Origin of the sequence: Niallia oryzisoli, from assembly GCF_036670025.1 — a bacterium.
GTDB classification, from domain to species: domain Bacteria; phylum Bacillota; class Bacilli; order Bacillales; family Cytobacillaceae; genus Bacillus_BD; species Bacillus_BD oryzisoli.
The window spans coordinates 4,780,001-4,895,343 of the sequence record NZ_CP137640.1; the positions used below are offsets into that span (position 1 = coordinate 4,780,001).

General features: G+C 37.7%; 113 protein-coding genes, 3 tRNA genes, 1 rRNA gene, 5 pseudogenes and 1 riboswitch (2 of these 123 running past the window's edge). Of the genes and pseudogenes, 46 read left to right on the forward strand and 76 right to left on the reverse strand.

The window, feature by feature from the left end; all coding sequences use genetic code 11:
* Window positions 1-1,123: ribosomal RNA gene (locus tag R4Z09_RS23945) — 16S ribosomal RNA — on the reverse strand (it extends 427 nt beyond the left edge of the window).
* A 340-nt stretch (window positions 1,124-1,463) separates the two neighbouring features.
* Between R4Z09_RS23945 and R4Z09_RS23950 the strand changes: the two genes are divergently transcribed.
* Window positions 1,464-1,640, forward strand: coding sequence for a hypothetical protein (locus R4Z09_RS23950; protein WP_338449211.1), 177 nt, complete (start codon window positions 1,464-1,466; stop codon window positions 1,638-1,640).
* A gap of 76 nt (window positions 1,641-1,716) precedes the next feature.
* On the opposite strand, the gene R4Z09_RS23955 is transcribed toward R4Z09_RS23950, so the two are convergent.
* Window positions 1,717-2,625, reverse strand: coding sequence for a DMT family transporter (locus tag R4Z09_RS23955; protein ID WP_338449212.1), 909 nt, complete (start codon window positions 2,623-2,625; stop codon window positions 1,717-1,719).
* Window positions 2,626-2,792: 167 nt separating this feature from the next.
* On the opposite strand from R4Z09_RS23955, the gene R4Z09_RS23960 reads away from it, so the two are divergent.
* On the forward strand, window positions 2,793-3,479 hold the full coding sequence (locus R4Z09_RS23960) for an MgtC/SapB family protein (RefSeq protein ID WP_338453344.1): 687 nt from the start codon (window positions 2,793-2,795) through the stop codon (window positions 3,477-3,479).
* A gap of 104 nt (window positions 3,480-3,583) precedes the next feature.
* Window positions 3,584-3,656 (forward strand) — tRNA-Ala (locus R4Z09_RS23965).
* 274 nt (window positions 3,657-3,930) lie between these two features.
* Here R4Z09_RS23965 and R4Z09_RS23970 read toward each other — a convergent pair.
* Window positions 3,931-4,575, reverse strand: coding sequence for a transcriptional regulator (locus R4Z09_RS23970; protein ID WP_338449213.1), 645 nt, complete (start codon window positions 4,573-4,575; stop codon window positions 3,931-3,933).
* A 582-nt stretch (window positions 4,576-5,157) separates the two neighbouring features.
* The gene (gene aroD / locus R4Z09_RS23975) at window positions 5,158-5,922 is read right to left on the reverse strand and encodes a type I 3-dehydroquinate dehydratase (protein ID WP_338449214.1); all 765 of its coding nucleotides are present in this window, start codon (window positions 5,920-5,922) and stop codon (window positions 5,158-5,160) included.
* A gap of 196 nt (window positions 5,923-6,118) precedes the next feature.
* Here aroD and R4Z09_RS23980 point away from each other — a divergent pair, with 196 nt between their 5' ends.
* From R4Z09_RS23980 to R4Z09_RS23990, 3 genes are all read left to right on the forward strand, one after another.
* A complete protein-coding gene (locus R4Z09_RS23980) occupies window positions 6,119-6,292 on the forward strand; it encodes a hypothetical protein (RefSeq protein ID WP_338449215.1) in 174 nt (57 codons plus the stop codon).
* A gap of 223 nt (window positions 6,293-6,515) precedes the next feature.
* A complete protein-coding gene (locus R4Z09_RS23985) occupies window positions 6,516-7,064 on the forward strand; it encodes a DUF2179 domain-containing protein (protein WP_338449216.1) in 549 nt (182 codons plus the stop codon).
* Between the two features lie 288 nt (window positions 7,065-7,352).
* Window positions 7,353-7,640 carry a hypothetical protein gene (locus tag R4Z09_RS23990; protein ID WP_338449217.1) on the forward strand — a complete coding sequence of 96 codons (288 nt, stop codon included), beginning with the start codon at window positions 7,353-7,355 and terminating at the stop codon, window positions 7,638-7,640.
* 113 nt (window positions 7,641-7,753) lie between these two features.
* Here R4Z09_RS23990 and R4Z09_RS23995 read toward each other — a convergent pair whose 3' ends face one another.
* The 4 genes from R4Z09_RS23995 to R4Z09_RS24010 all read right to left on the reverse strand — a co-directional run bounded on the left by R4Z09_RS23995 (window position 7,754) and on the right by R4Z09_RS24010 (window position 12,004).
* Window positions 7,754-8,569 (reverse strand): formate/nitrite transporter family protein, encoded by an 816-nt coding sequence (locus tag R4Z09_RS23995; RefSeq protein ID WP_338449218.1) that lies wholly within the window; start codon window positions 8,567-8,569, stop codon window positions 7,754-7,756.
* 180 nt (window positions 8,570-8,749) lie between these two features.
* Window positions 8,750-9,376: a cyclodeaminase/cyclohydrolase family protein gene (locus tag R4Z09_RS24000; protein WP_338449219.1), complete on the reverse strand. Its 627-nt coding sequence runs from the start codon at window positions 9,374-9,376 to the stop codon at window positions 8,750-8,752.
* Window positions 9,377-9,458: 82 nt separating this feature from the next.
* Window positions 9,459-10,316 carry a bifunctional 5,10-methylenetetrahydrofolate dehydrogenase/5,10-methenyltetrahydrofolate cyclohydrolase gene (locus R4Z09_RS24005; RefSeq protein ID WP_338449220.1) on the reverse strand — a complete coding sequence of 286 codons (858 nt, stop codon included), beginning with the start codon at window positions 10,314-10,316 and terminating at the stop codon, window positions 9,459-9,461.
* A gap of 17 nt (window positions 10,317-10,333) precedes the next feature.
* On the reverse strand, window positions 10,334-12,004 hold the full coding sequence (locus R4Z09_RS24010) for a formate--tetrahydrofolate ligase (RefSeq protein ID WP_338449221.1): 1,671 nt from the start codon (window positions 12,002-12,004) through the stop codon (window positions 10,334-10,336).
* Window positions 12,005-12,368: 364 nt separating this feature from the next.
* Here R4Z09_RS24010 and R4Z09_RS24015 point away from each other — a divergent pair, with 364 nt between their 5' ends.
* The 4 genes and pseudogenes from R4Z09_RS24015 to R4Z09_RS24030 all read left to right on the forward strand — a co-directional run bounded on the left by R4Z09_RS24015 (window position 12,369) and on the right by R4Z09_RS24030 (window position 15,844).
* Window positions 12,369-13,310: a MerR family transcriptional regulator gene (locus tag R4Z09_RS24015; protein WP_338449222.1), complete on the forward strand. Its 942-nt coding sequence runs from the start codon at window positions 12,369-12,371 to the stop codon at window positions 13,308-13,310.
* 165 nt (window positions 13,311-13,475) lie between these two features.
* Window positions 13,476-14,153 (forward strand): SOS response-associated peptidase, encoded by a 678-nt coding sequence (locus R4Z09_RS24020; RefSeq protein ID WP_338449223.1) that lies wholly within the window; start codon window positions 13,476-13,478, stop codon window positions 14,151-14,153.
* 178 nt (window positions 14,154-14,331) lie between these two features.
* A pseudogene (locus R4Z09_RS24025) lies at window positions 14,332-14,721 on the forward strand (tautomerase family protein).
* Between the two features lie 361 nt (window positions 14,722-15,082).
* The gene (locus R4Z09_RS24030) at window positions 15,083-15,844 is read left to right on the forward strand and encodes an EAL domain-containing protein (RefSeq protein WP_338449224.1); all 762 of its coding nucleotides are present in this window, start codon (window positions 15,083-15,085) and stop codon (window positions 15,842-15,844) included.
* Between the two features lie 67 nt (window positions 15,845-15,911).
* Here R4Z09_RS24030 and R4Z09_RS24035 read toward each other — a convergent pair whose 3' ends face one another.
* On the reverse strand, window positions 15,912-16,865 hold the full coding sequence (locus R4Z09_RS24035) for a GGDEF domain-containing protein (RefSeq protein ID WP_338449225.1): 954 nt from the start codon (window positions 16,863-16,865) through the stop codon (window positions 15,912-15,914).
* Window positions 16,866-17,184: 319 nt separating this feature from the next.
* On the opposite strand from R4Z09_RS24035, the gene R4Z09_RS24040 reads away from it, so the two are divergent.
* The 5 genes from R4Z09_RS24040 (at window position 17,185) to R4Z09_RS24060 (ending at window position 23,725) form a co-directional block, all read left to right on the forward strand.
* Window positions 17,185-18,093, forward strand: a complete 909-nt coding sequence (locus tag R4Z09_RS24040) for a VanW family protein (protein WP_338449226.1) — start codon at window positions 17,185-17,187, stop codon at window positions 18,091-18,093.
* A 167-nt stretch (window positions 18,094-18,260) separates the two neighbouring features.
* Window positions 18,261-20,327, forward strand: coding sequence for a formate dehydrogenase subunit alpha (fdhF, locus tag R4Z09_RS24045; protein ID WP_338449227.1), 2,067 nt, complete (start codon window positions 18,261-18,263; stop codon window positions 20,325-20,327).
* A gap of 405 nt (window positions 20,328-20,732) precedes the next feature.
* On the forward strand, window positions 20,733-21,932 hold the full coding sequence (locus R4Z09_RS24050; RefSeq protein WP_338449228.1) for a saccharopine dehydrogenase family protein: 1,200 nt from the start codon (window positions 20,733-20,735) through the stop codon (window positions 21,930-21,932).
* A 10-nt stretch (window positions 21,933-21,942) separates the two neighbouring features.
* The gene (gene nspC / locus R4Z09_RS24055; protein ID WP_338449229.1) at window positions 21,943-23,082 is read left to right on the forward strand and encodes a carboxynorspermidine decarboxylase; all 1,140 of its coding nucleotides are present in this window, start codon (window positions 21,943-21,945) and stop codon (window positions 23,080-23,082) included.
* A gap of 229 nt (window positions 23,083-23,311) precedes the next feature.
* Window positions 23,312-23,725, forward strand: coding sequence for a VWA-like domain-containing protein (locus tag R4Z09_RS24060; RefSeq protein ID WP_338449230.1), 414 nt, complete (start codon window positions 23,312-23,314; stop codon window positions 23,723-23,725).
* Between the two features lie 77 nt (window positions 23,726-23,802).
* On the opposite strand, the gene R4Z09_RS24065 is transcribed toward R4Z09_RS24060, so the two are convergent.
* Together R4Z09_RS24065 and R4Z09_RS24070 are read right to left on the reverse strand one after the other, a co-directional pair.
* Window positions 23,803-24,735, reverse strand: a complete 933-nt coding sequence (locus R4Z09_RS24065) for a DNA-3-methyladenine glycosylase (protein ID WP_338449231.1) — start codon at window positions 24,733-24,735, stop codon at window positions 23,803-23,805.
* Between the two features lie 21 nt (window positions 24,736-24,756).
* A complete protein-coding gene (locus R4Z09_RS24070) occupies window positions 24,757-25,281 on the reverse strand; it encodes a methylated-DNA--[protein]-cysteine S-methyltransferase (protein ID WP_338449232.1) in 525 nt (174 codons plus the stop codon).
* A 152-nt stretch (window positions 25,282-25,433) separates the two neighbouring features.
* Here R4Z09_RS24070 and R4Z09_RS24075 point away from each other — a divergent pair, with 152 nt between their 5' ends.
* The 5 genes from R4Z09_RS24075 (at window position 25,434) to R4Z09_RS24090 (ending at window position 30,946) form a co-directional block, all read left to right on the forward strand.
* Window positions 25,434-25,697 (forward strand): hypothetical protein, encoded by a 264-nt coding sequence (locus tag R4Z09_RS24075; RefSeq protein WP_338449233.1) that lies wholly within the window; start codon window positions 25,434-25,436, stop codon window positions 25,695-25,697.
* Window positions 25,679-25,954 carry a nuclease-related domain-containing protein gene (locus R4Z09_RS31180; protein ID WP_422392315.1) on the forward strand — a complete coding sequence of 92 codons (276 nt, stop codon included), beginning with the start codon at window positions 25,679-25,681 and terminating at the stop codon, window positions 25,952-25,954. Before R4Z09_RS24075 ends, R4Z09_RS31180 begins: the two co-directional genes overlap by 19 nt.
* Before the next feature lie 743 nt (window positions 25,955-26,697).
* Window positions 26,698-27,141: a hypothetical protein gene (locus R4Z09_RS24080; protein WP_338449234.1), complete on the forward strand. Its 444-nt coding sequence runs from the start codon at window positions 26,698-26,700 to the stop codon at window positions 27,139-27,141.
* A 209-nt stretch (window positions 27,142-27,350) separates the two neighbouring features.
* On the forward strand, window positions 27,351-29,075 hold the full coding sequence (locus R4Z09_RS24085) for an ABC transporter ATP-binding protein (protein ID WP_338449235.1): 1,725 nt from the start codon (window positions 27,351-27,353) through the stop codon (window positions 29,073-29,075).
* Window positions 29,072-30,946: an ABC transporter ATP-binding protein gene (locus R4Z09_RS24090; protein ID WP_338449236.1), complete on the forward strand. Its 1,875-nt coding sequence runs from the start codon at window positions 29,072-29,074 to the stop codon at window positions 30,944-30,946. Before R4Z09_RS24085 ends, R4Z09_RS24090 begins: the two co-directional genes overlap by 4 nt.
* Window positions 30,947-31,018: 72 nt before the next feature.
* Here R4Z09_RS24090 and R4Z09_RS24095 read toward each other — a convergent pair whose 3' ends face one another.
* Genes R4Z09_RS24095 through R4Z09_RS24105 form a run of 3 tightly spaced genes read right to left on the reverse strand, consistent with a single transcriptional unit; the run spans window position 31,019 to window position 34,598 of the window.
* The gene (locus R4Z09_RS24095) at window positions 31,019-32,146 is read right to left on the reverse strand and encodes a Ger(x)C family spore germination protein (protein WP_338449237.1); all 1,128 of its coding nucleotides are present in this window, start codon (window positions 32,144-32,146) and stop codon (window positions 31,019-31,021) included.
* On the reverse strand, window positions 32,143-33,237 hold the full coding sequence (locus tag R4Z09_RS24100) for a GerAB/ArcD/ProY family transporter (protein ID WP_338449238.1): 1,095 nt from the start codon (window positions 33,235-33,237) through the stop codon (window positions 32,143-32,145). The genes R4Z09_RS24095 and R4Z09_RS24100 overlap by 4 nt, the downstream gene beginning before the upstream one ends.
* Window positions 33,234-34,598 carry a spore germination protein gene (locus R4Z09_RS24105; protein ID WP_338449239.1) on the reverse strand — a complete coding sequence of 455 codons (1,365 nt, stop codon included), beginning with the start codon at window positions 34,596-34,598 and terminating at the stop codon, window positions 33,234-33,236. Before R4Z09_RS24105 ends, R4Z09_RS24100 begins: the two co-directional genes overlap by 4 nt.
* A 219-nt stretch (window positions 34,599-34,817) precedes the next feature.
* On the opposite strand from R4Z09_RS24105, the gene R4Z09_RS24110 reads away from it, so the two are divergent.
* The 3 genes from R4Z09_RS24110 to R4Z09_RS24120 all read left to right on the forward strand — a co-directional run bounded on the left by R4Z09_RS24110 (window position 34,818) and on the right by R4Z09_RS24120 (window position 36,219).
* Window positions 34,818-35,021, forward strand: a complete 204-nt coding sequence (locus R4Z09_RS24110) for a DUF1657 domain-containing protein (protein ID WP_338449240.1) — start codon at window positions 34,818-34,820, stop codon at window positions 35,019-35,021.
* A 119-nt stretch (window positions 35,022-35,140) separates the two neighbouring features.
* Entirely contained in the window at window positions 35,141-35,347 is a 207-nt protein-coding gene (locus R4Z09_RS24115; RefSeq protein ID WP_338449241.1) for a DUF1657 domain-containing protein, read from the forward strand.
* A gap of 11 nt (window positions 35,348-35,358) precedes the next feature.
* Window positions 35,359-36,219, forward strand: a complete 861-nt coding sequence (locus R4Z09_RS24120) for a DUF421 domain-containing protein (protein WP_338449242.1) — start codon at window positions 35,359-35,361, stop codon at window positions 36,217-36,219.
* Window positions 36,220-36,274: 55 nt separating this feature from the next.
* On the opposite strand, the gene R4Z09_RS24125 is transcribed toward R4Z09_RS24120, so the two are convergent.
* The gene (locus R4Z09_RS24125; RefSeq protein ID WP_338449243.1) at window positions 36,275-36,823 is read right to left on the reverse strand and encodes a shikimate kinase; all 549 of its coding nucleotides are present in this window, start codon (window positions 36,821-36,823) and stop codon (window positions 36,275-36,277) included.
* Window positions 36,824-37,021: 198 nt separating this feature from the next.
* On the opposite strand from R4Z09_RS24125, the gene R4Z09_RS24130 reads away from it, so the two are divergent.
* Together R4Z09_RS24130 and R4Z09_RS24135 are read left to right on the forward strand one after the other, a co-directional pair.
* Window positions 37,022-37,092: transfer RNA gene (locus tag R4Z09_RS24130), tRNA-Gly, on the forward strand.
* A gap of 11 nt (window positions 37,093-37,103) precedes the next feature.
* Window positions 37,104-37,191: transfer RNA gene (locus tag R4Z09_RS24135), tRNA-Ser, on the forward strand.
* 50 nt (window positions 37,192-37,241) lie between these two features.
* Here R4Z09_RS24135 and R4Z09_RS24140 read toward each other — a convergent pair.
* From R4Z09_RS24140 to brnQ, 3 genes are all read right to left on the reverse strand, one after another.
* Entirely contained in the window at window positions 37,242-38,156 is a 915-nt protein-coding gene (locus R4Z09_RS24140) for a proline dehydrogenase (RefSeq protein ID WP_338449244.1), read from the reverse strand.
* Window positions 38,157-38,290: 134 nt separating this feature from the next.
* The gene (gene pruA / locus R4Z09_RS24145; protein WP_338449245.1) at window positions 38,291-39,838 is read right to left on the reverse strand and encodes an L-glutamate gamma-semialdehyde dehydrogenase; all 1,548 of its coding nucleotides are present in this window, start codon (window positions 39,836-39,838) and stop codon (window positions 38,291-38,293) included.
* A gap of 162 nt (window positions 39,839-40,000) precedes the next feature.
* Window positions 40,001-41,347, reverse strand: coding sequence for a branched-chain amino acid transport system II carrier protein (gene brnQ / locus R4Z09_RS24150; RefSeq protein WP_338449246.1), 1,347 nt, complete (start codon window positions 41,345-41,347; stop codon window positions 40,001-40,003).
* Window positions 41,348-41,677: 330 nt separating this feature from the next.
* Window positions 41,678-41,868, forward strand: a riboswitch (Lysine riboswitch).
* Window positions 41,869-41,956: 88 nt separating this feature from the next.
* Between brnQ and R4Z09_RS24155 the strand changes: the two genes are divergently transcribed.
* Window positions 41,957-43,441 (forward strand): amino acid permease, encoded by a 1,485-nt coding sequence (locus R4Z09_RS24155; protein WP_338449247.1) that lies wholly within the window; start codon window positions 41,957-41,959, stop codon window positions 43,439-43,441.
* Between the two features lie 64 nt (window positions 43,442-43,505).
* Here R4Z09_RS24155 and R4Z09_RS24160 read toward each other — a convergent pair whose 3' ends face one another.
* Both R4Z09_RS24160 and R4Z09_RS24165 read right to left on the reverse strand, forming a co-directional pair.
* Entirely contained in the window at window positions 43,506-44,528 is a 1,023-nt protein-coding gene (locus R4Z09_RS24160) for a glycosyltransferase family 2 protein (RefSeq protein WP_338449248.1), read from the reverse strand.
* Between the two features lie 92 nt (window positions 44,529-44,620).
* Window positions 44,621-46,288, reverse strand: coding sequence for a DUF6044 family protein (locus tag R4Z09_RS24165; protein ID WP_422392316.1), 1,668 nt, complete (start codon window positions 46,286-46,288; stop codon window positions 44,621-44,623).
* 254 nt (window positions 46,289-46,542) lie between these two features.
* Here R4Z09_RS24165 and R4Z09_RS24170 point away from each other — a divergent pair, with 254 nt between their 5' ends.
* Window positions 46,543-46,755 carry a methionine aminopeptidase gene (locus R4Z09_RS24170; protein ID WP_338449250.1) on the forward strand — a complete coding sequence of 71 codons (213 nt, stop codon included), beginning with the start codon at window positions 46,543-46,545 and terminating at the stop codon, window positions 46,753-46,755.
* Between the two features lie 20 nt (window positions 46,756-46,775).
* Here R4Z09_RS24170 and R4Z09_RS24175 read toward each other — a convergent pair whose 3' ends face one another.
* From R4Z09_RS24175 to R4Z09_RS24185, 3 genes are read right to left on the reverse strand one after another with little or no spacing between them, the layout of a single operon-like run.
* The gene (locus R4Z09_RS24175) at window positions 46,776-47,873 is read right to left on the reverse strand and encodes an FAD-dependent monooxygenase (protein ID WP_338449251.1); all 1,098 of its coding nucleotides are present in this window, start codon (window positions 47,871-47,873) and stop codon (window positions 46,776-46,778) included.
* Between the two features lie 25 nt (window positions 47,874-47,898).
* On the reverse strand, window positions 47,899-49,002 hold the full coding sequence (ribD, locus tag R4Z09_RS24180; protein WP_338449252.1) for a bifunctional diaminohydroxyphosphoribosylaminopyrimidine deaminase/5-amino-6-(5-phosphoribosylamino)uracil reductase RibD: 1,104 nt from the start codon (window positions 49,000-49,002) through the stop codon (window positions 47,899-47,901).
* 12 nt (window positions 49,003-49,014) lie between these two features.
* The gene (locus tag R4Z09_RS24185; RefSeq protein WP_338449253.1) at window positions 49,015-49,764 is read right to left on the reverse strand and encodes a GTP cyclohydrolase II; all 750 of its coding nucleotides are present in this window, start codon (window positions 49,762-49,764) and stop codon (window positions 49,015-49,017) included.
* A 139-nt stretch (window positions 49,765-49,903) separates the two neighbouring features.
* Between R4Z09_RS24185 and R4Z09_RS24190 the strand changes: the two genes are divergently transcribed.
* Window positions 49,904-50,242, forward strand: a complete 339-nt coding sequence (locus R4Z09_RS24190) for a helix-turn-helix domain-containing protein (RefSeq protein WP_338449254.1) — start codon at window positions 49,904-49,906, stop codon at window positions 50,240-50,242.
* 186 nt (window positions 50,243-50,428) lie between these two features.
* The gene (locus R4Z09_RS24195) at window positions 50,429-51,421 is read left to right on the forward strand and encodes a potassium channel family protein (RefSeq protein ID WP_338449255.1); all 993 of its coding nucleotides are present in this window, start codon (window positions 50,429-50,431) and stop codon (window positions 51,419-51,421) included.
* A gap of 81 nt (window positions 51,422-51,502) precedes the next feature.
* Here the strand turns inward: R4Z09_RS24195 and R4Z09_RS24200 are convergent, their stop codons facing one another.
* A complete protein-coding gene (locus R4Z09_RS24200; protein ID WP_338449256.1) occupies window positions 51,503-52,852 on the reverse strand; it encodes a glucose-6-phosphate isomerase in 1,350 nt (449 codons plus the stop codon).
* Window positions 52,853-53,112: 260 nt separating this feature from the next.
* On the opposite strand from R4Z09_RS24200, the gene R4Z09_RS24205 reads away from it, so the two are divergent.
* The gene (locus R4Z09_RS24205) at window positions 53,113-53,343 is read left to right on the forward strand and encodes a DUF378 domain-containing protein (protein WP_338449257.1); all 231 of its coding nucleotides are present in this window, start codon (window positions 53,113-53,115) and stop codon (window positions 53,341-53,343) included.
* Window positions 53,344-53,380: 37 nt separating this feature from the next.
* Here the strand turns inward: R4Z09_RS24205 and R4Z09_RS24210 are convergent, their stop codons facing one another.
* The 6 genes from R4Z09_RS24210 to R4Z09_RS24235 all read right to left on the reverse strand — a co-directional run bounded on the left by R4Z09_RS24210 (window position 53,381) and on the right by R4Z09_RS24235 (window position 58,025).
* Complete coding sequence (locus R4Z09_RS24210) at window positions 53,381-54,586, reverse strand: ornithine--oxo-acid transaminase (RefSeq protein ID WP_338449258.1); 1,206 nt, start codon at window positions 54,584-54,586, stop codon at window positions 53,381-53,383.
* 89 nt (window positions 54,587-54,675) lie between these two features.
* Window positions 54,676-55,077 (reverse strand): S1 domain-containing post-transcriptional regulator GSP13, encoded by a 402-nt coding sequence (gene yugI / locus R4Z09_RS24215; RefSeq protein WP_338449259.1) that lies wholly within the window; start codon window positions 55,075-55,077, stop codon window positions 54,676-54,678.
* 252 nt (window positions 55,078-55,329) lie between these two features.
* Window positions 55,330-56,511, reverse strand: a complete 1,182-nt coding sequence (locus tag R4Z09_RS24220; RefSeq protein WP_338449260.1) for an aminotransferase — start codon at window positions 56,509-56,511, stop codon at window positions 55,330-55,332.
* Entirely contained in the window at window positions 56,511-57,011 is a 501-nt protein-coding gene (locus tag R4Z09_RS24225) for an Lrp/AsnC family transcriptional regulator (protein WP_338449261.1), read from the reverse strand. Before R4Z09_RS24225 ends, R4Z09_RS24220 begins: the two co-directional genes overlap by 1 nt.
* A 205-nt stretch (window positions 57,012-57,216) precedes the next feature.
* The gene (locus R4Z09_RS24230) at window positions 57,217-57,729 is read right to left on the reverse strand and encodes a superoxide dismutase family protein (RefSeq protein ID WP_338449262.1); all 513 of its coding nucleotides are present in this window, start codon (window positions 57,727-57,729) and stop codon (window positions 57,217-57,219) included.
* 89 nt (window positions 57,730-57,818) lie between these two features.
* Window positions 57,819-58,025: a hypothetical protein gene (locus R4Z09_RS24235; protein ID WP_338449263.1), complete on the reverse strand. Its 207-nt coding sequence runs from the start codon at window positions 58,023-58,025 to the stop codon at window positions 57,819-57,821.
* Between the two features lie 163 nt (window positions 58,026-58,188).
* Between R4Z09_RS24235 and kapB the strand changes: the two genes are divergently transcribed.
* Entirely contained in the window at window positions 58,189-58,587 is a 399-nt protein-coding gene (gene kapB / locus R4Z09_RS24240) for a sporulation phosphorelay system protein KapB (protein ID WP_422392214.1), read from the forward strand.
* Between the two features lie 77 nt (window positions 58,588-58,664).
* On the opposite strand, the gene kapD is transcribed toward kapB, so the two are convergent.
* From kapD to R4Z09_RS24255, 3 genes are all read right to left on the reverse strand, one after another.
* On the reverse strand, window positions 58,665-59,285 hold the full coding sequence (kapD, locus tag R4Z09_RS24245) for a 3'-5' exonuclease KapD (RefSeq protein WP_338449265.1): 621 nt from the start codon (window positions 59,283-59,285) through the stop codon (window positions 58,665-58,667).
* A gap of 180 nt (window positions 59,286-59,465) precedes the next feature.
* The gene (locus R4Z09_RS24250) at window positions 59,466-59,852 is read right to left on the reverse strand and encodes a hotdog fold thioesterase (RefSeq protein WP_338449266.1); all 387 of its coding nucleotides are present in this window, start codon (window positions 59,850-59,852) and stop codon (window positions 59,466-59,468) included.
* A 176-nt stretch (window positions 59,853-60,028) separates the two neighbouring features.
* On the reverse strand, window positions 60,029-60,262 hold the full coding sequence (locus R4Z09_RS24255) for a hypothetical protein (RefSeq protein ID WP_338449267.1): 234 nt from the start codon (window positions 60,260-60,262) through the stop codon (window positions 60,029-60,031).
* Window positions 60,263-60,475: 213 nt separating this feature from the next.
* Between R4Z09_RS24255 and R4Z09_RS24260 the strand changes: the two genes are divergently transcribed.
* Entirely contained in the window at window positions 60,476-60,745 is a 270-nt protein-coding gene (locus R4Z09_RS24260; RefSeq protein ID WP_338449268.1) for a DUF1450 domain-containing protein, read from the forward strand.
* A gap of 86 nt (window positions 60,746-60,831) precedes the next feature.
* Here R4Z09_RS24260 and R4Z09_RS24265 read toward each other — a convergent pair whose 3' ends face one another.
* Window positions 60,832-62,340 (reverse strand): leucyl aminopeptidase, encoded by a 1,509-nt coding sequence (locus R4Z09_RS24265; RefSeq protein ID WP_338449269.1) that lies wholly within the window; start codon window positions 62,338-62,340, stop codon window positions 60,832-60,834.
* Window positions 62,341-62,504: 164 nt separating this feature from the next.
* Between R4Z09_RS24265 and R4Z09_RS24270 the strand changes: the two genes are divergently transcribed.
* Window positions 62,505-62,984, forward strand: a complete 480-nt coding sequence (locus R4Z09_RS24270) for a divergent PAP2 family protein (RefSeq protein ID WP_338449270.1) — start codon at window positions 62,505-62,507, stop codon at window positions 62,982-62,984.
* Window positions 62,985-63,053: 69 nt separating this feature from the next.
* Here the strand turns inward: R4Z09_RS24270 and R4Z09_RS24275 are convergent, their stop codons facing one another.
* From R4Z09_RS24275 to R4Z09_RS24285, 3 genes are all read right to left on the reverse strand, one after another.
* Window positions 63,054-63,770, reverse strand: a complete 717-nt coding sequence (locus R4Z09_RS24275; protein ID WP_338449271.1) for a 3D domain-containing protein — start codon at window positions 63,768-63,770, stop codon at window positions 63,054-63,056.
* 99 nt (window positions 63,771-63,869) lie between these two features.
* Window positions 63,870-64,193: a YuiB family protein gene (locus R4Z09_RS24280; RefSeq protein WP_338449272.1), complete on the reverse strand. Its 324-nt coding sequence runs from the start codon at window positions 64,191-64,193 to the stop codon at window positions 63,870-63,872.
* 118 nt (window positions 64,194-64,311) lie between these two features.
* Entirely contained in the window at window positions 64,312-65,538 is a 1,227-nt protein-coding gene (locus R4Z09_RS24285; protein WP_338449273.1) for an NAD(P)/FAD-dependent oxidoreductase, read from the reverse strand.
* Window positions 65,539-65,856: 318 nt separating this feature from the next.
* Between R4Z09_RS24285 and R4Z09_RS24290 the strand changes: the two genes are divergently transcribed.
* Window positions 65,857-66,852, forward strand: coding sequence for an NAD(P)/FAD-dependent oxidoreductase (locus R4Z09_RS24290; protein WP_338449274.1), 996 nt, complete (start codon window positions 65,857-65,859; stop codon window positions 66,850-66,852).
* Window positions 66,853-66,977: 125 nt separating this feature from the next.
* Here R4Z09_RS24290 and R4Z09_RS24295 read toward each other — a convergent pair.
* The 5 genes and pseudogenes from R4Z09_RS24295 to R4Z09_RS24315 form a co-directional block, all read right to left on the reverse strand.
* Window positions 66,978-67,094 (reverse strand): annotated as a pseudogene (locus R4Z09_RS24295) (iron-sulfur cluster assembly accessory protein); the annotation flags it as partial.
* A gap of 229 nt (window positions 67,095-67,323) precedes the next feature.
* On the reverse strand, window positions 67,324-68,256 hold the full coding sequence (locus tag R4Z09_RS24300; protein ID WP_338449275.1) for an LD-carboxypeptidase: 933 nt from the start codon (window positions 68,254-68,256) through the stop codon (window positions 67,324-67,326).
* 327 nt (window positions 68,257-68,583) lie between these two features.
* Window positions 68,584-68,887: pseudogene (locus R4Z09_RS24305) on the reverse strand (recombinase family protein); the annotation flags it as partial.
* A 105-nt stretch (window positions 68,888-68,992) separates the two neighbouring features.
* Window positions 68,993-69,268, reverse strand: coding sequence for a hypothetical protein (locus R4Z09_RS24310; RefSeq protein WP_338449276.1), 276 nt, complete (start codon window positions 69,266-69,268; stop codon window positions 68,993-68,995).
* A 165-nt stretch (window positions 69,269-69,433) separates the two neighbouring features.
* Complete coding sequence (locus R4Z09_RS24315) at window positions 69,434-69,796, reverse strand: iron-sulfur cluster assembly accessory protein (protein ID WP_338449277.1); 363 nt, start codon at window positions 69,794-69,796, stop codon at window positions 69,434-69,436.
* Window positions 69,797-69,960: 164 nt separating this feature from the next.
* On the opposite strand from R4Z09_RS24315, the gene R4Z09_RS24320 reads away from it, so the two are divergent.
* Complete coding sequence (locus R4Z09_RS24320) at window positions 69,961-70,647, forward strand: DUF2225 domain-containing protein (protein WP_338449278.1); 687 nt, start codon at window positions 69,961-69,963, stop codon at window positions 70,645-70,647.
* 35 nt (window positions 70,648-70,682) lie between these two features.
* Here R4Z09_RS24320 and R4Z09_RS24325 read toward each other — a convergent pair whose 3' ends face one another.
* Entirely contained in the window at window positions 70,683-70,922 is a 240-nt protein-coding gene (locus R4Z09_RS24325; protein WP_338449279.1) for a YuzB family protein, read from the reverse strand.
* 376 nt (window positions 70,923-71,298) lie between these two features.
* Here R4Z09_RS24325 and R4Z09_RS24330 point away from each other — a divergent pair, with 376 nt between their 5' ends.
* Window positions 71,299-72,366: an NAD(P)/FAD-dependent oxidoreductase gene (locus tag R4Z09_RS24330; protein WP_338449280.1), complete on the forward strand. Its 1,068-nt coding sequence runs from the start codon at window positions 71,299-71,301 to the stop codon at window positions 72,364-72,366.
* A 58-nt stretch (window positions 72,367-72,424) separates the two neighbouring features.
* On the opposite strand, the gene R4Z09_RS24335 is transcribed toward R4Z09_RS24330, so the two are convergent.
* Window positions 72,425-72,760, reverse strand: coding sequence for a YuzD family protein (locus tag R4Z09_RS24335; RefSeq protein ID WP_338449281.1), 336 nt, complete (start codon window positions 72,758-72,760; stop codon window positions 72,425-72,427).
* Between the two features lie 145 nt (window positions 72,761-72,905).
* Here R4Z09_RS24335 and R4Z09_RS24340 point away from each other — a divergent pair, with 145 nt between their 5' ends.
* A complete protein-coding gene (locus R4Z09_RS24340) occupies window positions 72,906-73,142 on the forward strand; it encodes a NifU family protein (RefSeq protein ID WP_338449282.1) in 237 nt (78 codons plus the stop codon).
* Between the two features lie 46 nt (window positions 73,143-73,188).
* Here R4Z09_RS24340 and thrB read toward each other — a convergent pair whose 3' ends face one another.
* The 3 genes from thrB to yutH form a co-directional block, all read right to left on the reverse strand.
* Window positions 73,189-74,100, reverse strand: a complete 912-nt coding sequence (thrB, locus tag R4Z09_RS24345; RefSeq protein WP_338449283.1) for a homoserine kinase — start codon at window positions 74,098-74,100, stop codon at window positions 73,189-73,191.
* 53 nt (window positions 74,101-74,153) lie between these two features.
* The gene (locus R4Z09_RS24350; protein WP_338449284.1) at window positions 74,154-75,440 is read right to left on the reverse strand and encodes a homoserine dehydrogenase; all 1,287 of its coding nucleotides are present in this window, start codon (window positions 75,438-75,440) and stop codon (window positions 74,154-74,156) included.
* A 231-nt stretch (window positions 75,441-75,671) separates the two neighbouring features.
* Entirely contained in the window at window positions 75,672-76,673 is a 1,002-nt protein-coding gene (gene yutH / locus R4Z09_RS24355) for a spore coat putative kinase YutH (RefSeq protein WP_338449285.1), read from the reverse strand.
* A gap of 293 nt (window positions 76,674-76,966) precedes the next feature.
* Here yutH and R4Z09_RS24360 point away from each other — a divergent pair, with 293 nt between their 5' ends.
* Window positions 76,967-77,470 carry a phosphatidylglycerophosphatase A gene (locus tag R4Z09_RS24360; protein WP_338449286.1) on the forward strand — a complete coding sequence of 168 codons (504 nt, stop codon included), beginning with the start codon at window positions 76,967-76,969 and terminating at the stop codon, window positions 77,468-77,470.
* Between the two features lie 63 nt (window positions 77,471-77,533).
* Here the strand turns inward: R4Z09_RS24360 and R4Z09_RS24365 are convergent, their stop codons facing one another.
* The 4 genes from R4Z09_RS24365 to R4Z09_RS24380 form a co-directional block, all read right to left on the reverse strand.
* A complete protein-coding gene (locus R4Z09_RS24365) occupies window positions 77,534-78,301 on the reverse strand; it encodes a TIGR01457 family HAD-type hydrolase (protein WP_338449287.1) in 768 nt (255 codons plus the stop codon).
* A gap of 52 nt (window positions 78,302-78,353) precedes the next feature.
* Window positions 78,354-78,977, reverse strand: coding sequence for a helix-turn-helix transcriptional regulator (locus tag R4Z09_RS24370; protein WP_338449288.1), 624 nt, complete (start codon window positions 78,975-78,977; stop codon window positions 78,354-78,356).
* Window positions 78,978-79,100: 123 nt separating this feature from the next.
* The gene (locus tag R4Z09_RS24375; protein ID WP_338449289.1) at window positions 79,101-79,547 is read right to left on the reverse strand and encodes a DUF86 domain-containing protein; all 447 of its coding nucleotides are present in this window, start codon (window positions 79,545-79,547) and stop codon (window positions 79,101-79,103) included.
* 67 nt (window positions 79,548-79,614) lie between these two features.
* Window positions 79,615-80,748, reverse strand: a complete 1,134-nt coding sequence (locus R4Z09_RS24380; protein WP_338449290.1) for an EAL domain-containing protein — start codon at window positions 80,746-80,748, stop codon at window positions 79,615-79,617.
* A 507-nt stretch (window positions 80,749-81,255) separates the two neighbouring features.
* On the opposite strand from R4Z09_RS24380, the gene R4Z09_RS24385 reads away from it, so the two are divergent.
* Window positions 81,256-81,522: a DUF3055 domain-containing protein gene (locus R4Z09_RS24385; protein WP_338449291.1), complete on the forward strand. Its 267-nt coding sequence runs from the start codon at window positions 81,256-81,258 to the stop codon at window positions 81,520-81,522.
* 61 nt (window positions 81,523-81,583) lie between these two features.
* A complete protein-coding gene (locus R4Z09_RS24390; RefSeq protein WP_338449292.1) occupies window positions 81,584-81,835 on the forward strand; it encodes a cytosolic protein in 252 nt (83 codons plus the stop codon).
* Between the two features lie 226 nt (window positions 81,836-82,061).
* Here R4Z09_RS24390 and R4Z09_RS24395 read toward each other — a convergent pair whose 3' ends face one another.
* Window positions 82,062-82,337: a YutD family protein gene (locus R4Z09_RS24395; RefSeq protein ID WP_338449293.1), complete on the reverse strand. Its 276-nt coding sequence runs from the start codon at window positions 82,335-82,337 to the stop codon at window positions 82,062-82,064.
* Between the two features lie 282 nt (window positions 82,338-82,619).
* Here R4Z09_RS24395 and R4Z09_RS24400 point away from each other — a divergent pair, with 282 nt between their 5' ends.
* Window positions 82,620-83,258 carry a YhcN/YlaJ family sporulation lipoprotein gene (locus R4Z09_RS24400; RefSeq protein ID WP_338449294.1) on the forward strand — a complete coding sequence of 213 codons (639 nt, stop codon included), beginning with the start codon at window positions 82,620-82,622 and terminating at the stop codon, window positions 83,256-83,258.
* Between the two features lie 57 nt (window positions 83,259-83,315).
* On the opposite strand, the gene lipA is transcribed toward R4Z09_RS24400, so the two are convergent.
* A complete protein-coding gene (lipA, locus tag R4Z09_RS24405) occupies window positions 83,316-84,233 on the reverse strand; it encodes a lipoyl synthase (protein WP_338449295.1) in 918 nt (305 codons plus the stop codon).
* Between the two features lie 259 nt (window positions 84,234-84,492).
* Here lipA and R4Z09_RS24410 point away from each other — a divergent pair, with 259 nt between their 5' ends.
* A complete protein-coding gene (locus R4Z09_RS24410) occupies window positions 84,493-85,485 on the forward strand; it encodes a M23 family metallopeptidase (RefSeq protein ID WP_338449296.1) in 993 nt (330 codons plus the stop codon).
* A 189-nt stretch (window positions 85,486-85,674) separates the two neighbouring features.
* Here the strand turns inward: R4Z09_RS24410 and yunB are convergent, their stop codons facing one another.
* The 11 genes and pseudogenes from yunB to R4Z09_RS24470 all read right to left on the reverse strand — a co-directional run bounded on the left by yunB (window position 85,675) and on the right by R4Z09_RS24470 (window position 100,800).
* Complete coding sequence (gene yunB, locus R4Z09_RS24415; RefSeq protein ID WP_338449297.1) at window positions 85,675-86,430, reverse strand: sporulation protein YunB; 756 nt, start codon at window positions 86,428-86,430, stop codon at window positions 85,675-85,677.
* Between the two features lie 84 nt (window positions 86,431-86,514).
* On the reverse strand, window positions 86,515-87,165 hold the full coding sequence (locus tag R4Z09_RS24420) for an HD-GYP domain-containing protein (protein ID WP_338453345.1): 651 nt from the start codon (window positions 87,163-87,165) through the stop codon (window positions 86,515-86,517).
* A gap of 93 nt (window positions 87,166-87,258) precedes the next feature.
* A pseudogene (gene tnpB, locus R4Z09_RS24425) lies at window positions 87,259-88,439 on the reverse strand (IS200/IS605 family element RNA-guided endonuclease TnpB).
* A 203-nt stretch (window positions 88,440-88,642) separates the two neighbouring features.
* Complete coding sequence (locus R4Z09_RS24435; RefSeq protein WP_338453346.1) at window positions 88,643-88,945, reverse strand: YunC family protein; 303 nt, start codon at window positions 88,943-88,945, stop codon at window positions 88,643-88,645.
* A gap of 61 nt (window positions 88,946-89,006) precedes the next feature.
* Window positions 89,007-90,383, reverse strand: coding sequence for a bifunctional UDP-sugar hydrolase/5'-nucleotidase (locus R4Z09_RS24440; RefSeq protein ID WP_338449300.1), 1,377 nt, complete (start codon window positions 90,381-90,383; stop codon window positions 89,007-89,009).
* A gap of 80 nt (window positions 90,384-90,463) precedes the next feature.
* Window positions 90,464-91,285 (reverse strand): sulfite exporter TauE/SafE family protein, encoded by an 822-nt coding sequence (locus R4Z09_RS24445; protein WP_338449301.1) that lies wholly within the window; start codon window positions 91,283-91,285, stop codon window positions 90,464-90,466.
* Window positions 91,286-91,946: 661 nt separating this feature from the next.
* Window positions 91,947-93,455, reverse strand: a complete 1,509-nt coding sequence (locus tag R4Z09_RS24450; protein ID WP_338449302.1) for a PIN-like domain-containing protein — start codon at window positions 93,453-93,455, stop codon at window positions 91,947-91,949.
* Window positions 93,456-94,300: 845 nt separating this feature from the next.
* Window positions 94,301-97,390: an AAA domain-containing protein gene (locus R4Z09_RS24455; protein ID WP_338449303.1), complete on the reverse strand. Its 3,090-nt coding sequence runs from the start codon at window positions 97,388-97,390 to the stop codon at window positions 94,301-94,303.
* A 516-nt stretch (window positions 97,391-97,906) separates the two neighbouring features.
* A complete protein-coding gene (locus R4Z09_RS24460; protein ID WP_338449304.1) occupies window positions 97,907-99,220 on the reverse strand; it encodes a hypothetical protein in 1,314 nt (437 codons plus the stop codon).
* A gap of 321 nt (window positions 99,221-99,541) precedes the next feature.
* On the reverse strand, window positions 99,542-99,751 hold the full coding sequence (locus tag R4Z09_RS24465) for a helix-turn-helix transcriptional regulator (RefSeq protein WP_338449305.1): 210 nt from the start codon (window positions 99,749-99,751) through the stop codon (window positions 99,542-99,544).
* Window positions 99,752-99,963: 212 nt separating this feature from the next.
* Window positions 99,964-100,800, reverse strand: a pseudogene (locus tag R4Z09_RS24470) (tyrosine-type recombinase/integrase).
* Between the two features lie 565 nt (window positions 100,801-101,365).
* Here R4Z09_RS24470 and R4Z09_RS24475 point away from each other — a divergent pair.
* Window positions 101,366-101,824: a hypothetical protein gene (locus R4Z09_RS24475; protein ID WP_338449306.1), complete on the forward strand. Its 459-nt coding sequence runs from the start codon at window positions 101,366-101,368 to the stop codon at window positions 101,822-101,824.
* Window positions 101,825-102,129: 305 nt separating this feature from the next.
* Here R4Z09_RS24475 and R4Z09_RS24480 read toward each other — a convergent pair whose 3' ends face one another.
* Entirely contained in the window at window positions 102,130-102,900 is a 771-nt protein-coding gene (locus R4Z09_RS24480) for a DUF6710 family protein (protein WP_338449307.1), read from the reverse strand.
* 203 nt (window positions 102,901-103,103) lie between these two features.
* Between R4Z09_RS24480 and R4Z09_RS24485 the strand changes: the two genes are divergently transcribed.
* Window positions 103,104-103,424, forward strand: coding sequence for an ATP-binding protein (locus R4Z09_RS24485; RefSeq protein WP_422392317.1), 321 nt, complete (start codon window positions 103,104-103,106; stop codon window positions 103,422-103,424).
* A 241-nt stretch (window positions 103,425-103,665) separates the two neighbouring features.
* Here the strand turns inward: R4Z09_RS24485 and R4Z09_RS24490 are convergent, their stop codons facing one another.
* From R4Z09_RS24490 to R4Z09_RS24525, 8 genes are all read right to left on the reverse strand, one after another.
* Complete coding sequence (locus R4Z09_RS24490) at window positions 103,666-105,006, reverse strand: Abi family protein (RefSeq protein WP_338449308.1); 1,341 nt, start codon at window positions 105,004-105,006, stop codon at window positions 103,666-103,668.
* Between the two features lie 642 nt (window positions 105,007-105,648).
* Window positions 105,649-106,443 (reverse strand): hypothetical protein, encoded by a 795-nt coding sequence (locus R4Z09_RS24495; RefSeq protein ID WP_338449309.1) that lies wholly within the window; start codon window positions 106,441-106,443, stop codon window positions 105,649-105,651.
* Complete coding sequence (locus R4Z09_RS24500; protein WP_338449310.1) at window positions 106,433-106,624, reverse strand: hypothetical protein; 192 nt, start codon at window positions 106,622-106,624, stop codon at window positions 106,433-106,435. Before R4Z09_RS24500 ends, R4Z09_RS24495 begins: the two co-directional genes overlap by 11 nt.
* On the reverse strand, window positions 106,614-107,075 hold the full coding sequence (locus tag R4Z09_RS24505) for a hypothetical protein (RefSeq protein WP_338449311.1): 462 nt from the start codon (window positions 107,073-107,075) through the stop codon (window positions 106,614-106,616). Before R4Z09_RS24505 ends, R4Z09_RS24500 begins: the two co-directional genes overlap by 11 nt.
* 6 nt (window positions 107,076-107,081) lie before the next feature.
* Window positions 107,082-107,438, reverse strand: a complete 357-nt coding sequence (locus R4Z09_RS24510) for a hypothetical protein (protein WP_338449312.1) — start codon at window positions 107,436-107,438, stop codon at window positions 107,082-107,084.
* A gap of 378 nt (window positions 107,439-107,816) precedes the next feature.
* Window positions 107,817-110,219 (reverse strand): DUF3987 domain-containing protein, encoded by a 2,403-nt coding sequence (locus R4Z09_RS24515; protein ID WP_338449313.1) that lies wholly within the window; start codon window positions 110,217-110,219, stop codon window positions 107,817-107,819.
* 38 nt (window positions 110,220-110,257) lie between these two features.
* Window positions 110,258-110,560 carry a helix-turn-helix domain-containing protein gene (locus R4Z09_RS24520; RefSeq protein WP_338449314.1) on the reverse strand — a complete coding sequence of 101 codons (303 nt, stop codon included), beginning with the start codon at window positions 110,558-110,560 and terminating at the stop codon, window positions 110,258-110,260.
* Complete coding sequence (locus R4Z09_RS24525) at window positions 110,560-110,754, reverse strand: hypothetical protein (RefSeq protein ID WP_338449315.1); 195 nt, start codon at window positions 110,752-110,754, stop codon at window positions 110,560-110,562. Before R4Z09_RS24525 ends, R4Z09_RS24520 begins: the two co-directional genes overlap by 1 nt.
* Before the next feature lie 229 nt (window positions 110,755-110,983).
* Between R4Z09_RS24525 and R4Z09_RS24530 the strand changes: the two genes are divergently transcribed.
* Together R4Z09_RS24530 and R4Z09_RS24535 are read left to right on the forward strand one after the other, a co-directional pair.
* Window positions 110,984-111,946 (forward strand): hypothetical protein, encoded by a 963-nt coding sequence (locus R4Z09_RS24530; protein ID WP_338449316.1) that lies wholly within the window; start codon window positions 110,984-110,986, stop codon window positions 111,944-111,946.
* 58 nt (window positions 111,947-112,004) lie between these two features.
* Window positions 112,005-113,162 carry a site-specific integrase gene (locus R4Z09_RS24535; protein ID WP_338449317.1) on the forward strand — a complete coding sequence of 386 codons (1,158 nt, stop codon included), beginning with the start codon at window positions 112,005-112,007 and terminating at the stop codon, window positions 113,160-113,162.
* 88 nt (window positions 113,163-113,250) lie between these two features.
* Here the strand turns inward: R4Z09_RS24535 and sufB are convergent, their stop codons facing one another.
* The 3 genes from sufB to R4Z09_RS24550 all read right to left on the reverse strand — a co-directional run.
* Complete coding sequence (sufB, locus tag R4Z09_RS24540; protein WP_338449318.1) at window positions 113,251-114,648, reverse strand: Fe-S cluster assembly protein SufB; 1,398 nt, start codon at window positions 114,646-114,648, stop codon at window positions 113,251-113,253.
* 80 nt (window positions 114,649-114,728) lie between these two features.
* Complete coding sequence (gene sufU, locus R4Z09_RS24545) at window positions 114,729-115,172, reverse strand: Fe-S cluster assembly sulfur transfer protein SufU (protein WP_338449319.1); 444 nt, start codon at window positions 115,170-115,172, stop codon at window positions 114,729-114,731.
* On the reverse strand, window positions 115,162-115,343 hold the end of the coding sequence (locus R4Z09_RS24550) for a cysteine desulfurase (RefSeq protein ID WP_338449320.1). 1,048 nt of this gene lie beyond the right edge of the window; the window shows 182 of its 1,230 coding nt (coding positions 1,049-1,230); its start codon lies beyond the right edge, outside the window — the gene reads right to left on this strand; its stop codon occupies window positions 115,162-115,164. The genes sufU and R4Z09_RS24550 overlap by 11 nt, the downstream gene beginning before the upstream one ends.

Sequence of the window (115,343 nt, forward strand, 5' to 3'; positions counted from 1 at the left end):
GGGTTGCGCTCGTTGCGGGACTTAACCCAACATCTCACGACACGAGCTGACGACAACCATGCACCACCTGTCACTCTGTCCCCCGAAGGGGAAGGTCCTATCTCTAGGATTGTCAGAGGATGTCAAGACCTGGTAAGGTTCTTCGCGTTGCTTCGAATTAAACCACATGCTCCACCGCTTGTGCGGGTCCCCGTCAATTCCTTTGAGTTTCAGCCTTGCGGCCGTACTCCCCAGGCGGAGTGCTTAATGCGTTTGCTGCAGCACTAAAGGGCGGAAACCCTCTAACACTTAGCACTCATCGTTTACGGCGTGGACTACCAGGGTATCTAATCCTGTTTGCTCCCCACGCTTTCGCGCCTCAGCGTCAGTTACAGACCAAAGAGTCGCCTTCGCCACTGGTGTTCCTCCACATCTCTACGCATTTCACCGCTACACGTGGAATTCCACTCTTCTCTTCTGCACTCAAGTCCCCCAGTTTCCAATGACCCTCCACGGTTGAGCCGTGGGCTTTCACATCAGACTTAAGGAACCGCCTGCGCGCGCTTTACGCCCAATAATTCCGGACAACGCTTGCCACCTACGTATTACCGCGGCTGCTGGCACGTAGTTAGCCGTGGCTTTCTGGTTAGGTACCGTCAAGGTACGAGCAGTTACTCTCGTACTTGTTCTTCCCTAACAACAGAGTTTTACGATCCGAAAACCTTCATCACTCACGCGGCGTTGCTCCGTCAGACTTTCGTCCATTGCGGAAGATTCCCTACTGCTGCCTCCCGTAGGAGTCTGGGCCGTGTCTCAGTCCCAGTGTGGCCGATCACCCTCTCAGGTCGGCTACGCATCGTCGCCTTGGTGAGCCGTTACCTCACCAACTAGCTAATGCGCCGCGGGCCCATCTGTAAGTGACAGCCGAAGCCGCCTTTCAGCTTTCCTACATGAGTAGAAAAGAATTATCCGGTATTAGCTCCGGTTTCCCGAAGTTATCCCAGTCTTACAGGCAGGTTGCCCACGTGTTACTCACCCGTCCGCCGCTAACTTTTGGGAGCAAGCTCCCGCAAATTCGCTCGACTTGCATGTATTAGGCACGCCGCCAGCGTTCGTCCTGAGCCAGGATCAAACTCTCCAATAAGATTGTTTGACTAAGCTCTTAGTTTTGTTGCCATATGGCAACCAGAATTAACGTTGACGTTTTTGTTTGTTTAGTTTTCAAAGAGCAATTTTTCACGCTGCCACAGAAGCGACTTTTCTAAAATACCATACCCTCATACATTAAGTCAACAGTTTTTAAAACTTTTTCATTAATTTAACTATTTCTTGAGGACAGGTATTAATATAACATGAGCAATTAGTATTTGCAATATCTTTAGTTATTTTTCGTTAAAATTCTTCATGAGTACTAAAAAGTCATATTGTTATTCGAATACACATAAGTTCTAGTAACTCTATTCATTTATGAAAGGTGATGAACCATGCTTCAGTATATCGCACTTTACATATCATTCATCATGGCGGTATTTCTATTTATATATGCCTACTTTGAAGGAATTAAAATCGCTGACAGTGACGATAAGGTTTATGGCGGGACATTTATCTTAACAACCGTTTCCGCATTTATCTTTTCTGCATTAACATTTGCATTTTCTTAAAAAAAGACCCTCTTAAAGGGACTTTTTCATTTTATGCAAAATATATTAGGCTCTTTCTTTCATTATATAATACATTTTATTTTAGCATCTGATTTGGTTTCATTTTAATCTTCATTTTCTTCTCATCTACTAGGAAGAACATGATTCCACTAATTACAATCATACCGCCAATTGCTTGAGTCCAATTGATCGTTTCTTGAAATAGAAAATATGCTAAAATAGCCGCCCCTACAGGTTCAAATAAAATGGCCATTGAGATAGTCGAAGTGTTCAGCCATTTTAAGGACCAATTAAATAATGAGTGTCCTAACAAGGTTGGAAAGACAGCTAGAAGAATAAAGTAGAGCCAATCACTTGAAGTATACGGGAACAATGGTTCTCCCTTTATCAAAACATACACAAACAATGTCATAGCACTTATTGAATAGACAACAAATGTGTAGGTAATGATCGATACTCTTTTTCGTACCGTCTGCCCGAACATTAGATAGATTGTTACAAGAGCACAAGCAATCAGTGCCAATAAATCTCCATATAATGCTGTTCCACTAACATAAAAATCACCCCAGCTAATCATGACACTCCCGCATATCGCCAGCACACATGATAAAACTGCTTTTCCCGAAAAAACTTCTTTAAAAAATAAAAAAGAACCGATAAAGGCAAACAACGGCTGCAATGTCACTAATACAGTTGAGCTTGCCACAGAAGTATAGCGCAAGGATTCAAACCATAATATAAAGTGGAAAGCCAGAAAAACACCCGAAATAACAGAAAAGAGCCAATCCTTTTTGGATATATGTTTAAGCTCTGACATATATTTATAAATGAAGAAAGGCAGCATGATAAGGACAGTAAAAAATAAGCGATAAAACGCAATGATGCCTGATGGTGCAGATGCTAATTTTACTAATATTGCTGAAGTCGACACGCTAATAACGCCAACCAGCAAGACAATATATGGATTTATTTTCGGTGTATTCATCTTTTACTCCTTTAAGTACTGATTATTCTAGTAATATAATATTTAATATTATATTTAATATTATATCAACATTATTATTTATGATATATTTTTACTAGAAGTTCAGTTCTGATTAGCTAATCTCAATCAAAATAGACCTAATGAAAAGAGCGATTACTATGATCAATATGGAACTAGATATATTCATAAAATTAGGTATTTCAGCTATTTTAGGCATGATCATCGGTCTGGAAAGAGAGCTAAAACGAAAACCGGTTGGTTTAAAAACCTGCTTGGTTATCTCGATTGTTAGCTGTTTATTAACGATTGTATCGATTGAATCCGCATATAAGTTTCCTCATAATGACCAGATAAACATTACAATGGATCCACTTAGACTCGCAGCCCAAATTGTTTCCGGAATCGGTTTTCTCGGTGCCGGAGTTATTTTACGTAGAGGAAATGACAGCATCTCGGGACTAACAACCGCTGCTCTTATATGGGGGGCTGCCGGAGTAGGAATTGCCGTAGGAGCTGGTTATTACGTAGAGGCACTTGCCGGTGTTGCCCTGTTAATTATCAGTGTAGAAATCATTCCCTTTTTTTTCAGTGTGGTGGGGCCGAGACAATTACGCCAGAAAGAAATTAATATCAATTTGAGAGTTGAAGATAAAAATAAATTCGATTCTATTATAGAATCTTTTGAGCAGCAAAAGATTACCATTAGGAAAATTCATATTGAAGATTTAAAAGGCGGAGAACATGTAATCAGACTTTTGGTCACAGTTGATTTCCGTCGCAATATTACTGATGTGTACTATAAAGTTTCCAGTATTGATGGAGTAATAAGAACGGAGATCGGCGGTCTGCAATAACTTACAATCCCTTTAGTCAACTTTAAATTTCTATACTAAAAAATCACAAAACCTCTTGCAACAACTGCCGTTTCCCGCTATAATTTCATTTGTAACAACCCTTTGGGGGATTAGCTCAGCTGGGAGAGCGCAACGCTGGCAGCGTTGAGGTCAGGGGTTCGAGCCCCCTATTCTCCATCTATATTAGTCAAAAACAGCATCATCTTTCTTATCTGAGAGATGGTACTGTTTTTTTATGCTTGCCTTTGATTTCGAGGACATACGTACCGCTATTTTTGTTAAATAGGAGTTTTCAAGAAGAAAGCAGACATTGATTCCGCTATTGTGGAAAATCACAGCTGTTTCTTGAGGAGTTGCACTTATTTACGGATTGTATGTCCGATAACTTCATCAAAGATAAGAGTCTGATGGAAATAAGGAATCATATATCCGCATAAGGTGTGGTTTAACATCATCTGAGTTTATATGCACGCGAGCGCTGAACACCGCTGGCTACACTTAGAATTTCTAAATCAACCATAGTATGTAAAATGCGTCTTGCATGACGGTCACTTATTCTTAAATGATTAGCAACCTCAAGAGGAGTGATCGGACGAAGTAGGCGGCGTGCAAATCGTACAACCTCTGCTTCAACCCAAGATAATTGTGAAGGTGTATCAGTAGAGATGAATTTCCCAATAAAAGCAAGAATAAGTTGTTGACACCGTTTGGGTTCATCTTTAATCGATAAATAGGCAATTGGTAATATAGTCCATCCATCTAGTGCTAATAAAGAATGTCTCCAACACAAATCCTTAAATCGCTGTACATCAAGATCTCTTGCATGAGGTCCGTATCCCTGAATTTCAATACAGCCTTTTGCATCCTCAGGCCTATAGGCAAGATCTAAGTAACGATAGCCATTGTTGAAATCACGCACCTCCCATTCAGGAAATAAATGATCAAAATTCCCTACAGTAGGGTACCAAATCGAACGGAGAAATTCAACTGTACCATGACCTAGCCCCTTTTCTAGGATCTCACGTCTCCTATGATTTTTCTCTTCGGAAATTTTCTCTTGAAGCCAATGTTCGTATTTTTGTTCGAATTTTAACATTTGTATTCACTTTCCCTTTCGGTTTAATATTTTTACATGAGTAAATAAAAATCCATTTCAATATAAATGTCTAAACCGTAATCCTAATCATGGTGAAGAATGAACTTGAAAATGAAAACCTTAAAACTGACATAAGTGAAATTAGTATGAATTACAATAAAAGAGGTTAGTTAAGTAACGTCGTACTTGGAGCAAGCGCTAAAAGATAAGGTATTGTTGTAGAAAGCGGACATTGGTTCCACTAACGAGGTTAAAGAAGCAAAATTCAAGAGGTGAATGGACATCAATTCCGTTATTAAGGAAAATGTCTCTTATTGTTTGAGGATTTATGCCAAATAAAGAATCATATGTCCTCCTACAACAATAAAATGAGGTTTGCGTGGAAATAAGAGATCCTGTGTCCGCCTAAAAAGTAGAAGGCCAATTCTTTCTTATATATTATACTGAATGAATTTACTTTTAGAAACTATTGTTTTCACGGAAGCGCAGCGCTGGCAGCGTTGAGGTCAGGGGTTCGAGCCCCCTATTCTCCATTTATAGTATTACGACAAAAACCTTGAGAAATCTCAAGGTTTTTTCTTTTTAGAGGCCTGAATGTATTAGATTTAATATATTCCTTAATTCACCGACAGGAACCTGCCCGGGTGCAGAGGCTTTTTTAGCGGCCCCAAATGTTAAAGCAGAGCCAAATACTTCCCCTGCCAAACGGCTGATTACCCCTTTCCCTGCCATCGACATAGTAATAATCGGTCGATCGGCATACTGTTCGTGCATCTCATTAGTAGCTTCTAATAATGTTAAAACATCCGCTGTATTCCTTGGCATTACTGCTATCTTTGGTAAATCACCGTCTAATTTCTGCGCTTTTCGCAAACGAGAAATGATTTCCTCTTTGGCAGGTGTTTTATCGAAATCATGGTTCGATATAATGACAAATACATTATTTTTGTGCGCCACTTCAATCAGCGATTTAATCTCCTGCTCATTTTGAAACAACTCCACATCTACAATGTCAACGAGACCTGTTTGCGAGATTTCTTTGTTCAACCTAAAATAATACTCTGCACTAACTTCCTTTTCGCCGCCTTCTTTCGCACTTCTAAAGGTAAAAATAAGCGGCATGTCCAAAAGAATCTCGCGGATCCTCTTTAAGGCTTCTTTCACTTTTTCAATATCTTCCACATCTTTATAAAAATCAACGCGCCACTCCACAACATCAAGATCGATACTTTTTAGAAGTGCCGCTTCGTCCTCCAGCTGCGCAATCGTTTCACCTACTATCGGTACACATATTTTAGGTACCCCTTCACCAATTGTCATACCCCTGACTACGACTGTTTTTTTCATGCTCTCCAACTCCATCTCTGTTTTTCGGAACTTCATAGTGTTTGTAAAAATAGTACTATTTTCTAATTCTTCACGCAATCAGTCAGTTTCGATTTTTTCATTAAGCTGCTATTAAATTTTGTTTCATTAAATTTTCAAACATTTAAATATTATATATGTTAAAATATGGACAAACACGTAATTAGGAGGCTGTCCCATGGATAAAATCTGCCCAAAATGTAATGTTGAATTTAAAGATGATGATCTAGTAGAATTTGATCTGTCTCATGAGGTGACACACAGTTATTGCTATGATGGAAATCCTGGCCTTATTCTTTCTTCAGGTACCTACAAGGATATAGCTGAACAATTTGATAAAATAACACGTTAATGTAAGTGAAAAAAATTACTCATAACTTAAAAATGAGGTTTCATCTTGAAGCCGCTTATATACTATCTGATATAGAAGCAAACCAGTAATACTGAATATTTTTTTCAATACGAGAAAGTACTAACAAGATCCCTTTTAACTATATTTGAATTACTTAACATGAATTCTATGTTATTATTTCAATGTTATAAGATTTTCTATTTTTTACTGAGAGGCGATCCTAATGTTAGATGCACTTTTAATCGTATTAATGCAATTTGTACTGGTTCCGCTTACTACACTCCGTACGATATTTCTTGTAAAAAGCGAAATTAATATAGCTTCTTTACTAGGCGGAGCAGAGGCTTTAATATATGTGATCAGTTTAGGAATTATCTTTTCCGACCTATCCAATTACTTAAATATGGTTGCATACGCTGTTGGTTATTCAGGAGGAATCATTTTAGGAGGATTATTAGAGAGAAGATTAGCCATTGGATACCGTACTGTGAATGTCAGTTTACTTGACCATGATCATGAATTAATTGATAAGTTGAGAAGCGAAGGTTTTGGCGTTACCATGTTTGAAGGCGAAGGCCGAGAAGGGAATAAAAGATATCGACTTGATATTGTTGTAAAAAGAAGCAGAGAAAAGGAATTAATGAGTATTTTAAACGAAGAAGCACCTAAGGCCTTTGTGGTTGCCTATGAACCAACAAGCTTCAAAGGCGGATATTTAGTCAAAGGCATGAAAAAAGCAGCCATGAAAAAATATTCAAAGAAGCAGCAATGATATATCAAGAAAACAATAAAACTTCATCTCAATTAAAGACAACCGTCTTATACTAAAAATGAACGGCTGCATAGAAGAGAAAAATAATCTTATAATAATGATGGCAATGGCTTTTAAAATGTAAACTTTTGCCTTCACAAATTAGACACTTTTTTCTTTTATTTTTTATTTATTTTTGTCTAGTAACGTATTAAAATACGCTATATAGAAGACATCCTCTGATGGATCAGATCAGAACAGAAAGTAGTACCCGTCAATATCGGGATAAAAAGTAAGGAGAGAATATTAATGAAGTTCCCTAAAAATGTTATTTTAGAATCTGTAGCAGAAAGAAGAAATGATCCTGATTACGGTCTAGAGTTTGTTCAGGAACTTGGAAACGATGATGCCGGTTTTGACGAAATGATTGTAGTTATTTTTAAATATAAAGATAAATACTATTCCGTAGACATCCAACATCTAAATGGAAAGAACAATTATGATGATTGGGCTGATGAAGTAGAATGCCCTGAGGTTGTCCGTAAGGAAGCCGTTCAATACTATTGGGAAGAAGTAAAGCAGGTCGTAAATAATTAAAATCATATATAAAACAAAGACGATACGAAAGCTTTCGTATCGTCTTATTTTTTTCAATAAATCAAGAGACTGTCGAAAGGACTTACTTTCCCCTCCCAACAGTCACAAAGCAATCATCCAGCTTTTTTGATATCCTTATTAACAGAAAGTGTTCCACTTCCAGCATCGTCTTTTTTATAAGCTAGAAAATACAGGAGACTTACAAATACTGCTCCTCCCACTGCATTTCCTAAAAATACTGGAATGATATTAGGTAAAAAATCTGACCATGATAGGTGTCCAGCAAAGATGGCAGCCGGAATCACAAACATATTAGCTACAACGTGTTGAAATCCAATTAAGACAAAAGTCATAACCGGGAACCAGATTCCTAATATTTTACCGGCAATATCCTTTGCCCCATAACATAACCACACAGCAATTCCCACAAGCCAGTTACATCCGACTCCGGAAACCAACGCTACCCAGAATGGATCGTTTACTTTCATTTCAGCCGTGTGAACAGTCTTTTCCAAAAAGGCACCTTCCGTTAACCCAACGAAATGTCCAAAAAAGTATGCAACAAATAATGCACCGAGTAAATTAAATAAAGCGATTAGAAGCCAGTTACGCAGTAATTGGGAAAATTTGATTTTCTTTGCGAAGAATGCCATTGCTACCGCCATCATATTGCCTGTAAGTAATTCCCCACCGCCTATTAAAACTAAAATAAGCCCAACCGGGAACACAGCTGCACCTACAAGCGTTACAAGGCTTCCCCATTCTTGTGGCATTGTTCCGGTTACGCGAATGTATGCTAAATATCCAAGTGAGATAAAAGCTCCGCCTAAAAACCCTAAGACAGCCATTGACAGATACGATGTATCTGCTTTTTCTGTTCCTTTTTTAATAGAAATATCAGCGATTTCCTTAGGACTATAATAACCCATGTATTATCCACCCTTTCGTTGCTTAACCCAACAGAGTGAAATTAACATACTCCTCCTTCTAAAGGCAATGACAAAAGTGTGTCTTTTCACATTCTTGATTTATTACAATTTACATGTTATTTATCTGTAAAAAAAGTGTCAGGCACCGCATTTATCCTGCGGTGCCTGACACTCTTAACATTAAGACTTTAGCATTTTTTCAACATCGGCAAAAATTCGATCTGCCTTTGCCATTCCAATTCTCTCTATTTCGGCTAGTTCACCTTCAACCTTATTTTTCAGCTCGGCATCTTTCATGATCTTCGTATTAATTAAGACATTCAATTTAGCACCTTGGAGGGCAGCTTTGCAAAAAATGACCCCTACCCCAACATCACTAATAGCAATGCGTGTGCCTTTTTTGGCATATTCCTCATGTAGATGGATCGCTTCTAAGCAATTTCTTGCAATGTCAAGCGGTACCATCGTTGCATCCACAAGGGCTGCCTGTAAAACTTCGTCTTTCTTCTTTTTTTCCTCTTCCGTACCTGATGGCATTCCATAGGCTTGTGATAATGGATAAAATACTTCCGCATCCTTACTGACTAAGCTTTTTAGGTTATGAATAATCGCTTCAGACTTTTGCAGAAGCTCAATAATATCCGCTTCAACATCCTTATACTTCTTTTTTCCAACCGTCAGATTGCCAACCATACTTCCCAGCGCCATTCCAAGGGCACCGACATATGCTGAAGCACCGCCGCCTCCAGGGACAGGCGCCTTTGATGATAGCTCCTGAATAAATTCATTGCTGCTTTTTTCTAACAAAGTAACTCCTCCGATCAAATAGTAAGGAAGACAAATCAGCATCTGCCTCCTTTAGAACTTTTATTTATACTGGACTTTGCTCTTAATTCCCATTCGTTATATTTTCACAAGCCTGTACAACATGATTGAGCAAAATCGTTGTGGTAATCAAGCCAATTCCGCCTGTAGCCGGCGTAATGGCTTTTACCTTTTCAAAAACCGAATCATAATCAACATCACCGGCAATTTTCCCAGTGCCGTCATCATTAATTCCGACATCCACAACAATCTGCCCTTCGCTGAAATACTCTTCTGTCATAAATTTGGCTTTGCCAATGGCAGCAACCACTATATCTGCCTTACCGGTCACTGCAGGCATATCCTTCGTTCTCGAGTGACAGATCGTTACAGTTGCATTTTCATCTAAAAGAAGCATCGCAAGCGGCTTGCCAACGACGAGACTCCTGCCCGCAACAACAACACTTGCTCCTTTTAACGGAATGTCATAATGCTTTAACAGTTCAATCACTGCTTTTGGCGTACATGGCGCAAACCCATTGCTGTTCCCTTCAAATACCTTTTCTAGATTTACAGGCGACATGCAATCAATGTCTTTAGCGGGATCAATTAAATTTCGAATTTCTTCCGCGTCAAGCTGCTCTGGAAGCGGCCTGAAAATCATAATTCCATGGACATTTGGGTTATTATTTTCTTCATGGAATACCTTCTTTAGTTCTTCCATAGACACATCTACTCGCAACTCTCTTACCTGGCATTGAATGCCGAGCAGGTCACAGTTTTTTAAGATACTTCTTTCATACCAAATATCGTCCTCACGTTCCCCGACTCTAATTAATAACAATGTGGGCGTAATCTGTTTTTCGCTCAACACCGCTATTCTTGCTTTAATATTTTCTCTTAATGATTCCACAACCGGTTTTCCGGCTAGTTTGATTCCCATAAAATACCTCCTCTGTTTTATGAAAGGCCGATAATGGTTCCATCTTCCGTAATATCCATCCCATTTGCAGCAGGAACCTTCGGCAGACCCGGCATAGTCATAATCGAACCTGTTATTGCGACAATAAACCCTGCTCCTGCATTCACTTTAATCTCTCTAACCGTGATCGTAAATCCGGTTGGAGCACCCAGCAAGGCAGGATTATCAGAGAATGAGTATTGTGTTTTCGCAATACATACCGGCATCTTATCAAGACCCAGCTTTTCAATCTCTTTTATTTGCCGCTTAGCCTGGGCTGTAAACTCAACTCGTTCTGCCCTATAGATTTCAGTTGCAATCGTCGTAATTTTTTCAACAATTGAATGTTCTGTATCATATAGCGGCATATACTGTGATTGTTTTGTTTCACAGACTTCTACCACTTTTTCAGCTAGTTCAATGGCTCCTGCTCCGCCTTTTGCATAAACGTCCGTCAAAATGACGTCTACTCCCTTTTCGCTGCACCTTTCTTTTAATAAATCAATTTCAGCTTCGGTATCGGTAGGAAACTTGTTGATTGCTACCAATGCCGGTACACCAAATTTATTAACATTTTGAAGATGTCTTTCAAGGTTAGCGAAACCTTTGTTTAATGCTGCTACATTTTCATTGTCCAGCTCATCTTTTGCAATGCCGCCATTCATCTTCAAAGCCCGAATCGTAGCCACAACGACTACTGCATTCGGCTTTAACTTAGCAAATCTGCTTTTGATATTGAAGAATTTCTCCGCACCAAGGTCGGCACCAAATCCAGCTTCTGTGACAACATAATCAGCCAATTTTAAACCAATTTTTGTAGCCATAACAGAATTACATCCATGGGCAATGTTAGCAAACGGGCCGCCATGTATAAAGGCTGGCGTATTTTCCAGCGTTTGCACTAAATTTGGTTTAATCGCATCCTTCAATAATAGGGTCATTGCCCCTGTTGCTTTTAGATCACCGGCAGTGACAGCATTTCCATCAAATGTATAAGCCACAACCATTCGAGAAAGCCTTTCCTTTAAATCGCTAAAACTGTTTGCCAAACACAGAATAGCCATCACTTCTGAAGCGACTGTAATATCAAAGCCGCTCTGTCTGATAAATCCATCACCGGTACCGCCAAGCCCAATGATAATATTTCTAAGGGCACGGTCATTCATGTCAAGTACTCGTTTCCAGACAACCCTTTTCGGATTAATGTTTAGGGTATTTCCCTGATGGATGTGATTATCCAGCATGGCTGCAAGTAGATTATGCGCAGAGGTTATGGCATGAAAATCACCTGTAAAATGAAGATTAATATCTTCCATTGGCACCACTTGGGCATAGCCGCCCCCTGCTGCACCACCCTTTATCCCAAATACAGGACCAAGTGATGGTTCTCTTAAAGCTGTAATGGTTTTTTTACCAATTTGATTTAATCCCATCGAAAGTCCGACATTTACCGTTGTCTTTCCTTCCCCTGCTGGAGTGGGATTAATAGCTGTCACAAGGATTAGTTTCCCGTCGGGTTTGTTTTCAAGGCGTTCCAATACACCCAGTGATACTTTGGCTTTATATTTTCCATATAGCTCATATTCCTCATCCGTTATTCCAAGGTATTCTGCTATTTCACTTATTGGTCTTACCGAAGCTTCCTGTGCAATCTGAACATCTGTTTTCATAAAACCTCTCCTCAAGTCTCAATGATTTTATCAAATGTGTGCTAATCAAGTGTCGTACCTTATTATGTACAGTTTTCATGAATAAGGTTATTGAGATTTGCAACAAAAAAAAATTCCTTTAAGGAATAAGGATCGTTACCTGAGCTATACTCAAATATCATATTTATTAGAATTTTATCAAATGTCAATAACGTACTCTACAGTTTCATGAAAAATCGATAAAAATAATAATAATCAGAAAACTTATGTTCCTTTTGTTGAATCCCATCTTCTTTTGATAGCTTTTGTCATATGGCAGGAAAACAATAGTCACAAGAAAGAATATATGTAAAACCAAATTAATTTGCCAGAAAGGAATGGAAAAATGAATAACAGACAATTATTACGAGCTTATTCAATAAAAGAGGTTTCTCAAATCTTAAATATTCCAACTGGAACCATTAGACAATGGGAAAAAGACTTAAACGGGCTCCTCAAGATTCCACGCACACAGCAGGGTGCCCGTTATTATACAGAGCATGAAATTAAAATTTTAAATAAAGTAAAAGAAATGCGGGAGCAAAATGTACCAAAAGGAATGATTCGGACATTATTAGAAAAATATCTAAAGCAAGAATCGGAACCTGCTTCCGATACATTCGAAGTAGCCTTCCAGCCTCAAACAGCACAAGATATCGAACCTGCACCGGAAAATGAACTCGAGCCATCGAATCTAGAAGCCTTTCAAAAAGCGATGGAGACCTTCAAACAGGATTTGTTGAACGAAATCAAACATGAGATTAAGTATGAAATGAAACGTAACAAAAATGATTTACTCGATGATATGAAAAATGAACTTTCAAATTCCTCCCTCGTGACCGTAAAAGAAATTTCAAAGTCAATCCAAAGATCAAATGATAGAAGAAAAGCTGAAGTGGAAGAAATTACAAATGCAATTACGAGAGCTTCAGAAAAGACTTCCGAAACATACGGAACCCTTTCCTATGACATTCTGAAAGGTTCGGAATCAACTTACGAAAGGATTGCGAAACGCATCAATGCCTCTACAAAAATGGCGGAAAGAGAGAATCAGAAGCTGTTTGAGACAGTGTCAAAGAAGGTTAATGAAGCGAAAGATGAAATGAGAAATGTATCTCAATTCTTTGATGTCCAGCAGGATTACTTAATCGAGTCAATCAATGAACTTAAGCAATCACAGGAGGAAGTCCAAAAAAGAGAAGAAATCTTTCAAGAAATGATATCCACCTATCGAGAAGTTGCGGCTTCCAAGAAACAGCAGAAAAAATGGTGGAAGCCTTGGTCGTGATTTAATCATCTAAAACGCTGGGGCTGTTCCAAATAAATACGATTTCTTTGGAACAGCCCCGAAAAAAATTTATGTGATGCACTATTTCTATCCATTCCTAAGATTTTTGATTTTCCCTATCAAAAGTTGCTACAATATTCGTATCTAAGGTACGAGGTGATGTTCATGTGCGGAAGATTTACTCTATCTGCCGATTTTTCAGAAATTATTGATCGTTTTGCCATTGAGGCAGCGATTGAAGAGGAGTTATATGATGCAAGCTACAATATAGCCCCCTCTCACTCTGTTCTATCTGTAATTAATGATGGCAGCCGCAATCGTTTAGGCCATTTAAAATGGGGGTTAATTCCCTCTTGGGCAAAGGACGAGAAAATCGGCTTTAAGCTTATAAATGCACGGGCAGAAACGTTAGCTGAAAAACCAAGTTTTCGTGATGCCTATAAAAAAAGACGTTGTTTAGTTATAGCGGATAGTTTCTATGAATGGAAACGGCAAGATCAAAAGAACAAAGTACCCATGCGAATTAAGTTGAAATCAGATGAACTTTTTGCGATGGCAGGACTGTGGGAACGCTGGAAATCCCCTGAAGGAAAGATGATTTATTCCTGCACCGTCATAACGACTACACCAAATGAAATTGTCAAGGATATTCATGACCGAATGCCTGTCATTCTTAAAAGAGAGGATGAACAAACATGGTTAGATCCTTCCATTCATGACCTACAGGAATTGAATCGATTGTTAAAACCGCTTCCAGAGGAATTTATCGAAACCTATGAGGTCTCAAACTTAGTTAACTCCCCCAAGAATAATTCCCCACAATTAATCCAGAAAATTTGTTAACAGCACGAAGAGGCGGATTCGTAAAAGAACCGCCTCTTTTTTGTTTATAAAAATCTAATCGCCTTACGATCAACTATTGGTAATATATTGATTAAATTTCGATTATTTGATATGCTATTCTCAAATAATAAATAAAGAATTCTTACAAGAAAAAATTATTATAATAGGAGGATTTCACATGCCATTACTGCGATTTGATGTTATTGAAGGAAGAGATAAGGAAACATTAAGAAAATTATTAGATGTAACACATGTGGTAGTTGTAGATGCGTTTCAGGTACCTGTAAGAGACCGCTAACAGATTGTGCATCAGCATCCTGCACATGAATTAATTATTGAGGATACCGGTTTAGGATTCGAGAGAAGTAATGATCTCGTCATTATCAGCATTACCAGCAAAACAAGAACGGAAGAACAAAAACAATATTTTTATCAGCGTTTGGTTGATGAGTTAGAAGCTCAATGCGGGATAAAGCCGACGGATGTCATGATTTCGATTACTGAAAACGGAAATGCGGATTGGAGCTTTGGTCTTGGTGAAGCACAATTTCTAACCGGCAAATTATAATTTTTTTCAAAATAATTTTTGATTTTTGATTTTTTTCATTGATCATACTTTCTATCTTCCCACAAAGATTATGTTCCCCAATTAATTTTTAAAAAAAGCCAAGAGAACCTTCTTCTCTTGGCTTTTTTGCTCAACATAAAGTCTTCATCAGCTTTATTTAATTTACATAAGCTTTACAAAAACTTAGCAGAAGAAATGGACTTTTAGCTCTATAATTAAAATTAGATTTCGACATAATCCAACACAGGTGATATGTAATGCAAAATAAAATGCTTAATCTTATTCACTTTTTTCATTTTTTACACTCAAGATGGAATAACTTTATGAAGAATTTAATAGGCAAAAAGAACTTGAAGTACTCATGGAGAAAGAAAGAATTTACACTTTTTTTCAACCGATCGTATCACTTGAAACAGGTTCCACCATTGGTTTTGAAGTCCTTAACCGACCTGAAACATCATCATCTTTCCCTAATACTGAGCAATTTTATGATTATGTTAGCAGCAGCAGTGAGGTTTTTATGGTTGAACGATTTTTAAGAAACCTTTCATTTGAAAGATTTGCGGAACAAATAAAGACCTCACAAGGGCACAAAGATCATTTGGTCTTCATTAATATACAGTCTCAGGTCTTGGCCGACCCCTCCTATCAAAGCGGTATAACGCTCGAATTATTGGCAAAACATAAGCTCTCCCCTTATCAAATTGTTTTAGAGCTTACTGAGAAGGAGGCAGTTTTAAATAGAGTCCAATTTGAGAAAATGATTGAACACTATCGAAATCAAGGCTTCAGAATTGCTGTTGATGATGCAGGTACTGGCTACAATAGCTTACAAACCCTTGTAAGTGTTAAACCAGAATTTATTAAGTTAGATAAATCGCTTATACGAGATATTGATAAACATTCTGAAAAACAACATATAGTAGAACTTCTTTTGAAATTCGCCCTAAAATCAGATACCACGATTATTGCGGAAGGCATTGAGACCCTTTCAGAGCTTAGATTCTTAAAATGCCTGGGCATTCATTTGGGCCAGGGATATGCACTTGGAAAACCTATGGAACATCTAAAAGATGGATGTATTCCAACAGTAAATCCAGCTTTTCAAAGAAGAATAGTATAAAAACTTTGTCATACCACAAGGTTTTTATACTATCCATTATTTATCCTATTCTTAATAGGCAATATCGCTATTCAGTTAAGGCAAGAAACGTACTTTTCGTTATGTTTTTACATCTTTTTTTTATTTTTGCCGCTTCCCGGCTAAGTTGCTCAATTGATGTAATTGGATATTGTTTATTATGAACGACTGCAATCGAAATGCTTACAAGCGGAACATTATCAAGAATTCCCTGCCTATTAATCCCTTGGACATAACCTCTTTCAATTTCTTCCTCTGTATAAAACCGCATTATGTATCGATCAAAACGAAAGATGATTTCCTTACATAATTCTTCATAATGATAATGGGGAATAACAGCAATAAAATCGTCGCCGCCTATGTGTCCAATAAAAGATGGCTCATTATCCGTAGTTTGAATCGTATCTGAAATAATGACTGCTGTCTCTTTTATAATTTCATCGCCTTCTCTAAATCCGAAAGTATCATTAAAAAATTTAAACGAATCAATATCAATATAGAAAACGCTAAACCTTTTGTAAGTTATAACCTCTTGTAATGTTTCTGCAATTACATTATTGCCTGGTAAACCGCTTAATGGATTGGAGTAGCGGGCAATTCTTATTTGCAGTTCGGATAATTTCATGATTAATTCCCGAATACTAACGGCTCCATACATATGATTCTGCTTTGTGACAATAACAAGGTCATAAAGGTTTTCTTGTTTTCGATTCATTGCCAGCGAACTGACTTCAGTGATTGGAATAGAATAGTCAACAATTAATAATTCATCTCCCATAACAAGGTCAATATGGCGATTCATAAAAAGATCAAATCCGTATTTTGTAGACAACTTTTGAAAAAAGTGTGTTTTCATAACTAATCCAATCGGTTTTTCCTCCGAAACAACAACAATGCCTTCTAAAGCTGTTTTTTCTTCAAACATGGAATATACGTTCTGACATTTAGTTGAAGGATCCACGGTGATACATTCCTTAGCAATATCTCCAATGACTATAGACATTTTGACACCTTCATTTTCATTATTGTTTTAATTCTATTCATTTTCACCTTTTAAACTTATTAAACTACGAATCATAATTAATAAATACATTTCCCGAGGTTCTCTTCAAATAACGATCAACTCTTACTTCTAATTTACTTCAATTATATTAATTAGTTGTAAATATAAGGTAAAATATTAATGGATATTATGATTTTATACCTATTTCTTAAGAACTAAACGAATGCTATTATCTTGACTGCATTTTTTAGTTTAGATAGTCCACTTTCATCACATAAAAAAATTCACCTTCCCAAATACTATATATGAGGTGAATAGATTGAATTTCGCATGGATATTAGGACTTTTACTTGTTTTTCAACAGCAAACACCAGATGAATTGACTATTACTCATGAAAACGTACCTATTATGACGGTCAGCCGTTCTGATTTATCTTCACCTACCCCCGGTATTACTCTTGCGGATATGCAAAAGCTTACTCAGCTTTCAGACCAGCTTGACAGGAATATCCGAAAAGAAGCCGTCGATGCAGTGATTGATGATTCGGGACGTATCGTCCCTGAGCAGGCAGGCATTGAATTGAACAAAAACGCTTTTATGGAGCAGCTTTTATCTTATTTTTATCAACATGGCCCTTCAACAATTGCTGCTCCTACCAGGAGAATTTACCCTCGTGTGGACAGCGAGATTCTTGCCGCAATTAACGACAAAAGAATCGGCCATTATGTCACTTATTTTAACAGTGGAAATAAAGAAAGATCTCATAATATTTATCTTGCTGCAGAAGCGATTGATAATTCCGTCGTGTTTCCTGGTGAAACTTTTTCCTTTAATAAAACTGTCGGCAAGCGGACAAAAGAAAAAGGATATTTATCAGCTCCGATCATTGTGAAAGGCGAGATGGCGGAAGGAATTGGCGGAGGTATTTGTCAGGTTTCCTCTACTCTCTATAATGCCGTTGACCGCTCGGGCATGAAAATATTGGAACGCTATTCGCACAGCAAACGAGTCCGATATGTTCCAGCGGGGCGTGATGCAACAGTCAGCTGGTATGGTCCTGACTTTACGTTTAAAAATGAATATAATGAGCCGATTTTAATTAAAGCAAAGGCCATTCATGGAATGATGGTTGTTCTTGTGTTTTCTTCAGATGAAATCGAGGCAAAACCAAATAGAATTCCTAGTACAGAACATAAGCTTCCTCCTGAAACAAAAATAGCAGATTAGTTTGTTTATCCAATTTTTCACACAGCCCAAACCCCGACAAATTTGAAAACGAATGGTCGGGGTGTTTTTTTGTTCATAATTTTGTGATAACAATCACCGCTAATGAAATATAATTTATGTATAATAAATAAAATAAGTAATACTAGGATCCTAAATGGGGGGTACTTATGGGAGAGACTACAAAGTTTAAAACGGTTTGCGGCTATTGTGGAACAGGCTGCGGATTAATTGTCGAAGTAGAAGATAACCGGATTGTTAAAATCCGCGGAGACAAAGAAGCTCCTGTCAATAAAGGACAGACATGTGTAAAGGGCTCATTCGCTTACGAATATGTTCATGCCAAAAGCCGACTTACGTCACCACTCATCCGTAAAGCCGGCAAACTGGTTGAAACAACCTGGGAAGAAGCCTATAACTTCATTGTTGACAAATTAAAAGCCATTAAGCTTGAATTTGGTCCAGATGCGATTACAGCATTTGCGACAGCAAGAAGCACGAATGAAGTCAACTATGTAACGCAAAAATTCATGAGAGCTGCCATCGGAAGTAATAATATTGACGGCTGCAACCGAACCTGACATGCTCCAAGCGTTGCCGGTCTGGCAACTATATTTGGCAGCGGTTTTCCAACAAACACGCTGGAAGACTTTGACCGTACGGAAGTCCTTTTATTAATGGGCTCAAATACATCAGAAGCCCATCCGATTATTGCCAATCGAATGAAAAAGGCAGTTAAATCAGGTATGAAAATGATTGTGATTGACCCGCGGAAAATTGATATGGTTAAAAGTGCTCACCGTCATTTACCGCTTCATGTCGGCACAGATATTGCACTAATGAACGCAATGATTCATGTTATCATCAAAGAGCAGTTATATGACCCTGCATTTATTGAAAAATATACAAATGATTTTACTAGATTAAAAGAAATGACAGAAATCTATACGCCGGAATATGCAGCTTCCATTACCGGCTTATCACCACAGGATATTATTGACACAGCACGAGAATATGCAACAGCTGATAAAGCCATGATCGCCTATACACTTGGTATTACAGAGCATCATTGCGGTGTAAACAACGTGTTTGATGTTGCCAATCTTGCCTTGCTAACAGGACATATTGGAAAAGAAGGCTGCGGGATCATGCCGCTGCGCGGACAAAACAACGTACAAGGTGCCGGTGATATGGGCTGTCTTCCAAACCAGCTGCCCGGTGCTGTTAGTTTAACCAATGATGACTACCGCGCCCGCTTTGAGAAAGCATGGAATGTAAAAATCAATCCAATCGCAGGTGATACGCAGACAAGAACCTTTGAAAGAATGGAACTCGGGGAAGTAAAAGCCCTATATGTCATCGGTGAAAATCCTCTTATGGCAGACGTTCATATGAATCATACAAAGAAAATTTTAGAAAAACTTGATCTGTTGATTGTTCAAGATATTTTCTTAACAGAAACAGCTCTCTTGGCTGATGTGGTCCTTCCTGCCAGATCATGGGGTGAGGTTGAAGGCACTTATACAAATACAGACCGCCGTATTCAGCGTGTTCGTCAAGCCGTCAAGCCGCATCCAAATACGAAGGATGATTGGGAAATACTCTGTGACCTTTCCACAAAACTCGATTACCCAATGAGCTATCAAAGCAGTGAAGAAATTTGGGATGAGCTGCGTACACTTGCGTGGGAAATGTATGGCGGAATGCCTTATTCCCGGCTTGATCAGGAATATAGCCTTCATTATCCTTGTCCAGATGAGTCACATCCAGGCACATTCATACTTCACACCCGATTCCATGAAGAGAATGAAACAAATGAGGCACCTGCGCTATTCGTACCGGTAACCTATACAGAGCCGCTTGAGCTCCCTGATGAAGAATATCCATTAACACTGACAACCGGGCGCAGATATGAATCCTATAATACACACTCGCAAACCCGTTACTATGCAAGCGGTGTGAAAATTAAGCAAACAGAAGAAAGCCTTGATATTCATCCGGATGATGCCGTAAAGCTTGGCATTGAAACTGGCGATATGGTTAAGGTTTCATCAAGGAGAGGATCGCTCCATGTGAAAGCGAAAGTTACCGACCAAGTGGTTCCAGGCCTCGTATTTATGAGCTTCCATTTTAGTGATGTACCAACAAATGTTTTAACATTGAATGAATACGATCCTATTTCCGGAACTGCTGAATTTAAAGCATGTGCAGTAAATGTTAAACCGTTACGTTCTTAAGTTTCACTTTTTAAATACGATTCATACTTCCGCACAGCGGGAGTTTTTTATTTGCATGAACCTAAGAGAAAAACTCATAATTTGTCGTAATTTATTGATTGCTATTTATAATTTCTGTATAATCACTCTGATTGGCTTTTAACTTCATTCAGCAGAAGTCCTCTGCTTAAATAAGCGGGGGATGAATGCAAAAAGCTTTCTGCTTCAACAGGGATTCAAACCCCGGCTGAATGAAGTTAAGCCTCCGGCGAGTCTTGCGATTTTTCAATGGTAATTTATCGAGCGAGTCCGATGACGGACAGGACGTCCTAGTCAGGCGAAAGCCACAGGATGTGGCGATTTGAAGCCGTGATAAAAATCCGGACGCAAATTCGGCGGGCGAATTTGATTAAGGGGGTATTAAGATTGGGAAAAGCGTTGATTATTGGCGCTGGTGGCGTTGCGAGTGTTGTTGTACATAAATGCTGCCAGAACCCAGATGTCTTTGAGGAAATTTGCATTGCAAGCAGAACGCTTGAAAAATGTGATGCTCTTAAGAATAAATTAGAGGGCAGCAATACAAAAATTACTACAGCACAAGTTGATGCTGACCATACCGATGAAGTTATTGACCTAATAAATAGCTTCAAACCAGATATAGTGATCAATGTTGCTCTCCCTTATCAAGATTTAACCATTATGGATGCGTGTCTTGCAACAGGTGTTCATTATGTTGATACAGCAAACTATGAGCCGCCTGATACTGCTAAGTTTGAGTATAAGTGGCAATGGGCATATAAAGAAAAATTTGAAAAGGCTGGTTTAACAGCACTGCTTGGCAGCGGCTTTGACCCAGGGGTTACAGGCGTTTTTACTGCCTATGCACAAAAGCATTATTTTGATGAAATCCATACGATTGATATTGTTGATGCCAATGCCGGTGATCATGGATATCACTTCGCGACAAATTTTAACCCTGAAATCAACATCCGCGAGGTAACGGCAAACGGCCGTTATTTCGAAAACGGAGAATGGGTTGAAACGCCGCCACTAGCTGTTAAGAAAGTCTATGATCTGCCTGAAATTGGTCCGAAAGATATTTACCTTATGTACCATGAGGAATTAGAATCACTTGCTGTTAATATCAACGGAGTAAAGCGAATCAGATTTTGGATGACTTTCTCCGAGAAATACCTAACACATTTAAAAGTGCTTGAAAATGTTGGGATGACTTCCATCGAGCCGATTGAATTTGAAGGAAAAGAGATCATTCCCCTTCAATTCCTGAAAGCAGTCCTCCCTGATCCTGCATCATTAGGACCAAGAACAAAAGGAAAAACGAATATCGGCTGTATTATTCAAGGCATGAAAGATGGCAAACCGCGAACCTATTATGTTTACAATGTTTGTGACCATCAAGAATGCTACGCTGAAGTCGGCTCACAGGCTATTTCCTATACAACAGGTGTTCCAGCCATGATTGGTGCCATGCTTGTGATGAAAGGCATTTGGAAAAAACCTGGTGTATTCAACGTCGAAGAGTTTGACCCAGATCCATTTATGGAAGAACTAAATAAAAACGGGCTGCCATGGCAAGAAAGCTTCTCGCCAACGCTGTTAGATTGAGGTATGATAAATGAAGAAAATTGATTTTGCTGCTTTACCGTCACCTTGTTATATTGTGGATGAAAGACTTTTAACAAAGAATCTGGAAATCTTGAATTCCGTACAGGAGCGCACTGGATGCAATATCCTACTTGCTTTAAAAGGTTTTTCCATGCATTCTGTATTCCCTTTAGTCGGCAAATATCTAAAGGGTGTGACTTCCAGCTCCTTATTTGAAGCAAGACTTGGCTATGAAAAAATGGGCAAGGAAGTGCATGCGTACGCACCTGCCTATTCTGATAGGGAAATTGATGAGCTTTTAGGCTATGTTGATCATATTGTGTTCAATTCTTTTCCACAGTGGAAAAAATTCAAGGATAAAGTGAAAAACCATCCAAAAAAAATTGAATCTGGGATTCGTATCAACCCTGAGTATTCGGAAATTGAAACACCGCTTTATGATCCGTGCTACACAAATTCAAGACTTGGCGTTACTCTTGCTAACTTTAAACCGGATGAGCTTGACGGGATTGACGGATTACATTTCCACACTATGTGTGAACAAAATTCCGATACGCTTGCTCGTACGATTAAGGTTATCGATGAAAAATTTGGTGAGTATATTAAAGGAATGAAGTGGCTCAATTTTGGGGGAGGCCATCATATCACAAGACCTGATTATGATATTGAAACCTTAGTTGAAACTATTTTATTTATGAAAGAGAAGTACTCAGTTGATATCTATTTAGAACCAGGCGAAGCGATTGCTTTGAATACCGGCTATCTTGTAACAACCGTTCTCGATATTGTGGACAACGGAATGCCGATTGCAATTCTTGATACTTCCGCAACCTGCCATATGCCTGACGTTCTTGAGATGCCGTACCGGCCAAATATCATTGATGCAGGTCAGCCAAATGAGCTTGAATACACGTACAGACTTGGAGGAATGACCTGTCTTGCGGGCGACGTGATCGGTGATTACTCATTCAAAGAGCCGTTAAAACCAGGCGATAAAGTTGTCTTCACTGATATGGCACACTATACAATGGTGAAAAACCATATGTTCAATGGTGTAAACCTGCCTTCAATTGCATCTTATAACGATGAAGAAGGAATTAAAGTGATTAGACAATTCGGTTTTGAAGATTATAGCAACCGTTTATCATAATAGAGACCCCATCAGTGGTGTTTTCCCCACTGATGGCTTATTTAAATTTTACATAACATGCATGCAGCTTACGAAAATCTGTATTCTCGCTATATTAGGGTTTACAGCTTTTTTATGTACAAGAAATTTACAACAAGGCTAAAACTTTTTATGCTTAGCCATTATATTTTTCCTATTGAAATGCAAAATAAGAACTGCTGCTAAAAGTCTTTAAAGGGGATGATTGATTTTGAAATGGCAAAAAACCTTATTATCTATGATTCAATCTCGACAAGAAAAGAAAATTGCACTCGCTGTAGATACGTCAACAAATGAAGTCCCAGCACTGCTAATTAATAATATTGTAAAGTTATTTGAAACGGTGAAGCCCGACACATTGCTCGTTCAAGCCGATTACAAAATACGTAGCATCGAACCAGTAAAAGCAGACACAATCAAATATCATACCCACGGAAAAGCCTCCTATACTTTAGTATTAGAATGGGCTGAAAAAGAAAAAATTGATACATTATTTTATATCACTGATGTGACCGGATACATTTATGAAGATATGGAAAATGTTGATTTTGAAATGTTCTGGCTCGTACCTGATGAATTCCTGCCAAAGGTACCGTTTGGGAGAGCAATTAAAGTAGCTTCTTAATGAAACAGAGCGAACAGTGCAGCACTGTTCGCTCAATATAGAAATAAAAAAATTTAATCTTGACTGGACGAATCCTTTTAATAAAGTAATCTCCATAAATAAAAGGTAGCATAGGACTTCCATTCTGCCCAGCCTTCCGAAAATGAAAGTATCTCCTCTTTGACGGGCTTTTCGTCTCTCTCTAAAGCTAATTTTAAAGAATTATGTAACCCAACATCATCAATCGGGAATGCATTAGGAAAACGTAGACAGCGCATTAATACGTAGTTGGCAGTCCATGGACCAATACCGCGGATTTTCGTCAGAATTTTTTCTACCTCCTTCACATTATTGGTCTGCAGTAACTGCTCTTTTGAGAGTTCATCGTGGAGAAGAAGCTTTGCTGCGTTCAGCAAGTATTCACTTTTCCTCCCCGTCATTTTCAGCTCTGTTAAATCCTTAATTTGTAAATGAGCAATCGCTTCAGGTTTTGGAAATAACCAATATTTCCTGCCATCATGCTCTACAAATGTACCAAACTTTTCTACAAGCCGTCTTTTTAAGGTGTAAGCAAATGCCAAGTTAATTTGCTGACCCATAATCCCCCATGCAAGTGCTTCAAATAAATCAGGAATTCCCATTATCCGTAACCCGAAAAAATGATGAACAAAGTTATGTAAAATCGGGTCCCTTTTAGCTAAGTCATAAAAAGGACGAATATCCGTACCTAAATCAAACCATTCATAAACATATTTGACAACTGCTTCTTTTTCTCTTGAGGCAGTATCAGCTAAAAAGCGGACAACTAGCATTGTATCATTTTCTGCCGTGATTTCGATCAGAACTGTCTCATTATGTAGAGAAAGGGCTCGTATGATTTTATCCTCTGTGGCTTCAAACAGGCATTCATTTGGGGATCTTGATAGATATTTTAAGTTTTGACGGAAGCTGAATTCTTTTGGGGTGTAGATTTTCAAGCTTTCTCCATTTTCTTCCCATTTGATAGCAGGATCGAGAAATTGATTTTGCATAGCGCACCTCCTGTTTGTTAACTAGGATTGACAGCTCCTTTCCAATTCTAAGAGCTGTTTCTTCATATCCAAACCGCCCCGAAACCCTGTTAATGAGCCATTTTTTCCAACAACCCGGTGGCATGGAATCGTGATAAGTACTGGATTTTTACCAATCGCCGCCCCTACTGCCCGCACGGCAGCCGGTTTTTGAATGTGATGGGCAATATCTGAATAGGATTTCGTTTCTCCGTATGGTATTTCACAAAGGGCCTTCCAGACAGCCTGCTGAAACTCGGTCCCATTGTAATCAAATGGAATCGAAAAGCTTTTTCGTTCCCCTTCCAAATATTCGGTTATTTGTTCCACATAGGGCTGCAGCTTCTTGGCATTCTCCTCAAGAGGACTCCCTGGAAATGCTTTTTCTGCCCAGTTTATTACCTCGTCAAACGGCATATTCTGCGATCCAACAAAGCAAATTCCCTTATCAGTAGCAGCCAAGTACATTTTCCACGCTTTATGATTCAGTAAGGACCAATAGATGACTGTTTTATGTTGTTGCTTCACTTTGAATCCCTCCTTTTAAATTCATCTTATCCTTATTATAACTTCCACTTTATTTTTTTGAATAAGGAATTAAAAGTCATGATGAGTATTTCTTTCACTTGTATATATAGTCCTAATTACAAATGATTAATGTAAATGAAAGGAAGTGTCATATGCTGATTAAACCTTTAACGGAATCAACAAAATTAAAAATGCTGCGAAGCTTAAACACAAGAATGGATTTATCCTTATCCGAAAAACAATATTATACAAATCTTGAGAAAGGATACCATGGTGAAAAGAAATGTGAAGCTATGCTGTTAGAAAAGCAACTTAGTGATCTCATTATAAGTGACTTATTGTTAGAAAAAATAATACTCCTTTTCAAATTGATTCAACACTTATTTCACAAAGGACGATTTACCTCTTTGAAGTAAAAAACTTTGCCGGTGATTTTTATATTGAAAAGGACACATGGTACAGCAAATCCGGAAATGAAATTCAAAACCCCTTTGATCAATTAAAACCATGTGAATCTTTGTACCGGAGATTGGTCCATGATCTTGGTCTCGGATCTACCTTTTCAATCGAAGCCTACCTTATTTTTATTCACCCTGAATTTACTCTATATCAAACACCACTCCATCTTCCTGCAATCTTTCCAACACAATTGAATCGTTTATCGAAAAGCTAAAAACAAAAGCCTCTCAATTATACAGAACCCATCATAAGTTAGCTGAGCAATTAATCTCCATGCATAACACTACACCTCCTTTAACAAACATTCCTGAGTATAAGTATAGCAAACTGAAAAAAGGTATTATATGTGGGTTGCTGCGAAGCATCGAGGAATTTAAATTGCTTTTTCCGGAGAAGACAATTACGACGAATGGTATTTTTGAATGGTATGGAGTGATTGAGTCAAAGAAGACAATTAGGAGAGTTTTGAAAAAGAACTATAAAATTATGTTCCATAGTACACGCTCATATTTTGCCATTCCTGAAGATCCAAGTAAAAGTAAATAAATTCAGTTTGTATTACTAGATCTACTTAATTATTTTTTCCTAAATCATTGTTCAAAAACAAAAGTGTTCTGATTTATTTCCTGTTTTTCTCTTATTTAATTAATTGCGGGCACGAATGGACGGCGTTACTTCCCTCTCGTCTCTTGTTTCTTTGGTTGCGGGCACGAATGAACCTCTTTCTTTCCCGCTCCTCTCTTATTTCTTTGGTTACGGGCACGAATGGACTCCTATCATTTCTTTTTACTCTCGGGTCTTCGATTTTTGTAGCGTAAGAGCTAACCTCTGTGAGATTTAGAATTCCTAAAATTTACACAGGTTTCCTATGCTCCCATATATCAATAATATAAGTAGGAAAATACTTCATTTGTTTTAACTACGATTCTTTTAATTCAATTGAAAGAGGTTGAGGTCATGAACAAAAGGAAGTTTTTGCCGAATGTGACTAGTGCTTTATTGTTGTTTGTGGGAATAGGGGCGACGGCTGGCGGGCTGGGTGCTATGATGGATCCGAGTGGTGAAAGTATGGGTGTCCCAATCGAGCTGTTAGAGCAGTCACCATTTGAGAACTTTCTCATTCCAGGTATTTTCTTATTTTTTATCACTGGAATTGCTAGTTTAATTGTTTCCTATTTAGCTTTTAAGAATTATCGTCATACTGGGATTGCCACGATGATTCTTGGAATGGTGATGATTCTGTGGATTTCTGCGCAAATGTACTGGCTGACAGATATTAATTGGCTACATCATTTATTCTTTGGAATTGGTATTGTTGAGATAATTCTGGGATTTTTCTTCTATGTTCGACGAAATGGTCATAATATATTTCATAAACATCGCGGGTCTGCTGCTCATTGATGTGCAACATATTAAACAGGGTGTCCAAATCAAATGAAGCTTTGGACACCCTGTTTTCATTTCAATAAATTATCAAAGTCACTTCGATACCTTACTCACTAATTCATTCCCCCAACTCGATAATCTCACTCTAAAAGTTTACTCCAATACCATATTTTATAGTATGATATATACGTTTCAATGCCGAAATAAATGGAGATGAATTCAATTTGCTGAAATTATTACGCTATTTAAAGCCATATCAAATGCTGATTGTTCTCGTACTGGCTCTTATCTTTTCCCAATCCTTATCAGAGCTGTACTTGCCGACATTAATGGCTGACATTATTGATAAAGGAGTTGTCCACCAGGATATTCCATATATCTGGAAAATTGGCGGCTTGATGTTACTAGTTGCAGCTCTTGGAACGGCATGTTCCATTGCTGCCAGTTATTATAGCGCAAAAGTATCGATGTCGTTTGGGAAAGACTTACGTCACAAAGTCTTTTCACATATTGAAAATTTTACATTACAGGAATTTGATCAATTTGGCACGGCTTCGTTAATTACGAGAACGACAAATGATATTACACAGGTCCAGCAAGTGGTGAATATGATTCTGCGCATGATGGTAACGGCTCCAATTATGGCAATTGGAGGAATCATCATGGCGTATTCGCAGGACGCAGAGCTGACAAAAATTTTCCTTGTCGCGGTACCTGTTCTTTTTGTTGTCATTTTACTAGTTGTTTGGAAAGGGATCCCATTATTTAAACTCGTTCAAGTACGGCTCGACCAAGTGAATCGTGTACTACGGGAAAACCTAACCGGTATAAGAGTCATTCGCTCTTTTAACCGAATCGTTTATGAAAAGAATCGATTTCAGCGGGCAAATGCTGATTTGACGGAAACCTCCATTAAAGTGAATAAAATCATGGCTTTATTAATGCCTGTATTGATGCTGATTATGAACTATACGGTGATTTCAATCATCTGGTTCGGTGCTGTTCGGATTGATGACGGCGATATGCAGGTTGGCGGTTTGATGGCCTTCATTCAATATGCGATGCAAATTATGTTTTCGATGATTATGCTGTCGATGATGTTTGTCATGATTCCGCGTGCTTCTGCATCTGCTGCACGAATTCATGAAGTGCTGCAAATGCAGCCAACAATGCTGGAAACAAATAATCCTATCACCGCTCAGAAAAAAGGCTATTTAGAATTTCGAAATGTAACGTTCTGCTATCCGGGTGCAGAGGTCCCTGCCCTTAAGGATCTCTCATTTAACATGAAGCCAGGTGAAACAACAGCCATTATCGGGGGTACCGGATCAGGAAAATCAACCCTGTTAAAACTGATTCCCCGCTTTTATGAAGTCGACTCTGGTTCCATTCTAATCGATGAAGTGGATATTAAAGATATGACATTACAATCTCTAAGGAAAAAAATCGGTCTTGTTCCGCAAAAGGCCGTCCTTTTTACCGGTACTGTAAAGGATAATCTTCTATTCGGTAATGAGAACAGCAGCGATGAGGAACTGCTGCATGCTGTCAAAACAGCTCAAGCTTTTGAGTTTGTATCCAAAATGGAAAAAGGGCTGGACTCAGTCCTTTCCCAAGGAGGTACGAACCTTTCCGGGGGTCAGAAACAGCGTCTGTCTATTGCAAGAGCACTTGTGAGAAAGCCGGAAATCTATTTATTTGATGATAGTTTTTCTGCTTTGGATTATAAAACCGACTCGAAGCTGCGGGCAGCCCTAAAACAAGAAACGGAACAGGCAGCGCTTTTAATTGTTGCACAGCGGGTTTCTACTGTCATGTATGCAGATCAAATCATCGTTCTTGATGAAGGCAATGTCGCGGGAATTGGTACACACAAAGAGCTAATGAAGACTTGTCGAGTCTATCAGGAAATCGTCTCTTCCCAAGCCACAGAGGAGGAATTAGCATGAGTAATCGTAAAGAACCAACAAGAAGACAAGGGGTTGGATTTGGACCGCACGGCGGAATGGGAGCCCCGGTTCAAAAAGCAAAGGATTTTAAAGGGACGTTAAAAAGATTAATCCGCTATTTAGCTCCCTATCGTTTCCAACTACTGACTGTTTTGGTTGCCGCGATATTAAGTACCGTTTTTTCGATATTGGGACCGAAAATCCTTGGAATGGCTACGACAAAAATTTTTGAAGGCCTGATGGAAAAATTCAAAGGCATACCTGGTGCCGGAATTGATTTTGAGTATTTATTCAGGATCCTCGTTTTGTTAGCCGGTCTATATTTATTCAGTTCTTTATTCATGTGGATTCAACAATATGTGATGGCCGGCGTGGCACAAAAAACCGTTTATACACTTCGGGAAGAAGCGAAAGCAAAAATTAACACTTTGCCGTTAAAGTATTTTGATAGTACAACAACAGGTGAAACATTAAGCCGGATTGTCAATGATGTCGATAATATTAGTACAACACTGCAGCAAAGCTTAACCCAGTTTATCACTTCGATTGTGACTATTATTGGTGTTATTATCATGATGCTTACAATTAGTCCCGTTATGACACTAATTTTACTTGTTACTTTGCCGCTTAGCGCTGTCATCACGATGGTCGTGGCGAAAAAATCACAACGGTATTTTGTCGGACAGCAGAAGACTTTGGGTCAATTAAGCGGCCATGTCGAAGAAATGTATACGGGCCATGAGGTCGTTAAAGCTTTTGGTCACGAAAAGAAAGCAATTGAAAAATTTTCAGCCGTTAATGAAGAATTATTTCAATATGGCTGGAAAGCCCAATTCCTTTCCGGCATCATCATGCCTTTAATGTCATTCGTTGGTAACCTTGCTTATGTTCTCATTAGTATCGTCGGCGGTATTTTTGTCACTAAAGGCTTCATTTCAGTTGGGGATATTCAAGCGTTTATTCAGTATTCCCGCCAGTTTACACAGCCTATAGCCCAAACAGCTAATATCGCCAATATCATTCAATCAACGGTTGCTTCCGCTGAACGGGTTTTTGAGTTTTTAGATGAAGAGGAGCAGGTTCCCGAAGCGCAGGAGGTAAAAGTTCTTTCTTTTCCGAAAGGGAGAGTGTCATTTGAGCATGTTGACTTTGGCTATACAGCAGACCAATTGCTGATCAAGGATATGAACTTAGATGTCGAGCCGGGTCAAACCGTTGCCATAGTCGGTCCAACAGGGGCGGGGAAAACGACGCTAGTGAATTTACTGATGCGTTTTTATGAGATCAATAACGGTACGATTCGAATTGACGGCGTTGATATTACGGAGCTAAAACGCAGTGATTTACACAGCCTGTTTGGCATGGTGCTTCAGGATACATGGCTGTTTCATGGCAGTATTGCCGACAACATTTCCTATGGTCGGGAAGACGCAGCAAAAGAAGAGGTTATAGAAGCGGCAAAGGCTGCCCATGCTGACCATTTTATCCGTACCCTTCCGGAGGGTTATGATACGATCCTAAACGAAGAAGCGACCAATATTTCTCAGGGTCAAAAACAATTATTAACAATCGCCCGCGCGATTTTAGCCGACCCGCCGATCTTAATTTTAGATGAAGCCACAAGCAGTGTTGACACACGGACAGAGGTTCATATTCAGAAGGCTATGAATCATTTGATGAAAGGCCGGACCAGCTTTGTGATTGCGCATCGGTTGTCCACGATTAGAGATGCAGATGTGATTCTCGTCATGAATGAAGGGAAAGTCATCGAACAAGGAAACCATGAAGCACTATTAGCACAAAATGGTTTTTATGCTGAATTGTATCACAGTCAATTCTCTGAACAAAAGACTGATCAATCAATAGGATAAAAAGTAAGAGGCTGCGCAATTGTCATAAGTACTATGAATGCGTAAGCCTCTTTTTTTCGTTATATACTTTTTTTATTCAATAACTCCTGTACTCTTGATTCCCACATTAACAGTAACATCTAATTTCAATTGAGGAAAAAGTTCTTGTTCCCATTCTGTAAAAAGATCCTTTTTATGTAATCGGGTTGCTTTATATCGTAATCCGAAACCTAAAGGATCGATCTTCTTTTCTTGAAGGTGAACGAATAAATCTCTTATTGCATTCTCAATTTCATTAGAGGCATGTATTCCTAATTGCTTCAGTTCTTTACTATTTATATGTTGATCAGACTCTTCTATAATCCCTATAAGCTCAACATTCATATCGATGACAGGATTTTGATTGGTTGGCGTCAAAATCTTATACTTAGAACTCAGTGAATCGATCGAGATCATATATTCATGATCTTCCTTTTTAATCAATAATTCCATTTTTTTAAGATTATTTCGTATCATATTGTAAAGTATCGTTTGATTTGAGTCTAATTCCATCGGTTTCACCGTGTCAGATAGGATAACGGAATGATCAACTATTAATTTTGTACTTTTTTTATCTACTTTTATGATTGGCAAAACAGGATCAAAACCATGCTCCACCATTTTTCTTCTAAGGTCAAAAAGGTATGTTGTCACAATATATGGACTCTCGACCCCTGTTTCAGAAAAGAAATTAAATAACGACACGGAAGCTGCCATTTCAGATTTTGGTTCTGTTTTTAACACTTTTTCTGCTGTCGGCTTCCCCACTGCAACAAAAGAAATTCTTTGAAAGTCCCTTCTTCTTAAAAAGATATCCGTGATTTCAGTAATATCATCATGTAATAATGCTTCGCCTATAACGATTGTCTTCAAATGACCAAAGTCAAACTCCTTATCGACCTGGTTTTTTAATGATCTTATCGCATCCGCCACTTTACTGCTCTCTTTTGTTAAATAGGTGTACATCTCCCCTTTTGAATCTTTCAAAGAGCCAGAGGGCAAAGCTATTTTCAAGGTTACTTTATAATGATTCCCTTTGCTTTCGGCCTGATCAATTCCGATTGCTAATACGAAAAGCCTCTTATCAATGTCTTTAAATCCACAGCCAGTTTGCAGGATAACGTTCCCTATTAAGATAGAGATAAGCAGCAGGAATTTTACGTTCCGATAAATCCTATTCATGCCTTCGCCTTCCTTCTTATCACCCAAAAAAGCAGGAACATGATGGTTAGCAGCGGGGGAAATAAATTGTAAAAATAACCCGTATACTTTAGCAATTGATATTCGGTTAAATATGTAACAACCTTCACGCTAATGACCCAAAAAATAATCAGGAAAAGATGGGGGGTGAGGTTGTGTTTCTTCCATTTAAACTTTTTGAAATAAATAACACTTTTAAATAGCTCGATTGCCACATGCCAATGAGTCAATAAACTGCCAAATGTAATCGCCAAAAAAAACATCAATAATACAAAGATGACACGTTCAATAATCCAATAACGAAAATACAAGGTATCTGCTGTAGTCATACCCGGATAGGTAGTCAACCCAACATTTTCGAACCCCAACAAGCCAATTGGACCAAAATAGCATGCAAATAACACACTTGTCCCAAACAAACCGAGTATGCAAAGGGACTTCCATGTCATAGATTGTTTTTTAATCATCACACGGTTAAAAATGATTAAATTGGCCGGTCCCCAAAATACAAAAGCAGCTGCACAAATTGCATGGTAACTTGGATAATTCTGTATATGCATGATTGATTCTTTCACAAAATCCATTTCGAAGTGTTCATTTGTAAACCCTTTGATAAGGATAAGAAAAATGAGGGGTACAGTAAATATAAAAATCATTTCAAGGACATATAGAACATTTTTCGATTTCATTAAAGCCCCATAGTAAATAAAGAGTAATATCAATGATACGATATAAATTAGATTTGCATTTGGGGACAAAAATCGTTTAATTAAAAAACTATAGGTAATAACAGAAAGAAGTCCTGCTGCATACCACACAATACCAACCCCTAACAGCAGCACGATCTTGAAAAACGTTGGAATGTAGGCATCCATTAATTCAGGCAAGCCTTTTCCTGGAAAACCTTGAAAAAACCGCCCGATAACATAACAAACAACCAAACCAATCGGAATCGATACAAGTATAGAGACAATCGCTCCTTCCTCTTTATCCATCAGCAGGATTTTGGGCATCGATGCAGCCATGCTCGCTATCGTATTAATAAAAGTTAGATAATAGAAGTAACGGCTCATATCTCATCCCCCTTTACTTCTGCTGTTTTCCTTTGCAGATACAGCTTAAAATAGGGCTCTCCGAAGCTATCCATATTCGATAAATACATCATAAAACCTAGTAAAAATAAGGCTAATCCAAGCAAACCTCCAATCGTTGCAAACAGTAGTACCCCATATTTAATAATGCGAACGGCAAAACCCATTTCATTAATTGGAATAACAAAGGTTGAAATCGCCATTGCCGACACGATAATAATCATTATTGTCGAGGTTAATGCTGCCTCTGTTGCTGCTGTTCCCAAAATCAAACCGCCCACGGTTGTTGCTGTACCGGCAATCACTTTCGGAAGGCGGATACTGGCCTCAATCAGTAATTCCATGACGATCAGCATAAATAATACTTCAACAAATGACGGATACGGAACACCAATCCGGCTTCCGGAGACGGATAACGCTAATTCAAAACGAAAAACTTCAGGATTATAAGATGTAATTGCTACATATAGAGCCGGTAATATTAAACAGATAATTAACCCTAAATAGCGAAGACATTTATTAAACATCGTCACCCAAAAGGGCCGGTAGTTATCTTCTGTAGCAGACATAAAATCTGCAAAAACGGCAGGAGCCATTAATGATATCGGGTTGCCATCTAATACGAGAACAACCTTACCACCCGCTATATTATAGATAATTCGGTCCGTTCGTTCACTAAGCATCGAAATAGGTAAAAGCGATCTTTTTTTGTCGTTTAACAGCCTTTGCAGCTCTGCAGTTGTTTGGATTAACGGAGTATGTAAAGAATCCAGTTTCTTTTTTATCGTTTCAAGGACCGGCTTATTAACGGCCGATTGGTCGTAAAAAATAGCAAGAGATTGATTTGATTTTTCCCCAACTTGCAGCATTTCCACTGTCAGAGAGGGTCTGTGATAGCGCTGGCGAATCAGATTAATATTAGTAGCAATATCTTCACTTAATGCCAGTTCAGGTCCATGTATGGTTGGTTCAAGATTCACTGGTAGAACGGAATCTGTATTGACACTTTTTACATCCAAGAGAAGCAAATTGCCTTGAACAACAACAACAATGCTTCCTCTTGTTAAATGATCAAGGATTTGTTCTTTTCCCTCCCATTCCTGCTGCTGGGGAAGGGATGATAAGTAGGAGCTGAAATGTTGATCCGTAGGCAGCTCAAAAAATGGCTTTATCACATATTCTTGTAGGTCTGTTCCATTTACTACTGTTTTAATATATAAAAGCCGGGCATTTTTCCCATCGATATGTAATTTTTTATCAACAAAGTCAAAGGAAGTTTGAAATTCCTGTGTGATTGAGTCAATTATTTCACTAATATGCTTCGCATCCTTAACTCTTTTCACTTGAAACTCCCCTTTCATCACACTGTGTACGGCATTCTTCTATCATTTCCAATCTTCGTTGGTTATGCTTATCTTTGCCAAAATGGGCCATTTCATGCCAAAAATACAAGGAAGCCTTAATCAGTCCCAGAAATAACCATTTTGATTTTTACATAGAAACTATGTCCTAATGACACAATATTTTTGTATTTAAATCTTCAATGAAAGAAGGAATATTAAATGACTGTAATCACACAAGTAAAACAAACGATTGCCGGTTTAAAAAGTGCACAAGCAAGCTTGGAGACCTTTGCCTTAGGAACTGATAATCAAGAGGCAAAGCAATTGTACTCCGATGCAGCAAAACAAACACAAACCATCATTGATAGTATTGAACCGCGGATTCAGCAGATTCAGCAGGAAGAACCGCAATACAATCAATAAGGAAAAAAACCGGTTTGCTCTTGGCAGACCGGTTTCTTCAATCTTAACATTCCTTGATAGAAATTTATTTTTTGCAAAAAATAGATATAGTAAGAATCTTTTTTAAGGATGATGAAAAGATGACAGTTATTTCAAGTGTAAAGCAAAGTATTGCGACGCTGAAAAGTATTGAGGCGCAGCTATCCGAGCTTGCGATTCTTTCTCAGGAAGAGAATGCCCAAAGAACCTTTCATGATATGATGCTGATGATTGAAGAGATACAAAAAGATCTTCACGAACGCCAAGTTGAAATGGAGCTTGAAGAGCCACAATATAAAAATTCGTAAGAGGTGTTGATATGCCCGAATATGGTAGTATTTTTATTCGTGCAATTATTTTCTTTATCGTTCTAATCGTCTTGACTAGAATTTTAGGAAAAAAGCAGATATCGGAAATATCCTTTTTTGAATATGTATCAGGAATCACAATTGGAAGTATTGCCGGAGAAGTCATCATGGGGTTGGATAGCAATATTGGTCATGGCGTTTTAGCCATCACTATTTTTGCTTTAATCACCTTACTTGTAGATATCATTTCTCTGAAAAGTAAAAAATTCAGGGATCTAGTTGAAGGGAAAAGAACCATCATCATTAAGGATGGGAAAATTATGGAGGATAATCTAAAAAAAGAGAAATATTCCATCAGTGAAATTGACTCCCTTCTACGGCAAAAAAATGTGTTTAATATGGCAGATGTAGAATTCGCTATACTTGAGCCAAAAGGAGATCTTAGTGTTCTCTTGAAAAAAGAAAACAGACCATTAACCCCGAAAGATATGAATATGAAGGTAGCAAATGATAAAGCCCCGCAAACCATTATTATGGATGGAACCATTATAAATGATGCAATGGCTTCCGCAGGAAAAGATCGAAAATGGCTGCATACAGAACTGGACAAGCTCGGCGTTACCATTGAGAATGTGTTCCTAGGACAGGTAGACTCTTATGGCGGTCTAACCGTTGATGTTTACGATGATAAAATGAACATCCCCGCTCCTCAAGTCCGTCCTTTATTGCTGGCCATGATGAAAAAGTGTCAGGCCGACTTAGAGCTGTTCGCTCTTGAAACGAAGTCGGAAAAAGCCAAGACCATGTATAATAAAAATGCAAAAAAACTTGATGAGGCAATAAAGACGCTGAAGCCTTATTTAAATGGATGATCGTTGGATGTAAGAAAGGGGGCTGCCCATGCCCCCTTTTTCGTTTCATTTAGGCTCACTCATTCAATTCCCATGCTAATTTTAAGGAATCAATAATATAATCCGCTGCTTCTTCTTCGTTCAAATGATCTGTTTTCACTTTTGAATTATGTAGTTCATAAGCTTTTTGCCTGCTGTAGAATAATTCTTCAATTTCATCCAGGCTTTTATTCTGCAGTACCGGCCGGCTGTCAATAATAATACTAATTCGCTCTTTCCACGAATCCCAAGATAAGTCGAGAAAAAATACAAGGCAATTTTCTAAGCAGGCTTTTCTTATTTCTTCGTTTAGAAAAGCACCGCCGCCTAAAGAAATGACTTTCAATGGAGACTGGCTTAAGCTGATGGACAATGATTGTTCCCGTTCACGAAAGGTCTTTTCTCCGTACTTTTCAAAGATTGCTCTTGGCGGCATGCCAAATTCCTTTTCAATTTCTTCATCCACATCAATAAAATCACGATACAATTTCTTGGCCACTAGTTTTCCAATGGTTGTTTTTCCAACTCCCATGAAACCAACAAATACAATGCTTTTCTCACGCAGCGGTAATCCATGCTTTCTCATATTAGACGATCTCCTCTTGATCTATATTTCTGCCAATAAATGTTTTAAATATTATAATTATATAGTAGACCCTTGTAATTGTAAAAAAGAAAATGGTAACTTTTTTCCGGGTTGATTTTTAACGATTTTTTTACCCTTCTTTAATTAACAAATGAAAAATTCTCGAGATTATGCTATACTAGTATAGCAATAAGCAATGCGGGTGTAGTTTAATGGTAGAATACCAGCTTCCCAAGCTGATGACGGGGGTTCGATTCCCCTCACCCGCTCTCTATTCTTTGGAGAAGTACCCAAGTGGTTCAAGGGGGCGCACTCGAAATGCGTTAGGGCGGGCAACCGTTGCGTGGGTTCGAATCCCACCTTCTCCGTTACCATACCAAAAAGGCAAACCGATTCGTAAGACGGTTTGCCTTTTCTATTATTTTAATAAAAATCCTTTTAAAGCAAATGAAACATTCTGCGGTCTTTCTGCCAGCCTGCGCATATAATATGCAAACCAATCACTGCCATAGGGAACATACACCCTCATTTTATATCCCTCGTTTGCCAGACTTTGCTGCATTTCTGTTCTGAAGCCATAAAGCATTTGAAATTCAAATTGATCTCTCGAAATCTGCTGTTCCTCGACAAACTGTTTTACACTCTCAATGATATGATGATCATGTGTCGCGACCGCTGTATAACTTCGACTTAACAGGCGGATTTTTATCAACTTCATAAAATTGTCATCCACTTCTTTTTTATGTTGAAAAGCAACCATTGGTAACTCTTTATAGGCTCCTTTTACTAAACGTAGTGGAACATCTTGGAGAGTCTTCATATCCTCTTCTGCACAGCGTAAATAAGCTTGGATTACGGTACCGACATTAGGATACGTTTCCCGCAGCTCTTGTAAAATATCTAACGTAACTTTGTAGTGTGAATAGTCTTCCATATCAATTCTAACAAAGTTTTGGTATTTTTCCGCTGTCTCTAAAATCCTGCGCATATTGTTTACACAAAAGTCCCGATCAACATCAACACCAAGCTGCGTCAATTTTACTGATAAATGGCTGTTCAAGCCTGTATTCGCAATTGTTTCCAATGTCAGAATCGCAGCATCCGTTGCAGAATCAGCTTCCTCTTTACTAGAAACAAATTCTCCTAAATGATCAAGCGTACACAGCAATCCCTTCTCATTTAATTCGCGAACCTTTACAACCATGCTTTCGAGTGAATTTCCCGCTACAACCTGTGATGCACCAAGCTTCAATCCCCATTTTTTCGCTACGCGATTCAAAATTCTATTTTTTGATAAATAGAGGAAAAATCCTTTTGATAGGGCTGATAACATTCTAAGATCCCTCCTTCTAGAAGGTGACTGATCTTATGCCAAAAGGGATCCTTGCAAGCCTATGAAAAGGATCCCGATCGATAATTTAAATTGGCAGCTATTACTGCAGCTTAAAATCAACTGGGCAGGCCAAATTATAATGCTTCAGAAATGGTTTTTGCCTGCATATGGAGGAGAAGATAATCAGGACCGCCTGCTTTGGAATCTGTCCCCGACATTTGAAAGCCGCCGAACGGCTGATAGCCGACAATTGCCCCTGTACAGGTACGGTTAATATACAGATTACCGACATGAAATTCCTGCTGTGCCCGTTCGATATGTTCACGACTTTTCGATATAAATGCCCCTGTCAATCCATATTCCGTGTTATTCGCAATCTGTAAAAGATGATCAAAGCTTTCAGCTTTACAAAAAGCGATAACAGGTCCAAAGATCTCCTCCTGCATGATCCGGGCTTTTTCATCCACATCAGCAATAATCGTTGGCTGGATAAAAAATCCCTGCTCCAGATCGCCTTCACCGCCGGTAACAAGCCTGCCTTCTTTTTTCCCAATGTCTATATAGGACATAATTTTGTTAAAAGCAGCTTGATCAATGACGGGTCCCATATAGGTTTCTGCTTCTTCTGGATTACCGACTGTTAAAGCCTTTGTTAGGGCAATAGCCTTTTCTAACACTTGTTCATATATTTTCTCATGTACAACTGCTCTTGATCCGGCAGAGCATTTTTGACCCGAAAAGCCAAAACCGGAATATACAATTGATGCTGCAGCTAAATCAAGGTCAGCATCCTCATCCACAACAACTGTATCTTTTCCTCCCATTTCAGCTATGACCCGCTTTAACCAAACCTGCCCAGGATGTACTTTTGCCGCCCGATCATAAATCCGGCACCCCACTTCACGTGATCCGGTAAAAGAAACAAACCGGGTTTTGGGATGGTCAATTAAATAATCACCGATTTTCGCACCGCTCCCCGGGATAAAATTCAGGACTCCTTTTGGAAGACCGGCTTCCTCCATGACTTCTACAAATTTTGCCGCTACAACAGGTGTATTATTGGATGGTTTTAATAGGACTGTATTTCCAGCTACAATAGCTGCAACCGTTGTTCCAGCCATAATAGCCAAGGGAAAATTAAATGGTGAAATAATGACGCCGACGCCAAGCGGGATATACGTATACCGATTGTTTTCTCCATCCCTGCTGTTCACCGGTACTCCATCTTTTAAGTCCAGCATTTGCCGCGCATAATATTCCAAAAAATCAATCGCTTCGGCCGTATCCGCATCCGCTTCCTTCCATGGCTTACCGGCTTCCTTGACTAGGTATGCCGAAAATTCATGCTTCCGTTTTCTAATAATCGCAGCTGCTTTCAGCAATAGATGGGCCCTTGCCTCAGGAGGCCATTTTTTCCAAACCGAAAAGGCTGAATATGCCGCTTGCATTGCCTCTTCGGCTAATTCTTTATTAGCAGCAGAGACTGTTCCAATTAACTCTGTTTTTCTGGCTGGATTATAGCTGGCAATGACTGCCCCGCTCGTTACCCGCTCTCCATTTATAATTAACGGATATTTTTTTCCTAATTGTGAATTCACCTGTTTTAAAGCTTCCATAAACGCGAGTTTATTTTCATCTACAGTAAAGTCTGTCAATGGTTCATGCCGATAAGCGGTTACCATTTAATCCCCCCAATAAATCATTTATATAGTATATGAAGCAAATTTTAAGCCAATGACCTTTTAGAGGGGATTAGGACTTTTATAGCCCGAAAAGGTTTGGGAGCCTATTAAAAAAGAGGACAGCCCAATTGGCTGCCCTCTTCATAAGGTCATTTTTCATTATTAACTTACTTTTTTATTTGAGTCAGCCGTCTTTTCCGCTGATGGAATGATAAAACCGATCACAGCACCGATTAATGCTGGTACAACCCAGCCCATGCCTGCCTCAAACAACGGCAGATATTTATTTAAGAAGCTGTATAATCCTTCAAGCTGGATACCCGCTGCCTTAATACCGTCAATCACACTAAAAACTCCTGTAAACAGCATACTCCAGCGATAAACAGATAATTTTCCTTTGAAAAGAGGATCAGAGAATGTTAAAAAGATTAATACAATCGCTAATGGATAAATCGCTACCAGGACTGGAACAGAAATCGTAATTAACAGACTTAAACCAATGTTGGCAACCGCCGCACTGAAAACAGTAAATACAATCGCTAACGTTTTATAAGAAAAACGCGGGAACATTTTAGAAAAATAACTTGCACAAGATGTGATAAGTCCAATAGATGTTGTTAAGCAGGCAAATAAAATCGCAAATCCAAGAATTATATTGCCCCAGATCGAGAAATGAGTATTCGCTGCATATGTCAATAGGGCACCGCCATTATTGGCTTCACCTGCTGCATAGTTAGTTGTTGCACCAAGGTAAGCTAGCCCAAGATAGATGATTCCTAATGCACTTGCAGCAATTAATCCTGCTTTAATCGTTGATTTTGCAATACCGCTCTTTGTTGTGACTCCATTGTCTTTAATCGCATTGATAACAATAATACCAAAGACAAATGATGCCAATGTGTCCATTGTTAAGTAGCCTTCTTGGAAACCTTTAAAAAAGGCATTGTCTACATAACTTCCAATCGGAGCTAACGGTTTATCAAGCGGATTGATTACCGTCGCAACTAATACGATTAATAAGCAAAGTAATAATATCGGCGTCATTACTTTCCCAACGCGATCAACAATTTTACTTGGATTTAATGATAGGTATCCGACAATCGCAAAATAAATAATCGTATAAATCAGTAAACCTATATTAAAACCGCCGGACATTTCCGGAAGAAACGGGGCAATGCCGATTTCATATGACACGGTTCCTGTACGTGGAATCGCAAAGAACGGCCCGATAGATAAATACAGGGCAACAGTAAAAATGAGGGAAAAGGTCGGGTTTATTTTATTCGCTAATGACTGAACATCATCATGACCAGACACCCCGATCGCCAGTACCCCTAATAAAGGTAAGCCTACTCCAGTTAATAAAAAGCCAATAATAGACGGCCAAAGATTCGTACCTGCTGCTTGTCCTAATGCAGGTGGAAAGATTAAGTTTCCTGCACCAAAAAACAAGGCAAAAAGCATAAGACCGATGGCTATTATTTCATTACGAGAAATTTTTGAATTCATTGCTTTCGCCTCCTTAAATAAGAAAAAAAGCTGTTTTCAATCTTCCAACAACTTATATTAATCAATATATTATTGCAAAACAACATTGTCTATTATTGCATAAATGAATAAATAAAGTAAACAGATATATTAAAATACTATAAAATTTGTCGAAATTTGTTACAACATGGTGAATGAGATGTTTATTTTAATATTATTATCCGTAACAAAATCATTAAAACAAGTAATTTTATTGATATATGAGAATAACTTTCCATTGGCTTTTCCTAGTAATTTAAGTATAATTGCATAGGGCATAATAAATGAATATAATGATATCCTCATCATTGCCGGTGGGGTAGAGGTTGCAGCTTTTATTAGTAGGCAGGACGAGACTAAAGAGATGATCCATGACTCCTCCCGAAAGGAAAAGCTGCCGAAGTTTGTATTTTTTTCTCTGAAAATACAGGCTGGGTCTGTTTTCGAATAGGAACAGAACTGTCACGATTAACACCCGTTACTCGTGTTGAGCTATCTTTCGGAAGGTATGATACGGGAACAAAACCGTCGAATCCTCTTTGGCGGTTTTTATTTTACCCGCTCCTTCCTATTAAAAAAGGAGTCGATAGAATGCAATCATCTGCAGAAAAAAAAGAGGATATCCTGATACACCAGGAAGAAAGCGGATTAAAAAGAAAGCTTAAAGCACGTCATTTAATGATGATTTCGCTTGGAGGGACCATTGGTACAGGGCTGTTTCTTGCCAGTGGCGGTGCCATTCATTCCGCAGGACCCGGCGGAGCACTGCTTGCCTATGCACTCATCGGGGCTATGGTTTATTTTCTTATGACCGGGTTAGCAGAAATGGCAGCTTATATGCCTGTTGCCGGAAGCTTTAGCACCTATGCAACAAAATTCGTTGACCCATCATTAGGATTTGCTCTTGGATGGAACTATTGGTATAACTGGGCGATTACGATCGCAGCTGAACTTGCTGCTGTTTCATTAATCATGAAATTTTGGCTCCCAGATGTTCCTTCAATCATTTGGAGCAGCATCTGTCTTGTCGTCATGTTTTTAATTAATTACTTATCTGTTAAGGGCTTTGGTGAAGCAGAGTATTGGTTTTCACTTATTAAAGTCGTGACAGTTATTGTTTTTATTATTACAGGCTTTTTAATGATCATAGGAATCATGGACGATAAAGCAGTTGGATTTTCAAACTTTACAATCGGAGATGCACCCTTTCATGGCGGCTTTATAGCCATCCTCGGTGTATTTATGGCCGCTGGCTTCTCCTTCCAAGGTACAGAATTACTTGGGGTTGCAGCAGGAGAAAGTGAAGACCCTGAAAAAAATATTCCTAAGGCTGTTAAACAAATCTTTTGGCGTATTTTATTATTTTATATTCTAGCGATCTTTGTGATTGGATTATTAATTCCTTATACAAATGAAAGTCTTGCAAGCGGTGAAGTCACAACAAGTCCATTTACACTTGTATTTGAAAGAGCCGGGATTGCTTTTGCGGCCTCAGTTATGAACGCTATTATATTAACAGCTGTTCTGTCTGCAGGTAACTCAGGTATGTATGCATCAACCCGTATGCTTTGGAATTTAGCTGTAGAAGGCAAAGCGCCAAAATTCCTGGCAAAGTTAAATAAAAACGGGGTTCCTGTAAATGCCTTAATTGTCACTTCACTAGTTGGTTCAATCGCTTTCCTCGCTTCCCTTTTTGGTGAAGGAGTCGTGTATGTATGGCTGTTAAATGCATCAGGAATGTCAGGCTTTATTGCATGGCTTGGGATTGCCATCAGCCATTACCGCTTCCGCAAAGCCTATGTGGCGCAAGGAAAAGATATGAACGCATTACCATACAAATCAAGTTTTTATCCATTTGGCCCTATTTTTGCCTTCGTTGTTTGCGGCATTGTTATTCTGGGGCAAAACTATGCTGCCTTTATGGGTGATGGAATTGACTGGAACGGGGTACTTGTTTCCTATATTGGACTGCCATTATTCCTGGTTATCTGGCTGGGTCATAAATGGGTGAAAAAGACGAAAATCATTCCGTTAAAAGAATGCGATCTTACAACAGAGCGGGATTTCGACCGCTAGACCCTTTCTTAATCTTTAAGATAAAAGAACCTGCGTTAGACGGCAGGTTCTTTTATTGTTCATTTCAGTTAGATAGTCCTTTATGTACAAGATCAGCTTCACCGGCTTCCCTTTCTCTCAAATGCTCAGGAATCGATAAGTTGAATAAATCAATATCCACAATATACTTCGGTCTTCGCTTTGATTCTTTATAGACTTTTCCAATATATTCTCCAATGAGTCCAATGGCCATCAGCTGCAAACCCCCGATTAGCCAGATCGACGTAATTAATGACGTCCAGCCTATTTCAGTTTCACCAAAAAACTTTAACACTAGAAAATAACATAGAACAAAAAAACTGACAAAGAAAAACGTACAGCCAGTTAATAAAACAAATCGAATCGGAGTTACGGAGAAGGAAGTAATTCCGTTAAAGGCAAAGGAAAGCATTTTTTTCAATGGATATTTTGTTTCACCTGCAGATCTTTCCTTGCGGTCATAATAAACATTGGTGGAGCGAAATCCGATCAGAGGAACAATTCCCCGTAAAAACAAATTCACTTCATCAAATCGTTCAAGCTGCTCAAGCGCACGTCTGCTCATTAACCGGTAATCAGCATGATTATATACTAGATTGACACCCATTTTTTCCATCAATTTATAAAAGCCTTCGGCTGTTTTACGTTTAAAAATCGTATCCGTCTCTCTTTTTCTGCGGACTCCATAGACAATTTCATACCCTTCCTTAAATCTCTCGATAAAATCGCGGATCACCAAAATATCATCCTGCAAATCAGCATCTAAAGAGATGACACAATCGGATACAGACTTTGCGGCGAATAACCCGGCTAATAAAGCGTTTTGATGACCGGCATTTCCAGCCAGCTTTAGACCGCGAATCGTATCTGCCTCAAGACTCGCTTTATAAATGAGTTTCCAAGTTTGGTCCTTGCTGCCGTCATCGACAAACAATATTTTACTCCTCTCTGAAATCAGCTTTTGATCTATTAATTCCTGGAGATATTGCTGTAATACCTCCATTGTATACGGCAAGACAGCTTCTTCGTTATAACAAGGCACAACAAGTGTGACTACCGGTGTACTCATGTCTGTTCCCTCCATGATGTGAAGTTCAAATTTCTTAAAATGTAAAAGTGCGGATAAGCAGGTTAAAACCACGGATATCCTCATTTTTCGAGTCAAATAACCCGATATAAGTAAATTTTCCAAATGGATTCTTTACTAGAGAACACTTTTTCAAGCACTAACTGGTTTTCTTCCGCACTGACAATCGGAACGGATGAAAAAATATGTGTTCCACCCATTTTTTTAAACGGCTCAAAGTTAAATTGAACAGTTTTTAGCTTCTTTTTCGTATTTTTTTTAAACATATAATGCTTGCCTAATTCATCCGTAAATAAATAACAGCGTCCGCCCCACTCATCGAAATAAGTACGGATTTGTTTGTTTTTCTTCAGCTCTTTTTCAATGATTTTTCGAAACTCATGCTTGTATGACAGCGGGTAAAAGTTATTATAGGAATCTAATGTGTAGAATCCATTATACTGAGCAATTGCTGGATGCAGGCCGACACTTGCTACACGATATTCCTGTACGGGCCGCCCGATATGATCCCTGATCTGTGAAAATAATTCCTCGGCATAAAACTCTTTGACAGAAGGCTTTTCCCGGTAAAATACCTCTTCATTAAATAGCCCTAATATGATCAATTGGGCAATTAAACTAAAATAAATAATTGAGCGAAATTCTTTTGTATTCAGCCAAATGATTTTCAATGCCAAGGCAAAAGACACGTAAATCACGAGCGGTCTTAGAAAATGAAAACGGGCAAAATTAAAGCTATTCATAAAATGAAACTTCTCCGTCAACGGCTGCCAGCCTTTATAGAACCAAAAGGCATACCAGAGTGATAAAACAAAATTAAGAATAAATAAAAACACAAAATACTTTTCCTGTCTCCACCAGCCCTTTTTCCAGACCAAGTAAAAAGCGGCGAGCAATATCGGCAGAATAATTAAGCCGTGAACCGTCATGACATGGGTATGTCCAAGCACATAATTTTTAAAGGTGAGACGAATCGCTCTCCATAATGAGAGACGTGCATGGATATATTCGTCCCTGCTATTCGGCTCAGTGGAAAAAAGAAAGGAGTAGACAAGCCTGTATTCAACGAAACAGTATACGAGTGCCATATACATCAGTGATAATAGAAAAGCCAGATTAAGTTTTTTACGTCTAATGACATCGATAATCCACAGAATCCCCATGGCAAATAAAAAAAAGAAAAAGCCTAGTACAATACTTGAGTAAAAAGGAAGAAGGCTAAGCACCAGGAATTCTTTCCATGTCTTCCTTCCCCTTCGGATATGCAGAAATGCCCATAAAGCCAGCGGCATTCCCAGCGTACTCAGCATGCCTGATGGCCAAAACGGTGTTAAGGCAAATGCTAACGATGTTCCTACCGTAATCAAACCCCACTCTTTTCTCGCTAAAAAATGATCACGTAAGAGCCAATACATCCCGAAAAAAGCAACCAGTCTTGTGATCGTTTGGCTCAATGCATAGGCGGTCATAGTCGGAAATAAGGAATATAGCCAGACGATTCCGCTGTACTCCGTTCCAAATGCATTTCTTGGTATTCCGTTCATAACTTGCGGAATAACAGCATCAATTGGGCCAAAAATTTCCCCGCTTTCCCGCAATACTTTATACCAGGCCAAGTTTGAATCCAGATTATCATGGACACGAATATGCGCATTTTCTCCTAATATAAATAAAGGAGAAATATATATAGCAAGAATGATAAGTGCAAGTACGAGTAATTTTTTCTCCTTTTGATCTTGTATGTAATCCAATTGTTAACACCCCAAGAACTTAATTGATTTTACTTTTTACAAAAAGAGATAAAATTATCCAAAGCAGTTATGTTTCACCACAAAAAAACCCCAAACGGAGCTTACTTTTGCGCTGATAAACTTTCCGATAGATCCTGAATAAATTCACAACATTAATGACATAATACAAATGTTTCCTATGAATACAGTTTCCCAAAACGGAGCTGCGTGCATAAAATATGGAAAAAGTGAAGGAGGGTATGAAAATGGGGCTTTTTAGTTATCTTTCTGATTGGAAGTCTAGTTTATATGAAAAGAAAGTTGCCGAGGCACAAAGCTTAGGACATTGTCCAGACTGTAATGGAAAAGGATTTCAGATTCCAATCGTGAATGAATACAGCTATCCGGAATCGTATGATTGCCCAGGATGTAATGGAACAGGATCCTTTTCTAATTGGAGCCAAAACAGTCAAATATAAAAAAATCCCGGCTGCTATTTCTACACCGGGATAAATTGTTTTCCAAATGATTCTTCTTTTTGTAATTGTTCTTTTTGTTGTGCTTCCACTTCATTTCTACGAAGCTGTTCAAATAATTGCAATTCTATGCTGCCAACCTGTTCCATAGAGTCTGCATCATTAAGAATTTGAAACAATACATCTGCATCCTTCATGGCACTATTAATACCAATTGCACCGGTTGGACTCATCGTATGAGCCGCATCTCCAATAATCACCAAATTTTTCTTCACCCAGTTTTCGCTTCTAGAGCTTTGTACTTGAAGTAAAACAAAATCATCCCACGATTGGATCTCAGCACGAACTGTATTCGCCAGCTGTGGAAAAGCTTCAATTAACCGATCGATAAAAGGGGTAATTGAATGCTTCCGAAGCTCAGGGTACGTTCCTTCTTCTATGTTCCACCCAATTTGAATATAACCGCCTTGCTGTGTAAACAAGGCAAGCTGTTCATTATCAATCAGCGCCATGCGAACCGTTGGCTCCCAATCCTCCGGAGCTGGGATTCGTGCCCAGAGAAGGTCGTATCCATGCTTGATTTTCTCAAATGGGATTTTTGCCAATTTGCGGACAGTTGAAAAACGACCATCTGCCCCTACAATCAGAGAGCTTTTAATGGTTATTTCTTTTCCATCTTTTATTGCCTTTACACCCGTAAATTGGCCGTCTTCTTCTAGTAATGCCGTTACCTTTGTATTTAATAATAGGTTAAAATCGTTGAGCGGTTCACTTTTTTTCAATATGAGGCCGAGCAAATGCTTTTGTGGGACATGAATACCGCAATGGTTAACACGTTCATCCGGAATGATTTTTTTAAACACTTCCCCATGATCCCAATATTCAACGCTTTCCATTCTTAATAGTCCAATATTCTCCAGCTCATCAAAAAGACCATACCTTCGTAAAATGGCTTCGCCGGTCTCGTTTAAGTGCTCTCCCCTGAACTCTTTATTGATATGTGTATTCCGCTCAACCAATATGGTAGAAATATTATGACTAGAGAGCAGGTATGCAAGTAAAGCACCGGCTGGTCCGGCACCTACGATACAAACATCTGTCTTATAATCATATGACTTCATGTTCTATCACCCGTTTACTTTTGTCTTATGCTTCAACTTGTTGTTTAGGGTAAGCCGTGATAAGCAAATCATCACCAATATGCTCAACAGAATCAAATTCAAGCTCTACCGCTTCATCCATCGACTCGACATCCTTGCCTGTAAAAGGAGTCAATGAATGACGTCCGCCCAATACCTTTGGTGCAATATATACTTGAAACTTATTGATGAGCCCCTCCCGTAAGAAGGCATTATTCACTTCTCCTCCGCCTTCAACTAACACATCTGTAATTCCTAATTCAAATAATTGCTTTAATATAAAGGTTAAATCAAGTCCTTCTCCTTGTGGAGCAGAGTATACTTGCACACCTTTACCTAATAGGGCCGCTTCTTTTTCTTCATCTACACCTTCATGTGTAAAAATCCACGTTTCCGCCTCTGAACAATCGGTTATTTTAGCATCTAGCGGTGTACGTAATCCAGAGTCAATAATAATTCGGACTGGATTTTTACCGCCCTCTGGAATTCTTGTCGTTAACATCGGGTCATCCGCAAGAATGGTTCCAATTCCGACAAGGATGGCATCGACTTCATTCCTCAAATAATGAACCTTTTGTCTTGCCGCTTCACCTGTCACCCATTTTGAATGTCCATTAGAGGCAGCAATCTTCCCATCAAGGGTCATGGCCACTTTTGAAATGACAAACGGCATCTGCTTCAGCATGTTATGAATAAAACGTTCATTCAATCTTCTAGCTTCCTGCTCGAGAATACCGACCACCACTTCAATTCCTGCATCCTCCAGGATTTTGATGCCACGGCCTGCTACAAGCGGATTCGGATCCTTCATGGCAATCACAACGCGGGAAACCCCTGATTCCTTCACTAAATTCGCACAAGGCGGCGTTTTTCCAAAATGGGAGCATGGTTCCAGTGTGACATAAAGAGTTGCCCCTTTTGCATGATCGCCAGCCATGTGAAAAGCATGTACTTCTGCGTGCGGTTCGCCGGCTTTCCGGTGCAGCCCGGAGCCTACAATCATGCCATCCTTGACAATGATTGCACCAACAAGAGGATTGGGATTTGTTTTTCCTTTTGCAGTAGAGGCTAAATCAAGCGCAAGCTTCATAAAATATTGATCATTCTTCATGATAAACTCTCCTTAATTGGTTATGCTCAATTCACTGTTAAGAATATGTCCTGATTTCTCTACTTTCGTAGCCAAATAAAAGCTGTTATAGTCAGACTCTCCGCCCCAAAGCGGGATATGATCACTAATGGTCAGGCCCGATGCCTTTAAAGCCGCAATTTTTTTCGGATTATTTGTAATCAGTGTGACTGGATTTTTTCTTAATCCTTTAATCACACGAATCGCTTCCTCATAAGAACGAATATCATCCGGAAAACCAAGGGCATTATTGGCCTCAACAGTATCATACCCTTCCTGCTGAAGGATATAAGCGAGTGATTTAGTAAATAAACCAATTCCGCGTCCTTCATGATTGGCTAAGTAAAATAATGCTCCGGTTCCTTTCTTGACAATCATCTTCATCGATTGACGCAGCTGATAACCGCAATCGCAGCGCTGGCTGCCAAAAATATCGCCGGTATGACAAATGCTATGCATGCGAATATAGGCGTCTTCTGACTGTTCGAAATCACCATATACTAAAACTGATGACTGCTGAGAAGAGGCTAAATCTGCTGATCGTAACGATTCAAGCAATTTTTCCTTTTCGGATGGCAGCCCTTCAAGAGCCAGCCAGGTATACCATTGAAATGTTACGATCTCACCGTCTAATTGAACAGGCAGCTTAACAGGTCCTACTAAACAGAGATCTGGTTTATTTTCTTGTTTTAAAATTTTCATTCTATCTATAAGTATATCTCTAACTTTATCTGAAATCATCATGATCATCCTCTCGGGAAAGAATACACTATCTACGTATTACTTACTATATGTAAGTAAGTATAAATTCGTAAATAGTTGACGTCAAGTAATTTAATCACTATTATTATAGTAATAATGTTTTTAAATAAGGAGGTTGCGAATGGAGGAAAACACACTTTGTCCTAAATTTCAAAAGGCCGTCGAAATCCTTAGCAAGCGCTGGAATGCCTTGATTATTAACCAACTCATGTCGGGTTCACAGCGTTTTTGTACGATTAACTCCTCCATGCCCATCAGCGGCCGGCTCCTATCGGAAAGGCTTAAAGAATTAGAAAATGAAGGGATTGTAACAAGAGAGGTCTTCCCTGAAGTACCGGTACGAGTTGAATATTCGTTAACTGAAAAAGGCTTTGCTCTCCAAAATGCTTTTAAAGAAATCAACCTATGGGCACAGGAATGGGTACGAACAAACGAAAATACAAAAGAGGATGAGATGTAAAATCATCCTCTTTTTTCTTTTCCCATATTTTGATTAGACCACCAATGATTGGAATTAGCAAGAAATTAGAATTTTTCATTGGCTTGTATCTCCTACACAACCGTTTTTTCCTTACATCCGGATTATGAAAGCTCCTTTTTTCGTCAATAATGGAAAAATGATTCTTGCTACCCGAGGTGAAAAGATTTGCCGCATCAATTATTTTTAAGATTCGTCCGCTTACCGTTTTTACTCCGTACCTTTATCATTGCCACTGGACTTATTACCGTTTTTGGAACTTTTGTTCACTTTCTTGAGCCTGAAAACTTCCCAACTGTTTTTGACGGCATTTGGTGGGCTGTGATCACAGCCTCAACAGTTGGGTTTGGAGATTATGTACCTCGTACATATATTGGAAAGGCTGCTGGAATTCTACTGATTATTACAAGTGCAGGTTTTCTATCCTCCTTCTTTATTTCCTTAGCGACTACTGCTGCATCTAGACAAAATGACCATTTAGAAGGGAAAGCAGCGTTTAAAGGAAGTGATCATTATATCATTATTGGATGGAACGAACGCACGCGGGAGATTATTCATTCATTAATCAATAAAAAAAACCCGGTGACCATCGCGTTAATCGATGAAACGCTGAAAGAGCATCCTGTTTCTTCATTTAGGAATGTTTATTTCGTACAAGGACGCCCGAATCAGGATCAAGTATTACATAAAGCCAATATTTCGATGGCAAAAAAGGTTATTATCACCGCTGATCCTGCAAAAGATGAACTACAGGCAGATATGCATACGATTTTAACCCTTTTAGCTGTTAAAGGCCTTAGTCCACATATAGAAACGATTGTTGAAATCCTGACGAACGAACAGATTGCAAATGCGAATAGAGCAGGAGCAGATGAAATCATCCAAACAAATCTGCTAACCAGCTTCATTATGCTCCAAAGCATTACCTCACAGGACATCATTACGTCTTTTTTGGATTTATTATATCAATTAACAGAAAAGAAACTTGTTTTTACAGAAGCCGATTATGGAGAAATAGAAACGGACTATATGACTTTAAGCCTTCGCTTAATACAGGAAGGAAGACTTCTCCTCGGGATAAAAAGAGGGGGAGCAACCATTCTAAATCCTCCTCACCCGTTTTTAATTGAAAAACATGACCAGCTGATTATCATTAAATAGAAAAAGGTGTCAGGCACCACAAATGGACAAATGAGATCATTTTGTCTTTATGTGGTGCCAGACACCTTTTTTGATATCTTATTATTTTAGGCGTTTTTCCAGTTCTGCTTTTTTCTCTTCGTAACCTGGTTTTCCTAAAAGGGCGAACATATTTACTTTATAGGCCTCAACACCTGGTTGGTCAAATGGATTGACACCTAATAAATAACCGCTCATGGCACATGCCTTTTCAAAGAAATAAACAAGATAGCCGAAGGTGTATTCGTCAAGCTCTGGGATAGAAACAACCAGATTTGGAACACCGCCGTCTGTATGGGCAAGAAGTGTTCCTTCAAACGCTTTATTGTTTACAAAATCAACAGTTTTACCTGCCAAATAATTAAGGCCGTCTAAATCATTATCCGCTGCCTCAATCGTCAATTCATGTCTTGGTTTTTCTACCTTGATTACCGTTTCGAAGATATCGCGGCGGCCTTCCTGTACATACTGGCCTAATGAATGAAGATCCGTTGAGAAGTTTGCCGAAGACGGGTAAACTCCCTTCTGATCCTTTCCTTCACTTTCACCGAACAACTGCTTCCACCATTCATTAAAATACATTAAGCCCGGCTCATAGTTAATAAGCATTTCAATTGTTTTTCCTTTGTTATAAAGGATATTTCTAATTGCAGCATACTGATAAGCGGCATTTTCATGAAGCTCTGAGCTGCCGAAATCTTCCCTTGCTGCCGCAGCTCCCTTCATCATCGCTTCTATATCAGAACCGCTTACAGCAATCGGTAAAAGCCCTACTGCAGTTAATACAGAATAACGTCCGCCGACATCATCTGGAATAACAAAGGTTTCGAAGCCCTCCTCATCTGAAACTGTTTTCAGCGCACCTTTCGCTTTATCTGTTGTTGCATAAATCCGCTTTGCGGCTTCTTCTTTACCGTACTTTTCTTCCAGCAGCTTGCGGAATATCCTTAACGCAATTGCCGGCTCTGTCGTTGTACCTGACTTTGAAATCACATTCAATGAGAAATCTTTACCTTCTAATAGATCCATGACGTCCTTCATATAAGAAGAACTAATATTGTTCCCAATAAAAATAACCTGCGGTGTTTTGCGTTTTTCTTTTGGCAATGCATTGTAGAAACTGTGATGCAATGCCTCAATGGCAGCGCGCGCACCTAAATAAGATCCGCCGATTCCAATAACTAATAAAACATCAGAATCGTTTCTAATTTTTTCAGCTGCTTTTTGGATACGAGAAAACTCGTCTTTATCATAGTCAACAGGCAGATCAATCCAGCCGGTATAATCACTTCCTGCTCCTGTTTTTTCATGCAATGAATGATGGGCAACCTTAACTGCGTCCTGTAAGTATGTAATTTCATGCTCAGCAAAGAAAGAAAGAGCTTTTGAATAATCAAATTGAATATGTGTCATAGTGGCCTCCCAATATTTTAATCATTTACACTTTACCGAAAGCTGATCAGATAATCAAGGAACTCTGCTATTTGTAAGCGTGCCCAATTATGACATTTTTTTTCACAGGTTAATAAACTTTACCAACCACGTTAAAAAACAACCTTAAAGCCAAACAAGGAATGGAGAAATATCTTATATTTAATGAAATCATGTATAATTCCCTTAAACATAAACAACCTAATAGTGTAGTACACATTTCAATACGGAGGCGGTTCCTTTTGAGCGCTATTCAACGGATTGCATTATTACTTACGATTATTGGAGCAATCAATTGGGGATTAATCGGATTCTTTGGTTTTAACCTTGTCGAATCCCTTTTTGGGGACGGAACAACCTTTTCAAGGATCATCTACTGTCTTGTTGGAATTGCCGGCCTGATCAATTTAGGCTTATTATTTAAGCCAAGTTCTGAGGTTGAAAGAGCACCTGAAGCACGCCCAACAAGATAATTATTAAACGTCCCAGCAAAAAGGTAGTGTATAGGCACTACCTTTTTTGCTGAAACACTTGATTTATTTTTTCTAATGCCCAATCAATCTGTTCCTTTGTAATTATAAGCGGCGGTGCAAAGCGGATGACCTTTTCATGGGTTTCTTTACATAATAACCCTTCCTCTTTTAACGCTTCACAATATGGTCGTGCAGCCACTGTCAGCTCCAGCCCAATAAATAATCCGCGTCCACGAATTTCTTTGATTTTTTCATTAGAAATTTTCTTTAATTCATGCAAAAAATAGTTTCCCAGTTCAAGTGAACGCTCGTCGAGTCTTTCTTCAACAAGGACCTCAATTGATGCAATGGAAACCGCACACGCAAGGGGATTCCCGCCAAAGGTAGAGCCGTGAGAACCTGGATTAAACACACCTAAGATATCCTTATTGGCAGCAACACAAGATATAGGAAATACCCCGCCGCCAAGGGCCTTACCAAGTATATAGACGTCAGGCTCAACATTCTCCCAATCACAAGCAAACATTTTACCTGTCCTTCCTAAACCCGTTTGAATCTCATCAGCCATAAATAGTAAATTGTTTTGCTTACACAGCTCATATGCCTGCTGTAAAAATCCTGCAGGTGGAATCACAATGCCTGCCTCGCCTTGGATCGGCTCAATCAAAAAGGCCGCTGTATACGGGGTAATTGCTTTCTTTAATGCATCTTGGTCACCATAAGGGACAAGTTTGATGCCAGGCAGCATCGGTCCAAATCCAGACTTATATTCCTGTTCTGAGGATAATGAGACTGCTGTCATGGTCCGGCCATGAAAATTACCAATACAGGCAATGATTTCAGCTTGATCTTCCGGAACATTTTTTATATGATATGCCCATCTTCTCGCAGCTTTAAAAGCTGTCTCAACTGCTTCGGCTCCAGTATTCATTGGCAATACCATTTCTTTGTTCGTCAGCCTGCATATTTCCTGATACCAAGGGCCAAGCTGATCATGATGAAATGCGCGCGAAGTTAATGTTACCCTGTCTGCCTGCTTTTTAAGAGCGGCAATAATTTTGGGATGGCGGTGTCCCTGATTTACAGCAGAATAGGCACTTAACATGTCCATGTACCGATTACCTTCTGGGTCCTCTACCCATACTCCCTCAGCTTTTGCCACAACAACCGGCAGTGGAAGATAATTATGCGCCCCCAATTTATTGGTCTGCGCAATGATTTCATTTGATTTATTCACCAACATCCCCCCCTGTTTCTAGAGAGCTTCTACTGAATGCAAAAAAAGAAGCATAGAACATTATATGAATGTCCTATGCTTCCTGATGTACATGATTACTTATTAATTAGATTTTCAGCCTTTGACTGTTCAATCCACTCTTGAAGCTTGTCTTTTAGCGTATTGAAGCCTTGTTCTGTTTCTGTTGTGATTGGTGCAGCAGCCTGACGCTTGCGAGGTTTTTTCGCTTTTGCTTCTGTCTCTTGTGCAGGTGCTTGTTCTGTTGCACGAATGGATAAACCAATTTTTCCAGCTTCTTCATCAACAGACAATACTTTTACAGTTACTTCATCGCCAACTTTAAGATGATCATGAATATCCTTCACAAATCCGTGCGTAATTTCTGAAATGTGAACAAGACCTTGATTTTTTTCATCTAATGCAACAAATGCCCCGTACGCTTGAATTCCTGTTACTTTACCCGTTAATATACTTCCTACTTCGATCTTTTCTGACATGAAAACACTCCTATTTATAAAAATTTTAGTTTCTGTTTATACGCAATATAAAATTATAGCATAACTATTAAATATTATCAAAAATAGTATTTGGTTAAACCAATGAATTTTACTCATCTAATCAAAAAATTAATGGAAAAAATGAAGCAAGAAAGAATAAAAAAGGAGAAACTGGAAAGACTTATAGTGTAAGACTTTCTAGTATTCCCCCCTTTTTGAAGTGGACAACCTTTATGGCTGTCCTTTTTTTATTTATTTTTTCGACGGCAGGTTGTCAATAAAGTGTTTCATCCGTTTGACGGCTTCTTGGATTTGCTCTAATGAAGTGGCATAGGAACAACGGATATGTCCGTTCCCGCTTTCTCCAAAAACATCTCCAGGTACAACGGCCACACTTTCCTGCAGTAATAGCTGCTCGGCAAATTCCTGTGAGCTTAATCCTGTCGATTCAATTGAAGGAAACGCGTAAAAGGCTCCGCCAGGCATATGACAAGTCAGACCGATTTCATTAAAGGACTGAACAATAAAATTCCGGCGGCGGCGGTAGCTTTTCACCATATCATCTACGTCTGAACGTCCATTTCTTAGAGCTTCAAGAGCTGCATACTGAGCCATTGTTGGTGCACACATAATGGCATATTGGTGAATCTTCAGCATGGCACCTGTTATCTCAGAAGGTGCACAAACAAAACCAAGTCTCCATCCGGTCATCGCAAAACCTTTCGAAAATCCGGAAATTAAAATCGTTCGGTCTCTCATTCCCGGTATCGCAGGCAAGCTTGTATATTCTTCATCATAGACAAGCTCTGCATAGATTTCATCGGCAATGACTAGTAAATCATGCTTCTCAACCATCGCAGCTAGCTCTTCCAATTCCTTCTTATTCAGCATTGAGCCTGTTGGATTATTCGGTGAACAAAGCATAATGGCTTTCGTCTTCTCTGTTATCACTTCTTCAATTTGGCTAGGCAGAATTTTAAAGTCATTTTCTTTTAATGTTTGAACTTGAACAGGAACTCCCCCGGCCAATTGAACCATGGGAATATAGGAAACGAAGCAAGGTTCAATCACGATGACTTCGTCACCCGGGTCAAGAATGGCACGCATGGCTATATCGATCGCTTGACTGGCACCAACCGTTACAATTATTTCAGTTTCCGGAGAATACTCAACCTGAAACTGTCGTTGCATATATAAAGAGATCTCGTTCCGTAATTCCGGCAAACCAGCATTTGCAGTATAGGAAGTATTTCCCTGTTCAAGCGAAAGAATCGCTGCTTCTCTTACGGACCAGGAAGTGACAAAATCAGGCTCTCCTACTCCCAGCGAAATAACTCCTTCCATTCCGGCTGCAAGATCAAAAAACTTTCGTATTCCTGATGGTTTAAGCTCTTTTGCAATTTTAGATAGATGAGAGTTTTTAGCTAATTCCATTATGGTGACACCACAATTCGTTTGTCTTTGTTATCCGGCTCAAAAATAATACCATCATGCTTGTATTTCTTTAATATAAAATGAGTCGTTGTGGATAAAACAGAATCAAGGGTCGAAAGTTTCTGTGATACAAAGCTAGCCACTTCGTTCATTGATTTCCCTTCAATAATAACGGATAAATCATATGCCCCTGACATTAAATAAACAGAGGTTACTTCTTTAAAGCGGTAGATTCTTTCTGCAATTTCATCAAAGCCGACACCTCTTTTTGGTGTAACCTTTACATCAATCATTGCTTTGACACCTGTATGCTCTTCCACTTTTCCCCAATCAATCAGTGAAATATATCTGACAATCACTTTATGATCCTCAAGCTTCTTAATTGCTTGTTCCGTTTCTTCGATACTTAAGCACACCATTTTAGCTACATCTTCTGTTGATAAGCGAGCATCTTTTTCAAGAATCTCAACTATTTCCATTTCCTTTTGCGTTAACTTCATGGAAAGACCTCCATATGTTTTAAATAGTTACATTATAGCAAAATTTAATCGAGTTTTTACTGCTAAAATAGATATTTTCTCCAAAATATAAAAAATTCATAAGATACGTGATTAGAACGTGATTCTTTTTTATTTATTACCAAACTTCTTTGTTTGAATCGATATTTTTTTTACAAATAAAGAAGCAGCCAGTTTTGCTGCTTCTTTATCTTTTTTTAATTTCACCGCAGGCGATTCGGTCGCCGGAATTGCCTGCGGGCTGAGACATTCCGTCATCTTTTTCGCTGTGAACAACAATGGATAGCCCGTTCTTCGTTAGCAATGATGTCCTTCCTTCTTTAAAGGTCATTTTTGGGGCCATTAGTTCAGCCTTTGCTGTTCCATCATCTTGGGCAATAATATTTGGCAAATCCCCGGCATGTGCACCTTTTGGATGCATTAGTCCGTGCTCCTTGTCTTCCGGGTTATAATGATCACCGGCCGATTTGAAATCAGGTCCTTTACAGGAGCCTTTATCGTGAATATGAATGGCATGTTCTCCTGGTGGGAGCCCATTTAAATCGACATTTACTTTTACACCGCTCGATTGTTCCTCAAGCTTGACTGTTCCTAGCGAATCACCAGAAGCATTATACATTTCCACGTCCATTTGTGTTGTTTCTTTTTCCATACAGCCTGCAAGAAATAATAATGTAACCATGAGCCATCTTTTCTTCATGTCAATAAATCCTCCGTCAAGACATTTTGTATCTAGTCTTGACGAACCGAAGCCGTTTTAAACGCGTTAAAAAAAGAACAGTTGAAAGGCTAACTGTTCTTTTCCTGTGATTGCATTTTTAAATGTTCCTCTAATTCCTTTGCCTTTTTTTCTTCCCGTTTTGATAGTTTGATAAAAAATTTGACCGCAAAATAAGCGAACAAAGAAAAGATAACTAGTTGAATAAAAGCAGGAATATACTCCGATTTGTCTTCAGGAAAATATAAAAATAAACCTAGAACAGAAGAAAAAGTCATTTACTACGATCCTTTCTGATAAGCCATTCTATCCTTAGACAATTATAACAGTTTTTTTGAAATCCTTCTAATTTTCTAATTAATTATCCAAAAAGCGCAAGCGCCTTGCTTATTATTTTGTTTTTCTTTATATGTACGTCATAATAAGCACATATAAACAGTTATGAGGAGGTTTTCAAACTTGGATTCATTAAAAGTAGGAGATACAGTTACAGCCATTTACAAAACAGGCAAATACATAGGTGAAATCACCGATATTCGTCCTGAACATTATTTAGTTAAAGTGTTAGCTGTCGTGAAACATCCGATGCAGGGGGATTTGCATCATCCAAAAGATGCAGCAGTTCCGTTTTTCCATGAAAGACGTGCACTTGCCTATCGGGAACAAACAAATGTACCAAAAAAGATGGTCAAAGCATTTGATGAAGAGGTACCGGATTACCAGGGTTCATTAAAGGCAGCCGTGCAGCTGCTGAAGGAAGAATTAACAAGAGATTCCTCGGAATGGGCCCAGCAAAGTCTGAAAAATATCAATCAATTGGAAAAGGATTATTTTAAGTAAGAAATCGGATGGCACTTGCATAGGGCTTGAAACTAGTTGAAAGCTAAAAAAGCCAAATCATTATCAAGATTTGGCTTTTAAGCAAATTTATTAAACAACTGTGATAAGTCAATCCGGTCGCCGATCGTGGTCTGCTCCGGATTATGCAAGTAACGTTTATCATTTTCTACTAGTTTAAAAATATGATAGGTTGTCAAAGCATCGTCTAGCGCACGGTGATGATGACCCACTCCGTCTTTTCCGTATTCTTGAACAGCTTTCCATAGGCCTGTTTGATTTTGATCACCAAAGAATCGTTTGTATTCCATGGAAAGATCAATTTCCTTTGCCCGAAATGGAAAGGATACAGCAGCCTGCTCACAATTATGCCTTAATACCTTCATATCCATATTTCCCCAAGTTACGACCGTATTTCTGTACCCCTTTGTAAGGGTAGAAAATTTATTAATAAGCTCAATAAAGTTAATTCCATGATCAACCTGATCCTGTTGAATTTGAAGAAAAGATTTACAACGACCCGATAGGATTGGAAAACGAATAGGTGTTACATAGGTGGAAAACTTTTCTTTGATTTGATTGTTAATAACTGCTACAATTCCTGCTTCAATGATTTCTGGATAAAATCCTTTTGTTTTTTTCCCTTTTTCCGGCATCGTAAACTCAAAATCAATAAACAGATATTGCTGGTCTTCTGCCACCCTTCCACCACCTTTATCTCTCATAATAGAGTTACAAAGTATTAGTTTTCAAATATTTCTCTTATTATATCATATATATCAACGTTTTTTCACTAGTCTATCCATTAAATCTGGCAAATAGTGGCAGAAAGATATGGTGAAATAAAAAACTGACCTCTCTTTTAGAAGTCAGTTCGCTTATTATTTTCTTATCTTGATAATCGCAAGAGTGCAGCGGGAGATACAGATTAGCTGTTCTTGTTCATCCTTTATTTTAACTTCCCAGATCATCGTCGTTCTACCTCGATGAATGACCTCACCGATAGCTGTTACAATTCCTTCCTTCTTTCCTTTGATATGGTTGGCATTTATTTCGAGGCCGACAACGACCTCGTTTTCTTTATCCACTAATTCATAGCCCCCTGCGCTTGCAACCGTTTCAGCAAGGGCAACACTTGCCCCTCCATGCAGGAGGCCAAATGGCTGGCGGGTTCGGTCATCCACCGGCATTGTAGCTGTCACTCTGCCTTTTTCAAGCTTGGTTATTTGTATGCCAAGAGCATCCAGCATTGTTTTTTTATTATTCATCTCATCCCACCCTTCTCCAAAAAAAGACCTTTATCATTCATATTACTATGTATCATTATATTGTTAAACTTCTATGTAAGAAGTGTCTTTCTTTTGCAGCTAACACATAAAAAGGAAAAAGAGACTGATTTTCATGATTCATCAGCCTCTTATTATGCTTAAATGTATGAGCTTTTTCAATAATATGGCGCATATCCTCCTGGAAATGGCGGGTATCCCATATATGGCGGATAGCCCATATATGGTGGATATCCAAAATATGGACGTCGTCCAAATGCCGACCCTGTCGCACCTCCAAAAAAGCCGCCTCCTGCTCCTCCTAGAAAACCGCCTACTAGTCCTCCAACAAACGGAGCTGCTAATAACCATATTCTTTGATCTTGATGAGGGCCGCCTCTGTATCCGTACACTCTGATTACCTCCTTTTTGTCTAGCTTACTTTATTTCATATGCGAGCAGTGACTGTTTGGAATAGGCAAGCGACCAACTTATCCCAAAAATTTTCCTCTATCTGCTTTTCGTACATTTGTCACAAAGACTCACTATTTTTCTTGACTTCATTGTATTAAAGCCTGTTATAGTAATATTGATCGTATTGCATTAAACCCCGGGGGCCGTTATCAATGAAATCTATAATGCAAAAAATATTTTCAAAAAAGAAAAAGGTCAACATCGAATTGTGTCAAAGAAATTTAGACCAGTTCTTAGATGAAGAATCGATGCTGCTGTTTCAGGCATTTTTCAACGCGGACCAAGTCACGGTGAAGGAATATACCTGCTTAAGTCAATGTGAATTATGTAAGGGAAGTCCATATGCGAAAGTGAACGGAGAAATCATCACAGCGGATCATGTGAAGGAGCTTATCAGTAAGTTAAAAGAGTTGAGCAACTAAACAAAGGTGTCAGGCACAGTAAAAAGACAAAATGCATTCATTTGTCTTTTTACTGTGCCTGACACCTTGTTAATTATTCACTTCTTTTATCGCTCAGACTTTTCAAATCGTTCAACGATTAAGGCCAATGTACGGACCATCACTCCGGTTGCACCAGACGGCCCTAGACAGTCAGCTTTATTCCTTGTTGCTGTTCCTGCGATATCCAGATGAACCCATGGAGTATCTTCAGCAAACTCACCGACAAACGCACCACCCATAATCGCATGCCCTTCACTGCCCGGTGAATTGTTTAAATCAGCCATTTTGCTGTTACGTACTCGCTTTTTATGGCTTTCAAAAATCGGAAGGCGCCAAATGGGTTCACCTGCTTCATGGGATGCCTCCAGCACTTGTTCAAACCATGCCTCATTATTCGTCATCGCACCTGTAGTATCTGTACCAAGTGCTGTGATGACTCCTCCCGTTAAGGTTGCAACATCAACGAGATAGTCCGCTCCGTGGTGTTTGGCATAGGTTACGGCATCAGCAAGTACTAGCCGTCCTTCTGCATCTGTATTTAATACTTCAATCGTCTTTCCGCTCATCGATGTAATCACATCATCCGGCTTAAAGGCATTTCCACTGATCATATTGTCCGTTGATGGAATCACTGCTACGACGTTTTGCTCCGGCTTTAATTCACCGATGATTTCCATGGCACCAAGAACTGCCGCCGCACCTCCCATATCGGTTTTCATACCGACTATTCCCGCTTTTGTTTTGATCGAGTAGCCCCCAGTATCAAAGGTGATGCCTTTTCCGACTAAACCGATGACATCCTCCCATGCTTCCTTGCCCTGGTATTTTAACACAATCATTTTTGGAGGCTCGCTTGACCCTTGATTAACCGCTAATAACGCCCCCATGCCAAGCTTTAACATGTCTTCTTTTTCTAAAATTTCAACTTCAAAATCATATTTAGCGCCTAATTCCTGTGCATACTGTGCAAGATCCCCAGCAGTTAATAGGTTTCCAGGAGTATTGACAAGTGTCCGCGCCGAGTTGGTTCCACTTCCATAAACATAGCCAACCATCAGGGCAGCTTTGACCTCTTCTTCATCGGTACTCTCCGAATACACTGTAATGCTTTCGATTGTCTTCTCAGGTTCATTTGATTTTTGTTTATAGCCCTCAAATTGATAGGTCGATAAAGCAAATGCTTCACTTAATGCATGGGCAGCATCCAATATATCTACCTGTTCCGGGAGAAAAGAATCTAGATATACAGCGATTTCCTCACGCTTGTCTTCTTTAATATTTTTAAACACGGAACCAAATGCTTCACGAACCTTTTCGAAAGAACATTCTTTTTCTTTTCCTAAACCGACAAAATAAAGCCGTTTAGCAGCCATTCTGCCAAATGTATGTATTTTTGCTATTTTTCCTTCCCGAGCGCTAATATCACCGCTCTTTACTAATTCGGTCAACTCACCGGAGAAAGCTTCATCCACAACCGAAAGACTGCCAGCAAATTTCAAAGGCTGATCAAATAAACCAATGATCAGGCATTCATGTGCTTTTAAAAATGGCTTTTCTTTATGAACTGTAAACATTTTTTGAACCCCTCCTTATGTCAATACTATCATTATAACCTAAGGCCAAATCATTTCCGAACTCCAAATCTTAAAGGTCACTAGTAAATGGCAGAGCATATTTGTTAAAATGGAGAATACAATAAAGCACTGTTCATTTTACACACAAAGGAAGGTCTGCATGCATGAGTTTGTTAGAAAATTTTCCACTTTGGGCCTCATTGGCAGCGATTTTTTTCGCGCAATTTATTAAGGTACCGATTCAGTTTATCGCAACGAAAAAGTTTGATTGGTCACTGCTGACAAGTACCGGCGGGATGCCGAGCTCACATTCTGCTGCAGTTACTGCTCTTTCTACAGGGGTAGCCCTCGAATCAGGATTAGATTCGCCGATTTTTGCCGTTTCTACTGTATTTGCCATCGTTACAATGTTTGATGCTTCCGGGGTCCGCAGACAGGCAGGAAAACATGCAACTGTTCTGAATCAGCTCGTTGCGGAATTTAATAAATTTGTGGAAGATGCCAAAACATGGCAGGAAAAGCCCGAGCAGGAAAAAAGGAAAGAATTAAAGGAATTGCTTGGCCACGAGCCAATCGAAGTATTTTTTGGCGGCTTAACTGGAGTTCTCCTCACTTTAGGATTGCACTTTCTATTTCATTTATAATGCGAAAGGTGTCAGGCACCACAATGGACAATCTCACGTACTTTGTCTTTTTGCGGTGCCTGACACCTATTAATTTTGTTCAGATTTTATATATTGCTGGCGGAATACCTGCATGGCTTTGTCTTCGTTGAGCAGCTGTAAGTCTGTTTCTGTTAGTGATCCATCACCCATTTCAATAACGTAGACGTCGATTTCTTTCTTACCCCAATGATTATAGACATCGTCCACTGTTTCATAATAAAGATCGACGCGGTTTCCTTTTATGGCACCGCCTTTATCGGCTACAACCCCATATCCATATCCGGGAATAAACAAAATGGTTCCTATCGGAAAGACATCTAAATCTGCCGCAACGGTTGAAAACAAATCTCTTTTCACCATAACGCCTGAATAGGTAATCCCATACTCTGGGTGATTTGCATCCTTCCCCGTAGATTCATATCCCGCCGTATACCCTGTTGCAACCACTTTCTTTATGGGATATTTCGACCAATCAAAAGCATCTTCCAATGCCGGAGTTTTTGTTGCAGCTGCAGCCTTAGTTGGTGCTACTTCTTTCTCCGCAACTGTAGTTAGCGCTTTTGGAATCGATAGAAACCCTGCCCCAAGTGACGTGAGTGGATGAGATAGATAAAAACGTTCTGAATTCTCGTTTACTTTTTCGTAAATACTAGACACGAGTGATTTTACTTCCACTCCGGTTATGGAATGGAACGTTGTCGACAGAGCAGTTAAAAATAAAACCATCATCATTAAACGGGTGGTTACCACCTTTAAACTTTTCATGTTAATTTCATTCCTCCCAAAACTATTCTTTTCCCATGAGGAATGAAATTATTCATAAATAGTAAAATACAAAAAACCTCCGCATCAGCGAAGGCTTTGTTAGAACATCTGATATCCCTTTTTACGGAGCGCTTTAATCGTAACGCCGGCAATAAGTGCTCCGCCCCAGCCGCAAGCTAAAATCAATATATCAGCTACTGCTAAATGGGTTATACGTGCGAATAGATCTGAGAAAGCTTGTTGACTGTTTGTAAAATATTCAACAAACCGAACCTTGTCCACAATAAAAATAGCAATAATCGGATAAATAATGGCCATAATCCAAGACATTCTTAATAGCATATTGAGTATAAAGCCGATGCCAAAAAATAACACAAAAAATAAAAGCATAGATATGATCAGTACGACAATATTCATCTGCATGTCTAGTTTCTCCTCCCTGTCCCCATCCATTTTAAGTTTACTGAATGTACAAAGAAGCGTCAATTTTATAACAATATAGTTTTTACAAAAAAATAGGACAGATGCTATCTGTCCCATTTTAACTAAATAAATTTAATTTCCCTTTTTTAAATACGAGCGAGGCACCGCCCATCATGTATAAAGCCCGGTTATCAATTACTTTTTTCATAAAAAGAGCTTTAGATCCTACTAATTTCTTCCCATACACGATTCCAATGGCATCCTTTTCCCCTAACGAACACACACTGCCTCTAATATTTGGAACAAATGCTTCTAAATCTGTTTTCTTACGGATGAGCTTGATTAGGTTATTTGCACAAGACATCCCCTGCTGCATAGCAATTTGGGCTGTCGGTGGATAATGGCTGTTATCGGTTTTATTGACAACAATGGAACAATCCCCAATGATGAAAACATTATCCTTTCCTGGAGCGCGTAAGTCAGGTTGTACCATTACACGTCCTCTTTTTGATTCAAACCCAGATCGTTCGATGACAGAACTTCCCCGTACACCTGCTGACCAAATGATGGTTCCCGCTTTAATTACCTCTTCTTCTTCGCCTGATTGAACAATAATGGTGTTCGGTTGGCATTCCTTTATTCTTGTATTCAGTTTGAATTGGACACCTCTTCCTTCTAAATAGGCCATTGCATACTTCACCAGATCCTTATCAAAGCCGGTTAAAGGCGCAGCAGCAGCCTCAACGCAAATTATTTTCACTTGATTCTCTTCTATATCATAATCGCGGCAAAGCTTCGGTATCCGGTCAGTCAATTCTCCAAGAAACTCCATGCCGGTAAAACCAGCGCCGCCGACAACGATCGTTAATTTTTCTTCATTTTTTTTACCTTCCGTATGATACGTTGCGAATTGGTATTCAATATGGTTACGAATTTTTCGCGCTGCGTTCACGCTGACAATCGCGAATGAATTTTCTTTCAACCCTTTTATCCCATATGTTTCAGATTCTCCGCCCAATGCAACAACTAGATAATCATAGGAAATTTCATCATTTTCAAATAGAACTTTATTCTTTTCTGTATCGATTTCAACGACAGTTCCCTGGATAAACGTTACTTTATTTCGGTCAATCAAATTGTTAATATCAAAACGGACACGGTCATGATGCAGCGTACCCGCAGCAGCATGATGAAGCCAGGTTGTTTCATAATGATAATCATGTTTGTTCACTAACACGATTTCTGCTTCATCCACATTCATCGCCTTTTGTAATCTTGTCAGTGTCATTAACCCAGCATAACCGGCCCCCAAAATAACGATCTTTGGCTTTAGCAAAATGATCATCCCCTTTTGAAAAGTTTTTCCTCACCTGTCGAAAAAATCCTCCTTGTTGCGATAAAAAGGAGATTAATATTGTGATATTTTTCACTAATATATGCATATATGTGAATAATGTTCACAAAGGATTAACGGCTTCTCTTCACATTATAATATTCTATTTCTATCCGTTTATCAATAGATAAAAGCTTAAATTTTGATAATATAATTAACTATTCTAAATAGTAAAAATAAATAGTAAAATAAACATATTAACACTTCCCTTTCATAGTGAAAACCATTAAGGATTTTATTAAATTATGTAAATAATTGGGGGTTGTTCGAGTGAAGGAAGATCAGAACATATATGATATCACCGTGATTGGCGGCGGACCGGTTGGACTGTTTACGGCTTTCTATGGCGGGATGAGACAAGCATCGGTGAAATTAATTGAAGCTTTGCCGCAATTAGGCGGCCAATTATCTGCATTATATCCGGAAAAATTCATCTATGATATTGCCGGTTTTCCAAAAGTACGGGCTCAGGAATTGATTGATAACTTAAAAGAACAGATGGCAAAGTTTGAACAAACCGTTATCCTGGAGCAGGCAGTGAATAAAATTGAGAAACAACAAGATGGGATATTTAAATTATCAACGAATAAAGAAATCCACTATTCTAAAGCTGTCATTATCACCGCTGGAAACGGTGCATTTCAACCGCGCAGACTTGAATTGGAAAATGCCTCTAAATTTGAAGACAAAAACCTTCACTACTTTATCGATGATTTACATCAATTTGCCGGTAAAAAAGTAATTGTTTTTGGCGGCGGGGATTCTGCTGTTGACTGGGCATTAATGCTTGAACCTATTGCTGAAAAAGTAACCATTGTTCACAGGCGCGATAAGTTCCGTGCTCATGAGCACAGCGTTGAAAACCTTGAAAACTCAAACGTGAATATTAAAACTCCTTATGTACCATTAGAATTAATAAACGATGAACAGGGGATTACAAAAGTATTGATCAAAAATGTGACAACAGAAGAACAGGTAACGATTGATGTTGATGCAGTAATTGTTAATTATGGATTTGTTTCTTCACTTGGACCAATTAAAGAGTGGGGCCTGGAAATTGAAAGAAACTCGATTGTCGTAAATTCTAAAATGGAAACCAATATATCCGGGATTTATGCATGCGGCGATATTTGCCGGTATGATGGCAAAGTGAAACTGATTGCCAGCGGATTTGGCGAAGCACCCGTAGCTGTTTCGCAGGCAAAAATGTTCATTGACCCAACTGCGAAAAAACGTGTTCCACATAGTTCTGATTTATTTAATTAAGAACGGATAATGAACGTAAGCTGGCTGTATGAGTCAGCTTTTTTTATGCTCTCACACTTCATCAGTACAGAAGTACTGTATAAAGTAAAAGCGGATAGCCCGCGCTATCCGCTTTAATGAATCTATTAGCAGTTTTCCGGTGTTCCCTCCTGTGTGGCTGTGCGGAAGGATGAACCGCAGCCGCAGGTAGCAATCGCATTCGGATTATCGATTGTAAACCCGCCGCCCATCATAGATTGCTTGAGAATGTTGATATATCAAGGGTTTATTGTTGTTTCTGAAGGTTATGAATTGCAATCATGTTTGTTAATTGCAAGCCTACTCGATTGTTAATATCGTTAACTGAATGATACCCAAAGAATTACATTCAAACAAGTATCCATGATTTGCAGTAATGAAAAAAGATTCCCTCAAAAGTAAAAACCGCTCACAAAGATGAACGGATTCAAAGTACCATCGTAAGAAATATAATTATGCCCTCGACCAACTTACTGCAGGTTCAAGCACCGTAATTTTACCATTTCTAGAGTCAAGGTTTACATTTGCACCGATAGGAATTGTTGCTTTATACACTCCATGTGATGTAGTTAAATTTTTTATCAATGGCTTTCCTAAAGGTATTAATAAATCGTTAATCACATCGTCCCAGCTTTTGCCGTATGCCTCAATACAATCTGTACATTCACCCATAATAATACCTACACAATCACGGAATTTTCCTGCGATTTTTAGATGGTTTAAATACCTATAAATGGTAGTCGAAGGTTCACGTTGCTCTTCCAAAAGAAGAATTTTCCCTCTAGTATCAATCTCATATGGTGTTCCTAGGCTATCTACAATAGAGGTCAAATTTCCACCAACAATCCTTCCTGTAACGTTACCTGAGACTAAACTTCTCAGAGGAATATTCGGCGGATTAAGTATTTGTCTTGGCGATTGAAAGGTAGAAACAGCAGTATAGAACGAGGTAAAGTTATATGCAGGTGTGGTTGGAACAAAATCCTCAAGCATTAAACCTATGAATGTGATTAAACCAGTGAACTGGTTCAACACATTTAGTACAATTGAAATGTCACTATAACCCGAAACAATCTTTGGGTTTCTTGCTATGATGTTATAGTCCAAATGAGGCAAAACACCTAAAGACCCTGTTCCACCACGAGTAGACATAATCATTTTAACTCTTTTATCAACAAACATATCCATTAAATCAGATGCCCTTTGTTCATCTGTTCCTGCCACAATTCCATTTTGTGAATAAACGTGTTTTCCAAGAACAACATTAAATCCACTTTTCTTAAGATTAGCTACAGCTTTGTTTATATATTCTGATGGATAAGGACTAGCTAGAGTTACAATCCCAACAGTATCTCCACGTTGTAATACAGGTGGACGTGTTGCCATATCCGTTCCTCCTAAGGGCTGATTTCTCCTATACATATGTATTTTTGGGGACTTTGGTTACAAACTCCAAAACCGTTTTAAAATCAGCAATAGAAGCCTTTAGGACACATTATTCAATTGACCTACCACGTTAGTTGAAAAGAAATACCATTTGGTCGAAAAGCGTTATACATTTACCACCTTAATATTAAAGAATTATACATATTAATAATCCATGGTGTGTGAATTAACCGACTATACCCCTATCGTAAAAATGGGCGGCATAAAAGCGTGGAAAATACCCCCCTTCATCCTCAACATAAAGAAAGAGACCCCTTGAGGAGTCCCTTAGCTTGCCTCATATTCCTTTACTTTGCGATAGAATGTAGCCTTAGTCATATTTGATATTTTCATTGCTTCAACTGCAGTAATGTTTCCTGATTTCCATTGCTTATAAGCCTGTTCAAATTGAGATATGATTGATGTTCTAGGTCTACTCTAAGTGTTTACCCTGAGCCTTTTCCGAGGCTATGCCTTCAGCTTGACGAGTTTTAATCTTAGTTCTCTCTTCTTCGGCAACCTATGATAAAACCTGTAAAACCAAGTCAGCTACAAAAGAACCGATTGAATCATTATATTTACGGGTATCCAACCTGCTCTAGATAGTTAAACATCGCCCGATACACCCTTAAACGAATGTTAATCGTTGTATCAGATAAACCGATTCCTTGTTCACTTTGGATATACTTGTGCCGTCTTACTTGGGTGCATCATATTTTAAATAGTTAATGTAGTTCCGAAAAATCTGTGGTGTAAGTTCATCTACCGTTTCAATTTCATAGTTTTTTTGAAGCCATGAAACAAAATACTTCCAATCGTTTTGATAATCTTTTAACGTCCGTTCCCTTAAACCTTCTGCACTCTTTCCTGCTATGACTAGGTCAATTGCTTGTTTCATTGTTAATTTTGGATATTCATTTTGATTAGACATTTTTCCAACTGGTTTTTTCCTAATTCTCTTGTTTAAAGACATAAAAAAGCCTCCTCAAATAGTAATGTTTTAGACATTAACTACCGAGAAGGCATGTAATTTACAACCTTGATTTAATTAAATTAGGGTCGTTATTATACAATTTCATGATTGTGTATACTCAAAATTACCCTGTTATTCATAACCCAGAACAATTATTCTAAAACCTTAGCATTCCTCTGGCGTACCAGCGTTTGCTGCCGTTTTAAAGGATGAACCGCAGCCGCAGGTAGCAATCGCATTCGGATTATCGATTGTAAACCCGCCGCCCATCATAGATTGCTTGTAATCTATGATTGTTCCATTTAAAATAGCAGCGTCTTCTTTCTTTACTACTACTTGAATGTCGTTTTGTTCAAATTGGAGATCATCTTCTTCAGCTTCTTGAACAAATCCCATCCCGTATGTTAGACCGCTGCAGCCCCCGCCTTTAACGGCAACTCGTAATAGCGATCCTTCTTCTTCATTTTGTTTCATCATTTCTTTTATCTGAATAGCAGCTGCTTCTGTAATCGTAACTGTTTCGCTCATATACTTTCCTCCTTTTAACACTTTCTCTATATTATATACTCTTCCCAACCTCTCCTCAACTTAAGTAACCTATCAAAAGTGCCCAATCATTAGTGCTTCTCTTCTATCCAAGCTATAATAGCAGTAAAATAGAACCAGTCTTCATCCTAAAGAGGTGACCCAATTTGTCAGAACTAGATGCTTTATTTGATAAAACATGTGATTGTCCCCTATGTGGAAATTCTTTTACATCTAAGAAAATACGCTCCCGCTTTGTCAAAGTAATCCACAGTGATACTGATTTTTGTCCTAGCTATTCTCCTTTTGAAACAAACCCATTGTGGTATCTTATTATGGTATGCCCTGCCTGCGGATATTCATTTTCAGATGATTTCTCCCCGTACTTTCCACCTAGTACAAAAGAAGTGATCCAAGAGAAGGTTTGTTCACAATGGAGGCCTCATAGTTTTTCGAACAAAAGGACAGTAAATGATGCGATTAAAACGTATAAGCTTGCTGTCTATTGTGCATCGTTGAAAAAAGAAAAACATATCGTACTGGCAGGAATGTATTTAAAAATTGCCTGGTTTTACCGCTCACAGGAGAATGGTGATCAAGAAATGCGCTTTATGAAGCTGGCCCTTCACGAATATGTGGATGCCTATATGACTCAGGATTATCAAGGAACCCAACTATCGGAATTCCGTGTCCTATACCTACTAGCGGAACTCTCGTATCGAGCTGGAAATAAAAAGGATTCAGGCAGATACTTCTCAAAAATCATCGAAGGACAGAGACGGGCGGTAGAAACAAGAATAATTGAAATGGCAAAAGAAAGATGGCAGGAAATTAGACAGGATCTTAAACAGTAAGGGTGCATACAAAATGCACCCTTACTGTTGTATTACTAAAAAGGAGGATTCTCTTCTAAATACTGATATATATTATCTACAAGCTGTTCTGGTGTTTCTCCCGTAACAACCTCACCATCAACAAGAGCAAATAATGAATGTGCGCATTTACCACAGTAGCCTAAACATCCATACTCAATGACATCCAGGTCATAATCTTTTTCTAATTGTTCCTTTGCCTTTTGTGCACCAGATGCTAAATTACTGACACAAAATTCTATAATAGATTTAAACATGTATTTTCACCTCTTACTCTAACAATCATAATACTTTTTTTATATCACGTAGGCAAATAATATCGCTTATCCATTGGAATAGTGATTTTCATTTACGACGTAGGTAATTTGTCAATATTTCGCCCTATAACTGTTGTTATTTTGTCACAATTTAGATATACTTTGGGTATCTACAGTATTTTTCAATAATTAAATATAATTTTTGAAGGTTTTTTTGTTCATTCAAAAAGGCTTCAATAAGTATGCCCTTTAATAGAAGGGCATACTGTAAATTCTTAATCGTTTACTATTGCTATGTATGACAAAAGAATGACTTCATTCATCAATCAAATAAAAGAAAATTTCAGCTGAATGAAGTAAAAAGGGGAAAATTGAAATGAAAAACCTTGTTATACTTGGTGCTGGCTATGGCGGAATGAGAGTACTTGCCCGTTTACTGCCAAATCAATTACCAGAAGATGTATCCATTACTTTAATTGATCGCTTACCCTATCACTGCCTTAAAACCGAGTACTATGCCCTTGCAGCTGGTACGATATCCGATCAGCATGTGCGTGTAGACCTTCCGGAACACCCAAAATTAAAAGTCGTTTATGCTGAAATTGAAAAAATTGACTTAGAAGAAAACAAAGTGATTTTATCTAACGCGGATCCGGTAACCTATGATGATTTGATTATCGGCTTAGGCTGTGAGGATAAATATCATAATGTGCCTGGAGCTGCCGAATACACATACAGTATCCAAAGCATTGAAAAAGCGCGGGATACTTACCAAGCGTTAAATAATCTTCCTCCGGGATCAGTCGTATCGATTGTCGGCGCTGGACTTAGCGGTGTTGAGCTTGCATCCGAACTGAATGAGAGTCGTAAGGATTTAAAGATAAAATTGTTTGACAGAGGAAACTATATCTTATCTTCATTCCCTGAGAGACTAAGCACGTATGTTCAGAATTGGTTTGATAATCATGGAGTAGAAATTGTCAACAATTCTAATATTACGAGAGTAGAAGAGAATGTTCTTTATAATCACGATGAACCAATTGAATGTGATGTCATCGTGTGGACGGCAGGGATTCAGCCAAACCGAATTGTTCGGGAAATGGATGTCCAAAAAGACAAACAAAACAGAGTCGTCTTAACCGTGCATCATAATATCCCTGATAATGAACATGTATATGTAGTGGGAGACTGTGCAAGTCTGCCGCATGCTCCAAGTGCTCAATTAGCAGAAGGTCAAGCAGAGCAAATTGTACAGGTCCTGCAATCGCGTTGGAAAGGTGAACCATTGCCAGAATCATTACCAACGATTAAATTAAAAGGAATACTCGGCTCACTTGGTAAAAAACATGGTTTTGGTCTAGTCGCTGAAAAACCGGTAACTGGCAGGGTTGCCCGTTTAATTAAGTCAGGTATTCTATGGATGTATAAATATCATAATGGTTAAACAGCTAAAGTATCAAAAAATCCGCAAAAAGCTTTATTATTTGCGGATTTTTTTCTTGTTATTCACCATTTTCTTCCCTATACCCATAGTTTATTAGCTCGGAAAAAACATTCTTTAGGCGAATATTTCCTTCTCCGACAATCTTCCCTTCAATAACGACCACCGGATAAAACAAATCCTCTTCCAATATCCTCTTTATCATTTGTTTTTTCTCTTCATTATCAGTCTGTTCATATAAATCTGTGTAAGTGAACAGAAAAGGTTGTTTGGGAAACTTTCGTTTGACTGCTGCCTCTAGCCACTCATAAGTGTCCTTTGAAGAGGGTAAATTCACACAGCTTGCGCAAATCTGCTCTGCTCCATAAATTGCTATTTCTACCGTTTTTTGCGCCATACTACACCTTCCTTTTTTTATGCTACAATTTTAAATTAAGTTCTTTCATGGTAAAAAGCAACTGCTGGATTTTAATTCTCATTTATAGCTTTTTTCCCTTCTTCTGATTATAATAATAATTATGAGTGGAAAGGAGATGATCGACATGTCAGAACAAACAATAACAGAGCAAGTACAAGAAGTATTAGATAAATTGCGTCCTTTTCTTCTTCGTGACGGAGGAGATTGTGAATTGGTAGATGTAGAGGATGGAATTGTAAAATTACGCCTGTTAGGCGCTTGTGGAAGCTGCCCAAGCTCTACTATTACACTAAAAGCTGGTATTGAACGTGCATTGCTTGAGGAAGTTCCAGGGATCGTGGAAGTTGAACAAGTATTCTAATAGGAACATGATAAAAAGAAAGCGGCTAGAAGTCGCTTTCTTTTTTTTATATCCCTGTCATTGAATAGACTTTACTTCCGGTTTGATCAACCTTCAGACTTAAATAATCCATGTCCGGGAGAACTTTCTGTAATCCTTCAATAACAGTCTGTACAGCACCAGGCTTTGTTAAGCAAAGGATTGTCGGCCCTGCCCCGCTTAATGCTACTCCAAAAGCGCCATACTGCAGTGCATGTTCTTCAATGACTGCCATATGCGGGACAAGCTGGCGGCGATATGGCTGATGATAACGATCATTCTTCATCATCTTACCAACTAAATCATAGTTGCCGCTAAATAAAGCTGCTACAAGTACATTTGAAACAGCACCAGCTGTAACAGCCTCTTTAAAAGTTACTCCCTGAGGAAGTACACCTCTTGCTTCTTTCGTTAAAAGCTCTGTGCGCGGTACAACCGCGACAATTTCAAAATCAATATCATGTGTAACAACCGCATCAACAGAATCATCTGTTTGACAGGCAATCAACAGACCTCCAAATACAGAAGCACCTGCATTATCAGGATGTCCTTCAATCTCTGATGCCCAAGCAAATTTCTCCTGCCGTGATAGGTTAAGCCGGCCAAGCACGTCGGCCAGTTCGATACCGGCTACAATCGCGGAAGCACTTGAGCCAAGACCTCGGGCAAGCGGAATCTCACTGTTAACCCTGATTTTTGCCGGCGGTAATTCCTTATTGTACCGCTTGGCTGTTTTTAATGCGATTTGAATAATAAAATTGCTTTCATCCTTTGTAAAAGAGGCCATTTCCTTGCTTAGCGGAATTACCTCCCATTGATCTGCTCTTTCCACTTCTAAAGTTAAATAAAGATTTAACGCCATTCCTATCGAATCAAAGCCAGGGCCAAGATTGGCAGTGCTGGCGGGAACCTTTATTATGAGCATGTCACTTTCGCTCATACCTTGACAACTCCTTAGTATGTTCTGCTGCTTATTTTTCATTTTTAACCGTGTTATCTTTCAACGCGGTACGTACTCTTAATATCTTTTACTGATTTTAAATCCCTTAATCTCACTAAAATATCTTCAAAATCCTGCTTTGTTGCATGGTGAGTAACCAAAACAATTTCAGCTGTTTCCCGTTTTACGATAGGTAGCTGAAGGATTTTTTCAAAGCTGATATTATGCTCGGCAAAGAGTGATGTAATTTCTGCAAACACGCCTGTTTCATCTGATACATGTAAACGTAAGAAATACTTTGAGAAAATCTCATTATCAGCTTTTAATTTTTTCGGATATTGCGGCGATACAATGCTTTTACCATTGACACCATCACGCATATTTTTCATGACAACAACCAGGTCTGACACAATCGAAGTTGCTGTAGGAAGGCTGCCCGCTCCCGGACCATAAAACATTGTTTCGCCAACCGCTTCACCACAGACATAAACGGCATTATATTCATTTTGCACTGCAGCAAGCGGATGTGAATCAGATAACATCGTAGGCTGTACGCTGACTTCCACTTTATCATCATCCTGCTTTGCCATACCGATCAACTTCATTGTGTAACCAAGCTGCTTTCCATACTGAATATCTTCTTCTGTAATCGATGTAATTCCTTTTACAGACACGTCATCTAAATCAATTTCCATTGAAAATCCGAGAGTGGCAAGAATCGCCATTTTACGAGCCGCATCCAATCCTTCTACATCTGAAGTTGGATCTGCTTCAGCGAATCCCAGTTCTTGTGCTTCTTTGAGCACTTCCTCGTAGGCAGCACCGTTTTTGCTCATCTTTGTTAAGATATAGTTTGTTGTGCCGTTTACAATTCCCATGATTTTCGTAATTTTATCTGAAGCCAGACCATCCACAATACTTCTTAAAATAGGGATGCCCCCGGCAACACTTGCTTCAAAAAATAAATCGCACCCATTATGAGAAGCAGTCTGCAAAAGCTCCGCTCCATGAAGAGCCATTAAATCTTTATTAGCTGTTACGACATGCTTTTTATTGTTCAATGCCTCTAGGAGATATCCTTTTGTTTTCTCAACGCCGCCCATTACTTCAACCACTACATCGATCTCAGGATCTAGCAATATATCATCGACATCTGTTGTTAAAACAGATGGTTCAATATCGATTGAACGTTCTTTATCCAAACTTTTAACGAGAATTTTTTTCACTTGTATCGGACAGCCGACTTGGTGCATGAGTTTATCCTGATGGTCTTCGATAATTTTTACAACACCTGAACCAACTGTGCCAAGCCCTAATAAACCTATTGAAATCACATTCACTGCTAGCCCTCCCTTTAGCTGTTCATTATAAAAGTACATTTGTATGTGTATAGTAGACATTATAGTGTGAAAATACTGGTTTTACAAGGAATAAATTTCTCATTTTCAGCAATAATTTCAAATTATGTATACTAAAGCTTTTATCCCTCCTTATTTTCTTATTATTTTCACTATTTTTATTATACGCGAAAACTGTCTGTTTTCATAAAAAAAAGCAGTGCCGCCATGGTTTTAAAGCCAATCAATAACAGGTATTTGAAATTTGCGCACGGGGACTTCTGTCAATTGATAAAAATCTTGTAGGAATTTTCTATGATCACTTGAATGCTGTAAATAACTTTCCAACCGCTCGGTCAAGAGCCGCTGCTGCTGCTCAGAAGTTGTCGAATAATAATCTTCAATACACTCCATATAATGAAGCGGAAACAAAATTCTTGCATATAATAATCTCCAAGCAAAAGAGCTTAATGGTTCAATCGACTGATAATCCCTATAGAAACTTTGGATATCCGGCTGATGCGTTCGATAATTATGGAAATAACGCTCTCGAGTCCATTCTGCCAAATCACGGCTGCAATGATCAAATACCCAATCAAATGGGTTTCTCAGCCAAAATTCTTCACCCCAGGTATGGATCGTAAAACGATCGTGACATACTGTCCCATTATCGATAGCTTTTGGGTCATCATCCAGCTCTGTATCCACTAAATACTGAATCGCATTCTCTCCAATTGCCATATAATAGGGAAAAGACTCTAAAAACATGCGGTCAAACTCATTTTCTGGATGTTGATAAAGCATACTGTTCCAAACTTTTTCCATTTGGTCTATTCTCTTTTCCCACAGGCTTTTCCATTGCCCGATTCTGCTTATCTTTTGCACTGGAAAAGAAATAGATCTGCCACGAAAATGGAATTTCGCCAACTTTCTCCCCATTCGGTCTGATGTTCGTAAATGGGTCTGGTGACAAGTGAGAACACAATATTTTTCCGATTCCAATGCCAATATTCTGCTATTCTCTTTTGTATGTAGAAATGAACTGACTGAGCGGTCTCCATTCTTTTGTAAATGGTTCGCTATTTGGTCTAATTCTGCCAATTCTTCTTCATTTACATGATTAACCGGAATCAAAATATACCGCTGATTGTCTTTTTTACATGAATGATAGTGACCTATCGGCATCGATTCGATCGCTTCGATTCCATAATGCTTTTTAAGAAGCTTTTGTAACATACTTCTCCACCTCATTTTTTATGACAAAATTTCACTTCAGAAATGTTTATAAAAAAATAATTTGTGCTCATCTTTGGCAGGCATCATGAAAAATTGATAGAATAATTCTAATACTATTTATTTTATTGCTTCCTTTTTACTAATTAGCTGATGTTTTATATTTATGATGAATGAACGGGAAACTTGTGTATTTCTTGAATAAGGGCTTAATCGACGGAAATGATGAAGATGAGGAAGAGATTCAATAGGTCCACATAAACAGTTGTGAAAATCTTAGGAAAAAGGTGAAACGTATGAGTGAAGATGGAAAAGTTATGGATCTAACGGAAGAAACAGCGCGAAAATGGCTTAAAGAAAGGGGAGTCAAAACCGAAGAAATCGCGGAGCTTGTGTATTATTTGCAAAAAGATTATCATACAGATTTAAAAATGGAAGATTGTTTGCACAATGTAGAGCGGGTCATTTCTAAAAGAGAAGTTCAAAACGCCATATTAACAGGAATTCAGCTTGATATACTGGCTGAGAAAGGAATGCTGGAAGAACCGCTGCAATCAATCATTAAGACGGATGAAGGTCTTTATGGGGTTGATGAAATCCTTGCCCTTTCCATTGTTAATGTATATGGTTCAATCGGTTTCACAAACTATGGCTATATTGATAAACAAAAGCCAGGCATCCTAAAGAAACTGAATGATAAATCAACAGGTTACTGCCATACCTTTCTTGATGATATTGTCGGTGCCATTGCTGCGGCAGCATCAAGCCGCCTTGCACACCGTGCCGAAAATGTAGAGTAGGAATCACTTCGCCCTTAGGCTGAACTGAGATAACAAAAGAAGCACGCTGATAAGGCGTGCTTCTTACACTATTTCCCACTGATTAAGACTGTCCAAAACAAAGGTTGGCTGATTCTCGTAGCCCTTCAACAGCTCTTTTGTTGTGACACCCGTATGGACAAGTAATGTATCGATTCCTGCATTCATTCCTGCCATAATATCGGTATCATAATAGTCCCCAATCATTAAGGTCTCTTCTTTTTTTGTCCCAATTACCTTTAGCGCCTGCTCCATAATGATCGACTCTGGTTTTCCAATGAAGATTGGCTTTGTTTGGGTAGAAACAGAAATAACGGACGTTAACGATCCATTTCCAGGGAGAAGCCCTCTTTCTGTCGGCAATGCAATATCGGCATTCGTCGAGATGAAGACGGCACCATTGCGGACAGCTAAACAGGCAATCGCTAATTTTTCATAGCTAATTTCACGGTCAATGCCCACTACAACAAAATCAGCATGTTCATTGGCAAACGGAAAGCCTTTTTCTTTCAACGCTGTCATAAGCCCTTCTTCACCAATCACATAGACAGAGGCCTTTTTCTTTTGTTCATAAATGTAATTAGCTGTTGCGAGACTGGTTGTAAAAACCTGCTCTTCCGTTGCTTTTACCCCAAAGTCTCGAAGCTTTTCCGCTACTTGTGCAGGTGTTCTAGAAGAGTTATTTGTTACAAACAAGTACGGCAGACCGCGTTCATTTAATTTATTAACAAAATCTGCTGCCTCTTGAATCACTTCCGTTCCTCTATACATCGTACCGTCTAGATCAATTAAATACCCTTTGTATTGTTTCATCCATTCACCCTCATTTGCAGAAGCATGTTGTAGTCGGTTTGTTACACTTATATTAGTTTTCTTGTATCGAATAATGGCAGCATGTATGACCCTCCGCCATCGAAGATAGAGTGGTAAAATCTGCATCTAAAAACTTCTTGATAAACTCGCGCTCAGCTTGACAAATTCCAGGATATTCTTTTGCAATTTCAACATATGGACAGTTAAGCTCTTTAAAATGCAGCTTGCCATCCTGTTTCTCAATTTGCGGCATATAGCCTTCACGCTCTTGGATCCGCTTCAAGCTTTCAAGTTTTTCAGCCAACGCTTCCTGCTTATGATCGAGTTTATACTGTTCAAGGAATTGCTCTCTTTTCTTTTCCAGTATTTGTTTAATCAGGTCTTCCTGGCCGGCTTCTTTTAGTCCGTTTAAGATTTCAAGGCTGAGCTCCTTATACTTTTTCGGGAAGAAGTTTTCTCCCTGCTCTGCCAGTTCATATACTTTAGAAGGTCTGCCCATTGTTTGTTTTTTTACATTCGAACGAATGAGTTTGTCACGCTCCAACGTTTGGACATGTCTTCTTACTGCCATTTCAGTAATACCCAATTCATTCGATAGCTCCATAATCGTTAAGCTGCCATATTGCTTTAAAAGGGCTAATATTTGTTCCTTTGTATTCCGTGTATTAATTAACATTTCACTTCACCATCCTTGTAAGAAAAGCTTTTAAGCGTTCTATACCTGGAAATATCGTTATATCTCTGACTTTGTTCACTGGAATTTAGCCTGCATCTTGATTTCCGCAATGTAACCGCTCTATTATTTAGCAGATGGTTTGAAAGCAGTAACAGGGCCAAGTTCATTTTCCATATACTCCTGTACCTTTGGGGCAAACTGTTTTAACGGAATTAATTGACGTTGGAAGCCCTCCAAGAGTTCACGATGGTTGATATTTGTATACTGCTGCTGCAGATTTTTCCTATAGGAAATCACTTTTTTATAGCTCTCACACATTTCCTTCGTAATAACCTTTTCATCCTCTAAAATATCAATAATATCATCATAGCTGCCTGGATCACGCATAATAAAGCCATCAATAAGGCCATTTCCAACATCAAGGATAGACTCAAGAATCATGTGGAGAATTCTTTCTAAACCTGCCTTTTCAACCGCTGTTTCCCACTCTTTTTTTTCTTCTAATAAACCAATAAGTCCTTCCAGATAATTTAATGTTTCTTCAATTTTATTTCTATCCACAAAATACATTTCTATCACCTTTCCCCTCTAGTTTATCCGTTTATAAATTTCTGCTATAAGGCTGGCGCTGTCCCCTTTACATTGATGACAGCATTTGATGAGTAAAGTCAGAAGGCCTGGCAAAATAATATCCTTGAGCGAAATCAACTTCATGTTTTGACAAGACACTTACTTCCTCCATCTTTTCAATTCCTTCAGCCACCACTCTAGAACCTACTTCTTTAGCCACAAGCAGAATTCCTTTTAATATGGATTCATTTACGGAACTTTCATGGATATTTTGAATTAGTGCCCTGTCTATTTTAATAATTTCCGGTAGAATTTCACCAATTGAATTGAAATTTGAATAACCGGCGCCAGTATCATCTAAGGCAAAACGAATGCCTAACGAACGTAATTGTTTCACATTATCAATTAATACCTTCTTCTCTTCTACCGTATCCTGCTCCGTCATTTCAATAATGATCTGACGTGGATTAACCATGCTGAACTTATTTAATTGTGTTTGTAAATCCTGAACAAACCATTTATTTCCAAGAGTCAATGGTGTAAAATTAACAAAAATCTCTTGGTGGCAGCCGGTTTCCTTTATTTTTTCAAAGGTTTTCTCGAGGACAATCATTTCTAAATCATAGAGGTTACCGGTCTGCCTTGCAACGGCGAATAGACGTAAAGGCATTTCTAAATCGGTGCCTTCAGGACCCCTTGCCAGCATCTCCCATGCATGGATTTCGTTTTTCATCATATCCATGATTGGCTGGGCAAACATCCGAATTTTCTTTTTCGAAATAATCTTACTCATTTCATAGCGCATTTCGAGATATTCACTCTGAACCCGCTTCTCTGCCATCGTAAGAGCCTGTTTGCGGGCTGTATATATCGCATCCTGAACCACAGGATATCTTTTTTCGATAAACATAAATTCTTTATCAACAATAAGCTGGCTCGTAACTTCATCTGATGGCAGCGCACGTTTCATTTCGTTATATAATTTTTTCATTAATGCATCAACGTCATATACTCTTTGCTCCACATCATCTTCAACTTGAAAATAGATTGAAAATCCATCTCCATAATGGTAATCCGCTAAGAGCATTTTATTCTTTCTAAGCCCTTGTTCCCGTTCAATTACTTCATGAAAGGTCTTTTTTATCGTTTGAATGGCTTTTTCAGTCTCGCTTGTACCAAACCACTGTATCAGATCTGACATATTCCTGATGTTATACACAATAACAGCCGTTTCATTTCCGTTTTTAAAAGCCTGTAAAACACCTTCTGCGATTACGTCTCTTATAATAAAGCGTGGTGGAAAAAACCTAATATGCCGTAACGGAAGAAAGACTTTCCACCAATTTACCCATTTGCTTCATTTCCTAACTCTCATCGATATACCTTCCTCTCAGAAGCATAGAAACCATTATATATTTAAATTATCCCATTTGTAATGTAAACGGTTTTACAAGTTCGATTACGCACAAATTTTCATAGGCATATATCAGTTTGGTGCTTTCGTATGAAACTGTTTCAATGTCTTTTCCGTCATATTAATATACTTATGTTTATTGTACCATAATTTTCACAAAATCTATTTATGAAAAATTATTAACTAGTGCTCAACCATTAGTGTATAACCATTGTTTCTGCTAATATAGGGATAACAATATTTTTTGCGAAATATTTTGTAACGACAGTGAATAAAGGGGAGAAAAAGAAAAAGATGACAGAACGCTTTTACTTATACGACGATACTGAAAACACAAAAACAAGGTTTGTCAGCTTTATGGGTGAAAATAACCGCTTTGATTTAGCGATCACATATTCAGATCGTTATTATGGAAAATTATTGGTTCTTGATATTCAAGGCGGAAACTTCGCTATTATTGGTCATGATGATTTAGAAGAAGAAGGCTATTTGGAGCATGTTTTTCGCTTAGATGAAGAAGCGGCGGCAGAACTCACTTCGTTTCTATCCGAAATCGTCTGACATGCTCGTATCACCTCATATTTTCACAAGAAAAGTGAATACTGTTGTTGAGGTGATCAAAATGGACGACAAAGAGACGGAACATTATAGAAATTTTTCCAACGTTGAAAAGATGAGAAATGTTGTCATTCCTGAGGAATTTCCCGAAGGACCTGTCGGTTCACCGATTGGAAAAAATACACCTGTTGAAAATAAAAGCACCCCATGGCGTGAAGGACAACGGACTTACAGTGCCTTCAACTGGGAGAACAAATCGCTTCATGAAGACCTGCCAAGGCAGATGGAAGGCGCACATCCTCCGCACGATGAATAAGAAAAGCGCAAGCGCCTTGCTCAGCCCCGACAAGCATAAGACAAGCCGGCATGAAGGTTGTTCTTTAACCTTCTTGACGGATTGGCTTATGACCTCGAGGGGCTAGGCGCTGGAGCTAGACCACTATCAAAGTCTAAAGAAATACTTTCTTATCTCATAAAAAAGGGTGTTAGGCACCGCAGATGAACAAATGCTAGCATTTTGTCTTTTTGCGGTGCCTGACACCTTATTTTTTTACTTTTTTCACAATGAAGTAAGCACAGCCAAAGTTACAAAATTCATAAAGGTATTCTGATACTGTGCTGATTTTTGTATCATAGGAAGCCTTTTGATTTTGGTCATCAAAAAAGCCTTTTAACCGAAGCTGACCATATCCCCAATCACCGACAATATAATCGTATCTCGTTAAGATATCGCTATATCGGCTGCGGAAAGCTTCTTCGTTAAAGCCATTTCCTCTTTCCTCAACGATCTCGTAACAAGTATTTTCAATGCAAACCATCCTTTTCACCTCTCAAGTGTGTCTCCAATAAAACGGACCATTTCAGCCTTCATAGCAGACGAAATCGACACAGCCTTATATCTATACGTTCTTGTTCGCATTCCAAGAACCGCAAATTTTTCCAGATTTGCTAGGGTAACTGCAATGCTTGGAACGGATTGCTATAAGAAGATTTAGCCATAAAATCAGCAAAAGTGCAAGCAGTCAGCTAAATCGCCAACAATTACTATGTGAAAAAGTATGTACAACGGTCACTCTATAGATATGGAGGTGGATAAAAAAATGAAAAAATCATGGCTGATTGTCGGTCTTTGTAGTCTTACTGTTATGACAGCCTGCCAAGAGGATCTGGCAAAAAACGAAACGTACAAGGACAGCGGGAATACGATTAACGTAAATGATGATCGCCGGGAATTATATAAGGAGCATAATAACGGAAATAAAAGTGAGCACTTCGGCTATGTACGTCATCAAAAAAGCCCCGTTTTAGGCGAGCAAATGTCTGACAATCATTATACAGACATTGACCGTGAAAAAGTAGCCGATACGATTTCAAAGTATTGTACAGACCTTCCAAATGTACAAGATGCAGCTACGCTTGTGACAGATGAAGAGGTACTTATCATTTATGATAGCGATACAAAGGATCGAGATCTGACCGCCGATCAAGTTAAAAAAACCGGCATGTCTGTCGTTCCACGCTGGTACCGTGTATATGTCAGCGATAATTTTAACTTACGGAAAACAATGGAAAGCTATTCCTACCTTGATTCTACCAGCAAAAATGCCGAAACAGGTATCGATAAGCTGATAAAAGAAATGAAAAAATCACCGCAAGGCCAGCCTGTTCAAGATGAGGAAAATGCGAATGGAGATGTCATGGACATCCGTAACCGATCGACCAATGTTGAAAAAGAGTAATGACGATGCAGTACACAAAAAAGAGTTCAGCCCGATTTAGCTGAACTCTTTTCATTCTTAAGCATTTTTCAATTCCTGGTCTCCCAATGTATGCTTTTGTTTTGCGGCTTCATTTACTTGCTCATCTGCGTGATAGGAGGAACGAACAAGCGGACCTGCTTCACAATGACTGAAGCCCTTTTGCATCGCAATTTCTTTAAGTTCTTTAAATTCATCTGGATGATAATATTTTTCAACCGGTAAATGTTTTTTCGTCGGCTGCAGGTATTGGCCGATTGTCATAATATCGACATGATTGGCACGCAGGTCATCCATTACAGCAAGGATTTCCTCTGTTGTTTCTCCCAGACCTACCATCAAGCTTGATTTCGTCGGAGTATCCGGCTGAAGCTCCTTTGCACGCTGCAAAAACTCTAAGGACCTTTCATATTTTGCTCTTGCCCTTACTCTTGGTGATAGTCTTTCCACGGTCTCGATATTATGATTGAGAATGTCCGGCTTGGCATCCATTAAAGTTTTTAGATTCTCATACACGCCTCCCATATCGGATGGCAAAACTTCAATCGAAGTTAAGGGATTTTTCCTTCTGATCGCACGGACCGTTTCCGCAAAAACAGCGGCACCGCCATCCTTAAGATCGTCACGTGCAACAGCTGTGACAACCACATGCTTTAAATTCATCAGCTGAACGGAATCAGCGACTCTTTCCGGCTCTTTCCAATCCAATTCAGTCGGAAGTCCTGTTTTAACAGCACAAAAACGACAGGCTCTCGTACATGTATCACCGAGAATCATAAAGGTGGCTGTTCTTCTCTGCGCCCAGCATTCATGGATATTTGGACAACGAGCTTCCTCACATACTGTATGCAAATTATGTTCCCGCATCATTTTTTTTAGACCCGTATAATGCTCATTTGTATTTAATTTTATTTTCAACCACTCCGGTTTACGTTGTATTTCATTTTTGTTGGACATACTGTCACTCCATTTCTATCGCAATATAACATTAACAGGGTAATTGCTATCCTTTCAACTTTAACATAGGAAAGGAATAAACGACAACCATTCAAAACTCTGCTGTTATTTCCAAAAATTTATATTTATGAAATCACTCTGTACTCACAAACTATTAAGGCAGATAAAAGTACATGCGTGGCCAATAAATCTTGAGGTGCTGAAGACGAATGCTAAAAACATTATACTTTATCTTTTGCAGATGGAAGGGAGGATTTGTATGCGGCAGGCTTTAATCTGTTCGATTTGCTTCATTCTATTTTTTGTAAATAGACCATTGCTGACAAATGCTGAAAATGAGCAAAATGACCTTTATGCCAGGAGAATGGAATTATATCAGAAAATAGAATATGTTACAAATATTCCCTGGTATTATTTAGCTGCTGTTGACCAATATGAAAGAAATATCCGCCAATCCCGAAAGGACTTACCAAAAGCAGAAGGTTTAACAGGAATTTATTTTTCACCGGAAGTATGGGTTGGATTAACCAATCCAAATCGAACGGATGAAAACCCGCTTTCAATTGAATTTTTTGCCGGAATGGGCGCCGATGGAGACGGGGATCAAAAAGCATCACTAAAAAGCGATGCTGATGTCCTTTATGCCTTTGCCCGCCATATTTTAAATTATGGCACTGATCACGATAACATTAAGCTGGCTTTATGGGATTATTACAAACGTGATAAATCAGTTAGTATTATTATCGGGAAAGCCAAAATCTACAAACACTTTGGACATCTGAATTTAGAAACCCATGCCTTCCCTGTCCCGCTTCGAAGTAACCATAGCTACAAGAACACATGGGGTGATGCACGCGGCTGGGGAGGAAGAAGAATTCATGAAGGCACCGATATCTTTGCAAGCTACGGCGTTCCAGTGCGTGCAACTTCATACGGAATTATCGAAATGAAAGGCTGGAATAAATATGGCGGCTGGCGCGTCGGTATTCGTGATATTAATAATAACTACCACTATTTTGCCCATTTAAATGGATTTGCCAAGGATTTACATATCGGGCAGGTGGTTGAACCAGGCCAAATGATTGGAAGTGTCGGCAGCTCCGGCTACGGACCTCCGGGTACATCCGGAAAATTCCCTCCACATCTGCATTATGGGATGTATAAGGATAACGGAAGAACGGAATGGTCTTATGACCCGTATCCACACTTAAGACTTTGGGAAAGACAGGAAAGACAAAGAGCAAAAAAATAAAAGCGGAAGCGCCTGATCAGCCTTAAGGCTGTAATAAGCCAATCCGTCAAGAAGGTTGTTCTTTAACCTTCTTGACGGATTGGGTAGACCCAAGATGGGCTAGGCGCTGGAGCTAGACAAAAAAATAAGGTGTCAGGCATCGCAAAAAGACAAAATGCTACCATTTGTCCATATGCGGTGCTTGACACCTTAATCTTTCGGCAATTGAATTGCCGGAGTGCTGTTTCCATTGCCATTAAAAAATTGTGGAACGTCTCCTCTAAATACGCCCATACCAATTGGGATATTTCGCTTTACAACTGTTACATCTGAGGAAAAGGGAACGATGATCTCGATGTTGACTTGAACTTCAATATAAATTTCGATAATACCGCCGTTGATGCCAAACTCATCGATCTTCGTTTTCACATCTGACTGGACATCCCCAATAGCATAAAATTCAACGGGTATATCCGGTCCTAAGTTACCAAGCAAAGCATTATCGGTTGCCCGCCCTAATGGAATCGAGAAATTGATTCCTTTTGCATCCTTTGTTTTTTTCTTTTCAACTTCTACTTCTGTAATTGAACTAAGTACATCTGTATTCCCTTCTTCTGCTTCCTTGATATTTTCATGAATAAGACTGACAATTTCTGTCTGTTTTCGGATGATTTTTTCTGTATCTAATTGAATATTATTGGACCCGTCTGTATTGGGAATCGTCCGAAAAAGATCTTCTGATTCAGCTTCTTCAAATTGCTTATCCACTGCATTATTGATGACTAATGTGGCAATATTTCTTGATTCTGACTTGGCATAACTCATAAGCGTCGGCTCTAATTCTTTATCAATGATCCATAGACAGACCAGGGTTGAACAGATGAAAAACACAAGCGTTATCAATAGTACATATCTTAATGGCAACGGCCCTTTTTTGTGTATCCGTCTGCGAAAAAGCTTTGCCAAGACAATTCCCCCCTCTACAAGCTATATGTATGCAAGAGAAAGAGGGACTAACGCATAATTTTAGTTAAAAAGCGATAAAATTATTTACGATCTTTTATAGGTTGTATCACAATCTGTCACAACTAAGGAAAGTTTCTCTGCTAAATTAATTTCATACGGCGCCACAGGATAACCGTCCTCTTCAAGGACTCTTACAATCGGACGGTCATTCAGCGATTGATTCTGTTTGACGACGACCCCTTTTCTGCCATCATTCAAGGAAACGGTTATTCCCACTGGATAGATTGCAACGGAATGTTGAAAAGCTTTCACGATTTTACCTTGGAAATGACGATCAGATCCCGCATACAGCATTTCTAAGCCTTCATGTGGAAGCATTGCCTGGCGATAGACACGATGGGATGTTACAGCATCAAACACATCGGCTACCGTGACAATTTTTGCGTAATCATGGATTTCATCACCCTTAAGACCTCTCGGATAACCGGAGCCATCGAGCCGCTCATGATGTTGAAAAGCACAATGGGAGACAAGCAGCGGCACTGTGTGCGTGTTACGTAATAATTCAAAGCCTTCAAGCGCATGTTCTTTGACAATCACATATTCTTCATCTTTCAGCTTTCCAGGCTTCATGAGTATTTCCTTTGGAACAGAAACTTTGCCAATATCATGCATGAGAGCTCCGAGTCCGATCGTTTCTAGTTTCTCGGTTGGCAGCTTCAGCTCCATCCCCACTGCCAAAGATTGAACTACTCACCGCTTAACAACCTTGCGGTCTGTTTGAAGCGGGAGATTCCTAAGAACACCAACCTATCGGTTAGTTATTGATTAGGCTATCCCCGTCGCACCGACGGTTAGAAGTCTTATAGCTTCATTTTTAAGATTTAAGCTTGCGTTAATATCTCGATCGTGTTGGTTATGGCATTTTGGACATTTCCACTCACGCAAACCGAGATTTTTAACGTCTTTATTTTGATAGCCACAGCATGAACATAATTGACTGGAAGGAAAGTTCTTCGCAACAGTTACGATTTGTTTTCCGTACCATTTGGCTTTGTACTCAATCATCGTTTTGAACTGTGACAAAGACACTTCACTAATGGCTTTAGCAAGATGATGATTTTTTAGCATATTACTTATAGACAAATCTTCCATACCGATAATGTCGTGGTTATTGACTATTTCGGTAGATATTTTGTGTAAGTAGTCATTTCTCGCATCCGTAATTTTCTCATGGATACGGGCGACCTTCTTTTTCGCTTTATACCAATTTGCACCCCCAATCGTTCGTCTGCTCATTATTCGTTGCGCTTTAGCTAATTTATCTTCTAATATGCGAAAGAATTTAGAATTGGAGTATGTCTTTCCATTTGACAGAATGGCAAAATCCCTTAATCCTACATCTATGCCGATTACTGATTCAGTTTTTGGCAACTCAGATACCTCAGCTTCTGTTCCTAAAGAAACAAAGTATTTACCCGATGGATTACGTCGAATTGTGGCATTTAAAATGCGTCCTTTGATTTCACGACTTTTTGCAAAACGAACTAATCCAAGTTTAGGTAACTTGATATAGCTGCCTTCAATAGATATATTTCCATTAGTATGCTTTGTCGTATAAGATTGAACAGGATTCTTTTTCGATTTAAATCGTGGATATTTATTTTGTTTTTTGTAGTAACGATCATATGAGTCAGCTAAATTTTCTACTGATTTTTGCAAAGCTATACTGTCCACTTCTTTTAAAAAGGAATATTGCTTTTTTAGTTCTGGAATTGATTTTACTGTATCGTATTTATTTAGACATTTGCCCTTCCAGTTATTTGCTGGGAGTTGACCGTTTTGTACCATTTCTTCGCAGATATACCAGTAGGCAAGGCATCTTTGTCTTTTTGTTTACCTAAAAAGAAGTTAAACACAAATCGAGGGCACCCTATTGTTTTGTTAATCAGTTCAATCTGTTTTTTATTTGGAAAGATACGGAACTTATATGCTTTATTTACTAGCATTATATTTCACCTCCTTACACCGAATATATGTTCCCATTATATCACAAGTGGTAGATTTTGGATATCACCAACCGACATTCATCTCCCACCTACTCACTCGGCTACGCCCTTCTCGTTCCTTCAGGTGGGAGTCTACTGTCAGGAGATTGATATACGAACTTTAATGAAAATAAAAAAGGGCAGTCGCGATGACTCCCCTCCTTCTATATCATTTTCAGCATAGCTTCTTTTCCAATCATCCCTTTATAAATCCCCATTGCTTCTGCTTCATATGTGACAGATTCTAAAGGGGCCTCCAGAAGCTGTTCAATCGTTTTAACACCAACCGCTCTGCCGGCAATTACTTTACGGTCTTTCAATTTATCATTTAACAATGCGACATCAAGAGCTCCGCACATAATATATCCCTTATCACTCGTAACCACAAGCAGATTGGTTTTCGGTAAAGAAACAGAAATACTTAAAAAGGTATGTCCATATATTTCAATTGGTGAAACATCGATCATCTGTACATGCTCCTTTCCTTTTCCTACTAATAAATTATGTAGGAAAGGCACAAAGCGTGTATTAATGAACTGTTTGTTTTTCTGTTTCGCCAAGCCTCCACTCTAATAGGTGGCGCAGAAACTCAGGTAAATAATAATGCTTAGTTTTGGCACGGAAAATGGATGGGAAAAAGCGGCCAAAGGTAAACATATCAGGAATGGCCAACTTATAAATTTTCTCACTATCAATGAATGATCCATGAATAGAAAAGCGGTAATAATCATTTTCTTTTTTTACATCAATTCCGCTGTATACGATTTTTCCCATTATTTTGCCGCGAAATCCAAGCCCGAAAATTTGCAGGTTCTTCCACTTTTCATCCATTGTCTGAACGAGTACTTCCCGCAGCTCTGCTCCCGAAAGCTCCACGACGGCCGGATTTATCGGATGAGGACAAAGCTTCAGTAAATCATATTTGGTAATTTTTCCGCTTGGTAAACTTTCAAGAATTAACCCCTCATTCATAAAAGCACAGTCCGCTTGGCACCAATCTTGAATCGCTTTACATAGCAGGATAGCAAGATCCTCTTTAGAAATTTCATTGCTTTGTGAAGAGACAACAGTAGCCGAAAGAATATCCTTCCCGCAATTGTATAATTGATTCACTTTTTCCTCTTCGTCATCGATCGGTGGCAGATCATTTGTATCATAGAGCCACGCTTTTTTCTCGACAATACGGCCTGCAGTGTCGACCGTTAAGCGAATATGGCCGACATACATACCGTACTTACCTGCACAAGTAAGAAGTGTGTTTTCTGCCATTTTCCCTTCATGAAGAATATGATGCGTATGGCCACCGATGACAACGTCAATGTCGGGGAATTCCTGTCCGATCCGTTCATCATCATGAATGCCTAAATGGGAAAGCAGAATCAAAATATCCGTCTTTCCTTTTAGAAGTGTCACTTGCTCCTTAAGCGCTTCGAACGGGTCCTGTGTCTGCCAGCCTAAAAGGTCGTAAAGATGAGTATAATTGGCTGTCAGTCCGGTCAGACCGATTTTGACACCCTGCTTTGTTTCATAAATGGCATGATCCTTAAGCCATCCTGGACGCTGGCCGTCTTTATAAAATAAATTGGCTAATAAAACATCAAATTGCCTTTGATCATATAGATGATCCAAGTCATCAAATGGAAACGTAATTCCCTCATTATTTCCAATTGTAACTGCATGAAAGCCAGCTTCATTTAAAAGCTCTACATTCCCTTTCCCATGGGTTGCTTCTGTTAAAGGATGAGACCTGTCAGCATGATCCCCAATATCGAATAAAAAGCATTCTTCCCCCGCATCACGATGCCATTTTCTTCTTTCTGCTAAAAAATGTTGAATGCGCGGCCAATGCTCAAAATGGCTATGTAAATCATTGATATGATAGATATGGATAACTTCCAAATTCAATCACCTTCCCTTCCCCTTTAAAGTGATCGGATAATATTTCTCATTTTCTTCATCTTAGCACAAAAGACCTAAAAACACCTTTAATTAAGCCCGCTGAAAATTAAGCGGATCCCGACAATTATGAGGACAATTCTTAATAGCGTTACGATCGCTTTACCCGGCAGATTTTTGTTTAATAACGCACCGGCCTTACCGCCGAACCAAGCACCTGGGATAAGGGCAAGAGCGTAAAGCCAATTGATATTACCCATCACAATATGGGCCACTGAACTGGTTATCGATGTTAAAAATAATAAAAGCATGGACGTAGCCACAGCGATATGAGGTGGAAAAAAGAATAACAGTATCATGGCTGGAACCATTAATGAACCGCCGCCAATTCCTAAGAGGCCGCCAAGGAAACCGACAACGACTGAAATGGCAATGGCGATCAGCGGGCGAAAGCCATAGGATTGCTCATTCCCTTCTTCGTCAGTATAAGTCCGCCAAATTCCTTTTTCCGATTTTCTTTTTAATGGCTTTAATTTATCCTTGTACATGAGTACAAACGACATAAATATCATAAACACGCCGAACCAAATCGAAAAGGTATCGACATTTAACTGTTTATTGACCCATGCTCCTAATATCCCAGCAGGGCCGCTTCCAATAAAAAAGATCAGCCCGCTTTTATAATCGACCCTTTTTTGCTTATAATAGGCAATCGTCGAGGACAGGCCAGTAAAAATAATCACCAAAAGTGAGGTACCTGCAGCAACCTGCGGCGAAACATCACCGATCAGTGTTGTTGACCCGCCTAAAAACAATAAAGCAGGAACAATAATAATTCCCCCGCCAAGACCAACAAGACTTCCAATTGTACCTGCTAAATATCCAAGTATCACAAGGATAATAAACTCCATACGTTCACCTTCTATTTTGGCAGCCCAGCCGTAAAATAGTTACTGCCTTATACTTTACGACTTAAGGATAGCTAATTAAGGAGCAAATGTAAATGAAGCAGATTATGGTGGAGGATGGGAACTCAAAACGATCCCGCTTATAGACTTCTTGATAATGAAAATCGCCTGCCGCTATGGCAGACGATTTTAACATAAAGGTAAATATTAGCCGATAGAACCTTCCATTTCGAACTTGATTAATTGTGCTTAAAATAGCTTGAAATAGTTAATAAAGAAATGGCTTTATATCAAGGGTTTCACTGTTTTTTAAAATATATTAAAATGCAAAATAAAATTATTTCGGCACGAAATCGGCATGAACCTCGACACGAAGGTTGCCGTGCAAAAGCACATGTAACAAGGGTTTTAGAGTACTTTTCTATATTACATCATGCAGCCCATATTTCCACTAATTTGTAACATGTTTAACGTAAGTTAATACATGCTAACTAACCCGCATTATTATGCATTTTTTTATGACTTTTAATGTAACATCTTTAACTCAATTTAATGGAGTAACATAGGGTTGCGTTACCCTTTTGTTACTCCACTTTTATCAATGTGAATTGAATTATAGATCTTTATATTGAATAAAACCTGGTAACTAATTTATTAATAAATATTAATCTCTTCGTTCTAATTCACAAGGTCTGCAGAAAGCTCCACCCAAGGTTCCCTGTTCAAACAGCTTACCGCATTCTGGACAAATTTCATAATGAATACTGCATTTCTCACAGACATTATCACCATTGTTTGTAAAATAAGAAACATTGGGGTTGCCGCAACGAATACAACGCTCATCAAATTCTTCATCAAATTCTTCATATGGGAGATCGCATTCTAATACCTCAAAACCACTAGCTACAATATTTAGTGTATCAGTCATAATAAAATCTTCATCCTTCTCAAAATCTACATCAAATTCAAAACTTATATAACCACTAATAAGAACATCCGGAGCAAAAACTTCCTTAGAATAATTCCTGGAGATAGATTCAGTAATATTTAGTCCAACACGTGTATTAAAAGTACCTTCAATAATAACCTGATTTTCACTAACTTCAACAGATTCAATATCTATTTCTGGTGGAAAATATTCCGTTATTTCCACATCTGCAATTGGGTTTGATACAAAATCCTGTAAATCACCACTATGTATTAGGTAACTTGTTAAATCACCTTTATCATCAAGTATCTCTTCCCAACTTTTATGAGCAATCAATTCTTCACTTATTTCATCAGCATTCATCTCTAGATGAGTAGTATGGTCAACCATATTATTAATAATTGAAACATGGTTGATAAAATTAGTTAAATTCATAATTACCAACGGTTGATCACTATATTCATCAAATTCAACAAATAATTCCTCACGAGGTCTCAAGGGTATATCATTTTTATCTAATACCCACCAGTCTTCTTTTTCATCATTAGTAATGAAAATTATTCCATTATTATTTTTCTTAGATTGTTCTAATAGCTGTTTCCATAAGATTAAATCTCCAAACTTCTCCCTTTTAGTGTTATCTTTTTTGTCTTTCTCTATATCCATATAACCTGGTGGCATCTTGTATTGATATCTTTGTTCACCTTCTGAATATATTTGTAGCAATTGAGTGAAGTTAAAAGGTTCACCCACTCTTTCACTACTTATAAGTTCGTCTATAAACTCCTTAACTTTATCATCACGGAGCATTTTTTCATTTTGTTTAACTTCTTCCTTGATCTCTTCTTTATAGTTTTTTGACTCTTCTTTAATTGATTCAATTGCTACATGAATCTTCGCTTCAAAATCATTGACCTTTGGAAACCTAAACTTGTTAAATTTGCTAAACTGTTTATCAATATCATTTTTCGTAACAAGCATTATTCTTTCAACTTCTTTAGTAACTTCTTTATACTTATTGTATTCCCTAGTAATGACATCGTGGCGATTTTTTTTAAACTCTTTAATAACCTGTGCCGGTAACCAAAACTGTTCTTTTGGAACTGTATCTAAAATATTTAGAATTTGATTTGTCGTTTCTGTTGAATACCTGTACAAATTTAAAAAACCATTAGTGTCTATAATTACTAACGGTGAGGACTCCCATAACTCTTTAAATTCTTCAAACGGGAATATATAGCTCATGAAAACCAACCTCTCTTTTATGTATTAAATTAACAAAAAATACCAATGGTATGATATTCCAATTATAATACACACTGTATAAAAGATTAACCTATATTTGACTAAAGATTTGGTAAGATTCAGTTAAATTATAATAAAAGGCCCCTAACTGCGACGATTAAGGGCCTTCTAAATATTAACAATTAACTTTAAGAAATGATGTGTAGAATTTTCAAAAAAGTCAAGGTGCCTCTTGTTGATACAAAGCTTTTTTATGAGGTAAAAAGCATTTTATAATCATAAAAAAGACCATTTCCACAAAAGTGAAAAGGGCCTTGAAACGCTGATATCTTAACATTTTGAGAACTAAGGTGCACGACGAGCGCCTTTAAGACTGTATTTTTTACGTTCTTTTATATTCAAATATAATAGGAAGAAACTAGAATTAAAATCATTTGCGAAAAGCCTTAATTTATAAGGCTTTTTTGCATTAAATGAAAAATGGATATTATACCCTTATATATGTTTCGTGGTCAAAATGTGGTCACAATAAAAGTTATGCCATCTACTTACGAAGAGCATCTTTTGTTGGTTATCTTTCAACAATTGCGCCCGATTGCTGAAGATCGAAAACTTTAGAAGAACTTCAATTGATCTTTTAATTATTATAGTGATAGGTAAGCTTTTGAAATTATCGCCAGCTTTTCCCCCACTTCACACCGTACTTGAGACTTGCAAGCAGCTAAAGCTGTGGTTAAGAAAGCATATTTCACTGTGGATTGGATCACCTTTGTTTCAAATGGATCATTTTCTTGTCACAGTTGGATCAAAAAGATGGCACAACTGGGTCAATTTGATGGCTGTAATCACTTATTATAGTCGTTAATAATGGAAATAGTTTTATTCGCCACTTCACTACCAAGTGATGCATACAATTTCTTATCGCCAATAATATAAAATTCTTCTTTAGCTCGTGTAGCCGCAACATTCATTATATTTGGATCAGAAACAGCCCATCTTGCTGCCCCACTGCTATTAGAGTCTGCTCCAAGGACAAAATAGACAATTTTCGCTTCTTTTCCTTGAAAAGTATGAACAGTTCCAACATTTGTTGTTTTACCGTCTTGTCGTTTAGTAAAGTTAATTTCATCTAAAACTCGTGCCATTTTATAAGCCACATTTCTAAATGGAGATATAACATAGATTTCATTCGCTAAATCTGGATCTTCTTGTAACCGTTTAGCAATTAGACTTTTCAGTAAGTCAGCTTGTTCTTTAACATATTTATCATTTGCCTGTCCAACAGAATCTAACCACTGTGATTTCCCTTGCGCCTCATCTTCTTTTTTGCCTTGTACCATTAAACCATCATAAGATATTTCATTTGAAATTGTGAACATCGGATAGTTCGAACGTCTGTGTACCCAAAGTGGTATACCAATCCATTCATCATCATTTTTTTGGAACCCATACTGACTGGCAGCATCTACAATTGTTTGAGTAGACGCATCAGCAGAGACAAATTTTTCGTCTACTTTATAATGTCTTCCAATTAAGGTTAGAACATTCGAATCTAAGGTTAATACTGGTCTTATTTGTGAGGGATCCCCAACAACCATAACTTTTTTACTTCTAAAAATTGCCCCAACACTAGCCTGTGGTAATGCTTGACCAGCCTCGTCTATGAATAGATTGCCTATTGAATTTTCTTTAAGGTTTTTAAACATTCGACCAAAACTAGCAAAAGTGGTGCTGATAACAGGAACAGTAAAATTCAGCCATTGCCATGATTCTGAAATTAACTGATGACCATTCTCTTTCGCAATGTAATCAGATTGTTTATTCCAAATAATCCTTGCCGCTTTTAAATTTTTTATGTTTTCATAGAGGAATTGCTTTCTAACTTTTAAAGCTGAAATAAATAATTCTGATTGTAAAATACGGAACTCCTTTGTAAACCAAGGATTAGACTTTTGAAGTTCTTCATATGATAGTGAAAAATCTATTTCCTCTATGCCTCTTTGTGACTTGATTTTTTCCAATGACTCGATTTCTTTTTCTAATTTTTTCGAATTATTATTCTTAGTAGTCATCCATCGTTCGAAGGCAGATTTTCTGTCCTGCATTTGTTTTTGAATAAACTCACTTTTATCAGCAATTCCCTTTAGCTCATTTTCAAATTGCCTACAGTCTTTCAACAATTTACTTTTTTGTTGAGAAAGATAATTTAAGTGATCATTCGCGCTATTGAGATTCCTGAAATACTGTTCAACTTTTGATTTATTAAATATTTTCTGAAGCCATAAAAAACTCGGCTTTTGTGAAGTAACTACATTAAAATTTCTTTCAGCTTGAACTTGTTCATTAGTTAAATTTTTAAGTTCAATAGAAGCATTCGATAAATCTTTTTGAAGATTTATGCTTTCTTGTCTCAGTCTTTCAATTTCAGCTTTAGCTTCTTTTTCCTGTCTAATCAAATCAGTTCGTTTTTCCTTTTTTTCTTTTTCAAATTCATTAACTTGCTCTTTATGTTTGACTTTTAGTTTGCGTAGATAATATATTTTTTGACTATATTCTTCTACTTTGTCTCTTTCAATTTTCAATCCATTATAAAGACGTGAGAATTCCTGATATACATCAGTATTCGATTGATAATTTTCTTCTAAATCTTTTTCAATTGCTTCAATATTTAGAAGTAATTTATTAATATTGCTTGACGTTCCACCTTCTAACGAAAAAACACCCCAATTTTCCTCATTTAACAGTTCACTTTTAATGTTACGATTTTTTCCGAATCCTTCACCAGTTAATTGGGAATTAGAAATATCTTTGAAATAATTCGCTTCCCCTAATTGATTTTGAAAATCTTTAGCAATCTCTTTTTTCTTTGGTAACTCCTTAACAATGTTTTGGACTGCCCCATTATTTGAACTTGCCACAATAATATTTTTATCTGAAATAGATTGTGGTAAAACGCCAAGTTTAGCATTTTGCCAATAAACCAGACTCCCTTGAATACTTTTGTTAGAAAGTTTCGGAATTTCCAATGCCTGTTGTACTACTAAATCAGCAAAAATATCCTTCAACAATGTTGTTTTACCTGTTCCTGGTGGACCGTTGACACTACGAATATCATTTTCGTCGTTTAAAGCTAGATTTACCGCAACCTGTTGCATTAATGAGAGTGCATAAGCAGGGTTAGTTGGGAAACGTCCTAACGGATAAAATTTTGGTTTTAAAGCAATTTCCTCGAAAATATGTACGTTAAAATGTTCTGATTCTTTATTGCTGTCTAGATTTTTCCTATATCCAGAAAACCCATTAAAATATCGATTTAAATTTTCACTATTAATTATCTTTGCTATTTTTAGATCTTCAATAAAGAAAGAATGTAGATTTATATCGTCATTATCCAAATTTCGCACGAATGTATAGCGAAAGTTATCTACTGAAACATTATACTTTTGTAAAAGTTCAGAAATTGTCTTATTAAAATCCTCATCAAATTTTCGGTTTAAATCTTCTCTAAATGAAGTTTCAACTTTTAAAAAATCTTCGGGTAAATTACCATGTTCACGAATATAACCGCTCATTGTTAAAAACAATTTATCGGCTATAATATTTAGTTGATTATCAAAATATAAAGCAAAGGTAAATTTTTCAGATTTACTGACTTCTTCATAAGTTTTAGCAATCTTGTATCTCTCTCTCAATATATCAATAATTTCTTGGAAATTGAAAATACCAAAATATAATACTATGCCCGACTTTTTAAAGACCTTATCTGAAATATTTTTTTGTTCCTTTTGATTAGTTAAAAAATCAAAAAAAAACTTCTGCCAATTCTCTTCAATAGTATGTAACGACTTTAATAATTTGTCTTTTTTATTAATTGAACCTTCCGATAACTGCTCTATTGTAATCCATGCATTTAAAATATCTTCCCTTTTATTCATGTTCTATCTCCCATTATCATACATATTAAAACTTTATATAATTCTTTATATATTTCGTTAATACAGGGTAAATCCCTTTTAAATCAATATCAAAAACCACCTGAAACGCATAATTCAAACATTTTAGATGGTTCTTTTTAAAACCTCACTTATTTATGATACGGTTCACCGTGATTAATATTAAACTGTTCATAATATAGGTACAATCCATTCTTCAATAATCTAGCCCGATTGCTGAATATCGTAACTGAAGTAAAGCACCTTTACTTCACCTCAATCTCTATTTTGAATATCATTTCAATTGCTTTCATTATTTTTCCTCCGTTTCTTTAGATGGCTTTACTTTTTCTACTACCTCTTTCATATGTCGTACAAAATCTGCGGTAGGATTGGTGCAAGTGCCTTTTTAAAAATTTATTGCCCTAAATAATCACCAAATTGCAGTCAAATAACCTCTAATTATTTGCAGACGATATGGAGTGGGAATAATAAAAAGGAGCTTAGAAACCGCACATATTATAACCTCCGTATTACCCCCTCTTTAATTCCAGTAATATAATCCCCGTAAATATTCCTTGCTAAAAACTCATTTTGTACACCTAAGCTCCATTTTTCTTTTGAAGCAGCAATATAATACTTAAACATATCTTTAACATGTAAATTACTAGACTTTTTATGATAATTCTCATAACTACTAAATGAACTTATATACCTACAAAATATTTCAAAAAGGAGAGTTTCGTCAAAATAACTATCCCCTATGAAACTGTAAGTATTGTCATTTCCAAAAAAGAACTGTGTCATTTTTAAAATTAGGTCAAACTGATGCTCTTCTAGATCAAACCACTCTTTATCAAGATGTTTAGGCTTTTCTGGTTCTGCTTTATCATAACGAATTGCAGATACAAGTTTAGAAATGTAACTACCAGTTATTACTACCAGCATATCTGCTAATTGTAATCCAACGAAATCTTTAGAATCCTGATCTACCAGCACTTTCCCAAATCCAATCTTTTCAAATGGCTTAGAAGGTATACCTTGGTCAAGAATTAACGTTGACTGCTCAGGTTGCCATATATCTTTTAACTTGTTCTCGGACAACCATAAGTCAACATCGAAGCTCACCTTATCCCAATCAAATGATACTTTTTCAAACACTAAATTATCAGCTAAGTGTTTCCCCTTTCCAATTATTGTTATCATATTTTTGTAATCTTCTAATTGATATTTCATTCTAGTGTTATTTTTGTGCTTTGCTACGAATTCTTTCAAATCATTTTGAATAGAATACAATATTTCATTGACTTTTTTGTGTGGATCGAAAAGATTTCTAATGACCTCTTCTGATGCTTCTAATTCACAATATTTTGTGAGACTGTATTTCAATAATATGGCGGATTTAATAAATCTTTTAGCTTCAAGTTTTAGAATCCATTGTGTTAGTCTGGCATCAACAACCATTGACATTTTATTTACTGAAAAAAGTAAGTTAGAAACGTCTGCCTCTAGCAGGATATCAAATAACTTAAGATAGAAATCACCATTAACTTTCTTTATACTCGCAATGCCATATTTGAAATTCCCCTGTAGAATATCAATTCCTTTTAGTTCCTTTTCGACTTTATTTTTTTGTTCTTCTCTATAATCTACAACAAGTTCAGAATACTTTTTGATAATATCTTTTAGAGAACTTTCAGGGATATAAAGTACATCAGCAACATAAGATCGCATTAAATCATCACCAAGATTTATTCTTCTATCATCACTGTAGTTTCTTGAAATTCTAATCGTTTCCTGTGGTCCCTTTTCATCAATAAAAACTTGTCCCATAGTTAATCATCCTCACTTCAATTTTGGTCAGATAAACTTTTTATTGATATTGTAAACTGTTATCTGTATCCACTAAATTTCTTACAGTTCTATCTTTTCAGATTCTATATCCACTCAAATTCCCATTTGTAGAAAACTCAATAAAACACCCGTAACAATCCATATTAGCCATAATGAGTTTTGTGTGACGTTGCCCATCCTATCTTTTATTCCGTAATAAATCAATAAAGTAATGATACATAGATTTTGAAAGAAAAAGGCTATACGAATATTCTTTAACTGCAAAGAAGTAACCTTTCATCCTTTATTTTTTTAAAAATTTCATCCCTCGGTAATTTTCCTCTCAATCCAAAATAATTCATCTAAGGTTTTATTAAGTGCATAACATAAATCTAAACATAGATTTAAAGTTGGATTGTATTTTCCCTTTTCAATCAAACTAATTGTCTGACGTGTGACACCTATTTGTTCGGCCAATTGTTGTTGAGTTAAACCCATTTGAATACGAGTTATTTTAACTTTATTAACCACGTATCTTTATCACCTCTTGATATTATAGTAATATATATATTACATAATTCAATATATATATTACATAAAAAGCAGATTTTTTCCAATTATTATCCGAAACATTAATTCAATGTTGTTTGAGACTTTTATTCCGTTAAATGGCCCGATAATAAAAAGACACGTATTTTTATATGCGTGCCTCGATTTCAACTAAAGTTTAATTTAAATAACTTTCAAAAATATTTACTATAAAAATCGCGTCTCAACTTTCCACTTAGCTGAGCATATATTTTTGTGGTTTCACTCTTCTCATGACCAAGCAAGCTCTGGATCACTTCAAGTGGCGCACCGTTATTAATCATATGTGTAGCATAGCTGTGTCGTAATTGATGAGGATGTATACTCTTTTTTATCCCAGCACGATTCGATATACGTTTGATAATAAATCTCAGATTATCAATGCTCATACGCCTATATGGCCTTCTTTCCGTAATAAACAAACAGGAATCTTCATCATTTTGCTCATCTAGATACCTTTTTAAACAAATAGACAACGGGTATTAAAGTACACTTCCCTTTCTTTATCACCTTTCCCACGTACAATAACTGAATTCATTGCGAAATTAATATCATCACGATTTAATTTTACAACTTCCCCAATACGGCAGCCAGTAGAATACATAAATTCGAATAACGCATTCTCCATCGAAGTATGACAGGCTTCCCTAAGATGCTCAATCTCTAGTTCTGATAGGAATTTTGGAATTCTTTTGCCTAATTTCGGCTCTTTTAATTTAGCAGCAGGGTTTTTAGCAATAAATCCTTCTTCATGTGTCCATTTGAATAGGGATTTAATACAACGAACCCTATAGACTCGAAGGCTTTAAGTGTTCTCCTGCCTGAATTAGGTACTCTTTTAATTTCTCAGTAGTAAGTTCATTCATATCAATATCACCAAAAAATCGTAATAAGAGATTATATTGAAAACAATAAGTTTTTAATGTTAGTGGGGAATATCCCTCAATTTTTTTATCTAGTTGATACTTTTTCCAAGCTTCTGATAATAACATTATTCTTTCACTCTCCTATGTTATAAATCAATTAATCTAGACACTATTATGTTCAAGGATAGCCTTTTTTATACGAAAGTTATTCAACAATCGAAGACAATACCCAATTATCAAAACATGATAACCCTTAATAGACAAGAAAAAGGGCACTTTCTCTACTCAAGAAATGTGCCCTTTAATGGAATAACTATAATAAGTTCTCAAACCTAAAATCACGTAATTCTTCTTTAACTAACGCACCCGTTAGCCATCCATGCAGCGCAAAAATCAGCGCTGCACCACAGAAAATGAAAATAATTCTCTAGAACCGTCAATACTGTTTCTACGACTGGGAGAGGAAGGTCGATACACTATGGTGCGTGAGAGCCCATCCGTTAGTCTGACTCCTTCGACCACGGTGCACCACTGACTGTCGCTCCTTTACGGGAAGCACTCATGGTAGATTAAGCCTATTCTGATTGTTGCACCAGCCTCCAATATTTATAGTCGTAGAAAGGATGTTTTCAATGGATGTAATCATTGATAGAGCGTGTGGTATGGATGTTCATAAGGATAGTATCACTGCTTGTATTTTCAAGATGATATTTATTTGAAGGATGCCATATACCTATGCTTTGAAGAGTTTAATGTTTATTGGGGAGCATTAGATGAAATGGACGAACTAGAGTTCACTTCAAATTCTGATGATTATTTCATTTCATCTGTATTTAAAGAGAATTATGAAGACTTTATTACCTTCCAAATGATTGATAATAATGGAGAATTAAAGCATTGCACATTTACATACGGTACCATTCAAGAAAATGAAATTGATAAAAGTTTTACGCTGTTAGTTACGGAAGGACTTTGTGATACTGCGGAATTCAATGTGTATTCTGATCCATATAAGCAAATCAGTTTTATTAATGCTTTATTCACTGAAAATTCAATTATTAAAGAAGAGGAAGAACTCGAAGGAAACAAACTAGTAAGCCTTTATAATCCGATAATTAATAATATAAAGAAACAGAAAGTCCGTGCATAGAATACTTTATTTCTTGTTGCATGATGATAGAGTAGAAATACTTAGCCCATACCCCTATATAAAATTTCTGCTCTTCAATTATCTTATCATACGGACATATCCTTAGCTTTGCAGTACGCTTTCGATATGATTCAATTATTCTATAATAAACATGAAGATTTCTTATTTAAGGTAGGTTCACCCCTTTACTTTCATGGTACTAAAAAACCGACTGATTTATTAATAAAATCAATCGGCTATATAAGAATATTAATATTGTTTTTGAGAAACACTCTATGCCAAAAAATTTGATGGCTTTACTAAGTTTAGACTTTATTCCTTAAAATGAGTTTCCCAATTTCAAAAATTGCAGCAAACTCAACAGATGCAACTTTATCTACTTCTTGCTTATCTTTTATTCTCCTAAAGTATTGTCCATCAGTATATAATTCTTCATAAATAGGTGCTAGATTTAATTCAGCCGTAACATACATAGGCGCTTCATTATTAATAATATTCATTACAGTTGAATGGTTTCCATTGTCTACATATCCAATATTCAAAGGGTGAATAAGAACAACTCTATGATTCAAAGGGTCCTGTTTCCATTTATCTCCTACCTTTTCACCGATATTATTAAACGCGTCCAATAAGCGATTTATTTTCCAAGGAAAAGCAAATATAAGAGAGTCTGAGGGATGAATTGTAGTTTTTTTCTTGCAGCTAGTATAATTTATAAAATTGCCTGTTTCATCTGTTTTTGTAAATTGAAAATGCTTATTGCCATTTTTGAAAAATAGATGTTCAATACAAAAAGCCGAATTTCTTGATAAAGGCTTTCCTTTAATACACATATTTATTACTTCAAATTGGTACGGTTTTCCTAAAGAATAAATAAGGTCGTATATACGATGAGGGTTATCACTTTCTAATATTGTAGTAGCAACGAATAAAATATTTTTATAATTTTGAAGATGTTCTTCATTTTTAGTATCTTCTTCATTTTTAGTATCTTCTTCATTTTTAGTATCTTCTTCATTTTTAGTATTTTCTTCACTTTTAGTATTTACCTTTTTGGATTTAAAAAAACTTAGCATGATTTTCTCCTTTTTACTTTTAATATAGTATGATTACGACCTTATTTTTAAAATTCCTACAAATTTAGATTAATTTACTATTTCCTTTGTTAAAATAGATTAAAAAGGTTTTGTTGAAATGAAAACATATTTATTAAGGAATTTTATAACTTATATTATTATTTCAATATTTACAACTATTTTTATAGCACCTCGATTTATTAATTGAAGAGCATAAGCTTGAGGCATTTGAGAAAAAGTGGCTCAAATTTTATGTGATCATCGTAGATGAACTAGGTTACGTCCCCTTCACCAAAACGGGAGCAGAGTTATTGTTCCAATTCTTTTCAGGTAGGTATGAACGCGCTAGCGTGATTATCACAACCAATCTAGAATTCTCTGAATGGACGAACGTTTTTGGGGATGGGAAGATGACAGCTGCATTACTCGATCGATTGACACATCGATCACATATCCACTTACTAAACGGAGAATCATACCGTTTCCGTCAAAGTATGAAGCACCAGGAAAACGTCGAAGAGTAACATTAGCGCGCGAAGTGTTTGGGAGTTAATAATCATTAAGTGGCTCACTTTTGAAGTGATCGCTCTGGCTCAATTTCATATTGACAAAAACACCGATTTATTATCTCTTATTTAAAGTCTTATATAAAGCAAATGGCAAGCAAAATCATCAAAATGTTTCCTATCGTGCTCCTTTTAATAGCATAAAAATTACCTGCTAAGAATTTTCTAAGCGGGTAATTTAAATATTACAGAATCATTTTTACATTTCAACCAAATATTTTTTTTGAGGAATATTCATAGAAGCTTCTAAAATAGGTTTAAACATACTCCCATGTTCAAAAGTCCTATAACTAATCAGCGGTAAAACTAGTCCCGTTAACTTTGTTTTTACAGAATATTGCTTATTTGGAAATTCATCAAAATAATTTCTTGTTACTTCTTCTCCTAGTATAGAATGGATAAAAAATGTTGACTCATTCCAAAATTCTTCTTCGTTATTAGAATCAATATATTCAAAAGTAGAAAGCATTACAAAGAAAAACATAAAAAATGATCGTTTAGCTGGGTTTATCAGCAGGGATTTAGTAAATGCTAACGCAGAGAGTTGAGGACTTCCAGCATCTACTAACGGTATACCTTGTTTGTAAAGAGAACGGGCAGTAAATCGGATAAAATTAAATAATTCCCATTTTTCTACACTTTCTTTTGAATTCCAACTTGGAAAAGCAGATGCCATTTCATACAGGTAGTTTGCATTAAAACTATTGTCTAAAACGATTGGAATCAATGGGTTTCCATGAGCAGAAGCATTTCTAATAAATGCCAATTCTAAGAAAGATTCTTTCACTAAATAAAGGTATTTATATTTTTCATGCGTTTTTTTGTTGGACAAATCTATTTTTTGTAAAATTTGATTCAACACTTCACCCAGCTCATTTAGTGATAAAGTTTCCAAAAAAAGAGGAATCGGGCAATCACTAACTACAATATCATTTGGATCATTTTTACTTTTCTTTAAACTTAATGTGCTGAATTCAGGTTTAAACATAAATTCTGATTTCACAAATTTAAACTGTCTATCAACTATTGATTTGGTTTTACCATTACCTTTTAAAACTCTATAAATAGTTGTGGTAGATATCTGCAACTTATTAAAAATATAGATAAGAGTATCTTTCATTTGAGATTCTATATACAAAATCCATTTGAGAAAAAATTCTTTTGCTTGTTTATCATATTTGATTAAAGAATTTAAATTTTCTTGTGAGATATCATGATCATTCCCTGCCATTTTCTTGAAAAGATATGTATAGTGATCATCTGTAATTATTTTCTCAAATTTATGTTTAGATAATTTCCAACTTTTGATTTCTAGATCAACTATATTTTCCAGATTATAGGCAACATAGACTTTGGACTTTCTAATTTCAATATTTTTCATTTGATATTTTATAGTTTCAGTCATTTGGAATACACCATCAGTTATCATATCTGGGAGAATTAAAAAGTGCACAGTGACTTCATGATCATCTATGATACTTTTTATAATCCCATAATTTTTATAGATATCAACAATTTTTCCTTCATATTTTTTTCCCATTTAAGCACCTCCAACTACTTGAATTAATATTTCAATTTAAGTATAGCCCAACATACTAAGTTAACAACATTCATTGGAAAACTCCCCCAAAAAAGTTCTTCCATTCTTTTATCTAAACGCTGGCCTCCACCCCTTGGATAAGCATAACGAAAAATGAAAGGGCAAATGACCCGTTGAGACATGGGAGGGAAAGCCTCCAGGGGCGGTGTGGAGCATGTACATAATAATAGTAAAATATGGAGCGAAATTAGACTCCTCTATTTCACTATGCGTCCACGAAGCTATTAATAGATCTTGCACCCTATTTTTCTATCGTTACAAAATATTAAGGTGCATGAAATCCTGCGAATAAGCGAGTATTCGAGAGATAATCGTATTAAACTGAGGGATTTTAAGTATTTCTTCACAATTTCCACGATACAATGAAATATGTTATTACACAATCTGGCCCGATTGTTGAACACGAGTTATAAACAACACTCTTCAACTAACCAATCAGTTTAAGTGTACTCCTTCACACTCCCTTTGTTTATATCATAATACAAGGATGAAACCATTACAGTTCCATCCTTTTCATTCTCCGTGATTTAGCCTTTATATGTCTGCCTCAAGACCAATCACTTTTTTAATTCATTTCAGATTTCACTCAGCATAAACTCCTTCAATCGATTGCTTGCGAAACTTCCTGTAATACTTCTTGTCAATTGGCAGATCAGCATAAGCGGTAAAAACAATAATCCCATCTTCATAGATCAGTTTGTCCATAAGCTCCTTATTCACTTTTTTGATAGCCCTGTATTGTTCATCTTCTGGTGGGAGGTCAGCTTGTCCTACCTTCTCCTCTAGTACCTCAACTTTTTTTAGATAAGTTTCTATAATAACGTCTTTTTCCTCCATGTAATCTTTAATACAGGCTGCTACTGTCTTAACTCGAATTCGAGCCGAGTCTAGGGCATTCGCTACTTTTACACGGATTTCATTTACCTCCGGCTTCATTCTCCCTTCAACAAATATCCCGTCACTACTTGGAGAAAACTCCACGCTGCTTATTTTCATAGACTTTAAAAGTTCATTACGTGCTTCTGGATGCTTATATAGAAAACTATTTATACTGTCAGGGATCTCGGTGATTAAACTATACCTGTTGTAAAAAAAGTAATACATCCAAAAACGGCTCTCAAAAAAGTGATATTCATTCTCCATGTTATAGACCGCTAAGCGCATACTATTTTCAATATCCATGATTGAGTTATATATGTTTGCCCCTTCGTTGGTCTGAATACTTTTCATTATCTCTCTTATCTCATATTCAGTTAGAAAACCTTCTCCGCTTACTGACTTTTCGGCATTACTATTGGCAACAAGGAGGGCTTTTTCATAGTTGCTACCATTTTTTAATATTGCTTGAAATCCCCGATCTTTTTTCTTATTTGCCATTTTGCAAGACTCCTTCTATCCGTTCCAATCTAGCTTCTAGTTCCGTCACTTCAATTGATTTAATAATGTTATTTAACATATATGCTTCTCTATAGGCTGTCTGTTCGCTTATATAGCCGTCTGTATATCGCTTGTATGACTTTATTAGTAAAAGAGTAAAATCACGGATGTTAAGTTCCATATCGCTTCATCCCCTTTTCCTTAAAGTGGTCTTGTAGCGGTTCTGTTATGGTCTCCAGGAATTGCCGTTCGGCCTGCCTATGATGTATTTCCTCTTCACTTAAAAAGACAGGGGTCACGGCAAGGTCTTTCAGTTCAGCTCGATATTTCAACAACAGTTCAAATATTTCCTTGGTCCCCAAATTTTCCAAATCCCGCTTGGCCAGCTCAGTTTCAAGGGCCTGGATTTTTTCTCCGTAAAACTTGACACTTCTTTCTACCGTCAAATAATACTTTTCTTGAAGAGCTTCCAGCTCGAAAGCTTTCCTATTCGCAATTTCTTCACGATACTCCTTTTCCCAATTGATCAGCGTTTGTTTCCCTACTTTGAGCTTTTTAGCGATCCGTCTAAAACTCTCACCTTTAGCCCTGAGTTCCATAAACCGCTCTATGGTTTTTATATCATGTGGCATTGCTTATCACTTCCCATTAATGGACTTTATTGCTGCTTGGTAAAGCCCGTTTGTAATTTTAATAGCGGTTGATCTTGGGATACCGTGTTTAATTTGTTCGGTCAGGGTTCTCATAAAGACTGCCTGTAAAATATTTATCTCGTTTTCAAAAGCATCAGTAAGCCCTATCAGGGTTTCATCAGATTTCTCTAGTCCGTTTAGCTTTGAAATAAATAAAGCAGATATTAAGTCAAATATTTTTTCGTTGTATCTATTGCCAAATTCCACTTCGAGTACTTTAACTAAATCCTGATTATAATCCTCGAAACTATAATCAACTTCCCCATTGATAATTTCAATTGGTTTATATTGAAAAACATCCAAATTCTAATCCCCTCTCCTAACTCTTCTTTTTGATCTTGTTGAATTGTTATTAATCTTGAAAAATATTAATCAGCTTAAATATTTCCATTGACCGAAGATAAAACAACAATACTATGACTCAGCAATCTAATAGGAAGAATAAATCAAATGTTCTCACCCTCCCCACCAGATGAAAGATTCCCTAATTCCCCTAATAGTCTTTTATCCTTTCTCTCATTTGACTTTTGACCAGTACATCCTTTGTTTCTACTTGCACCCTAAATCCCCTAATTCGTTATTTGTAAAAATGCTCCCGTTTCCAATTTAGGAACTATTAGGGGATTTAGGAACAAATAATACTTTTGATGTCCCTGATTCATTCCCTTGAGTCTTTATGGTTCAGTTAGATCTAGGGGAATTAGGGACACCAATATAAGGATTTATACATATTATCTTTTTACGTCCTTCCTTCCTTAACCTTACAAATCCTCTTGATTCTAAGATTTCTAATGTTCCATCTAGTTGTGAAGCTTTGCCCAGCCTTCTTTTAACAAGTTGCCATAATTGTTGGTGGGATATAGCCGTTTCACCCTTAAACTTTTCTTTAATTTTATTAAGAACATATTTAGCATTTTCTAAATCTTTATCTAAACTCATGCAACCAAAAGAGGCTTTAGCATGACCAATAAAATATTTCTTTGTACTTATAGCCTTTGCAACTGTGGTTACTGTTATCTTTTGTGGGATATCAGTATCACTATTAATATTTTCGGCTATATGAAGTAAAGCGGCTATTCTTAATATTTGTCCAACAATTTTACCACCCCATTCTGCAATATCCGCTAGATCACTTCCTTCTCTTAATTTTTCTTCAATTTCTTGTTGGAATGATTGAATATAATAGTCAGCTTCATTCGAAAATGTTAATCTTTGAATTTCACCCATAGGAAGTTCCAAAAGTCTTTTGACATTCTTCATATATCGGTTCCTCACTTCAATAGAAATATCTTTTGGCCTGATTTTCCTATATCCCCTAAAATCCTTTGGTAAAGAGTAAAGGAATCTTGCCATTAATCCCCTACCTTTAAAAGCGTTCGGAATATCTTTCAATATATCAGGTTGTGCAAAGATACCGATTGTTAAGGCAGGGTTTTCAATTATTACTGTGGAACCATTCTTACGATCTATCCTAATGTAATCACCGCTATGGCCCTTCAAAAATATGTCCATATTTAATTCCTTACTATATCTACCTTTAATGATTTCAAAAATACCACCCTCTGCTGATAAAATTCCCACTCTTCCGTCATTTTCCTCAAGAATTTGGCCTAGCTTTTCAGGCGTCACATCATCCACAATATAAGAAGGTAAATATAGCTCTGGTAGACTTTCAATTACTTTATTAATTTTTTTCATTTCTTCTACATATTTAGAATCCGGTTTTTTAGCATTTTTATTTTTTACCTCCTCGAGCCTCCTTTTCAGTGCATCAATTTCAGTCTTTCGATTTCTAACTTCTACCCTTAATTGTTCATGTTCATCTTGCTCATAATTGAGAATTGGCTTAATCATAAGATCGAATACAGCTGATTTACGCTGTGCTGGTCCCATCAAGGTAGCTGTGTAAGTGTTAAGTGGTTCAATCCAGGAACCATATGGATTAACCTCAAATTTTTTTGCTACGGCAATAGATAAAACTGATATTGCGCACATACTGGGCATATCAATTGGTGTTTGCGTACTCTCCGCTACGCCTTCTATATAGTCACTTAACCATCTCGGAAAAATGTTAGAAGGGAATTCCGGCAATAAGTATTCATCAAAATAAACAGGCTGTTCCCACTCTTCCTGTTGATCTTTACCTGTTCGTACTCTAGTGTTGCTCTGGTTACTTTTATTTGGTAAATTATAAATAGTTGAAGTTTTATCAATGGCTTCCTGTATGGTTATTTCTCCATATGTAGAAGCACCAGTTTTTCTATCCCATTTGTCACGAAACAAGCCAGACTGCCTGAAAAGGTTGTCCATTCTTTTTGCATCTTTAGCGGTAAAAAAAGCTAAATGGTTGCAAAGAGCTTGATCAGCTGATGAATGATCTCCGTTATATTCACTGGTATCTCCAGTGAATAAGCGCTTAATGGTTTGCCCATTTTTGGAATTGAACATGACATCTAGAAGTTCCTTATCGTCTATAACATCCGCATGTGAAGCTTGCCCGCTATTCCTGTGGATGTTATAGTTTTTTTTCTTTTTGGAAAAATATTTTTCTACCAAGTTATTAATGATATTTTGATTATTTATAATGGTATCATTTCCTACAATCTCCCCAGTAAAGGTAAAAAATCGACCTTCACTGTAAATCTCCATCTTTTCGACTGTATTCTTGTGGCTAATCCCCTTCGGTAGGGTTCCTTTAAAGATTGTATGTAACCCCGTGCCACTTGGACTTACTTCTGTATAACTGTAACTGCTTAACAAGTGTGAAATTTTAGTTTGGAACTTCCCATCTTTGTAATGTCCATCTAAATCAACGCCAATATATTCATCAGTGGGAGAAAAAACAAAGCCGATACCATCGTATTTTGCAGTTCCAAAAACCTTCTGAACCTCTTGAAAGCTTTTCCAAGTATGAGGATTAGCAGGATTTGCATTTGTACCATTTATTTGCTTTGGCACTTTTCCGAATGTTCCATCTTTTCTATGCACAACCTTCCATAATACCCATTGTTTTTTATCCTTCAATTCCTGGGGTATTTTATCAAAGTAAGGGCTTATAATGCCGCTGTCTCCTTTAAGTACCATAAGTCCACCTTCCTTCTGTAAAAAAATACACATTGTACTTATAAATTGACCGTTCCACCTTGTGCCCGAATTTCAGAGAACCAATGGTCAATATACTTTTGAACTTCCTTCCGATTAAATGCCCATTTTTTTCCTATTCTAATACCGGGAAAGTTAGGGTCACTAAGGAATAACTTTTCAATCGTCGGCCAAGATAGATTTAACATCTGACACAATTGCTTGCTGTTCATAAGCATTGCATCCATTTCAATTTTTTCAAGATGCTTTTGAACCTCAGTGAGATAAAGTTCTTTCAAACCTTCTTCGTTTAAAGAAAATTGAATGATGTTTTCCTCAGGCACTATACTTCACCTTTCTTTTTCATTTCTTCTTTAATCTGTGCAATAGCCCCCATGACTTCTCTTTTGCGTTCTTCTAACATTTCACTTTTCATCCAATTTCGAAGTGTATTTTCATGAACCCCTAGCCTCTCTGCAATTACCCAAAATGGAATCTTTCCCTTAACTTCTCTAATTTCTAGATTCCGTTTAAACATATGCCACACTCCTTTACACATAAAATATATATTTATTGTTGTTTTTCATGTTGTTATCTCTATGAAGATACTGTACAATAAAAGAAAAATTACATCAACACTTAAATGTCAACGTATCTAATTGTTTTATGTAGTTTTTACCAAATACCCAATCCAAAAAACATAAAAAATAATTCAAAAACAGCAAAAAAAATCCCATTTTAGAGGTTTCTTAGGAGGGAAACGACAAATGAAAAAAAATTTTTTATCAGAACTAAAAGTTGATAACTCATTTTTTGTTTATAATGATTACGAATTAAAAGACGATTTATTTTTTTCTGATAGTGATATGTGGGCAATTACATTTGAAGGCTATGCTCCTATTAAAGTAATTCCGCTGACAGAAGATTTACCTATTAAAGATTTTTTTATTAAAAGTCCAATTTATGGAGAAAACGTAAACGGCCAAATTGAACGTATCGAGCCACAAAATGATCAAAAAAAATATAAAATTAAAGCTGCTTTTTTAGTTGCATCAAAGACAATAACCAACTCTTTAGGTTCAAAGGAGTATTTTAAAGATTTATTATTTCCCGACAAAGAGTGGTCACACGAATATAAGCTAGATAAGTTTGGAAAAACCCTATATACAGAATTAGCCAAAATGGACTTTTCCAACTTTACTAACTTAATATATTTTTGCAAAACATGGGGGCTTCCAACTGGGGTTACACTTTCTGTCCTTGAGAATAAGAAACCGGTAAATGATATTAATATCATCTGGATGTCTCTAAATGACTTTTATATAAAGCTTCATGAATATCAAAGAATTTTTTCATACTTTAATGCTTTAATGACAAATAATTACTCTAAACTACCAACTAATCCTAAAAAAGGAGAGCATATTAAAGTTCATTCAAGTCGAATGTTACAAAAAGAAATGAAGGAAAAGTCCGTATTTTCCTTTAGGATTGATGGACAAACACCATTTTCCGTGTTCACGGATCTATTTGAAGCCGCTTATTTCTATTTAAATTTATCTATAGAGAATAATGCTCAAATGCGTATTTGCGAGAACTGTGGGCATCTATTTGAAGTAGCCCACCAGCGTCAACGGTTTTGTTCCGTACTTCCAGGACGTAGAAGATCTAGTTGTGAAATGGCATACAACAATCGGTTAAAAAAAGAAAAAAAAGAAAAAGGGGAAAATTAAAATGACATTTATTAGAAAGTCAACATTATTGTAAAGAATAGAAAGGGGAAATAAAAAGGTGGCAACATTCAGAAAGTTACCAAGCGGAAAGTGGCAGGCACGTGTATCTAAGGAAGGAAAAGAATTTAGCATCGGAACATTCCGCACTAAGAAAGAAGCTGAAATTGAAGCAGCAAAAGTTGAAGAACGAATATATTATGGTCAAGCCCTAAATGATAGGCATATGCTATTTGATCAAGTAACGAAGGACTGGTTGGAAAATAAGAAAGAAAATGTAAAGGAATCAACTTATGTGCAGCTTGAAGTGATTGTTAGAAATCACATTACTCCATATTTTGAAAACAAAAAAATCATGAATATAAAAAGAGTGGAAATTAAAAGGTGGATTGCATCATTTGGTGAATTAGATGACAAAGGAAAAGAAAAATATTCATATGGTTCAAGATTGAAATATCTTTCAGTCATGAAAAGTATTTTGCATCATGCTGTTCATGAACTTGAAGTGATTGAAAAAAATCCTGCTGATAAATTAAAAGTTCCTGTACAAGATGCTGTTGCTATAAAGAAAGAAAAAGTGAAATATTTTAACCTTCAGGAATTAAATCAATTATTGGATTTCATGAAAACATATAAGCATCAGAGATTTCCAGAATATCAGCTTTACTATATGCTTATGTATTTCTTAAGCAAAACTGGATTGAGGATAAGCGAAGCATTAGCATTAAGATGGTCAGATATTGATGGGGATAAGATAACCATCGACAAACAAACAAGTCGTGATGATAATAACAAAGTAAAATTGACAACACTAAAGAATTCTTCGTCATATCGAACAATCAAGATTGATAACGATTTATTACGTGAATTGAAAAAATATAAAATGAAGCAAAATGAATTAATTCTAGGAAATCCAAGGTTCAGAAAAAATAAAGATGGTATTATCTTTCAAAATTATAACGGTCATTATCTAACACCTTCTATTATTCGAGAGACGATTCGAGGATATTGTAAAAAAGCGGGTGTTGATTACAAAGGCACTCACGGATTCAGACACACACATGCAGTTTTGCTACTTGAATCCGGCGCAAACCTGAAATATGTATCGAATCGTTTGGGACATAAAACCATCAAAACAACTGCGGATACTTATCTTGATATTACTGAAAAAATAGAAGAAGACGAACTTCAAAAGTTCGCCTCCTACACCAAAAGATAAAACTGAATCGGCACAAAATCGGCACGCTTGCAATTTTACATTTAATAAAAACCTCTCAAACCCCTGATATATAAAGGTTTCTCCTATCTTAACCGATAGAACCTTCCATTTCGAACTTTATGAGACGGTTCATTTCAACTGCATATTCCATTGGTAATTCTTTTGTAAATGGTTCAATGAAGCCCATGACGATCATTTCCGTTGCTTCCTGTTCAGAAACACCACGGCTCATTAAATAGAATAATTGTTCTTCGGAAACCTTTGATACTTTCGCTTCATGCTCAAGTGAAATATTATCATTTAAGATTTCATTATATGGAATCGTATCTGATGTTGACTGATTATCCATAATTAATGTATCACATTCAATATTCGCACGGGCACCATCTGCTTTACGTCCAAAGTGAACCTGACCACGGTACGTTACTTTACCGCCATGCTTAGAAATCGATTTAGATACGATTGTCGAAGATGTATTTGGTGCTAGATGAATCATTTTTGCACCGGCATCCTGATGCTGTCCTTTACCGGCAATCGCGATAGAAAGGGTAAGACCGCGTGCTCCTTCACCTTTCAGAATAACAGCTGGATATTTCATCGTTAATTTAGAACCGATATTTCCGTCAATCCATTCCATTGTGGCATTAGCCTCACAAACAGCACGCTTTGTTACAAGGTTAAACACGTTGTTTGCCCAGTTTTGAATCGTTGTATAACGGCAATACGCATCCTTTTTAATAATGATTTCAACGACCGCACTGTGAAGTGAATTGGTTGTGTAGACCGGTGCTGTACAGCCTTCTACATAATGTACAGATGCACCTTCATCCACAATGATTAACGTACGCTCGAATTGACCCATGTTTTCTGAGTTAATCCGGAAATACGCTTGCAGTGGTGTATCAACCTTCACACCTTTTGGTACATAGATGAAAGATCCGCCAGACCATACAGCAGAGTTTAACGCTGCGAACTTATTATCTGTCGGTGGAATAACCTTTGCCCAGTGCTCACGGAAAATATCTTCATTTTCGCGAAGAGCGGAATCTGTATCTTTAAACACGATTCCTTGTGCTTCAAGATCTTCCTTCATATTATGGTAAACAACCTCTGATTCATATTGAGCAGAAACCCCTGCTAAATACTTCTGCTCTGCTTCAGGAATCCCAAGCTTATCAAAAGTCTGTTTAATCTCATCCGGAACCTCATCCCATGATTTTTCAGATTTCTCAGATGGTTTTACGTAATACGTAATTTCATCAAAATTTAATGAATTTAAATCTCCACCCCATTGCGGCATTGGCTTGCTGTAGAAGATATCCAATGATTTCAAACGGAAATCAAGCATCCACTGAGGCTCGTTTTTCATTTTTGAAATTTCTTCAACAATTTCCTTTGTTAAACCGCGTTTTGAACGGAAAATGGAGACGTCTTTATCATGAAAGCCATATTTGTAATCACCGATTTCAGGTGCTTTTTTTGCCATCGCCTTAGTCCTCCTTTATAAGGGAAGCCGGAAGCTTCCGCTTATTATTTAACTTACACTATCCTTCATTGGGCAGAAGCTTATTTATCCTCTTCATGAAGAGCCTTCTCCATGGCTTTCCATGCTAATGTCGCACATTTGATACGGGCAGGAAACTTACATACCCCCTGCAGGGCTTCGATATCGCCAAGATCTTCATCATCATCAATATCAATATCTTTTCCTTGCACCATATCAGAAAAAGTATGAGCAAGCTTTAATGCTTCCTCAACCGGTCTGCCTTTAATCGCATCTGTCATCATCGATGCTGATGACATAGAAATAGAGCAGCCTTCCCCTTCAAACTTTGCGTCCACGACGATATCATTTTCCACTTTCATCGTAAGTTGAATCCGGTCGCCGCAAGTCGGATTATTCATGTTAATCGTTAAACTTTCATCTTCAATGACGCCTCTGTTTCGAGGGTTTTTATAATGATCCATTATAACTTGTCTATAGAGGGTATCTAAATTATTAGAAGACATCGCTAAAATACTCCTTTGTTTTCACGAGTCCCTCCACAAGTCTATCGATATCCTCTTCTGAATTATACAGATAAAAGCTTGCCCGGGCAGTTGCTGATACATCAAGCCATTTCATTAACGGCTGTGCACAGTGATGGCCTGCTCTTACAGCAATTCCTTCTGCATCAAGGA

Coding starts and splice junctions, on each gene's coding strand:
- R4Z09_RS23950 (WP_338449211.1), top strand. CDS start 1,464: ATGCTTCAGTATATCGCACTTTACATATCATTCATCATGGCGGTATTT.
- R4Z09_RS23955 (WP_338449212.1), bottom strand. CDS start 2,625: ATGAATACACCGAAAATAAATCCATATATTGTCTTGCTGGTTGGCGTT.
- R4Z09_RS23960 (WP_338453344.1), top strand. CDS start 2,793: ATGGAACTAGATATATTCATAAAATTAGGTATTTCAGCTATTTTAGGC.
- R4Z09_RS23970 (WP_338449213.1), bottom strand. CDS start 4,575: ATGTTAAAATTCGAACAAAAATACGAACATTGGCTTCAAGAGAAAATT.
- aroD (WP_338449214.1), bottom strand. CDS start 5,922: ATGAAAAAAACAGTCGTAGTCAGGGGTATGACAATTGGTGAAGGGGTA.
- R4Z09_RS23980 (WP_338449215.1), top strand. CDS start 6,119: ATGGATAAAATCTGCCCAAAATGTAATGTTGAATTTAAAGATGATGAT.
- R4Z09_RS23985 (WP_338449216.1), top strand. CDS start 6,516: ATGTTAGATGCACTTTTAATCGTATTAATGCAATTTGTACTGGTTCCG.
- R4Z09_RS23990 (WP_338449217.1), top strand. CDS start 7,353: ATGAAGTTCCCTAAAAATGTTATTTTAGAATCTGTAGCAGAAAGAAGA.
- R4Z09_RS23995 (WP_338449218.1), bottom strand. CDS start 8,569: ATGGGTTATTATAGTCCTAAGGAAATCGCTGATATTTCTATTAAAAAA.
- R4Z09_RS24005 (WP_338449220.1), bottom strand. CDS start 10,316: ATGGGAATCAAACTAGCCGGAAAACCGGTTGTGGAATCATTAAGAGAA.
- R4Z09_RS24010 (WP_338449221.1), bottom strand. CDS start 12,004: ATGAAAACAGATGTTCAGATTGCACAGGAAGCTTCGGTAAGACCAATA.
- R4Z09_RS24015 (WP_338449222.1), top strand. CDS start 12,369: ATGAATAACAGACAATTATTACGAGCTTATTCAATAAAAGAGGTTTCT.
- R4Z09_RS24020 (WP_338449223.1), top strand. CDS start 13,476: ATGTGCGGAAGATTTACTCTATCTGCCGATTTTTCAGAAATTATTGAT.
- R4Z09_RS24030 (WP_338449224.1), top strand. CDS start 15,083: ATGGAGAAAGAAAGAATTTACACTTTTTTTCAACCGATCGTATCACTT.
- R4Z09_RS24035 (WP_338449225.1), bottom strand. CDS start 16,865: ATGTCTATAGTCATTGGAGATATTGCTAAGGAATGTATCACCGTGGAT.
- nspC (WP_338449229.1), top strand. CDS start 21,943: ATGAAGAAAATTGATTTTGCTGCTTTACCGTCACCTTGTTATATTGTG.
- R4Z09_RS24065 (WP_338449231.1), bottom strand. CDS start 24,735: ATGCAAAATCAATTTCTCGATCCTGCTATCAAATGGGAAGAAAATGGA.
- R4Z09_RS24075 (WP_338449233.1), top strand. CDS start 25,434: ATGCTGATTAAACCTTTAACGGAATCAACAAAATTAAAAATGCTGCGA.
- R4Z09_RS24080 (WP_338449234.1), top strand. CDS start 26,698: ATGAACAAAAGGAAGTTTTTGCCGAATGTGACTAGTGCTTTATTGTTG.
- R4Z09_RS24090 (WP_338449236.1), top strand. CDS start 29,072: ATGAGTAATCGTAAAGAACCAACAAGAAGACAAGGGGTTGGATTTGGA.
- R4Z09_RS24095 (WP_338449237.1), bottom strand. CDS start 32,146: ATGAATAGGATTTATCGGAACGTAAAATTCCTGCTGCTTATCTCTATC.
- R4Z09_RS24100 (WP_338449238.1), bottom strand. CDS start 33,237: ATGAGCCGTTACTTCTATTATCTAACTTTTATTAATACGATAGCGAGC.
- R4Z09_RS24110 (WP_338449240.1), top strand. CDS start 34,818: ATGACTGTAATCACACAAGTAAAACAAACGATTGCCGGTTTAAAAAGT.
- R4Z09_RS24115 (WP_338449241.1), top strand. CDS start 35,141: ATGACAGTTATTTCAAGTGTAAAGCAAAGTATTGCGACGCTGAAAAGT.
- R4Z09_RS24120 (WP_338449242.1), top strand. CDS start 35,359: ATGCCCGAATATGGTAGTATTTTTATTCGTGCAATTATTTTCTTTATC.
- R4Z09_RS24125 (WP_338449243.1), bottom strand. CDS start 36,823: ATGAGAAAGCATGGATTACCGCTGCGTGAGAAAAGCATTGTATTTGTT.
- R4Z09_RS24140 (WP_338449244.1), bottom strand. CDS start 38,156: ATGTTATCAGCCCTATCAAAAGGATTTTTCCTCTATTTATCAAAAAAT.
- pruA (WP_338449245.1), bottom strand. CDS start 39,838: ATGGTAACCGCTTATCGGCATGAACCATTGACAGACTTTACTGTAGAT.
- brnQ (WP_338449246.1), bottom strand. CDS start 41,347: ATGAATTCAAAAATTTCTCGTAATGAAATAATAGCCATCGGTCTTATG.
- R4Z09_RS24155 (WP_338449247.1), top strand. CDS start 41,957: ATGCAATCATCTGCAGAAAAAAAAGAGGATATCCTGATACACCAGGAA.
- R4Z09_RS24160 (WP_338449248.1), bottom strand. CDS start 44,528: ATGAGTACACCGGTAGTCACACTTGTTGTGCCTTGTTATAACGAAGAA.
- R4Z09_RS24170 (WP_338449250.1), top strand. CDS start 46,543: ATGGGGCTTTTTAGTTATCTTTCTGATTGGAAGTCTAGTTTATATGAA.
- R4Z09_RS24175 (WP_338449251.1), bottom strand. CDS start 47,873: ATGAAGTCATATGATTATAAGACAGATGTTTGTATCGTAGGTGCCGGA.
- ribD (WP_338449252.1), bottom strand. CDS start 49,002: ATGAAGAATGATCAATATTTTATGAAGCTTGCGCTTGATTTAGCCTCT.
- R4Z09_RS24185 (WP_338449253.1), bottom strand. CDS start 49,764: ATGATGATTTCAGATAAAGTTAGAGATATACTTATAGATAGAATGAAA.
- R4Z09_RS24190 (WP_338449254.1), top strand. CDS start 49,904: ATGGAGGAAAACACACTTTGTCCTAAATTTCAAAAGGCCGTCGAAATC.
- R4Z09_RS24200 (WP_338449256.1), bottom strand. CDS start 52,852: ATGACACATATTCAATTTGATTATTCAAAAGCTCTTTCTTTCTTTGCT.
- R4Z09_RS24210 (WP_338449258.1), bottom strand. CDS start 54,586: ATGTTGGTGAATAAATCAAATGAAATCATTGCGCAGACCAATAAATTG.
- yugI (WP_338449259.1), bottom strand. CDS start 55,077: ATGTCAGAAAAGATCGAAGTAGGAAGTATATTAACGGGTAAAGTAACA.
- R4Z09_RS24220 (WP_338449260.1), bottom strand. CDS start 56,511: ATGGAATTAGCTAAAAACTCTCATCTATCTAAAATTGCAAAAGAGCTT.
- R4Z09_RS24225 (WP_338449261.1), bottom strand. CDS start 57,011: ATGAAGTTAACGCAAAAGGAAATGGAAATAGTTGAGATTCTTGAAAAA.
- R4Z09_RS24230 (WP_338449262.1), bottom strand. CDS start 57,729: ATGAAGAAAAGATGGCTCATGGTTACATTATTATTTCTTGCAGGCTGT.
- R4Z09_RS24235 (WP_338449263.1), bottom strand. CDS start 58,025: ATGACTTTTTCTTCTGTTCTAGGTTTATTTTTATATTTTCCTGAAGAC.
- kapB (WP_422392214.1), top strand. CDS start 58,189: ATGAGGAGGTTTTCAAACTTGGATTCATTAAAAGTAGGAGATACAGTT.
- R4Z09_RS24250 (WP_338449266.1), bottom strand. CDS start 59,852: ATGAATAATAAAAAAACAATGCTGGATGCTCTTGGCATACAAATAACC.
- R4Z09_RS24260 (WP_338449268.1), top strand. CDS start 60,476: ATGAAATCTATAATGCAAAAAATATTTTCAAAAAAGAAAAAGGTCAAC.
- R4Z09_RS24265 (WP_338449269.1), bottom strand. CDS start 62,340: ATGTTTACAGTTCATAAAGAAAAGCCATTTTTAAAAGCACATGAATGC.
- R4Z09_RS24270 (WP_338449270.1), top strand. CDS start 62,505: ATGAGTTTGTTAGAAAATTTTCCACTTTGGGCCTCATTGGCAGCGATT.
- R4Z09_RS24275 (WP_338449271.1), bottom strand. CDS start 63,770: ATGAAAAGTTTAAAGGTGGTAACCACCCGTTTAATGATGATGGTTTTA.
- R4Z09_RS24280 (WP_338449272.1), bottom strand. CDS start 64,193: ATGCAGATGAATATTGTCGTACTGATCATATCTATGCTTTTATTTTTT.
- R4Z09_RS24285 (WP_338449273.1), bottom strand. CDS start 65,538: ATGATCATTTTGCTAAAGCCAAAGATCGTTATTTTGGGGGCCGGTTAT.
- R4Z09_RS24300 (WP_338449275.1), bottom strand. CDS start 68,256: ATGGCAACACGTCCACCTGTATTACAACGTGGAGATACTGTTGGGATT.
- R4Z09_RS24310 (WP_338449276.1), bottom strand. CDS start 69,268: ATGTCTTTAAACAAGAGAATTAGGAAAAAACCAGTTGGAAAAATGTCT.
- R4Z09_RS24315 (WP_338449277.1), bottom strand. CDS start 69,796: ATGAGCGAAACAGTTACGATTACAGAAGCAGCTGCTATTCAGATAAAA.
- R4Z09_RS24325 (WP_338449279.1), bottom strand. CDS start 70,922: ATGTTTAAATCTATTATAGAATTTTGTGTCAGTAATTTAGCATCTGGT.
- R4Z09_RS24330 (WP_338449280.1), top strand. CDS start 71,299: ATGAAAAACCTTGTTATACTTGGTGCTGGCTATGGCGGAATGAGAGTA.
- R4Z09_RS24335 (WP_338449281.1), bottom strand. CDS start 72,760: ATGGCGCAAAAAACGGTAGAAATAGCAATTTATGGAGCAGAGCAGATT.
- R4Z09_RS24340 (WP_338449282.1), top strand. CDS start 72,906: ATGTCAGAACAAACAATAACAGAGCAAGTACAAGAAGTATTAGATAAA.
- thrB (WP_338449283.1), bottom strand. CDS start 74,100: ATGAGCGAAAGTGACATGCTCATAATAAAGGTTCCCGCCAGCACTGCC.
- yutH (WP_338449285.1), bottom strand. CDS start 76,673: ATGTTACAAAAGCTTCTTAAAAAGCATTATGGAATCGAAGCGATCGAA.
- R4Z09_RS24360 (WP_338449286.1), top strand. CDS start 76,967: ATGAGTGAAGATGGAAAAGTTATGGATCTAACGGAAGAAACAGCGCGA.
- R4Z09_RS24365 (WP_338449287.1), bottom strand. CDS start 78,301: ATGAAACAATACAAAGGGTATTTAATTGATCTAGACGGTACGATGTAT.
- R4Z09_RS24370 (WP_338449288.1), bottom strand. CDS start 78,977: ATGTTAATTAATACACGGAATACAAAGGAACAAATATTAGCCCTTTTA.
- R4Z09_RS24375 (WP_338449289.1), bottom strand. CDS start 79,547: ATGTATTTTGTGGATAGAAATAAAATTGAAGAAACATTAAATTATCTG.
- R4Z09_RS24380 (WP_338449290.1), bottom strand. CDS start 80,748: ATGTCAGATCTGATACAGTGGTTTGGTACAAGCGAGACTGAAAAAGCC.
- R4Z09_RS24385 (WP_338449291.1), top strand. CDS start 81,256: ATGACAGAACGCTTTTACTTATACGACGATACTGAAAACACAAAAACA.
- R4Z09_RS24390 (WP_338449292.1), top strand. CDS start 81,584: ATGGACGACAAAGAGACGGAACATTATAGAAATTTTTCCAACGTTGAA.
- R4Z09_RS24395 (WP_338449293.1), bottom strand. CDS start 82,337: ATGGTTTGCATTGAAAATACTTGTTACGAGATCGTTGAGGAAAGAGGA.
- R4Z09_RS24400 (WP_338449294.1), top strand. CDS start 82,620: ATGAAAAAATCATGGCTGATTGTCGGTCTTTGTAGTCTTACTGTTATG.
- lipA (WP_338449295.1), bottom strand. CDS start 84,233: ATGTCCAACAAAAATGAAATACAACGTAAACCGGAGTGGTTGAAAATA.
- R4Z09_RS24410 (WP_338449296.1), top strand. CDS start 84,493: ATGCGGCAGGCTTTAATCTGTTCGATTTGCTTCATTCTATTTTTTGTA.
- R4Z09_RS24435 (WP_338453346.1), bottom strand. CDS start 88,945: ATGATCGATGTTTCACCAATTGAAATATATGGACATACCTTTTTAAGT.
- R4Z09_RS24445 (WP_338449301.1), bottom strand. CDS start 91,285: ATGGAGTTTATTATCCTTGTGATACTTGGATATTTAGCAGGTACAATT.
- R4Z09_RS24450 (WP_338449302.1), bottom strand. CDS start 93,455: ATGAGCTATATATTCCCGTTTGAAGAATTTAAAGAGTTATGGGAGTCC.
- R4Z09_RS24455 (WP_338449303.1), bottom strand. CDS start 97,390: ATGAATAAAAGGGAAGATATTTTAAATGCATGGATTACAATAGAGCAG.
- R4Z09_RS24460 (WP_338449304.1), bottom strand. CDS start 99,220: ATGGGACAAGTTTTTATTGATGAAAAGGGACCACAGGAAACGATTAGA.
- R4Z09_RS24480 (WP_338449307.1), bottom strand. CDS start 102,900: ATGCTAAGTTTTTTTAAATCCAAAAAGGTAAATACTAAAAGTGAAGAA.
- R4Z09_RS24490 (WP_338449308.1), bottom strand. CDS start 105,006: ATGGGAAAAAAATATGAAGGAAAAATTGTTGATATCTATAAAAATTAT.
- R4Z09_RS24495 (WP_338449309.1), bottom strand. CDS start 106,443: ATGGCAAATAAGAAAAAAGATCGGGGATTTCAAGCAATATTAAAAAAT.
- R4Z09_RS24500 (WP_338449310.1), bottom strand. CDS start 106,624: ATGGAACTTAACATCCGTGATTTTACTCTTTTACTAATAAAGTCATAC.
- R4Z09_RS24505 (WP_338449311.1), bottom strand. CDS start 107,075: ATGCCACATGATATAAAAACCATAGAGCGGTTTATGGAACTCAGGGCT.
- R4Z09_RS24515 (WP_338449313.1), bottom strand. CDS start 110,219: ATGGTACTTAAAGGAGACAGCGGCATTATAAGCCCTTACTTTGATAAA.
- R4Z09_RS24525 (WP_338449315.1), bottom strand. CDS start 110,754: ATGTTTAAACGGAATCTAGAAATTAGAGAAGTTAAGGGAAAGATTCCA.
- R4Z09_RS24530 (WP_338449316.1), top strand. CDS start 110,984: ATGAAAAAAAATTTTTTATCAGAACTAAAAGTTGATAACTCATTTTTT.
- sufB (WP_338449318.1), bottom strand. CDS start 114,648: ATGGCAAAAAAAGCACCTGAAATCGGTGATTACAAATATGGCTTTCAT.
- sufU (WP_338449319.1), bottom strand. CDS start 115,172: ATGTCTTCTAATAATTTAGATACCCTCTATAGACAAGTTATAATGGAT.